Annotated in this window: 102 protein-coding genes, 1 riboswitch and 1 other annotated feature (1 of these 104 running past the window's edge); of the genes, 79 read left to right on the top strand and 23 right to left on the bottom strand. The window is 31.6% G+C overall.

The annotated features are described in order from the left end of the window. The first annotated feature begins 105 nt into the window (after positions 1-105). Positions 106-330, top strand: coding sequence for a hypothetical protein (locus JK636_RS08835; RefSeq protein ID WP_202748461.1), 225 nt, complete (start codon positions 106-108; stop codon positions 328-330). 167 nt (positions 331-497) lie between these two features. After that, entirely contained in the window at positions 498-722 is a 225-nt protein-coding gene (locus JK636_RS08830) for a hypothetical protein (RefSeq protein ID WP_202748460.1), read from the top strand. A gap of 139 nt (positions 723-861) precedes the next feature. Here JK636_RS08830 and JK636_RS08825 read toward each other — a convergent pair whose 3' ends face one another. Further along, entirely contained in the window at positions 862-1587 is a 726-nt protein-coding gene (locus JK636_RS08825; RefSeq protein WP_202748459.1) for an SGNH/GDSL hydrolase family protein, read from the bottom strand. Between the two features lie 211 nt (positions 1588-1798). Here JK636_RS08825 and JK636_RS08820 point away from each other — a divergent pair, with 211 nt between their 5' ends. From JK636_RS08820 to JK636_RS08810, 3 genes are read left to right on the top strand one after another with little or no spacing between them, the layout of a single operon-like run. Next, positions 1799-2761: an AAA family ATPase gene (locus tag JK636_RS08820; protein WP_202748458.1), complete on the top strand. Its 963-nt coding sequence runs from the start codon at positions 1799-1801 to the stop codon at positions 2759-2761. Continuing rightward, positions 2758-3885, top strand: a complete 1128-nt coding sequence (locus tag JK636_RS08815) for a DUF58 domain-containing protein (RefSeq protein WP_202748457.1) — start codon at positions 2758-2760, stop codon at positions 3883-3885. The genes JK636_RS08820 and JK636_RS08815 overlap by 4 nt, the downstream gene beginning before the upstream one ends. Further along, positions 3869-5167 carry a DUF4129 domain-containing protein gene (locus JK636_RS08810; protein ID WP_202748456.1) on the top strand — a complete coding sequence of 433 codons (1299 nt, stop codon included), beginning with the start codon at positions 3869-3871 and terminating at the stop codon, positions 5165-5167. Before JK636_RS08815 ends, JK636_RS08810 begins: the two co-directional genes overlap by 17 nt. A gap of 49 nt (positions 5168-5216) precedes the next feature. Here JK636_RS08810 and JK636_RS08805 read toward each other — a convergent pair whose 3' ends face one another. Further along, positions 5217-5915, bottom strand: a complete 699-nt coding sequence (locus tag JK636_RS08805; RefSeq protein WP_202748455.1) for a pirin family protein — start codon at positions 5913-5915, stop codon at positions 5217-5219. A 308-nt stretch (positions 5916-6223) separates the two neighbouring features. Between JK636_RS08805 and JK636_RS08800 the strand changes: the two genes are divergently transcribed. Together JK636_RS08800 and namA are read left to right on the top strand one after the other, a co-directional pair. Continuing rightward, on the top strand, positions 6224-7171 hold the full coding sequence (locus tag JK636_RS08800; protein ID WP_202748454.1) for a phosphoglycerate dehydrogenase: 948 nt from the start codon (positions 6224-6226) through the stop codon (positions 7169-7171). 20 nt (positions 7172-7191) lie between these two features. Next, entirely contained in the window at positions 7192-8217 is a 1026-nt protein-coding gene (gene namA, locus JK636_RS08795; RefSeq protein WP_202748453.1) for an NADPH dehydrogenase NamA, read from the top strand. Between the two features lie 44 nt (positions 8218-8261). Here namA and JK636_RS08790 read toward each other — a convergent pair whose 3' ends face one another. From JK636_RS08790 to JK636_RS08775, 4 genes are all read right to left on the bottom strand, one after another. After that, positions 8262-8417: a hypothetical protein gene (locus JK636_RS08790; protein WP_202748452.1), complete on the bottom strand. Its 156-nt coding sequence runs from the start codon at positions 8415-8417 to the stop codon at positions 8262-8264. A gap of 87 nt (positions 8418-8504) precedes the next feature. Continuing rightward, entirely contained in the window at positions 8505-9239 is a 735-nt protein-coding gene (locus JK636_RS08785) for a Na-translocating system protein MpsC family protein (RefSeq protein ID WP_202748451.1), read from the bottom strand. Positions 9240-9337: 98 nt separating this feature from the next. Continuing rightward, positions 9338-10936: a sensor histidine kinase gene (locus JK636_RS08780; RefSeq protein ID WP_202748450.1), complete on the bottom strand. Its 1599-nt coding sequence runs from the start codon at positions 10934-10936 to the stop codon at positions 9338-9340. A 144-nt stretch (positions 10937-11080) separates the two neighbouring features. Continuing rightward, on the bottom strand, positions 11081-12394 hold the full coding sequence (locus tag JK636_RS08775; protein ID WP_202748449.1) for a dicarboxylate/amino acid:cation symporter: 1314 nt from the start codon (positions 12392-12394) through the stop codon (positions 11081-11083). Positions 12395-13036: 642 nt separating this feature from the next. Between JK636_RS08775 and larC the strand changes: the two genes are divergently transcribed. From larC to JK636_RS08755, 4 genes are all read left to right on the top strand, one after another. Next, positions 13037-14275: a nickel pincer cofactor biosynthesis protein LarC gene (gene larC, locus JK636_RS08770; RefSeq protein ID WP_202748448.1), complete on the top strand. Its 1239-nt coding sequence runs from the start codon at positions 13037-13039 to the stop codon at positions 14273-14275. Between the two features lie 20 nt (positions 14276-14295). Continuing rightward, entirely contained in the window at positions 14296-15042 is a 747-nt protein-coding gene (larB, locus tag JK636_RS08765; protein ID WP_202748447.1) for a nickel pincer cofactor biosynthesis protein LarB, read from the top strand. Positions 15043-15118: 76 nt separating this feature from the next. Then, on the top strand, positions 15119-16039 hold the full coding sequence (locus JK636_RS08760; protein ID WP_202748446.1) for a polysaccharide deacetylase family protein: 921 nt from the start codon (positions 15119-15121) through the stop codon (positions 16037-16039). 144 nt (positions 16040-16183) lie between these two features. Continuing rightward, complete coding sequence (locus JK636_RS08755) at positions 16184-17449, top strand: ABC transporter substrate-binding protein (protein WP_202748445.1); 1266 nt, start codon at positions 16184-16186, stop codon at positions 17447-17449. 42 nt (positions 17450-17491) lie between these two features. On the opposite strand, the gene JK636_RS08750 is transcribed toward JK636_RS08755, so the two are convergent. Further along, positions 17492-18622: a glycosyltransferase family 4 protein gene (locus JK636_RS08750; RefSeq protein ID WP_202748444.1), complete on the bottom strand. Its 1131-nt coding sequence runs from the start codon at positions 18620-18622 to the stop codon at positions 17492-17494. Between the two features lie 159 nt (positions 18623-18781). Between JK636_RS08750 and JK636_RS08745 the strand changes: the two genes are divergently transcribed. Genes JK636_RS08745 through JK636_RS08735 form a run of 3 tightly spaced genes read left to right on the top strand, consistent with a single transcriptional unit; the run spans position 18782 to position 21637 of the window. Next, the gene (locus JK636_RS08745) at positions 18782-19783 is read left to right on the top strand and encodes a CotS family spore coat protein (protein ID WP_202748443.1); all 1002 of its coding nucleotides are present in this window, start codon (positions 18782-18784) and stop codon (positions 19781-19783) included. Positions 19784-19826: 43 nt separating this feature from the next. Beyond that, a complete protein-coding gene (locus JK636_RS08740; RefSeq protein ID WP_202748442.1) occupies positions 19827-20597 on the top strand; it encodes a spore coat protein in 771 nt (256 codons plus the stop codon). Positions 20598-20611: 14 nt separating this feature from the next. Then, positions 20612-21637 (top strand): CotS family spore coat protein, encoded by a 1026-nt coding sequence (locus JK636_RS08735; RefSeq protein ID WP_202748441.1) that lies wholly within the window; start codon positions 20612-20614, stop codon positions 21635-21637. A gap of 46 nt (positions 21638-21683) precedes the next feature. Here the strand turns inward: JK636_RS08735 and JK636_RS08730 are convergent, their stop codons facing one another. Then, complete coding sequence (locus JK636_RS08730; protein ID WP_202748440.1) at positions 21684-22361, bottom strand: Crp/Fnr family transcriptional regulator; 678 nt, start codon at positions 22359-22361, stop codon at positions 21684-21686. A 668-nt stretch (positions 22362-23029) separates the two neighbouring features. Here JK636_RS08730 and JK636_RS08725 point away from each other — a divergent pair. After that, positions 23030-23779 (top strand): ATP-binding protein, encoded by a 750-nt coding sequence (locus JK636_RS08725; protein ID WP_202748439.1) that lies wholly within the window; start codon positions 23030-23032, stop codon positions 23777-23779. Between the two features lie 66 nt (positions 23780-23845). Here the strand turns inward: JK636_RS08725 and JK636_RS08720 are convergent, their stop codons facing one another. The 4 genes from JK636_RS08720 to JK636_RS08705 form a co-directional block, all read right to left on the bottom strand. Continuing rightward, positions 23846-24370 (bottom strand): chromate transporter, encoded by a 525-nt coding sequence (locus JK636_RS08720; protein ID WP_202748438.1) that lies wholly within the window; start codon positions 24368-24370, stop codon positions 23846-23848. Further along, a complete protein-coding gene (locus JK636_RS08715) occupies positions 24367-24927 on the bottom strand; it encodes a chromate transporter (protein WP_202748437.1) in 561 nt (186 codons plus the stop codon). Before JK636_RS08715 ends, JK636_RS08720 begins: the two co-directional genes overlap by 4 nt. Positions 24928-25006: 79 nt before the next feature. Further along, a complete protein-coding gene (locus JK636_RS08710) occupies positions 25007-25744 on the bottom strand; it encodes a TIGR03915 family putative DNA repair protein (RefSeq protein WP_202748436.1) in 738 nt (245 codons plus the stop codon). A 2-nt stretch (positions 25745-25746) separates the two neighbouring features. Continuing rightward, entirely contained in the window at positions 25747-27033 is a 1287-nt protein-coding gene (locus JK636_RS08705; protein ID WP_202748435.1) for a putative DNA modification/repair radical SAM protein, read from the bottom strand. Between the two features lie 166 nt (positions 27034-27199). Here JK636_RS08705 and JK636_RS08700 point away from each other — a divergent pair, with 166 nt between their 5' ends. Together JK636_RS08700 and JK636_RS08695 are read left to right on the top strand one after the other, a co-directional pair. After that, positions 27200-27976 (top strand): YdcF family protein, encoded by a 777-nt coding sequence (locus JK636_RS08700; protein WP_202748434.1) that lies wholly within the window; start codon positions 27200-27202, stop codon positions 27974-27976. Between the two features lie 216 nt (positions 27977-28192). Beyond that, positions 28193-29581 carry an MATE family efflux transporter gene (locus tag JK636_RS08695; RefSeq protein WP_202748433.1) on the top strand — a complete coding sequence of 463 codons (1389 nt, stop codon included), beginning with the start codon at positions 28193-28195 and terminating at the stop codon, positions 29579-29581. 103 nt (positions 29582-29684) lie between these two features. Here the strand turns inward: JK636_RS08695 and JK636_RS08690 are convergent, their stop codons facing one another. Further along, positions 29685-30809, bottom strand: coding sequence for a glycosyltransferase family 4 protein (locus JK636_RS08690; RefSeq protein WP_202748432.1), 1125 nt, complete (start codon positions 30807-30809; stop codon positions 29685-29687). 173 nt (positions 30810-30982) lie between these two features. Here JK636_RS08690 and JK636_RS08685 point away from each other — a divergent pair, with 173 nt between their 5' ends. The 9 genes from JK636_RS08685 to pepT all read left to right on the top strand — a co-directional run bounded on the left by JK636_RS08685 (position 30983) and on the right by pepT (position 45983). Beyond that, positions 30983-31987 carry a CotS family spore coat protein gene (locus tag JK636_RS08685; RefSeq protein ID WP_202748431.1) on the top strand — a complete coding sequence of 335 codons (1005 nt, stop codon included), beginning with the start codon at positions 30983-30985 and terminating at the stop codon, positions 31985-31987. A 123-nt stretch (positions 31988-32110) separates the two neighbouring features. Beyond that, positions 32111-32971: a sporulation peptidase YabG gene (yabG, locus tag JK636_RS08680; RefSeq protein WP_202748430.1), complete on the top strand. Its 861-nt coding sequence runs from the start codon at positions 32111-32113 to the stop codon at positions 32969-32971. A gap of 270 nt (positions 32972-33241) precedes the next feature. Then, positions 33242-33478: a Veg family protein gene (locus JK636_RS08675; RefSeq protein ID WP_202748429.1), complete on the top strand. Its 237-nt coding sequence runs from the start codon at positions 33242-33244 to the stop codon at positions 33476-33478. 306 nt (positions 33479-33784) lie between these two features. Beyond that, positions 33785-35350 carry a DUF3794 and LysM peptidoglycan-binding domain-containing protein gene (locus tag JK636_RS08670; RefSeq protein ID WP_202748428.1) on the top strand — a complete coding sequence of 522 codons (1566 nt, stop codon included), beginning with the start codon at positions 33785-33787 and terminating at the stop codon, positions 35348-35350. 83 nt (positions 35351-35433) lie between these two features. After that, on the top strand, positions 35434-38886 hold the full coding sequence (addB, locus tag JK636_RS08665) for a helicase-exonuclease AddAB subunit AddB (RefSeq protein WP_202748427.1): 3453 nt from the start codon (positions 35434-35436) through the stop codon (positions 38884-38886). Then, positions 38887-42690: a helicase-exonuclease AddAB subunit AddA gene (gene addA, locus JK636_RS08660; protein ID WP_202748426.1), complete on the top strand. Its 3804-nt coding sequence runs from the start codon at positions 38887-38889 to the stop codon at positions 42688-42690. Positions 42691-42796: 106 nt separating this feature from the next. Continuing rightward, the gene (locus JK636_RS08655) at positions 42797-43744 is read left to right on the top strand and encodes an L-lactate dehydrogenase (protein ID WP_202748425.1); all 948 of its coding nucleotides are present in this window, start codon (positions 42797-42799) and stop codon (positions 43742-43744) included. Between the two features lie 29 nt (positions 43745-43773). After that, the gene (locus tag JK636_RS08650) at positions 43774-44730 is read left to right on the top strand and encodes a 3'-5' exoribonuclease YhaM family protein (protein WP_202748424.1); all 957 of its coding nucleotides are present in this window, start codon (positions 43774-43776) and stop codon (positions 44728-44730) included. A gap of 35 nt (positions 44731-44765) precedes the next feature. Continuing rightward, positions 44766-45983: a peptidase T gene (gene pepT, locus JK636_RS08645; protein ID WP_202748423.1), complete on the top strand. Its 1218-nt coding sequence runs from the start codon at positions 44766-44768 to the stop codon at positions 45981-45983. Positions 45984-46027: 44 nt separating this feature from the next. On the opposite strand, the gene JK636_RS08640 is transcribed toward pepT, so the two are convergent. From JK636_RS08640 to JK636_RS08625, 4 genes are all read right to left on the bottom strand, one after another. After that, a complete protein-coding gene (locus tag JK636_RS08640) occupies positions 46028-46321 on the bottom strand; it encodes a DUF7489 domain-containing protein (protein WP_202748422.1) in 294 nt (97 codons plus the stop codon). Positions 46322-46766: 445 nt separating this feature from the next. Then, complete coding sequence (locus JK636_RS08635; RefSeq protein WP_202748421.1) at positions 46767-47168, bottom strand: hypothetical protein; 402 nt, start codon at positions 47166-47168, stop codon at positions 46767-46769. Positions 47169-47236: 68 nt separating this feature from the next. Next, entirely contained in the window at positions 47237-48196 is a 960-nt protein-coding gene (uvsE, locus tag JK636_RS08630) for a UV DNA damage repair endonuclease UvsE (protein ID WP_202748420.1), read from the bottom strand. A 95-nt stretch (positions 48197-48291) separates the two neighbouring features. Next, positions 48292-49158 carry a radical SAM/SPASM domain-containing protein gene (locus tag JK636_RS08625; RefSeq protein ID WP_202748419.1) on the bottom strand — a complete coding sequence of 289 codons (867 nt, stop codon included), beginning with the start codon at positions 49156-49158 and terminating at the stop codon, positions 48292-48294. A gap of 122 nt (positions 49159-49280) precedes the next feature. On the opposite strand from JK636_RS08625, the gene JK636_RS08620 reads away from it, so the two are divergent. The 5 genes from JK636_RS08620 to JK636_RS24020 all read left to right on the top strand — a co-directional run bounded on the left by JK636_RS08620 (position 49281) and on the right by JK636_RS24020 (position 57064). Then, positions 49281-50012, top strand: a complete 732-nt coding sequence (locus JK636_RS08620; RefSeq protein ID WP_202748418.1) for a hypothetical protein — start codon at positions 49281-49283, stop codon at positions 50010-50012. 68 nt (positions 50013-50080) lie between these two features. Then, positions 50081-50287 (top strand): heavy-metal-associated domain-containing protein, encoded by a 207-nt coding sequence (locus tag JK636_RS08615; protein WP_202748417.1) that lies wholly within the window; start codon positions 50081-50083, stop codon positions 50285-50287. Positions 50288-50380: 93 nt separating this feature from the next. Continuing rightward, a complete protein-coding gene (locus JK636_RS08610) occupies positions 50381-52222 on the top strand; it encodes an APC family permease (protein ID WP_202748416.1) in 1842 nt (613 codons plus the stop codon). A 107-nt stretch (positions 52223-52329) separates the two neighbouring features. Further along, complete coding sequence (locus JK636_RS08605) at positions 52330-53550, top strand: exonuclease SbcCD subunit D (protein ID WP_202748415.1); 1221 nt, start codon at positions 52330-52332, stop codon at positions 53548-53550. Then, the gene (locus JK636_RS24020; protein ID WP_202748414.1) at positions 53540-57064 is read left to right on the top strand and encodes an AAA family ATPase; all 3525 of its coding nucleotides are present in this window, start codon (positions 53540-53542) and stop codon (positions 57062-57064) included. Before JK636_RS08605 ends, JK636_RS24020 begins: the two co-directional genes overlap by 11 nt. A gap of 51 nt (positions 57065-57115) precedes the next feature. Here the strand turns inward: JK636_RS24020 and JK636_RS08595 are convergent, their stop codons facing one another. Together JK636_RS08595 and JK636_RS08590 are read right to left on the bottom strand one after the other, a co-directional pair. After that, on the bottom strand, positions 57116-59167 hold the full coding sequence (locus JK636_RS08595; RefSeq protein ID WP_202748413.1) for a methyl-accepting chemotaxis protein: 2052 nt from the start codon (positions 59165-59167) through the stop codon (positions 57116-57118). A 210-nt stretch (positions 59168-59377) separates the two neighbouring features. Beyond that, positions 59378-60316, bottom strand: a complete 939-nt coding sequence (locus JK636_RS08590) for an AEC family transporter (protein WP_202748412.1) — start codon at positions 60314-60316, stop codon at positions 59378-59380. A gap of 105 nt (positions 60317-60421) precedes the next feature. On the opposite strand from JK636_RS08590, the gene JK636_RS08585 reads away from it, so the two are divergent. Then, a complete protein-coding gene (locus JK636_RS08585; RefSeq protein WP_202748411.1) occupies positions 60422-62188 on the top strand; it encodes a M3 family oligoendopeptidase in 1767 nt (588 codons plus the stop codon). Between the two features lie 39 nt (positions 62189-62227). Beyond that, positions 62228-62716: a thioredoxin family protein gene (locus JK636_RS08580; protein ID WP_202748410.1), complete on the top strand. Its 489-nt coding sequence runs from the start codon at positions 62228-62230 to the stop codon at positions 62714-62716. Between the two features lie 43 nt (positions 62717-62759). Here JK636_RS08580 and JK636_RS08575 read toward each other — a convergent pair whose 3' ends face one another. Beyond that, positions 62760-63410, bottom strand: a complete 651-nt coding sequence (locus tag JK636_RS08575; RefSeq protein WP_202748409.1) for a DUF4397 domain-containing protein — start codon at positions 63408-63410, stop codon at positions 62760-62762. Positions 63411-63565: 155 nt separating this feature from the next. Then, positions 63566-63788, top strand: a binding site (T-box leader). Positions 63789-63958: 170 nt separating this feature from the next. Here JK636_RS08575 and aspS point away from each other — a divergent pair. The 18 genes from aspS (at position 63959) to rho (ending at position 85380) form a co-directional block, all read left to right on the top strand. Next, the gene (aspS, locus tag JK636_RS08570; protein ID WP_202748408.1) at positions 63959-65248 is read left to right on the top strand and encodes an aspartate--tRNA(Asn) ligase; all 1290 of its coding nucleotides are present in this window, start codon (positions 63959-63961) and stop codon (positions 65246-65248) included. Positions 65249-66213: 965 nt separating this feature from the next. Further along, entirely contained in the window at positions 66214-67386 is a 1173-nt protein-coding gene (locus JK636_RS08565; RefSeq protein WP_202748407.1) for an alanyl-tRNA editing protein, read from the top strand. Positions 67387-67622: 236 nt separating this feature from the next. After that, positions 67623-68462: a cyanophycinase gene (locus tag JK636_RS08560; RefSeq protein ID WP_202748406.1), complete on the top strand. Its 840-nt coding sequence runs from the start codon at positions 67623-67625 to the stop codon at positions 68460-68462. Then, positions 68443-71070, top strand: coding sequence for a cyanophycin synthetase (gene cphA / locus JK636_RS08555; RefSeq protein WP_202748405.1), 2628 nt, complete (start codon positions 68443-68445; stop codon positions 71068-71070). Before JK636_RS08560 ends, cphA begins: the two co-directional genes overlap by 20 nt. Positions 71071-71166: 96 nt before the next feature. Beyond that, a complete protein-coding gene (ispE, locus tag JK636_RS08550) occupies positions 71167-72009 on the top strand; it encodes a 4-(cytidine 5'-diphospho)-2-C-methyl-D-erythritol kinase (protein ID WP_202748404.1) in 843 nt (280 codons plus the stop codon). Positions 72010-72137: 128 nt separating this feature from the next. Continuing rightward, positions 72138-72332 carry a CLC_0170 family protein gene (locus JK636_RS08545; protein ID WP_202748403.1) on the top strand — a complete coding sequence of 65 codons (195 nt, stop codon included), beginning with the start codon at positions 72138-72140 and terminating at the stop codon, positions 72330-72332. 24 nt (positions 72333-72356) lie between these two features. Continuing rightward, positions 72357-73817 carry a spore germination protein gene (locus tag JK636_RS08540; protein WP_202748402.1) on the top strand — a complete coding sequence of 487 codons (1461 nt, stop codon included), beginning with the start codon at positions 72357-72359 and terminating at the stop codon, positions 73815-73817. 64 nt (positions 73818-73881) lie between these two features. Next, positions 73882-74985: a GerAB/ArcD/ProY family transporter gene (locus tag JK636_RS08535; protein ID WP_202748401.1), complete on the top strand. Its 1104-nt coding sequence runs from the start codon at positions 73882-73884 to the stop codon at positions 74983-74985. After that, the gene (locus JK636_RS08530) at positions 74975-76153 is read left to right on the top strand and encodes a Ger(x)C family spore germination protein (RefSeq protein WP_202748400.1); all 1179 of its coding nucleotides are present in this window, start codon (positions 74975-74977) and stop codon (positions 76151-76153) included. The genes JK636_RS08535 and JK636_RS08530 overlap by 11 nt, the downstream gene beginning before the upstream one ends. Before the next feature lie 88 nt (positions 76154-76241). Next, positions 76242-76892 (top strand): stage II sporulation protein R, encoded by a 651-nt coding sequence (gene spoIIR / locus JK636_RS08525; protein ID WP_202748399.1) that lies wholly within the window; start codon positions 76242-76244, stop codon positions 76890-76892. Positions 76893-77009: 117 nt separating this feature from the next. Further along, positions 77010-78383: a germination protein YpeB gene (gene ypeB, locus JK636_RS08520; protein ID WP_202748398.1), complete on the top strand. Its 1374-nt coding sequence runs from the start codon at positions 77010-77012 to the stop codon at positions 78381-78383. 86 nt (positions 78384-78469) lie between these two features. Next, the gene (locus JK636_RS08515; protein WP_202748397.1) at positions 78470-79501 is read left to right on the top strand and encodes a D-alanine--D-alanine ligase family protein; all 1032 of its coding nucleotides are present in this window, start codon (positions 78470-78472) and stop codon (positions 79499-79501) included. Between the two features lie 29 nt (positions 79502-79530). Beyond that, positions 79531-79944, top strand: a complete 414-nt coding sequence (locus tag JK636_RS08510; protein WP_202748396.1) for a YwiB family protein — start codon at positions 79531-79533, stop codon at positions 79942-79944. A gap of 75 nt (positions 79945-80019) precedes the next feature. Further along, complete coding sequence (locus JK636_RS08505; RefSeq protein WP_202748395.1) at positions 80020-80970, top strand: sigma-54 interaction domain-containing protein; 951 nt, start codon at positions 80020-80022, stop codon at positions 80968-80970. Positions 80971-81065: 95 nt separating this feature from the next. Next, positions 81066-81374 carry a ribose-5-phosphate isomerase gene (locus tag JK636_RS08500; RefSeq protein ID WP_202748394.1) on the top strand — a complete coding sequence of 103 codons (309 nt, stop codon included), beginning with the start codon at positions 81066-81068 and terminating at the stop codon, positions 81372-81374. A gap of 229 nt (positions 81375-81603) precedes the next feature. Next, the gene (locus JK636_RS08495; protein WP_202748393.1) at positions 81604-83214 is read left to right on the top strand and encodes a CTP synthase; all 1611 of its coding nucleotides are present in this window, start codon (positions 81604-81606) and stop codon (positions 83212-83214) included. Between the two features lie 151 nt (positions 83215-83365). Beyond that, positions 83366-83710, top strand: a complete 345-nt coding sequence (locus JK636_RS08490; protein WP_202748392.1) for a hypothetical protein — start codon at positions 83366-83368, stop codon at positions 83708-83710. Between the two features lie 185 nt (positions 83711-83895). Further along, positions 83896-85380 carry a transcription termination factor Rho gene (gene rho, locus JK636_RS08485; RefSeq protein ID WP_202748391.1) on the top strand — a complete coding sequence of 495 codons (1485 nt, stop codon included), beginning with the start codon at positions 83896-83898 and terminating at the stop codon, positions 85378-85380. Between the two features lie 20 nt (positions 85381-85400). On the opposite strand, the gene rpmE is transcribed toward rho, so the two are convergent. Beyond that, a complete protein-coding gene (gene rpmE / locus JK636_RS08480) occupies positions 85401-85610 on the bottom strand; it encodes a 50S ribosomal protein L31 (protein WP_202748390.1) in 210 nt (69 codons plus the stop codon). A gap of 937 nt (positions 85611-86547) precedes the next feature. Here rpmE and JK636_RS08475 point away from each other — a divergent pair. The 20 genes from JK636_RS08475 to mreB all read left to right on the top strand — a co-directional run bounded on the left by JK636_RS08475 (position 86548) and on the right by mreB (position 104261). Next, positions 86548-87153 carry a thymidine kinase gene (locus JK636_RS08475; protein WP_202748389.1) on the top strand — a complete coding sequence of 202 codons (606 nt, stop codon included), beginning with the start codon at positions 86548-86550 and terminating at the stop codon, positions 87151-87153. A gap of 23 nt (positions 87154-87176) precedes the next feature. Further along, positions 87177-88103, top strand: a complete 927-nt coding sequence (locus JK636_RS08470) for a DUF1385 domain-containing protein (protein ID WP_202748388.1) — start codon at positions 87177-87179, stop codon at positions 88101-88103. Between the two features lies 1 nt (position 88104). Next, positions 88105-88959 (top strand): peptide chain release factor N(5)-glutamine methyltransferase, encoded by an 855-nt coding sequence (prmC, locus tag JK636_RS08465; protein ID WP_202748387.1) that lies wholly within the window; start codon positions 88105-88107, stop codon positions 88957-88959. 73 nt (positions 88960-89032) lie between these two features. Then, a complete protein-coding gene (gene prfA / locus JK636_RS08460) occupies positions 89033-90109 on the top strand; it encodes a peptide chain release factor 1 (RefSeq protein WP_202748386.1) in 1077 nt (358 codons plus the stop codon). A gap of 15 nt (positions 90110-90124) precedes the next feature. Then, complete coding sequence (locus JK636_RS08455; protein WP_202748385.1) at positions 90125-90703, top strand: hypothetical protein; 579 nt, start codon at positions 90125-90127, stop codon at positions 90701-90703. A gap of 142 nt (positions 90704-90845) precedes the next feature. Next, on the top strand, positions 90846-91520 hold the full coding sequence (locus JK636_RS08450; RefSeq protein WP_243428181.1) for a ZIP family metal transporter: 675 nt from the start codon (positions 90846-90848) through the stop codon (positions 91518-91520). 31 nt (positions 91521-91551) lie between these two features. Further along, on the top strand, positions 91552-92601 hold the full coding sequence (locus JK636_RS08445; protein ID WP_202748383.1) for an L-threonylcarbamoyladenylate synthase: 1050 nt from the start codon (positions 91552-91554) through the stop codon (positions 92599-92601). 26 nt (positions 92602-92627) lie between these two features. Next, positions 92628-93083 carry a low molecular weight protein arginine phosphatase gene (locus JK636_RS08440; protein ID WP_202748382.1) on the top strand — a complete coding sequence of 152 codons (456 nt, stop codon included), beginning with the start codon at positions 92628-92630 and terminating at the stop codon, positions 93081-93083. 85 nt (positions 93084-93168) lie between these two features. Then, on the top strand, positions 93169-93618 hold the full coding sequence (rpiB, locus tag JK636_RS08435) for a ribose 5-phosphate isomerase B (RefSeq protein ID WP_202748381.1): 450 nt from the start codon (positions 93169-93171) through the stop codon (positions 93616-93618). Positions 93619-93629: 11 nt separating this feature from the next. After that, a complete protein-coding gene (gene upp / locus JK636_RS08430) occupies positions 93630-94259 on the top strand; it encodes a uracil phosphoribosyltransferase (RefSeq protein WP_202748380.1) in 630 nt (209 codons plus the stop codon). 158 nt (positions 94260-94417) lie between these two features. Further along, positions 94418-94906 carry a deoxycytidylate deaminase gene (locus JK636_RS08425; RefSeq protein ID WP_202748379.1) on the top strand — a complete coding sequence of 163 codons (489 nt, stop codon included), beginning with the start codon at positions 94418-94420 and terminating at the stop codon, positions 94904-94906. Between the two features lie 35 nt (positions 94907-94941). Further along, on the top strand, positions 94942-95970 hold the full coding sequence (locus JK636_RS08420) for a glycosyltransferase family 4 protein (RefSeq protein WP_202748378.1): 1029 nt from the start codon (positions 94942-94944) through the stop codon (positions 95968-95970). Positions 95971-95987: 17 nt separating this feature from the next. Then, positions 95988-97139, top strand: coding sequence for a non-hydrolyzing UDP-N-acetylglucosamine 2-epimerase (gene wecB / locus JK636_RS08415; RefSeq protein WP_202748377.1), 1152 nt, complete (start codon positions 95988-95990; stop codon positions 97137-97139). 152 nt (positions 97140-97291) lie between these two features. Next, a complete protein-coding gene (locus JK636_RS08410) occupies positions 97292-98470 on the top strand; it encodes an acetyl-CoA C-acetyltransferase (RefSeq protein WP_202748376.1) in 1179 nt (392 codons plus the stop codon). 187 nt (positions 98471-98657) lie between these two features. Beyond that, positions 98658-99344: a YwmB family TATA-box binding protein gene (locus tag JK636_RS08405; protein WP_202748375.1), complete on the top strand. Its 687-nt coding sequence runs from the start codon at positions 98658-98660 to the stop codon at positions 99342-99344. A gap of 22 nt (positions 99345-99366) precedes the next feature. Beyond that, the gene (gene murA, locus JK636_RS08400; RefSeq protein WP_202748374.1) at positions 99367-100620 is read left to right on the top strand and encodes a UDP-N-acetylglucosamine 1-carboxyvinyltransferase; all 1254 of its coding nucleotides are present in this window, start codon (positions 99367-99369) and stop codon (positions 100618-100620) included. A gap of 113 nt (positions 100621-100733) precedes the next feature. After that, on the top strand, positions 100734-101807 hold the full coding sequence (spoIID, locus tag JK636_RS08395) for a stage II sporulation protein D (protein WP_202748373.1): 1074 nt from the start codon (positions 100734-100736) through the stop codon (positions 101805-101807). Between the two features lie 149 nt (positions 101808-101956). Continuing rightward, the gene (locus JK636_RS08390; RefSeq protein WP_202748372.1) at positions 101957-102691 is read left to right on the top strand and encodes a M23 family metallopeptidase; all 735 of its coding nucleotides are present in this window, start codon (positions 101957-101959) and stop codon (positions 102689-102691) included. Between the two features lie 177 nt (positions 102692-102868). Next, positions 102869-103123: a sporulation transcriptional regulator SpoIIID gene (spoIIID, locus tag JK636_RS08385; RefSeq protein ID WP_021653466.1), complete on the top strand. Its 255-nt coding sequence runs from the start codon at positions 102869-102871 to the stop codon at positions 103121-103123. A 103-nt stretch (positions 103124-103226) separates the two neighbouring features. Further along, entirely contained in the window at positions 103227-104261 is a 1035-nt protein-coding gene (gene mreB / locus JK636_RS08380; protein WP_202748371.1) for a rod shape-determining protein, read from the top strand. A gap of 48 nt (positions 104262-104309) precedes the next feature. On the opposite strand, the gene yyaC is transcribed toward mreB, so the two are convergent. Then, complete coding sequence (gene yyaC / locus JK636_RS08375; RefSeq protein ID WP_202748370.1) at positions 104310-104840, bottom strand: spore protease YyaC; 531 nt, start codon at positions 104838-104840, stop codon at positions 104310-104312. Between the two features lie 240 nt (positions 104841-105080). On the opposite strand from yyaC, the gene JK636_RS08370 reads away from it, so the two are divergent. The 3 genes from JK636_RS08370 to JK636_RS08360 all read left to right on the top strand — a co-directional run bounded on the left by JK636_RS08370 (position 105081) and on the right by JK636_RS08360 (position 107461). Next, complete coding sequence (locus JK636_RS08370) at positions 105081-105560, top strand: hypothetical protein (RefSeq protein WP_202748369.1); 480 nt, start codon at positions 105081-105083, stop codon at positions 105558-105560. 91 nt (positions 105561-105651) lie between these two features. Next, a riboswitch (SAM riboswitch) is annotated at positions 105652-105746 on the top strand. A 91-nt stretch (positions 105747-105837) separates the two neighbouring features. Further along, positions 105838-107013, top strand: a complete 1176-nt coding sequence (gene metK / locus JK636_RS08365; protein ID WP_202748368.1) for a methionine adenosyltransferase — start codon at positions 105838-105840, stop codon at positions 107011-107013. A gap of 181 nt (positions 107014-107194) precedes the next feature. Further along, positions 107195-107461: a hypothetical protein gene (locus tag JK636_RS08360; RefSeq protein WP_202748367.1), complete on the top strand. Its 267-nt coding sequence runs from the start codon at positions 107195-107197 to the stop codon at positions 107459-107461. A 33-nt stretch (positions 107462-107494) separates the two neighbouring features. On the opposite strand, the gene nagA is transcribed toward JK636_RS08360, so the two are convergent. Next, positions 107495-108625 (bottom strand): N-acetylglucosamine-6-phosphate deacetylase, encoded by a 1131-nt coding sequence (gene nagA, locus JK636_RS08355; RefSeq protein ID WP_202748366.1) that lies wholly within the window; start codon positions 108623-108625, stop codon positions 107495-107497. Positions 108626-108831: 206 nt separating this feature from the next. Between nagA and recD2 the strand changes: the two genes are divergently transcribed. The 5 genes from recD2 to secA all read left to right on the top strand — a co-directional run. Then, entirely contained in the window at positions 108832-111081 is a 2250-nt protein-coding gene (recD2, locus tag JK636_RS08350) for an SF1B family DNA helicase RecD2 (protein WP_202748365.1), read from the top strand. Positions 111082-111112: 31 nt separating this feature from the next. Further along, a complete protein-coding gene (locus tag JK636_RS08345) occupies positions 111113-112138 on the top strand; it encodes a hypothetical protein (protein WP_202748364.1) in 1026 nt (341 codons plus the stop codon). Beyond that, a complete protein-coding gene (locus tag JK636_RS08340) occupies positions 112111-112782 on the top strand; it encodes a ComF family protein (RefSeq protein ID WP_202748363.1) in 672 nt (223 codons plus the stop codon). Before JK636_RS08345 ends, JK636_RS08340 begins: the two co-directional genes overlap by 28 nt. Positions 112783-113309: 527 nt before the next feature. Continuing rightward, entirely contained in the window at positions 113310-113843 is a 534-nt protein-coding gene (gene hpf / locus JK636_RS08335; protein WP_202748362.1) for a ribosome hibernation-promoting factor, HPF/YfiA family, read from the top strand. A 195-nt stretch (positions 113844-114038) separates the two neighbouring features. Then, a protein-coding gene (gene secA, locus JK636_RS08330) for a preprotein translocase subunit SecA (RefSeq protein WP_202748361.1) crosses the window boundary here: on the top strand, positions 114039-115343 show its 5' portion. The gene runs 1200 nt beyond the window's last position; 1305 of the gene's 2505 nt are visible here — the first part of the coding sequence; it begins with the start codon at positions 114039-114041; the stop codon falls past the right edge of the window.

Here is a 115343-nt window from a genome sequence, read left to right as displayed (position 1 = left end):
AGTAGACAAGAAATCTACTTGCAGCTTTAAAATAGATGAAGTTAAGTTTAAGAGGGACAACTTAAAGATTATGCGTCAAGTTTTGCTAAGAATTATGATGTTTTGTTGGTTCTTATACCAGTTACAAAGCCTCAGGATACTGTTGAAGCTGGATTATTGACTATGTCAAAATATAAAATCGATTCTTCAACCAGATACAGCTTTCATGTAAAAGAAAATTTCTTAAAGCACTTAGGAGATTTAGACAGGTGTATTGAAGAAAATAGGATTCCTGTAGGGGGAGGCAAAGAACTTATACTTGTAAATGCACATCTTTCTGATTATGATTAAGGTGGCAAGATAAGAAAACAGCAGCTTGGTTATTTATAAAGTACATACAAACAGAGTTTAATAAAGGCAATTATTTTGTATTAGGAGGATACTGGAATCATAGATTTCCAGGAACTGATCCATCTATTTTTAAAACTGAGCAGAAATTCCAGAATTGGTTGAAAACTATGACTGAAGATTTTGCACATGAAGGATTTAAATGGGCAGTTTTCAAAACTACACCATCGAACAGAAGTGTTGATATTCCATATAAGAAAGATGCTAATTTTTTTAGTGTTATAGATGGGTTTTTGGTTTTGCTACATGTAGAAATAGTCATCACTAAAGGAATAAATCTAGAATTTGAGAATACAGACCACAATCCTTTATGTACAAAATTAGTATTAAAGTAATGTTAATAATTTATGTATTAAAAATCTTGATTTCATGATTTAACATTATAAATAAAAATAATTAATAAAGCCTAGATTAATGCAGAATGTTAACAATAGTAAAGCATATTACATTAACTTAGGCTTTTTATATTTTAAATTACATTGTGTCTGCATCCTTAAGCAAAAAATTATAATTTGATCTTATATAATCAGTTAATTTATCTGCTATAAATTTATGTCCCAGCTTGTTTGGATGAATACCATCAGCACATAAATAGGAAGTATAATTATCTGTGTTTAAAAATTCACTTCGTACATCTATTAAATTTGTTTGAGTTTCTTTAGCAAGTTTTATAATAACTGAATTGTAGTTTTCATGCCAAGAATAAATTGCATTAACACTTCCAAGCCACTTAAGAATATTTTGGCTGTAGTCTTGGCTTCTCTCTGATACCCATTTGTAGTACTTGTTTGGGTCTAAAGGAGGAAGTGTCATTAAAACAGGAATAATATTAAGTTCCTTCAAGTTAATAATTATTTTTTTTAAGGTTTCTTCAAATATGTTAAGCTCCGTATTAGGTTTATGTTCTTCAAAAGGTTTTTCAGCTACTTCCTGCCAATTAAAGTCACAATCATTTCCACCAAACTCTATAAGAACTATATCAGGTTTTTTCTTTGTCAAATCCTCATATAATCTTTTTGAACCCTTTATTATAGTGCTTCCGAATTTTCCAGCATTATAAACTGCGCCTTTAAGTTTATCTTGAACTAAATTGCAAAAACTATCTTTTAAAATAATATATTTTCCTTTTTCCTCATCATAAACTATACCCTTGGAAATTGAATCACCAAGCAGAGTTATGGAATATTCATTTTCATTCATAAACTTCCCACCTTCCTAAATAAAATATACTTAGTTTGTTATAGTACTATTATGCGAAGTAGTTTTGTAAACTACGTATAATCATATTATAATATTACAACAACGATATATATATTTCAAGTGGTTATAAAAATTTTAAAAAGGATTTTATAATTTAATATAGAATATATAAGTAAATTAATGCCTTAATAAGAAAAAGGAGACATATATAATGGACATAAAACAAATACAAAATCTAGGTAGCAGAATAAAAGAAAATATAAGCAAAGTAATAGTAGGAAAAGAAAAAATAATTGATTTAATAACTACAACTGTTATAGCAGGAGGAAATGTGCTTCTTGAGGATGTTCCTGGAACAGGAAAGACAGTACTTGCGAAAACGCTTGCCAAATCTATTAGTGCCGATTTTAAAAGAGTTCAGTTTACACCTGACTTATTGCCATCAGATTTAACAGGAATAAATTTTTATAACCAGAAGATAGGAGAATTTGTATTAAGGAAAGGCCCTGTATTTACTAATATATTGCTGGCAGACGAAATAAATAGAGCTACACCAAGGACTCAGTCCAGTCTTCTTGAATGCATGGAAGAAAAACAGGTAACTATTGATGGAGAAACCTATAAACTAGGTGAGTTCTTTTTTATAATAGCTACTCAAAATCCAGTAGAAATTCAAGGTACTTTTCCGCTTCCGGAGGCTCAGCTGGATAGATTTACTATGATGATTAATATGGGGTATCCAACTGTTGAGGAAGGAAAAAGGATTTTTAGAAGATTTATAGAGGGGAATCCATTAGAGGAGCTTAAGGAAGTCTGCAGTCTTTCTGAAATAAGAGATGCGCAGAAAAGCTTTAATAAAGTTTTTGTTCATGAAGAAATTCAACAATATATGCTTAATATAGCAGACAGTACCTTAAAGTATGAAGGAATAATTCTAGGAGTAAGTCCAAGAGGAAGTCTAGCTCTTTTAAAAAGCTGCCAGGCATATGCTGCATTATCAGGAAGAGAATTTGTTACTCCTGAGGATGTAAAAAAGCTTTCACCTTATGTGTTAGGCCATAGAATTATACTAAAGGACAGTCTCAGAATAAAGGGAGTCAAAGGATCTAATATTATAGCTAAAATCCTAGAAGAAACAGCTGTGCCTACTGAAGACTGGAAGGTAAAACTATGAGCATAGTCTATCTTTTAATAATATTTTTTGTATTTTATTTTGCACAATCCCACATCTATGAAAAGTATTGGAATAATAATTTAGAGGTCGATGTCAAGTTTAGCAACAAGGAAATTTTTGTAGGTGAAGAAACTTACATGATTACAACTATTAAAAATAATAAATGGATTCCAATGAGATGGTTTTGCTTTCAATTCACTTTATCCAGATATTTAATATTTGAAGATGAGACAACATTTAGAGCAAAGGAAACAATGAAGAAGGCTTTCTATACACTTTTATCCTATGAAAAAATGACTAAAAGAGAGAAAATTACTGTACTTAAAAGAGGAATATATAATATAAATGAAACTTTTATATCAAGCGGTGATTTGTTTGGAAGGTATAAGTTTGTAGAAACAAGAAAAAATGATGCCTGTTTGCATGTTTATCCGAAGATTATAAATATACCTGAATTTAAAATTTTTTTAAATAAAATTACAGGTGAGATAATTACAAGAAGGCATGTTATAGAAGATCCTTTCATTTTTAGAACTATAAGAGATTATACTCCTTTTGACAGCCAAAAGTTAATCAATTGGAAGGCCTCTGCTAAAAGTAAGGAGCTAAAAGTTAATCAATTTGAAAGTACTTACTCAAGTGAAGTGCTTTTACTTTTAAATACTGATAAATATAATTCTTGGGATAACGAAAGTCTTATAGAGGAAAGCATTAGGCTTGCCGCAAGCACAGCCTGTGATTTTATTGAAAAGGGAATTAAGGTAAAATTGTTAGTAAACAGTTTTTACAAAAATACTGAAGAGGAGATAAGTATTTCATCAAGAAATGGAAATACCCAAACGGCTCTTATTCTTGAAAGCTTGGCAGAACTTAATGTAAGTAGCACCTCAAGACCTATGTCTGAAATGTTAGAGGAAGAAGCAAATAAAAATACGAGTGATTTAACTATTGTTTTAATCTCCTACTACTATGCAGCGGAATTATATGAAAAGGTTAGTGAGGCTTTAGCTAAAGGAATTCATATGCAATGGATTTTACCTAGGATAAATCACGAAGAAATCAAGCTTGAGCCTTCAGAAAATATATTTATTTGGGAAGTGAATGAAGATGAAAAAGCAGTATGAGAAATTTATGTTTTCAGAGGACTTTCACAATGCAGGCTATAAAAAAAGATTGATTTTTGATTTTTTAGAAACGGTTATATCGTTTTTGTGTTTTTACTCTCTATTTGCCTCATTTATATTTATAGGAACTATAAATCAATCTAAAATTTACTGCGGAATCCCAATGCTTTTAACAGTATTTATGATGAGCTATTTAAAAACGAAAGTAAAAAGTCTATATAAGTTTATTATAACTTCAACCTTTGCGGCCGTGGTGACTATTGCAGTAATTTATTCATCTGAAGCTGCTGCTTACTATATTGTTTTTTTATTTGGATATTTACTATATTATGCAAGAAAGCATAAGAAAAATAAAACATCTTTCTTCAAAGTATCCCAGCTTGCAGGCATGAATATATTAATGGGTTTCATATATGGTTTCTCTTTATTATATAAAGCGCCTAAACTTCAAACACTTTTACTATTTATGAGCATACTCCATATATTATTTAGTTTAATTTATTACTGTTTGTCAAGTAGTGAGAAAGTGCTCTATTGGGAAAGTTACGAAAATAAGAAATACAGAAAAAATCTATCGCAAGTAAATACTATGCTTTTAGTAGTGCTTGTCTTGCTATTTACTTTTATGATAATAGATTCTTATAAAATTGGCGTATTTAGAGAGCTGGATTATTTGTATGGATCTATTCTTAATTCAATAATTCAGTTTCCTATGCCGAACAGAAATAGTGCTGATATACAATATTCTAATGATATTTTAAGCCAAAGCAAATTTTCAAGTTTCGCTAAAGATAATCATTTGTCAGGAGACAGCTATTCCTTATTATGGTATGTATTTGTTATTATTTCAGTAGCTGCAGGCATACTTCTGTTAGTATTAGCTGCTGTAGGGGTAATTATGGTATCCATGATTATTTTTCAAATGATATATAAAAATCTCTTTATTAAAAAAGAGCCAGGAGAAAATAGGGAATTCATGACTTCAAAGGAAATTGTAAATGAGAATATAGAAATAGTAAAAAAGTCTTTTAAAACAATTAAGAAATCTTTTTATAAATCTAACAGGGAAAAAATTAGAGGTATTTATGGAAGATTAGTAATAGATTATATTAATAGAGGACTAACTGTTGAAAAAAGCCATACCCCTATAGAAATTGAGAGCGATATTAAATCAAAATATAATGATGAATTTTCAAAGGCTACGGAGCTTTATGAAAAAGCCAGATATGGCAATGAAGATATAAAAGATGAAGATGTAAAAACTTTGAGAAAAATACTTTAATTTAATGATTAAGGGGGTGTTTTGAAACATCCCCTTAATTATCATGTATTTAGTTTTTCGCCATCTCAATAACTAGAATATGAGAAGTGGTTTTAGATTTTATCTTTATATTTTCCTCAATTATTTCTAATGCGTCTCTAGTTTCTAACTCTAAATTATTAATAGAAGCTTCACCCTCAATTTGAACAAGATATGCCTGCCTGTTTTTTTCTACGGGAAAGGTAATTTCTTTGCCCTCTTCAAGTTCCAAAGCATAAAAATTAGCATCTTGATTTATTTTAATAGGGGCATTTCCGGATTCTCCTGAAACCATGTGAAGCCAGTTGTTTTTTCTATCTTCAAAAGCAAATCTATAATCTCCATAATTAGGAGCATAACCGTTCTTGTCTGGCATAATCCATATTTGAAGAAATCTTGCGGTATCATTTCCTAAATTATGCTCACTGTGTAGAACTCCTGTACCAGCACTCATATATTGGACTTGGCCTCGGGTTAAAGTATTTTTGTTACCCATGCTGTCACCGTGAGTTAATTCACCATTAACTACATAAGATATAATCTCCATATTTCTATGTGGATGTGTATCAAAACCAGTTCCGCCTTCAATAAGGTCATCATTTATAACTCTCAATACGCCAAAATTCATATTGTCGGGATTATAGTATTCTGCAAAGGAAAAATGAAATATACTCCTTAGCCAGCCCAAATTGCTTCTTCCCATTTTCTTATTATCTAATTTTCTTAACATTTAATTCTCTCCTTTCACTTCAAATGCTGGAAACACAATGTAATCTAAAATTCGCTAGGATTTTTATTCATATTTAGATTAAAACTATTCAAGCAAAAATATTAAATAACAATTATTATTGTTTATATAACTATAATATGATAACTTACTTACTTTTGTCAAGTGAATATAGATATATTAATTCTTATACATATAAATAAATTTCATAAAAAGTTAATATTACATATCTATCAATAATTATTACAAATTAGGTATAATTAACTTATGTAGATTTACTTTAAATTTATACAGTAAATGGAGGTGAATATATGGCAGTAAAAGTACTTTTTACCTATGACTATGGAAAAGAAAATATGAATAAAATAAGGGAACTTGGCTATGAAATTGATATAGCTGATGAAAGGAATATAACTTATTCAGATAAGCTTTATGATATAAAAGCTATGGTTTGCTATAATCCTTTTCAAACTTTAGATATCAGTAGAATGAAGTCTTTAAGATGGATACAATTATCAAGTATAGGAATAGATCAACTTCCAATAGACTATGTAAGAGAATCAGGAATTGTGGTTACCAACAATAGGGGAGGTTACAGCGTACCTATGGGTGAATGGGTTGTAATGAATATACTTCAAATTTTAAAAAACAGTTTTGGATTATACAAAAATCAAATGAATAAGCTTTGGAAAATGGATACAGGTGTGTTAGAGCTTTTTGGAAAAACAGTAGGCTTTATAGGTACGGGAACAATAGCTGTGGAAGCAGCAAAAAGACTTCAAGGCTTTGGAGTTAAAATTCTAGGATTAAATACATCTGGAAGAGATACAGAGTTCTTCCACAAGTGTTTTGATATAAAGGAAATAGATAATATGCTTGCACAGTGTGATATTGCAGTTGTGACAATACCAAGTACTGATGAAACTTATCATTTATTGAATGAAGATAGATTTAATGCTATGAAGCAAGGAACGGTTTTAGTTAATGTTGCAAGAGGAAATATAATTGATGAAGAAATTCTGATAAAGAATTTAAAAAACAGAAGACTAAGAGGAGCAGCACTTGATGTGTTTGAGGAAGAACCTCTAAATGAAAATAGCCCACTGTGGAATTTAGATAATATTATTATTACTCCACATAATTCATGGATCTCAGAAATGAGAAATATAAGAAGATGGAATGTTATACATGAAAATCTGAAAAGATATATTGGTGGAGAAGAACTTATAAATAAAGTCAATTTAGAAAAAGGATATTAATTAAGAAGGTGAAGGTTAAAATGTCAAAGTTATTTTCAAATTTTAAGATCAAAGATTTAGACATTAAAAACAGGGTTGTAATGGCTCCAATGTGTATGTATAGTGCTGAGGCTGACGGAAAAGCAAAGGAATGGCATTACATACATTATGCAGCTAGGGCAATAGGAGGAACAGGACTTATTATTCAAGAAGCAACAGCTGTAGAAAAAAGAGGAAGAATTTCAGATAGGGATTTAGGAATATGGGAGGATTCTCAAAAGGAAGGCTTAAAGAAAATAGTTGATGAATGCAAAAAGTATGGGGCTGTTATGGGAATACAGCTTGCTCATGCAGGGAGAAAGTGCGAAGTAAAAAGTGAAGAGATAATTGCACCAAGCTCATTAGCATTTAGTGAAGAAAGCAATACGCCAAAAGAAATGAGCATTGAAGATATAAAAGTAGCAGTTAAGGCTTTTAAGGATGGTGCTATAAGAGCTAAGGAAATAGGCTATGATATTATTGAAATTCATGGTGCGCATGGATACCTTATAAATCAATTCCTATCACCGCTTACAAATAAGAGAAAGGATGAATACGGAGGAAGCTTAGAAAATAGAGCAAGATTCCTTAAGGAAGTGACAGCAGCTGTTAGAGAAGTTTGGCCTAAGGAAAAAGCCATTATATTGAGAGTATCTGCAGAAGACTTTATTGAGGAAGGTAACCACCCTGAAGATCTTGCTGAAATAATAAATATGGTAAAAGATGAGGGAATTGATATAGTAAATGTCAGCTCAGGAGGAGTTGCTTTAGCACAAATCAGCGTTTATCCAGGCTATCAGATAAGGTATGCTGAAATAATAAAAGAAAAAACAGGCTTGCCTGTTATAGCAGGAGGACTAATAACCTCACCGCTTATGGCTGAAGAAATTCTTCAAAATGGCAGAGCAGATATGGTTTTCCTTGCAAGAGAGCTATTAAGAAATCCAAATTGGCCATTGTATGCTGCTCATGAATTAAAAGATGATATTGAGTGGCCTGAGCAGTATTTACGAGGAAAAATAAGATAAAAATATAAGAAGATAAGAATTTAAATTCTTATCTTCTTATATTCTTATATGGTTAATGGAAGGGTTAAGCCCTTAGCAATTTTATTAATTCTAATGTAATAGCTTCTACATATTTTAATTAATCCATTAATAACATTTTTAATACATTGAATCAGCATAGGAAGCATATGGCATACAAGTTCAGCATTGGTTTCTTTCATAACAAAAACTCCTTTTATAAAAAATAAAAAACCGAAATAAAGCAAAGTGCTCTATTTCGGTTTATGTTCAACTAATATAATATATGTTTAACTCATTTCCACCGTAGGTATATTTAATTGTTTATCTGGGTTCAGTATAAATAAAAATATACTTTTATCTAACTGGAAGTCCCAGGCAGTAAAAGAATCTATTATAGATTTATTTAGAATTAACTCTAGATCAATATTATTATGTAGATATGTTTTTTCCATTTCTTTTTTTACGGTTCTTAATATATCCTGATGGCCTCTTTTAACCAGTTCTTTTTCTAATCGAACCATTATACCTTCTCTTACTACTAAAATAGTTCTTGAATTAAGTTCATAGGAATTAATTTTGTCAGGAGCTCTTTGTGCATAATGGCTTAATTTAATCATTTCTGCTTCAAGACCTTCTTTTCCGTAAAAGTTTTCCGCATAAGCAACATTATCTTCAAAGCTATTATCGCATAAACAAGTAAACATGCCGGATTTATTATTAAGGGTCCAATCATAATAAAATTCTTTTATTTTATTTCCTGTTACCATTTCAATATATAGTTTTATTTCAGGTATAAATGAAGTAAAGACTTTTATTCTTAAATGATTTATTATATTTTGTTGATTTTGTTCCATAAGGACCTGCTCAATAGGAGAGAGAAAATTCCTAAAATAAACAGTTACAAAAACATTTTTTATGGATACAAATACAGATTCAGGTCCCTTGCCAAAATTGTCTCTTAATAGTTTTCCTATATAGCTGCTAATTGTCTGTTCAGGCGATTGATGTATTTTAGCATTCACACCTATCAGCTCCTTTAAAGGTATGCTTTATTTCATGCCTTCTTATTTTAGGCTAGGATAGACATAAATATGCTGGTTATTATTAGGCAGCATTTTCATTAAGAATAAATATCAGAAAACTCAATATTTACAGTTTCTATTTTATTATTTGAATCATTTATTGACCGAGTAATTACTGCATCTTCATTAGCTATTAATTTTACTGGAAGTTCAATAATAAACTCACTGCCTTTGCCATATTCGCTTTTCACAGATATTTTTCCATTATGCATTTCAATAAGAGACTTTGCAAGTGAAAGACCGATTCCACTTCCTTCAGCTTTTCTTCTTAAAGAAGAATCTACCTGTCTGAAGGTTTCAAATATCTTGTCCAACATTTCGTTAGGTATTCCTGATCCTGTATCTTTTATACTGATAATAATTATATCTTCTTTATCATACATATTTACCTGTATTTCTCCACCCGGCTCAGTAAACTTAATTGCATTTGAGAGAAGATTAAGAATAACTCTTTCAAGCTTTTCGGCATCACAGGCAATTATTTTTTCTTCCACATCAGTGTCGAATATAAGCTCTATGCCTTTACTGTTAGTATACTCAACTACAGAAAGGGTTATATCTTCTATTATTTTTACTATATCATAGTTTTTAAGCTGGAGCTTATAAAAACCTACTTCAATTCTATTTATATCAATTAAATTATTTATGAGTCTTATCAATCTGTAGCAATTTTGCTTCATAATTTTCAAATATTTCTTTAGATGAATAGGTGTGTCTAATTTTTCTAAAAGCTGAACTGAGCCGAATATTATATTAAGCGGGGTCTTCAATTCATGAGATATTGTTGAGAAAAATTGCGTTTTTAGACTATTGTATTCTAAAGCGGCTTTTAATTGCTCAGTTTTTTCTAATATACTTTTTTCTAACTGATGAATTTTTTTTCTTTCCGTTATATCCCTCACAATTGTTGTTACAAAAAGTTGGTCATCATTTTTAAAGGAAAAACCACCAGTCTCTGTATCTATTTCCGTACCATCACTAAGTATTAGCTTTTGTTCTCTAAATTCAATAGAAGTCTCACTTTGATGAAGTTTTTTTATACTTTCCATGTCTATTGGTTTATTATCAGGATGAATCTTTGCTAAAGTTCCTCCATGTTTTCCGAGAATATCAACCTTGCTTTTTCGAAGAAGTTTTGCAGCAGCCTCATTAACTAAAAAAATTTTATTATCTTTATATACAAAAATAGCATCAGGTAGATGCTCTATTAGTCTCCTATAAAGCTTTTGGCTACGAATTAATTCTTTTTGAAGAACTACTCGTGAGGTTATGTCTCTATAACTCCATACCATACGGCTTAGATTATTATCTATAATAAGAGGAGTGAAGTTTTGTTCAAATACCTTTCCGTTTTTAAAATAAATTTCATCTCTATGTTCTACTAAACTATCAATAATTGAGAGAATTCTTGGTACAAATGTTTCAGGTTCAGACAATTGATATTTAATATAATTTGCCAGCTTTAAGCCGTCTTTTTCTAATAATATTTCATTAGGAATATTCCACAACTGCCTAAAGCTATTATTAATATGAATTATCTTTAGATTATGGTCTAAGACTAATATTCCATCAGCTGTAGATTTCAAAATAACTTCTAATATGGTTTCGCTGTTCTTTAATTTGTCTTCATAACTCATTGATAGTCCCCCCGAGAATTAATTACAATTCTACAAAATATTCCAATTAATATTATACTTTGTGATTATTAATTATTCAACGTGATATATGTCGAAGTATGGATTATCAAAAAATAAATATAGCAGCCATTTGGCTGCTATATACTAAACGCTTAATTCGAGTTTATCTGCTTCTTCCTTATTAAAGGCTTCTCTATCGAATTCACCTTCGGAAGCAGCAACTAATAATGCAGTTAAGGAAGCACCTGTAACATTTGTTGCAGTTCTTGCCATATCTATTACAGTGTCTACTCCAAGAAGCATTGCTATTCCTTCAACAGGAAGCCCCATACTTGCTAAAACAACAGTAGACATAATTGAAGCTGTTCCGGGAACACCAGCAGTTCCAAAGGAAGCTACAGTGGTTACTAATATAAGTACTATATACTGATTAGGTGATAGAGGAACATTAAAAACTTTTGATACAAATATTGCTGCCATTACTGGATATAGTCCGCCGCAAGCATTCATTCCCATTGAAGCACCCATAGGAGCAACAAAGTTTGCTATCTTTTCAGAAATCTTAACTCTTTCAGTTAAACTCTTTATTGTTGCAGGTAGTGTTCCATAGCTACTTCTTGTAGTAAAGGCAACAACTTGAGCAGGATAAATAGCCTTAAAGAACTTTAATGGATTGACCTTAGCTACAAATGCAAGTATGCTTGAGTGAACTATAGCAACCTGAATTATGCAGGCTATATAAACTGCTATTATAAATTTGCCAAGAGGGAGCAGGGTTGAAAGACCATATTTAGCTGCAACAACAGCCATAAGTCCATAGACACCATATGGAGTTATCTTTAATACCATCTTGGTTATTCTAAACATTATTTGAGCAAAACCGTTAATTAAATCCTTAACAGGTTTAATAACTTCTGGCTTTTTAGTACCTTCTATAGTTATTGCTGCACCTATAAGCATTGCAAAAATAATCACAGGAATTATTTTTGCATTTGCAGCGTCAGCAACAGGGTTAGAAGGGGATAGATCTACCAATACTTTAGAGAAAGAAGGAATTTCTCTTGCTTTAAAGGAAGCATCCTTAGCAAGCGTAACTCCAGCACTTGGATCCATAACAAGACTTACTACAAGTCCAACTACACAGGCAATTGCAGTTGTAGCCACAAGCCAACCAATAGTTTTAAGACCTACTTTTCTAAGCTTGGAAGGATCATCTAAGCTAGTTATACTAGATATAATAGCAGCAGTAACTAGCGGTACAACAAGCATTTTAATTAAGTTCACATAAATTTGACCAAGCGGGTCTATTATCAATGCATCTTTTTTAAATACAGCTCCAATTACAACACCCAAAAGCATAGCAAGAAGAACTCTATTTCCAAAGCTCACCTTTTTCTTCTTTAAAAAGTATAAAGAACCAAGTAATAGTGCAGATATTAATAATACTATATATTCCATAAATATTTTCCTCCTTTTAGTCGGAAGCACTGAGCAATTAAAGATTACTCGCTCCCGCTCGCTAATTGCTCGTAAAAGCCCATTTAGGGCCTTTACCTCCTTAAAACTAAAAATTCAAATGGCTATTTGTACACTGGCGCCTTTAGTGTGCAAATAAAATAAAAAAACCTCTGCCTCCGTAAAAATTACAGAGGCAGAAGGTTACTTCCGCGGTTCCACTCTGATTAGGCAAAAAATGCCTATCTCATTCTGACACGATCATGTCATAGCCCTATAACGTGAGCTCACGTAACTGCCTACTAAACTTCGGCTTAATGCTAACAGGGGCATTTGGGCTACAATCCAGCATAAAGTTCTCTCAGCCTGGGAACTTCTCTCTGTCTGATTCATATAGCTTACTTATCCTGATCACTGCATTTAAATCATACTGTTTTACTAGGGATTATAATAGTATTATATTAGGCATTAACTAAAAATGCAACAGGTTTTTAAAAAATAATGTTTTTTATTTGTAAGGTTTTGTTAGTAATTAGAGTATATTTACCAAGTTAACTTGTTTTGATACAATGTAGAAGATAGTTGATAAAATAATGGTAACATGATAGTTATTAATATAACTCTAAAGAGGAAGGAAGAAATAACATGAAGATATTATATTATGATTGTTTTTCAGGAATAAGCGGTGATATGAACTTAGGAGCTATGATAGATTTAGGAGTTCCTAAGGATTATTTAATAAATGAACTTTCAAAGCTTAATATAACAGACTATGAGGTTGAAGTGTCAGAGGATAATAGAAAAGGAATTACAGGAACAAAGGTTAATGTAAGACTTGAAAGTGAAGAGAGAAAGCATAATCATAATCACAGTGACAATCATCATGATCATATTTATAACCATAGTGAACATAGAAATTTAAAAGATATAGAAAACATAATAAACACAAGTTTACTAAGCGAAGAGGTAAAAGCTCTGAGTAAAAAAATTTTCTTGAAGGTTGCACAAGCAGAGGCAAAGATTCATGGCAAAAGCCTCATGGAGGTACATTTTCATGAGGTTGGAGCAGTAGATTCTATAATTGATATTATTGGAGCAGCTATATGTCTTGATTATTTGAAAGTAGATAAAGTCATGTCCGCTTCTGTAGAACTTGGAGGAGGCTTTGTAAAATGTGCCCATGGAGTATTTCCTGTACCAGCCCCTGCAACAGCAGAGATATTAAAAGGAGTACCAGTAAAGCTTGGTGCGGTACAGGTTGAAACTACCACTCCAACAGGAGCTGCAATTTTAGCTGCAACAGTAGAAGAATTTACTGATAAAAAAGAATTCGTAATAAATAAGGTTTCCTATGGAATAGGTCACAGAGATACTGAGATACCTAATGTACTTAGAGTTTATTTGGGAGAAATCTTGGAAGATAACTTAAACAAAACTTTCGAAGAAGCTTATATAATTGAATGCAATATAGATGATATGAATCCTGAAACTTATGAATATGTAATGGAAAAGCTTTTTGCTATAGGGGCGATGGATGTATATTTAACTCCAATAATTATGAAAAAAGGAAGACCAGCCGTGAAATTAAGTGTTCTGTGTTCTATAAGTTTAGAGGAGAGAATTACTGAGCTGATATTAAGAGAGACTACTACTTTAGGAATTAGAAAATATAAAACTGAAAAAACTATGTTAAAAAGAGAGTTTTATAAAGTTAAAACAAAGTATGGTGATATAACAATAAAAAGCTCTCTGCTTAATGGAGAAAAGATTAAAGAAAAACCGGAATATGAAGAATGTAAGGCTATTGCCCGAGCTAATAATATACCATTAAATTTAGTTTATGAGGAAGCGCTTAGAGCAATAAGCATGATGAATGAAAGATAATAACAAGGGGCGGTGAAATAATGACTGATAAGGAAATAGAAGAGTTTTTACTAAATATAAAAAGTGGGAAAACTAGTGTTGAAGAAGCTGCTGATAGGCTTAAAGATTTAACTTTTAAAGAACTTGGATATGCAAAGATTGATAATAATAGAGAGGCAAGAGTAGGATACCCGGAAGTTATATATTGTGCTGGAAAAACAGTTGATCAGGTTAAAGGTATAGTGGAATTTATGCTGACTAAAAATAATAATATACTTGGTACTAGAGTAACTGAGGAAATGTATGAGGCTGTTAATAGCATATGTCCTGACGCAGTTTACAATAGATTGGCTAAAACTATTACTATAAGCAAAAAAGAGGTAAATAAGCCTGATACATATATTGCAGTAGTTACAGCAGGAACTTCAGATATACCTGTTGCTGAAGAAGCCTCGGTTACAGCAGAACTGCTTGGCAATAAGGTTGAGAGAGTATTCGACGTGGGGGTAGCAGGAATACATAGGTTATTTAATAGGTTAGATGTTATTAAAGGTGCCAGGGTTGTTATAGTTATAGCCGGCATGGAAGGAGCACTTGCAAGTGTAGTTGGGGGACTTGTAGATAAGCCAGTGATAGCAGTACCAACAAGCGTGGGATATGGTGCTAATTTTGGAGGACTTTCAGCACTTTTATGCATGTTAAATAGCTGCGCAAGCGGAATAAGCGTAGTAAATATTGACAATGGCTTTGGGGCAGGTTATTTAGCCAGTATGATTAACAGACTGTAGAATATTCTACAGTCTTTTTAAGAATAATAACATTACGGATTATATTTTAAGTTGTATTAATAGGGGGCTAGAAAATATGAAGAAAAATATTTTAACACAATTTATAGGAATAAGCATATTGGTTATTGTGGTTATAATTGGTACAGGCTGTAATAATAACCAAAAATCTAATAATGCTCGGGTATTGTTATCTAATAGCTCTGCTATAGAGAATCAAGAAGTTAAAGGGGAAGTAGATAATGATTTGCTGCTTTCAGAGCAAAAAGAGCAGTATGAAAGCAATAAGATATTCCATAAGTCTAAACAAAAACAAGAAAAGAGCTTAAAGGTTTATAAAGAAAAGGGCATACCAGTTTTGATGTATCATTCTATAGGCTTTGAACCTAAAAATGATTTAAAGGTTTCAAAGGAAAAATTTGAAGTACAAATGAAATATTTAAAAGATAATGGCTATACGACTCTCACAATGGAGGAACTTTATAAAGCACTTAACTATGCAGAAGAAATTCCAGAAAAACCAGTAGTACTGTCCTTTGATGATGGATATAGAGATAATTATACTGAAGCTTATCCAGCATTAAAAAGATACGATTTGAAGGGAACAATATTTGTTATTACAGATCTTATTGATAAGAGCTCAGCATACTTAAACAGCAGCCAAATAAAAGAGATGAGCGATTATGGAATAAGTATAGAGAGTCATACAGTTTATCATGAAGAGCTTAATTTATTATCCTATGATAGGCAGTTTAAAACTTTAAACAGATCTAAAAAAGATTTAGAAGGAATTACAAATAAAGAGATTATAGCTGTTGCTTATCCAGTAGGGAAGTATAATGAAAAAGCTATTAAGGCTGTTTCAGAAGCTGGTTATAAAATGGCTTTTACCACTAAATACGGATTTGCAAAGAAAAACAGCGGTATATTTACATTATCAAGAATTAGAATAAACGGCTCCGATAGTATGGAGACTTTTAAGGCAAAACTTGGAGCATAACATAATAATATGGAAAATTATTAATAATATGATATACTAATAGAAGTGTCTAATGAAATAAAAACCCTAAGTTGATTTTAATAGCAGTCTGCAGCTTACTTAAATAAATTCAGGCTGTTGTGTGCTCGAAAGAGAGGGGAAAGTATGAAATTTAAAAAAGCAGCTGTAATATTATTAAGTTTGCTTTTGATTTTTACAGCAGGCTGCAAAAAAAGAAATGTTGTAGAAAATAAAACTGTAGATGATTTAGAAGGCAAAATTACGGTTTGGACAACTAAAGAAAGCAGTAGCTACATAAAGAATTCTATAAATAATTATAAAAAATTACATGAAAAAGTAAATATTGAAATTACAGAGATGAATGAAGAGGATATAGAAAGTAAACTTGGAGCTGAATCAGAAGGGAAGGTTAATTTACCTGATGTTATTTGTGTAGAGGATGAAAATGCTCAAGCATTGTTAAAAAAGTTTTCAGCTTTTTTCGAAAATACTAGTGATGATATTAAGAAAGACAATTATCTTAAATATAAAATTGATAATTTAACTTATCAAAACAATTTATATGGAATTCCATTAAATTCAAAGCCAGCTGTAATGGTTTATAGAACGGATATTCTTGAAACAGCAAAGATTAATCCGGAATATATAAAGACCTGGGAAGATTTTATTGAAGCGGGAAAAATATTAATTAATAGCGGCAGACAAATAGCGGCACTTCCCCTAGAAGATGAAAAAACCTATAGAATCTACTTAAATGAACTTGGAGGATCTTACTTTGATAAGGAAGGTAAGGTTTCTGTAAATTCACAAAAATGCATTAGAGCTTTAGAAATACTAAAAAGGATGTACAGTTCACAGGTTCTTCAGAATGTAAAAAATAATGAGGAAGCCATAGGTCTATTAAAACAAGGGAAAACGGCAGCAGCGGTCGTATCTTCAGAAGAAGTTAAAAATGTACTTGAAAAATCACCTGAGCTTAATGGAAAGCTTAGGCTTATGAAACTTCCAGCCTTTGAAGAAGGTGGAAATCAATCAGTAAGTCTTGATGGATCAAATTTAATTATTATAGGTTCAACTAAAAATAAAAAAACAGTTATAGATTTTACAAAGTATACAGCTGAAAATAAAGAAAATATATCAATGTTAATGAAGGAAACAGGAATGTTTCCAGCTTATACATATAATTATGATGAAAAATGGTTTAATGAGAAAGATGTTTTTTTTCAGGAACAAAAACCTTATTTTCTTTACTCCAATATTGCAAAGGACATAAATGACTTTAATTATAATGAGTCTTTTAACAAAATAGCAGACTCTATTAAAGACACTTATTCTGCGGTAGTAATAAAAGGTCAGGATATAAAAATTACATTGGATGATCTCCAAAAAAGAATAGAGAACGTTAAATAAAAATACCTCTCAATACTAGCAATCAAGTATTGAGAGGTATTTTTATAATATTTCTTGAAATTCATAAACCTTTTTATAGACTTCTAAAGTATTTTTGCTTGTTTTTTCCCAGGAGAAGTTTTTAGCACGTTCAAGACCCTTTATACTGTAATAAGTCTTAAGTTTATCATCATTTAAAAGCTTAATAAGTGATTCCATAAGTTCAGTCTCATCATATGGATTTATTAATAATCCGGCATCTCCCACAACTTCAGGAATAGAGGTTATATTTGAAGTTATTACCGGAGTTCCACAGTTCATTGCTTCAAGTGGTGGAAGGCCAAAGCCTTCATAAAGAGAAGGATAGACAAAGGCTTCAGAAGCGTTATACAATATTGGCAAATGTTCTTCAGGAGCATATCCGGTAAATTTTATTTTTGAAGAGAGTTCCAGATTGCCTGAAAACTCACTCAAATATTGACCCTGGTCTCGTGTTGCTCCAACTATTACTAAATCATAATTCTTGTCTAATTTTTTATATATTTTAGAAAATGCTGTTATTAGAGCTTTTACATTTTTTCTGGGACTAAAGCCGCCTATATAAAGAATAAATGGATTGTTTATGCCATATATATATGCTATTAGATTTTTACATTTTTCTTTATCTAAAGGTTTATATTTATCGTCAGCAGCTAGGGGTGTTACAAAGACTTTATCTTCATCTATAGGAAAGAACTTCAGAATATCTTGCTTAGAACGCTCAGAGACAGTTATTAATGCATTGCATTCTTCAATAACTTTTGGAACATCTTTAAGAAATTTCAGTAGGTAGCCTCGCCCCACTGTTTCGGGCATTACATAGGGTATTAAGTCATGAATAGTAGCAATTTTTTTACAGTCAATATTATCATTCATACCAATGCCATTTTGAGGAACATGGAAAATATCTATATTATTATTTCTTAGATTTTCAGGAAAATAATTTTGCTCAAAAAACCTATGATATTTCTTCGAAGCCATCAAAATCTTACTATTTTCTTTCTGAAATTCTTCATATTTGTCACCGGACCAATATATATGGTAATAATTTTCACTATCTGACTTTAATAAGTATTTAAGTACTTTATCTGTATAAGTGCCAATTCCAGTACCTCTATACCAATTGATACCTCGAGCATCAATTGCAATTCTCATCAAATCCTCTCCCCTAAATTGATAAAATGGCGATATATATTATTAATATTACTTTAACGTGTAAAATGTTCCATAGTTAAATAAACAATTCCTTATAATCACACACTTAGTAAGGCTCTCATATACTAAAATTAGAGTAATATTTTGGAGGCACTCTTCTTGGATATAGCTGAACTTAAGCAAATAATTGAGAATAATTATAGACTAGATATTATAGAGCTCGAAAAAATTAAAAATGTTTACAGAGTTAAAACAAAGGGTGAAGACTATTGCCTTAAGATGATTAAATATGATTTTTCACACTTTTTCTTTATAATAAGTGCAATTAAGCACTTGCAGGAAAAGGGGTTTAATAAGATACCTGAAATAATCAGAAGAAATGACGGAGTGGATTATATAGGCATAGACAACTGTAATGCATATCTAACAAAATGGATTAATGCAAGAGAATCAAATTATGATAATCCTTTAGACGTATCTAAAGCAGCAATTAAGCTTGCTGAGCTTCATAACAAAAGCGAGGGATTTAGAGTAACAGATAAGATGAGGCCAAGAAATTACTGGTACAAATGGTTTAAAAACTTTAGTACAAGAAAAGATGAGATTTTAGACTTTAAAAGAAGAATTTATGAAAAAGAGAAAAAAAGCGAGTTTGATTATATATTTTTGTCAGTTATGGAAGGTGAGCTTGCCAGAGCAGAAAAAGCTATAGATAACCTTATAAAGAGTGATTATATTGATAAGGTTAATGAGTATATTGTAAAGGCCGGTTTTTGTCATCACGATTATGCTCATCATAATGTTTTAGTGGAGGAGAATGGAGATATTAATATAATTGATTTTGACTACTGTATTTTAGATATTAATCTTCATGATTTAGCTAGCCTTCTTATAAGAAGGATGAAAAATGGAAAGTGGGACTTATATAATGCAGAATTCATACTGGACAGCTATAGCAAAGTTAGAAGCATAGAAAATAGGGATATACCTATAATGGCAGCTTTCATGGAGTTTCCTCAGGATTATTGGCAGGTTGGAATACAATACTATTGGGAGGAGCAGCCTTGGGGTGAAGAGTTTTTTATAAAGAAGCTAAAGAAAATAAATGAGGACAGTGAGGAAAAACAGGAATTTATAGAGGATTTCAGAGTTTTAAAATAGATATATTGTATTAAAAAGATAAACATAGATAGAGGTGTTGAGTTTGATTAGTGATGAGGTATACAAGTCCTTTGTAGAATATTTAAATTCTAAAGACATAAAGGTTTTAGAAAAATTAGATAATGAAGACTTAATTAATGAAGGCATTATTAGTGAGGACATGGTTGAAATGCAGCTTTATGCATTAAGTAAATTTCATAAAAAAATAATGGGTTATAAAGGTTATATGGGAAAAAGACTAGATAATAAGACTGGAAGCACTGTAGAACAATATAAAGTTAATGTAAAGAGATTGAAAAGATATCTCAAAAATATACGTTTAAATTCTGCCAGCGGTGATTTTGAAAGAATGCTTCTTAAGGTAGGCTTTGATTATCTGCAAAGAGCAGAAAATTGTATAACAAAAATTTATGAATCAGGTTTTATGAGTATCATTGAAAGAAGTATGAAAAAAACTGAGATATGCATTGGAAATCCAGACTTTAATAATGTAAGAAGAATAGGAGATGAATTAGTACTAATAAGCATTGATAAATGCTGTTATAACAATCTAGAAATGGATTGCTTTAATCTATTGTGCAAGTACATTAGAAAAGGAATTAAGCTGGACTATAAAAAGCTTGTAGAAAGGTTTTGTGAATTTGAAAATTTGGATAAAAACAGTTATGACTTTATCTTAGCTTTACTATCATATCCTTATGCTTTTATGAAATGCTGTAATAGATATAGAGAGAGAAGCAAGGAGTGGAGTGAAGAGGAGTATAAGGATAGATTGGAAAAAGCTATATTAAAGGATGGAGAGCCCCTGTGGTAGGAGGAGGTGAGTAAATGCTTGATGGAAGATACAGGGATAGAAAGTATTTGTCAAAATATGACCTTTCAATTGATTTATTTGATAGATTTGAATTAAAGGTAAGTGATGTGTTCCCTATAAGAAATGTATTTGTATTATCTACTGATAAAGGAGATAAAGTTTTAAAGAGAATTGACTATTCTTTAGAAGATTTAGAATTTGTAAATACTGCGATAACGTATATTAGCAATCACTTTGATAGAGTACTGCAGTTAATAGAAACAAAAGACAAAAAAGTTTATACTGAATGGAAAAATGATATTTATTGTATTATGGACTTAGTGCCTGGAAGGGAATGTGATTTTGATAATCCTATAGACTTGTGCATAGCTTCTAAAGGATTAAGTCAGCTTCATAAAGCTTCACTCGGGTTTAAGCCAGATAACCCTAAAAAGTATACAGCAGGTAAAAGCATTGAAAGCTATAATAGAAGGATTAAAGAAATGGGTATATTTAGAAGTATAGCAAATATGCATGAATATAAAAGTGAATTTGATAAAATATTTTTGAAAAATATTGATACACATTTAGAGGATATGAAAAGAAGTGTAAAAATATTAGAGGATTCAGAAATACTAGAGTTGTGTAAGGAAAAAGATAAGGTAGTGATATGTCACAATGATCTGGCATATCACAATATATTAATAAATAATGATGAAGCTTATTTTATAGATTTTGATTTTGCTATAGTCGATTTAAAGGTTCACGATTTATGTAACTTTATAAACAAGGCAATAAAAAATACTGCATTCGATATAGATAAGGCAAAAGCTATCCTATCCGATTACTGTAAAAATAATCCTTTAGATGAAAGAGAGTTAAAGGTACTTTATGGAATGCTTACTTTTCCAGAAGACTTTTACAGCATATCAAGAGATTATTATACTAGAAGAAAAGATTGGGAAGAGGAAGTTTTTCTCGACAGGCTGATTAAAAAGGTATCCTTTAAGGAAGATAGAGAAGAATTTTTAGAAAGCTTTGAAAAAAACATATTATGGTAGATGTTAAAAAGTTCTAAGACCAAGAAGGCTTAGAACTTTTTACATTTTATATCAGTTCCTTAAGTGAATCTAAATCTTTGATGATTATATCTTTATCATATTCAATAATGCCTTCTTCTTTAAGTTTAATAAGCTCTCTTGAAAGAGAAGGACGCTGAACGCCAATTTTGTCTGCCCAATCCTTTTTCGTCATATTAAGCTTTATTTTCAGTGAATTTTGTTCCTTATGTTGAGCAAAAAGATATTCGCATATTTTTTGCCTTATTGTCTTAAGAGTAACTTCTTTAAGCTTCAAATTAAGAATCAAAGCTTTATTGGATATAATCCTTAAATACTCTAGGAGAAAACCTTTATTGCTTTGGCAAAGACTTAATACCGCATCTTTTTGTATATGAAGTACTGCAACCTTGCTTTTAGCAAGGACATTAATTGGAGAAGTATTTTTATCAGCAAAAATAAGCATCTCGCCAAAAATATCTCCTTTAGTAAACTCAGCTATAGATAAGACTTTTCCGGAGGCATCCATCTTTTGTACCTCTAAAGTACCTTCTAAAATTAAATTTAAAGTACTGCAGGTATCATCTTCAGCTAAAATTAAATCACCCTTGCTGTACTTTTCTATTTTATATGGAATTCTGCTGAATAGAGAAATAAGAGCTTCCTGACTGAAAGACTTAAATAAATTTGTATTAGTTATTATACTTAAATAGTTTACTATACTCATAAATAGAACCACCTTTAATAATTTTGCAAACTAAAATGGCCGCAGGCTGTGGCATAAAGACCTTAGAGCCTTGCGTAGAAAATAATATTTTACTTTATGATAACTTTGCGTATCTTCTAAGACTTGCAATGCTGAAAACATAGACAAAATTATCAATCAAATTGAAATATTATTTTCTACACCTGCTCTTGGTCTTTATACCCAGCCTATGTATCTTATACGCAATTATAATTATATATCTATACGACTTGCTCAATGATTGTTTTTATAATTAAAACTTTTGTCTTTGTTAAAAGATAGTAATGACATTTTTATCATTCACCTATTTAAATATAAACCTATAAAAATATTTAAATATTTACTTGAGCCATGCGGGTTTGCACTAGATTTGCTTTCTACAATATCAAAGAACATACTTATATTAACAATATTATTAGAACTTTTGCATTGTATATAATTAACTAGATAACAACAAAAATATTACAGACTTTAAAGCAAAGCCTGCGATAATTTTAGTTCGTCCTCTACATGTTTTTTCACTTAACTATATTATAGTAGAATTAATGAAGGACAAGCAATACATTTGTAACACAGGTTACCGACTTTTTATTATAAATAATTTAAAATAAGATTAAGATTAAATAGTATATTTATTTGGAGGAATTAAGATGGCTGTTAGAAAAATTGTTAGTATAGATGAAAGTAAATGTAATGGATGCGGATTGTGTATTCCTAACTGTGCTGAAGGAGCTCTAGCTATAATAGATGGAAAAGCAAAGCTTGTAAAAGACTTATATTGTGATGGATTAGGTGCTTGCCTTGGACATTGCCCTCAAGATGCAATAACAATTACTGAAAGAGAAGCGGTTGATTTTGATCAAGAGGCTGTTGAGAAAATGTTAAAAGAAAAAAATATCGGGGAAAAGCATGTTGAACATAAAGAAACTCATGAGCATATGCATGAGGGAGGATGTCCTGGGAGCAGAATGAGAATGATGCAAAGAAGAGAAGTAGAAGATGATGTGAATATCAAGCAGACTTCAAAGCTTAGACAGTGGCCAGTTCAGCTTCAGCTTGTTCCAGCATCAGCTCCATATTTTAAAAATGCTGATCTTCTTGTTACCGCTGATTGTGTTCCTTTTGCTTATGCAAATTATCATAATGATTTTCTAAAGGGGAAAGTAGTTGTTGTAGGGTGCCCAAAGCTCGATGATACACGGTACTATGCTGAAAAGCTGGGGGATATAATTAAATCAAATGATTTAGAGAGTATAACTGTTTTAAGAATGGAAGTACCTTGCTGCAGCGGTATAGCACAGGCAGCTAAGATAGGAAGAGATAATTCAGGTATTAACATCCCTATAAAGGTTGTAACTATAAGTATTGAAGGTGAAGTTATAAAAAGAGAATACATTTAAAGCATAAAAAAGGCTGCAGAGATAGTATTCTGCGGCCTTTTAAAAAATAACAAATTTGTATATACGTTATTTATAGAATAATATTCCCAGTACTCCTGCTGCTATAGTCATGAGGATCGGGTCTGCCTTGTATTTATATGATGCAAACAAAGCTATAGCAAAGATAATAAAGCTTTTATAATCTATAAAAGAACCAGAGGATACTAGTATAGGTGCAGCGGCTATTAATCCAACGGTAGCAGGGATAAGACCTGTAAAAGCATACTTTACATACTTATTATCTTTAAACATAAGAAAAAATTTTGTGAATGTAAGCATTATAATAAATGTGGGAAGAACAACTCCTAAGGTAGCTATAATGCTTCCAGTGAAGCCGCCAACCTTGTAGCCTACATAAGAAGCTCCATTTATTGCTATGGGGCCTGGAGTAGCTTGAGATACAGCAACTAAATCGGTAAATTCACTAGGAGTAAGCCAGCCAGTTCCGGCTACTACTTCTTGTCTTATAAGCGGCAGAATAGCATTTCCGCCTCCAAAGCTGAATAGGCCTATTTTTAAGAAGATGAATAAAACCTGCAAATTTATATTCATTTAGTTGCCCCCTTTACTTGGGCTCTTTCTTTATAAATGCCATAGATAAGTCCACCTAAAGCTGAGATAATAATTATATATATTGGATTCATGTTTAGAACTACTATTAGAAATACTGTTAATATAGGTATGTAAATAGTTTTTTTTGTAATATTTGAGCTTTTCCCTATTCTTAAAACAGGAACTGCTATAAGTGCTACTATAGCTGGTCTAATGCCAAGAAATACTCTTTGTATAATCGCATTGTCCTTAAAACCCATATAGGTGGCAGCATAGACTACCATAACTATAAAGGCTGTCAACACTGATCCAAGTACTGCTAGGATGCTTCCCCATATTCCTGCAAGCTTATAGCCAACAAAGACCGCAGTATCTACTGCTATTGGCCCTGGTGCTGACTGTCCTAGAGCTAAAAGTTCAATAAAGTCTTTTCTATCAATCCAGCCTCTTTTATCCACAACTTCTTTTTCTATAAGAGGTATCATGGCATAGCCTCCACCTATAGTAAAAGTTCCGATTTTAAAAAATACTATAAATATTTCCCAGAGCTTCTTCAAAGCTATCACCTCGTAAATCTTAAAAAATTACTGCTTTAATTATTATAGCAAAGTTACATAATATGTCCAATCTTCAAACTTAAATTTCAGTTAAGTGCTTCCAATATCTAGAGGGCATCATTCTTTTTTGAAGTTTTGGATTTAGCCTGTTATCAATAGCAATAGCTTTAAAGAAGTCTTTCCAAAGCTCTTCATACGGACCACTGTCTTCAGAACAGAAGAATTCTTCTCCATTTTCTTTGCTGAAAGAAGTTATGGCCCATTCTTTTTTATTATAAAATAAAGCAAGTCCTCTCTTTAAGTCATGGATAATCCAATTTTCATTTTGGAGCCTTGAAGCAAAATGGGGAGCCATAAGACTTAATATATTATGATCAGGCTCTATGGGGGAATAGTAAATATTGTTTATGCATTTAAAGCGTACAAAGCCTATCATTCTGTGGGTTTCATTGGTAACTTTTCTGATTATTTTATGAATGTTTAAAACTGAGTCGTTGTATAAATGCAAATCAATCTCTTTTCCAAGCTGAAATCCAAGTTTTACATAGCTAAAAATCATAGTACTGCTTCCATCAATGTCAGATAAAAAGGCATAGTATATATTTTTTAAAGCAGCAGCAGAAATTTTTGTTTTAATAGCACTATAAACCTTCGAGCTTTTTTCTATATCAGTTTCGATATTTATTGGCACCTTTAAAAGTGAAGGCTGAAACTGCCAGTCAGGTATTATTTCCTCAGGCTTAATTTTGCTATAATAGGCTTCATATATTGAGGTTAAAAGCCCTTCAAAAGTTCCATCAAAGACATAGCAAATCATATTTATAATTCTCCTGTTATACTTGTAAATGAATCTTTAGCAAAAAAGGTTATCTGTTCAAATCTAGGGTTATCAATATAGTTTAAATCTACTTTTGGACTAAGCCTCTTTTTTATAAAGTCCTCTTTAAAAACAATATCACCGTAGTATTTTCCTTTGCAGGTAATAAAATATTGAGCTCTTTTTAACACAATTCCAAGTTTTTTTAAATCCTCAAAGTTTAGTAAATGAACTTTTCTTGCGGCCATTATTTTCTGAACAGATCTTACTCCAACACCAGGAACTCTTAGAAGCATTTTTCTAGGAGCAGAATTTATTTCTACAGGAAACTGATAAATATTTTTTATTGCCCAATCTGTTTTCGGATCAAAGTTTATATCAAGATTTGGATTTTTTTCATTTAAAAGCTCAGAAGCGGAAAAACCATAAAATCTTAAAAGCCAATCAGCCTGATACAGTCTATGTTCACGAAGCATCGGAGGATTTATTATGCTTGGGAGCTTAGGATTGTTACTTACTGGAACATAAGCTGAATAATAAACTCTCTTTAAATTAAAATTGTTGTATAAATTCTCAGAAAGCTTCATTATCTTATAATCACTATCTTTTGTAGCACCAATAATAAGCTGGGTGCTTTGTCCTGCTGGAACAAAAGAAGGTACCTTTTTATAAAGCAATTTTTCTTCTTTGTTAGCAGTTATTTGAGAGTCAATATAAGACATTGGTTTTAAAATTAAATCTGAATTTTTTTGCGGAGCCAAAAGCTTAAGACTTTCTTTTGAAGGAAGTTCAATATTTACGCTCATTCTATCTACAAGTTCTCCAGCTTTTCTAATTAAGGTGCTGTCTGCTCCGGGAATAGCTTTAATATGTATATAGCCGTTAAAATTATAATTATTTCTAAGAAGAGTAACGGTTTTTAAAAGCAGCTCCATTGTATAGTTAGCATTTTTGAAAACCGCCGAGCTTAAAAACAAACCTTCGATATAATTTCTCTTATAAAAGTTTATTGTTAAATCAGCAACTTCTTCTGGTGTAAATGCAGCTCTGGGTACATCATTTGAACTTCTATTTACACAGTACACGCAGTCGTAAACGCAATAATTTGTGAGTAGTATTTTAAGTAGAGAAATACATCTTCCATCTGCAGCAAAACTATGGCATATTCCGCTTTCACTTGCATTACCTATACCGGAAGGCGTATTTTTTCTAGTGCTTCCGCTAGAGGAACAGGAAACATCATATTTTGCTGCTCCAGATAATATTTTTAATTTTTCATGTATGTCCATAATATTTCTCCTTTGTCAAAAGTTGATATCTTATATTTATTATATCAAACGTATGTTCGATGGTAAATATGTTTAGAAATAATTTATATTTTATATTAAAATTTAATTATTACTGAAATGAAGGGTTATGATAAAATTTACTTAATGAAAGCTTCAGGGGGTTATTATGAAAAAGTTGAGATTAAGAAAAATAATAGGGATTTTGTTTATTTTGCTTGGAATCTACAGCATAATATACTGCTTTAGTATTATGTTCTACGGAGTAACATTTTCAAAGTTTTTTGCAGTGCTTGGAATTATGTTAATAGTGATAGGACTTGGAGTTGTTTTTTTGTATGATAAAATATCAATTTATAAGGGTGGTTTTATACCACGGATAATAAAGGGAATTATAATTTTGTTTTTGATTTCTTTTATAATTATTGAAAGTTTTATAATATACAATGGCAGCAAAACTGATAGTGCAGAGGTAGATTACTTAGTAATCTTAGGGGCAGGTCTTTGGGGAGACACACCTTCACTTGCTTTAAGGCAGAGACTTGATGAAGGCGTAAAATTTATAAAAGAAAACCCTGAAACGAAAGTTATCTTATCTGGTGGAAAGGGATCAGGAGAAACTATAACAGAAGCAGAAGGTATGAAAAGATATTTAATTTCAAAAGGAATTGATGAAAGACTATTGATCAAAGAAGAAAAGTCAACAAGTACAAAAGAAAATATGAAGTTTACAAGAGAACTTTTAAATCAGATAGATGTAAGAGATAATATAAGCGTAAAAATTGTAACTAATAATTTTCATATGTTTAGAGCAAAGCTCTTGGGGAAAAGTAATGGATTTATTGTATATGGACAGCCAGCGCCTCTACATCCTTTGCTTGTTCCTGCTTATTATATAAGAGAATACTTGGCGGTTATAAAATCTTTAGTTTTTGATTTTATGTAGATAGCTTTAGTTGAAGTTGTTTATCTATAACTAAATTCTTATTTATAGCAATTGATATATATAGAATGCAATAAAGTTCTTACATTCATAATGCCACATAATATCCAATCTTCAAGGATTTATGGGATAATATGAATGTATTAGAACTTTTGCATTGTATATATTTGTAATGTATAATAAAATGGTTGAATATTTAAAAAGTTAGGAGAATCAACCATGGAAACTAGTACCTCTAACGTTTCTTTAAAGGAAATAAGGAAAAATATATATTCTATGATCCTGCCTATTACAATATCAAGCATACTTGAAATGACAACAGGTCTTGTATCTATGGCTATGATAGGAAGAATAGATCCAAGTAATTCTACAGCTGTAAACGCAATTGGATTAAGTCAAAGAATTACGCAGGTGGTTTGGGCGCTTTTTAAGGGAATTACAACAGGCGCTTCAGTTTTTGTGGCTCAGGCTTATGGAGCTAATAACCCCAAAAAATTAAAGAAGGTTATACAGCAAACTATATTATCCTCACTCATTGTTGTAATAGTTCTTCAGCAAATTATATTTTGGAATGCTTCAAAGCTTCTAACAATATTTAATCCTAATCCAATACTTCTTGAAAATGGGACCTTATACTTAAAAACAGTTTCCTGGGGTCTGCCATTTTTAGTAATAATGCTTGCAGTAGCAGCGGCGCTTCAAGGCATGGGAAATGCGAAAACTCCTATGGCTATTGGTTTTATAATGAATTTTATTAATATATTGTTTAGTTTTGTGCTTATATTTGGCTATTTGGGAAGTGTTCCATTTGGAATTAAAGGAGCGGCTATAGCTATAGTAATAGCACAGTTCTGTGGTGCGTCTATTGGACTTTACGTATTATTTAGTAAAAGCGGAATTTTAAGTTCTTTGTTAAATAAGAACTTCTTTAAATTAGATATAAAAGAAGTTATAAGCATATATAAAGTTGGAATTCCAACCTCTTTAGAATCAATATTCTGGCAAATAGCCGCTATAATTTTAACTAAGGCTATATTAACTTTTGGAGATACTTCATTTGCTGCGCACCAGCTTGGACTTCAAGCTGAATCCATTTCGTATATGCCGGCAGCAGGCTTTGGGGTTGCGGCAACTACCTTTATAGGGCATGCTTTAGGTTCAAGGAATAGTGAACTAGGAAAAGCGTATTTGAAGGAAACTATGAAGGGAGCAATTTATGTAACAATATTCTGTGCTTCGCTTTTAGTATTTTTACCTAAATTTATTATGGGAGCATTAACTCCAAATCAAGAGCTTATTAATTTAGGGGCTAAGTATCTTATTATTATGGGACTTGTTCAAATTCCTCAAAATGTATCTGGAGTTTTAAATGGAGCACTTAGAGGTGCTGGATTTACTAAGGTTCCTATGTATGTGGCAGGTGCAGGCCTCTGGGGTGTTAGAGTACCTATGACCTTGCTTTTAACCTATAAATTTCATTCAACCATAATAGCCATTTGGGTTGTAATGGGCATTGATTTGATTGTAAGATTTATATTAAGTTATACAATATATAAGACTAAGAATATTTACAACAGAGAATTGGTGTTTAATGAAGCGAATGCTTAGTTAATGAACAATGAAAAATGAAGAATGGAAGGATGCTTTGCAATCAAAGCTAATCACAAATCCCCTTTTGGGGATTTTTTAATTCATTCTTCATTCTTCATTCTTAATTATTAATTGTTTTATTATACGCAATCAGTGTATCTTTAGCGGTTTTGTCCCAGCTAAGCTCTGAGCTTCTTACAAGACCTTTAATAATTAACTTTTCCTGAAGCTTATCATCCATAAGTACGCTAAACATAGAGCTGCATAGCTCATCAACGTCATAAGGATTTATAAAAACTGCAGAGTCTCCTAATACTTCGGGAATAGAGGTTACATTTGAAGTTATTACTGGAACTCCGCATGCCATAGCTTCTACAGGGGGAAGTCCAAAACCTTCGTAAAATGAAGGATACACCACAAGTTTAGAAGCATTATATAAATAAGGAAGATGTTCTATTTGTATAAAACCTGGAAATATTACACTGTCTTCTACGCCAAGGCTTATAGCTCTATTTTTATATATGTTATAGGACTTGCCCTGTTTTCCTGCTATTACTAGTTTTATATCTTTTTTAAACTTTTCTTTAAGCTTACTGAAGGCTTCAATTAGACCTACAATATTTTTTCTTGGGCTGAATCCGCCTACATATAAAATATAGTCTCCTTCAATACCATAATATTGCTTTATTAAAGCTGAACAAATGTCTTTATCAAGCGGAGTATATATATTTTCAGCTGCTAAATGAGTTACATGTATTTTCTCTAATGGATAATTAAAAGCCTTGGCTATATCTTCCTTTGAAAACTGTGATACAGTTATTATTCCGTCACAGAAAGATACAATATCAGGCATTTCTTCTTGAAATATTTTCAAATAAGTTTCCCCTACAGTTTCGGGCATTCTTAATGGAATAACATCATGAAGTGTTATTATAAAAGGACATTTTTTTTCTTTAGGAAGTCCTACACCGTTTTGAGGCACATGATAAAGCTCAATATCTTTATCTGTAAGTATATTGGGAATATTTACTTCATCCCAAAAATTGCTTTTATTACCTTCTGATATATTTCTTATCAGGAAATTTTTTTTGAAGGATATATCCATATTTGAACTTTCAGGCATAAAAAGTAGATATTCATTTAACGCATCTATTGCATTTAAGGATGAAATAAGCTGATAGGCATAGGTGCCTATTCCTGTACCTCTATACCATTTGGCTGCTCTTCCGTCGATTCCTACTTTCATAAAGGTTTCCTTTCAAAATGATTATAGTTCATTATATTAATAATTGAGCAAAAGTGTTAATAAAACAATATTTATACACATATAAATTATATAGAGACTATGTATAGAGTTTTAATTATAGAGAATTTAAAATTCTAAATAATCACAATATGAGAAGGAGGGCGGTGAGCAGTATGATGAGGGAGTTTGAACTTGAGAGGCAGTTCAATATTGAAATCGAAAGCATTAAGCCGAATAAGGGAGTGTATCTCTTAAAGACAAACAAAGGAATGAAATGCCTAAAGAAAATAAATTATGGTACCCAGAAATTGCTTTTTGTATATGGTGCTAAAGAACATCTTATAAAAAATGGATTTCCAAGAGTAGATAGATACTGTTTAAATATAGATGGTAATCCTTATGCCTTAGTAAATGAAGACATATATACTCTTTCTGAATGGATTGAAGGTAGAGAATGTGATTTCTACAATAATGAAGATTTAATATTGGCAGCTAAAAATTTAGCATATCTTCATATTGCATCAAAAGGATACGAGCCACCAGAAAACAGCAAGCTTAAAAGCGACTTGGGAAGATGGCCTCATCTTATGGATAAAAGAATAAAATCCTTTGAAAAAATGAGAGATATGGCAAGGAAAAAAAGCAATAAACAAAGCTTTGATTTAAATTATATTAAATCAATTGAAATGTTTAAGAATTTAGGTAAAAGAGCTATGAAGGTACTTGAAAGTTCTAATTATCTTGAGTTTTGCAAAACAACTGATGAAGAGATGGGTTTTTGCCATCATGATTACACTTATCACAACATAATTATGGATAGTAACAATAATGTACATGTTATAGACTTTGATTATTGCAAGAAGGAAATAAGATCATACGATTTATCTCTTTTCTTAATTAAGGTACTAAAAAGAATGGACTGGAATATTGAGTATGCAAAGCTAATAATTGATGCCTATAATGAGATAAGTGAGCTTAGAGAAGATGAATACAGAGTGCTATTTGCATTTTTATTGTTTCCGCAGCGTTATTGGAGACTTGCAAACAGATATTATTATAATGAAGTAAATTGGGCTCAAGCTACTTTTAATAATAAAATAGAAGAATTAATAGAAGAACAAAGTAATTATAATAATTTCATAGAAGAGTTTAAAAAAATGTATGGACAAAAAGAATGATAAATTTTTATAGTAAAGCCGTGTAAATTTTCATTTACATGGTTTTATTATTTTCATTAATGCACCCATTCTAAAAAGTTGTCATACAATATATTATGAAACTATGGAGTTGGAGATGAGAAAATGAATTTAGGCGATACTGTTGTTCGAAAATCTTATGGCAAGGATATCACCTTTAAAATAATTGATATAAAAGAAACAGAAAATGGAGCCATTTATACTTTAAAAGGTATAAGTCTTAGAGTTATTGCAGATGCACCAGTTGAAGACCTAGAAGAAGTTGTTGAAAATTCTTTGGGTGAGAAGGAAAAAATTTTAAATAGAAAAGTTAATACTTCCATAAAGAATATAATGCTTGGCAGAATAGATGTAAGCAAGGCTTATAGAAGTCCTAAGATAACAGTAAATAAGGAACTTGCCTTTGGAAGACCGGGAAAAATTCTGCATGTAGATGGTGATGCTGAGTATCTTGAGGTATGCCTTAAAGTATATAAAAAATTAGAACTTGATGTAGTAGGCAAGGTTATTGCAGAAAAAGATCAACCTGTGGAGGTACCAAAGCTTGTAAAACAAATGAAGCCTGACATAGTAGTAATAACAGGACATGATGCAATAACTAAAGGGGCAAAGGATTATACGGATATAAATAATTATAGAAATTCAAAATTCTTTGTTGATACAGTTAGTGAACTTAGAAATTATGAGCCAAATTATGATGACTTAGTAATATTTGCTGGAGCTTGTCAAAGTCATTATGAGGCGATACTAGATGCAGGTGCAAACTATGCATCTAGTCCAAGCAGAGTACTTATACACTGCCTTGATCCTGTTTTTGTATGTGAAAAAATTGCATATACCAATATAGAAAAAGTAGTATCGATTCAAGAAGCTTTAGAAAATACTATTACCGGAACAAAAGGAATAGGAGGACTTCAAACAAGAGGAAAGTATAGAGAAGGTTTTCCAAAGTCTTCATATGCATAAATTGATTAAAAGTTCTGCATATATATATGGATTAGGGGAACAATAATATTGTACTTATGGAATATATAGTTGTAAATAATATCTTCAAGTCATAAGTACGGATATATATCTTAAAAATACTTAGATATATATCCTATGACTTGAAGTTTTTGCTTTGTTTACAAAAAATTAATATTGACAAAACGCTTTGTTAACTGATAAAATAATTAGTTTATTTGACAGTTAATATGATATGAGGTATAATTACAATGTAGAAAGAGGGTGTTTAATGTGGAAAAAAGAAATGTGCTCGCTACAATAAGAAGGGACATTGAAGACCATGTTGGAGAAAAAGTTACCTTAAAGGCTAATGGCGGAAGGAGAAAGGTACTTGTAAATAAAGGAACTATAGAAAAAACCTATCCAAACATATTCGTCATTAGATTAGATCAAGACACCCAAAGGACAGTGACATACAGTTATTCAGATGTTTTAACAAAAACAGTTCAAATAGTCTTCGTAGGATAAAGCGATGCTGGTTTTCTAGTATCGCTTTAATTATAGAAAAAAATAAAAAAAGAAAGATGGTGGGTTCCATCTTTCAACTATGGTATAAAAGGGTATTGAGAATTTATGAGAGGTTATATGGTCAATAACCAAGTATTATATTAAGCTAAAATGGACAAAATGTCAACAAGTTTGTCCATGAAAAGACAAGAAAAATAAAAATATGTCGAAAAATATATTTCTATTTAATACATAAAATAACTAGCATATTTCTTTCGTAGTATCTATATAAATTAATAGTAGGTATTTTATGGGAGGGATAGAATAATGGCTATAGATCTGGTTAAGGAAAATATAGAATGTGAGCAGCTCTTAGGAGAAAGTACTGCTGATTCAGTCATTAAAGGGGAATACGTTATACCAGATACTCATCCTGATGTGTATCAAATTTTAACTTTAGATGCTAAACCGAGCATTCTAACAAAAGAAGTAATGCAGGACAAGATATATCTAGAAGGCCAAATTCAGCTTAATGTGTTGTATTTAGCTAAAGAAGATGAAACAAGAAGTGGTGTCCACAATGTGGTATATACAGCTAAATTTCAAAACAGCATTGAGCTAAATGGTGTGAATCGCAATATGCCATGTGAAGCAGAATGCTACATAGAGCACATAGAGCCAGTTGTGGTTAATGAAAGAAAAATAGCTGTAGAAGGAATAGTAAAGCTTAAGGCTGCAGCGTATAAGGTTTATAATTTTGAGATAGTTAAAGACCTTAGGGGGCTTTCAGATGTTCAAGTACTAAAGAATAATTCTTCAATTGATAAAATTGTAGGCACTTGTGATGGTGAAATGGTAGCTAAGTCACATATGCAAATTCCTATGGATAAGCCTCAAATTGGTACTGTTTTAAAATGTGATGTAAATATGCATAAAAAAGAAACTAAGGTTTTAGATGGGAAAGTTCAGGTTTCTGCTTTTGCAAATATTTATATGTTGTATAGAGGCAAGGATACTTCTGATTTATGCTATATTGATAATGACATATTAGTGAATAAAGAACTTGACATAGAAGGTGTAAGCTCCTTTATGGACAGCTACACTGATTTCAGAGTAGATGACATGATATTTGATATCAAAGAAGATGACTTAGGAGAAAATAGAATAGTTGATGTTGAAGCTTTAATAAGAAGTAATACAAAAGTAATGAATAAAGAGCAGATGGATACTATAGAAGATGCATATTCACCATCGATGATTATGGATATGGAAAAGAAAAACTATGAGCTTAATGTTATGCATGGACAGGCAAACAATGAAGCTATTGTTAAAGGAAATATAGAAATAGATTCTGAAATGCCTAAGCCTGCTTCAATAATTATGTCAACAGGAAGTGTCTGTATAACAGATAAGAAGCTTGTTGAAGATAAAGTTGTTGTTGAAGGATTATTAAAGGTTGAAGTTCTTTATAAGACAAATGATGAAGATAAATGTGCTCACGTAATCAGAGATGAAATACCTTTTACAACTGGTGTTGAAATAGCAGGTGCTAAAATAGATATGCAGTGTGTGGCTAAGGTTTCACTAGAAAGTATCGAGGCTGCAATTGAAGCTAATACAATAGGAGTTAAGGCTATAGTAGAAGTTTACTGCAGAGTGAATTACATGAGGAACAAAGAGTTTCTAGTTAATGTAATGCCTAAGGAAGGTGAAAAGCCTTCTAAAAAGGCAAGTATAACAATTTATGTTGTACAAAAGGATGATACGCTTTGGAAAATTGCAAAGAGATATCATACTACGGTTGATACCTTGGTTCAAATTAATGAGCTTGAAGGTATAGATGCTGTTCAGGCAGGTGGAAAACTAATAATACCTGGAAGAGCATTAATTTAAATAAAGTTTATTTAAATACACCTTATTTGATATAATATATATCAAATAAGGTTGTTTTTATTTTTGAAACGAAGGTGAAAAACATGAGTTTACAGTTTATATTTGGTCGTTCAGGTAGTGGGAAAAGCACATATTGCCTGGAAAATATTAAAGATAAATTATCAAGAAGTGAATATAGAGATAAGAAATTAGTTTATCTTGTGCCTGAACAATTTACCTTTCAAGCTGACAGAAACCTTGTAGAAGTAATTGGTGAAAAAGGTATACATAGAGTACAAGTTTTAAGCTTCACTAGAATGGCTTATGTCGTTTTTAATGAGGTTGGCGGTATCACAAGGCTTCACATGAATTCTGCAGGTAGAAATATGCTTTTATATAAAATAATTGAGGAAGTAAAAGAAAAATTAACTGCATTTAACAGGGTTTCAAAGCAGGCTGGATTTATAAATGTAATGTCTGAGACTATTACGGAACTAAAAAGATATAATATTAACCCAGAACTTTTAAATAAAATCACGGTTGATATGAGGGAAGATGATCAATTAAAGGGAAAACTTAAAGATATAAATTTGATTTTTGAAAGGTTTGAAACTTTTCTTCATGAAAAATACATAGATAATGAAGATCAGCTTTCAATGCTTGTAGATAAATTAGATAGCTGCAATTTATTTGATGAGTCTGAAATATGGATTGATGAATTTTCTACTTTTACACCTATTCAGTATAATATTATTGAAAAGCTTTTAAAAAAGGCAGATAAAGTTAATATTACATTAACAACGGATTGTTTAACTAATGGAAAAGATGTTGATAATACGGACGTATTTGCCGCTATAAAAAATACGGAAACAAAATTGTTAAAGCTTTTAAAAGAGAATAATATACCATATGAAAAGCCGATTTGTCTAAATGATGATATGATTTATAGATTTAGAGAAAGCAAGGAACTGAATCATTTAGAAAGATATATTTTTAATTCTCCTTATAAAACTTATAACAAAGAGACAGAGAATTTAAAAATATTTAGAGCTTTAAATATGTACAGTGAAATACAAAATACAGCTAGAGATATAATAGGGTTATGCAGAAATCAAAAGCTGAGATTTAAGGATATAGCCGTAGTTACCAGAAACCTTCAGGGATATGAAAAAATTATTCAAGCTATTTTTACAGAATATAATATTCCGTACTTTTTAGATAAAAGAAGGGATATAAATAACAATCCTCTTATAATCCTTTTAAATTCTGTTATTGATATATTTACAAAAAATTGGTCTTATGAGGCGGTCTTCAGATATTTAAAAACAGGGCTTACAGATATTGATATAGAAGAAATTGATATTATAGAAAACTATGTGCTCGCAAATGGAATAAGAGGGAAGAAGTGGTTTGAAGAACAGTGGGATTACGGTATAAATTATAAATATGATGCTTCTGAAGAGGAAGAAGAAAATTTAAAGAAAATTAATGATATAAAAATAAAAGTTACCAATTCTCTTTTTATTTTACAGGAAAAGCTAAAAGGAAAGAATAGTGTAAGAAAAATATCAGAAGCATTATTTGAGTTTTTAGAAGAAATTAAAGCTTACGAAAAGGTTGAATACTGGGTAGAAAGATTTAAGCAGGAAAAGGAACTTGATAAGGCTAATGAATACAGCCAGGTTTGGAATTTAGTAATTGAACTTCTAGATCAACTTGTTGAAGTTCTCGGAGAAGAAGAGGTAAAACTTGAGGAGTTTGTAAAAATATTAGCAACCGGCATAAATGAATATGATATCGGCGTCATTCCAGCTGCCTTGGATCAGGTACTTATCGGGGACATCGAACGTGTTAAAAGTCATGAAGTATCAGCAATATTTCTTATTGGAGTAAATGATAAAGTTTTTCCAAAAGCCGCCGATGAGGAAGGTATATTAAATGACAGGGACAGAGAATATTTAAAAAGTTTAGGTGTTGAGCTGGCAGCAGATACAAAAGCTCAAGCTTTTGAAGAGCAATTTTTAATTTATAGAAGCTTAAGTATGGCAGGAAAGTTTTTAAGAATAAGCTATCCTATTGCTGATGTTGAAGGAAGAAGTATGAGGCCATCTATAATAATTTCAAAACTAAAGAAGGTTTTTCCTAAAATTGTTGAAGAAAGCGATGTTATAAAAAATGACACTGATGAAGAGAGTTTAGAGCAAATTGCGGGGGAAGATTCAACATTTAATGAACTTATTGCAGCTTTAAGGTCAGAGGCAGAAGGAAAAGAGGTTAGTACCATCTGGTGGGATGCTTACAGATGGTATATGAATAAACCAAAATGGAGAGAAAGATGCAGAAGGGCTTTTGCAGGACTTTCCTACAGCAATCAAGTTCAAAAGGTAAGCTCGTCAAAGATAAAAAAACTATACGGAAATCCTCTTCAATTTAGTGTTTCAAGACTTGAAAGATATGCCAGTTGTCCTTTTGCATATTATGTTCAGTATGGTTTAAAAGCAAAGGATAGAAAGGTATATGAATTCAGTATGCCGGATTTAGGTACTTTTGTTCATGAAGTACTGGATGAGTTTTCGGAGGTTCTGGACAAGGAAAAGGTAAGCTTTAGAGAAGTTGAGGATAATTTTGTAAGTGATGCAATTTCAATGATTATAGATGAAAAGATTAAGGAGAAAACAGGATTTATATTAAATAGTTCTCCAAGATACAAATTTATGGCTCAAAGGCTTAAAAAAATATTGACTAGATCAGTAGATATTATTTCTGAACAAATTAAAAGAAGTAACTTTAATCCAACAGAACATGAAGTAGACTTCAGTGCCAAGGGAAAATATCCTCCTATTACAATAAAGCTCCCATCAGGAGAACAAATTGAACTTATGGGGAGGATAGACAGAGTAGATGAGCTTGAGACAGAAGAAGGAACATTTATAAGAATTGTAGATTATAAGTCAGGAAACAAGGGATTTAAGCTTTCTGATGTATATTATGGACTTCAGTTGCAGCTTTTGGTTTATTTAGATGCAATACTTTCAAATAAGGAAAAATATTTAGAGAAAGGTGTATTCCCAGGAGCAGTGCTTTATTTTAGAGTAGAGGATCCTATGATAAACAGTGAAGGAGAGCTTTCTCAAGATAAGATAGAAGAAAAAATATTAAAAGAACTAAAAATGAGAGGCCTTCTTTTAAAAAATATTAAAGTAATTAAAGATATGGATAAGGAGCTTGAGAGCGGCTATTCATTAATTGTTCCCGCACAAATATTAAAAGGCGGTGAAATAGGAGAAAAAACCTCAGGAGCTACTTTAGAACAGTTCGAAACTCTTAGAAAATATGTTAGAAAGATTGTTATAGACTTGTGTGAGGAAATGCTTCAAGGAAATATAAGTATTAAACCTTATAAGAAAAAGAAAAATACACCTTGTGAATACTGTAATTTTGCAAGCATATGCCAATTTGATACTAGTATTTCTGATAATAAATATAAGATTATAAATGATAAGAATAATGATGAGGTATGGGAACTAATGAGAAAAGAAGTAGAAGAGGTGAAATAGTTGGGAGAAGCAAAGTGGACTAAGGAGCAGGAGCTTGCAATAGAAACAAGATATAGTAATCTTTTGGTAGCAGCAGCTGCTGGCTCAGGGAAGACGGCTGTATTAGTTGAAAGAATAATTAGAATAATTACAGATGTTGATAATCCTGTAGATATTGACAGGCTTCTTGTAGTTACCTTTACAAATGCAGCAGCAGCTGAAATGAGAGAAAGAATTGGTGACGCTATTTCAAAGGCTTTAGATAAAAATCCGGATTCAAAGGTGCTTCAAAAACAACTTACTTTATTAAGTAAGGCAGGTATTACTACAATGCATTCCTTTTGCCTTCAAGTAATACGAAATAATTTTCATAGAATAGATTTAGACCCTAATTTTAGAATTGCGGATGGCACGGAAGAAACACTTTTAAAGGGAGAAACTTTAGGAGAGCTTTTTGAAGAAAAATACTCTGAAAGTGAAGATGGGACTAATAATGATTTTTTGGACTTAGTAGAAAGCTATGGTGGAGGACGTGATGATTTAAAGCTTCAGGAAATAGTGATAAATCTTTATGATTTCATAATAAGTGGTCCTTGGCCAAGAAGATGGCTTTATGAAATGACAGAGGAATTTAATGTCGATGAAAACTTTGATTTTGGAGATTCCATATGGGGCAGAGTTTTAATATCAAGTACAGAAGTGGAACTTCTTGGTATAAAGGGAGTTATTCAAAAGACCATAGATATGATGAAGGATAGTAACGGATTGGAGCCTTATGTTAAAACTCTTAATGAGGATTTGGAGTTAATTAATAAGCTTTACGGATTTTGTAACAGTAGTTGGAACAATTTGTACGAAGAGTTTAGCAATTATAAATTTACAAGGATAGGAACTTTAAATAAAAAAGCTGAATACGATAAGGACCTTTCAGAGAAGGTAAAAAATATTCGGGATGATATTATTAAAAAGAAACTTAATAATTTAAGAGATGATATATTCAGATTTAGCCCTTCTGAGATAAGAGAAAGCTTAAGTAAGCTTTATCCAATGATGAAATGTCTTGGGGAGCTTGTGCTGCAGTTTGATGAATATTATAAAGCTAAAAAAAGAGAAAGGGGACTGTTAGATTTCAGCGATCTTGAACATTTAGCTTTAAATATATTAACTGTTAAAGACGAGGAAAGAAATATTAGTCCTTCTGAAACTGCCTTAGAACTTAGAGATCAATTTGATGAAGTGCTGGTAGATGAATATCAGGATAGCAACAATATTCAGGAAGTTATTATTAATATGGTTTCGAAAAAGCTTACTGATACACCAAATGTATTTATGGTTGGAGACATAAAGCAGAGTATTTACAGATTCAGGCAGGCTGAACCTGGGTTATTTCTAGATAAGTATGAGAATTATTCAAAAAAGGAAGGCTCGTTAAACAGGGTAATAACTCTTTATAAAAATTTTAGAAGTCGAGAGGAAGTTATAAACGGAGTAAACTATGTATTTAAAACTATAATGTCAAAATCCGTTGGTGAGCTCGAATACACTGAAGAAGAAGGTTTAAATCTTGGTGCAGATTTTAAGCCTTTAGGAGATGATAATTCTAAAGCAGGTGGACCTGTAGAACTTCATATTATTGAAAAAGTTAATAACTCAGAAGATAAAAGCTTTGAAGAAGCAGAAGAATTATCTCAATATGAAGAATCAAATGAAGAAGAGGAAATAGATGATATACAATTAGAAGCAAGAGTTGTTGTAAAAAGAATTAAAGAGCTGATGAGTGGAAATGAAGGAAAACGCTTTAAAGTATATGATAAAACAATTGACAAATACAGACCAGTACAGTTCAAAGATATAGTAATTCTTATGCGTGCTACAAAAAGTTATGCGCCAGTATTTACAGATGAACTTTCAAATCAAGGAATACCTGTATACGCTGATACTGGAACGGGATATTTTGATACGGTTGAAATAAGAACTATGATGTCTATTCTTCAAATAGTGGATAATCCTCTGCAGGATATTCCTTTGATAGCTGTGCTAAGGTCTCCTATTTTTTCTTTTACTCCCGAAGAATTAATCGATTTAAGACTTGAGGGAGAAAAAATACCTTTCTATATGGTACTAAAGAGCTATAAAGAGGAAGCACTAAAAAATGTTGATGAAGCTTTGCGAAGTAAAGTATCGGAGTTTCTTGGTACTTTGGAAAAATGGAGAGAAAAAGCTATTCATATGCCAATTGATGAGCTTATTTGGTATCTTTTTACGAGCACAGGCTATTATGGTTATGCAGGTGCAATGCCAGGTGGAGTACAAAGGCAAGCTAATTTAAGAATACTTTTTGAGAGAGCAAGGCAGTTTGAACAAACAAGCTATAGAGGATTATTTAATTTTGTTAGCTTTATAAACAAACTAAGAACCAGCAGTGGAGATATGGGAAGTGCTAAAGTTTTAGGTGAAAATGAAGATGTAGTTAGAATTATGAGTATCCATAAAAGCAAGGGTTTAGAGTTCCCGGTTGTTATTTTAGCGGCATGCGGAAAAAACTTTAATCTTATGGACATTAATAAAAGTATTCTGTTTCATCAGGATTTAGGAATAGGACCTGATTATGTAGATACTGAAAGAAGAATAACCTATCCTACGATTATTAAGCTTGCTTTAAGAAGAAAGATTAAGCTTGAAACTCTATCTGAAGAAATGAGGATTCTATATGTAGCTTTTACAAGAGCTAAAGAAAAATTAATTCTAACAGGAACTGTTAAAAACCTAAAAGCTGTTTGTTCAAAATGGTGGAACGGTATAGAAAAAAATAGTGAGAGAGTTCCTGAGTATACAATTTTGAATTATAAAACATATATAGACTGGGTAGGTTCAGCTGTAATAAAGCATAAAGATGGAGTAGTTTTACGAGAGTATGCAGAAGTTGAAGCTTATGATGCAGGAAAATTGAATGAAGATAATTCACAATGGATTATAAGAATGTGGAATAAAAAGGATATAACTGTGGATAGTGTTTACCAAATTGTGGATAATTTACAAGAAAATAAAGTTTCTTGTGACTTTTTAGAAAAAACTGTGGATAACAAGCCTGAAAGTTCCTATAAAGAAGAAATAGAAAGAAGGCTTAACTGGAAGTATTCTTATATGGAAGCATCAAAGATTCCTGCTAAAATATCTGTAACTGAACTAAAAAGACTTGGTAACGAATTGTTTTCAGATTCCTACACTACAAATATGTTTACTCCTAAGCTTTCTAAAAAGCCAGCTTTTTTAGAAGAAAGAAAAGGGCTTTCAGCAGCTGAAAAAGGTACAGCTGTGCATTTTGTTATGCAGCATTTAGATTTAAGGAAGATATCTGATTATAATGCCTTAAGCGATCAAATTAATGTTATGGTAAGAAAAGAACTTTTAACGAAAGAGCAGGCAACAGCAGTCAATATAAGAAGCATTCAAAGCTTTTTTTCCTCATCTTTAGGTAGAAGAATGTTGAGTGTTGAAGATTTTGATAGAGATGTTAAAAGAGAAATTCCTTTTTATATAAAATTAAGAAGTACAGATGTATATAGTTATCTTCCAAAAGAAAACTACGAGAACGAAATAACTTTGCTCCAAGGAGTTATTGACTGCTATTTCATTGAAAAGGATGGAATAGTGCTTTTAGACTATAAAACAGATTATGCTGATAAGGATAATATAAACGAAATAAAAGAAAGGTATGAAAAGCAGATCTTTTATTACTCAGAAGCGTTAACTAGAATTACCGGAAAAAAAGTTAAGGAAAAATATATTTATCTGTTTAGCAATGGAGAAACTATAATATATTAAAATTAATTATGAAGGTTATTAATCACAATATTTGTTTTTATGCATGAAAAATGTTATATTTTATATAGTATAGTTAATTTAGTCTAATAATAACGGAGGAAGATATATGAACAGTAAGAGAACTAAGGTATCAATAATTGGGGCAGGTTTTGTAGGTTCAAGTATTGCCTATTCACTTATGATGTCTAATTTGGTTTCAGAACTAGTTATTGTAGATATAAATAGAGATAAAGCTGAGGGCGAGGCTATGGATTTATCACATGGATCAGCTTTTGTTAAGCCAATCGACATAGTTTCAGGCGATTACAGCAGTACCGAAGACTCTGATATTGTGATTATTACTGCAGGAGTTAATAGAAAACCAGGAGAATCCAGATTAGACTTGATAAACAAGAATTTAAATATATTCAAGTCAATAGTACCTGAAGTAGTAAAGTACAGCCCACAGGCTATCCTACTAGTGGTATCAAATCCAATGGATATACTTACATACATAACATATAAGCTTTCTGGTTTTCCAAAGGAAAGGGTTATTGGTTCAGGAACGGTTTTGGATACCTCAAGGCTTAGATATCTTTTAGGAAAGCATTTTTGTGTAGACGTAAGAAATATTCATGCTTACATTATGGGAGAGCACGGAGATTCAGAGATTGTTGCGTGGAGCACTGCCAGCGTAGCTGGTATGGATATAGATTCCTTCTGTGGCACTACCTGTAAAGAGTGTGATGATTCCTTTAAAAACGATATATACGATGAAGTGAAGAATGCAGGTAAAAAAGTAATAGAAAAAAAAGGTGCCACTTATTATGCAATTGGTTTAGCAGTTAGAAGAATTGTAGAATGTATACTTAGAGATGAAAACTCTATACTTACAGTATCAACTTTGCTATCTGGAGAATATGGAATTGATAATGTTTATATGGGGATACCAACGATAGTTGGAAGAGATGGGGTAAAACGGGTTTTAGAGGTAAAGCTTAATGAGGATGAAAAACTAAAACTTAAAACCTCATCTGATACATTAAAAGAGCTTATATCAGGCATAGAAATATAAATTTATTTTAGCTTGGAAAGGTGAATTTTATGGAGTATAAAAAAATAAGTGAGCTTGAAAATAATGAGAGAATTGATGGGTTTTATTTAGTTAAATCTGTAGAGCTTAAAACTTCTTCAAATAATAAAAAGTATCTTGACTTTACCCTTGGAGACAAGACTGGAGAAATAAATGCTAAGCTTTGGGAAGTAGCTGATGGCGATGAACAAAGGTACATGAGCAATGTGCTTATAAAGGTAAGAGGGACAGTAAGCAGCTGGCAGAACAGTCTTCAGCTAAAAATAGAGAAGCTGAGGGAGGCTCTTCCGTCTGATGAAGTAGATATCGAAGACTTTGTTCCAGTAGCTCCATTAGAGCCAGTATTTATGTATAAGGAAATATTTAAATATGTAGATAATATGAAAAATGAAGATATAAAAAGTATTATAAGTATTATTCTAGAAGAAAAAAAAGATAAACTTATGCACTATCCTGCAGCAAAAAAGAACCATCATGCCATTAAAGCAGGACTTTTATATCATGTTCTTACTATGATAAGAGCAGGGGAGAAACTGTGTGAAATATACAATTTTTTAAACAGAGATTTATTATTTGGGGGAATTATTCTTCACGATTTATCAAAGCTTGAAGAAATGGAAGCAAGCACTTTGGGAATAGTAAGTGAATATACAGTAGAAGGACAGCTTTTAGGACATATTACCCAGGGAATTAAAAAGGTTGAACTTGTAGCTGAAAGTATCGGCGCAGATAAGGAAATTACTATGATGCTGCAGCATATGATACTATCTCATCATTATGAGCCAGAATATGGAAGTCCGGTTAAACCAATGTTTCCTGAGGCAGAGCTCTTACACCATCTTGACATAATAGACGCAAGGATGTATGATATGAAAAGGGTTACAAGTGAAACTGAGAATGGGGCTTTCTCTGAAAAGATATTTTCGCTTGAAGGTAGAAGAATTTATAAGCCCTCAAAAGAATTTTAAAATTAATTTATAATATCAGTTAGGAGGATGACAACATGAGTAAAGTTGTTGAAAGATTTTTAAAGTATGTAAAATATGATACAAAGGCTGACGACAATTCAGAAACAGTTCCAACAACTAAGGGACAGCTTGTTTTGGCAAAGGAAATAGGAAGGGAACTTGAGGAACTAGGGCTTTCTGATGTTTCAGTAGATGAGAATGGTTATATAATGGCTACACTTCCTTCAAATGTAGAAAAAAAGGTACCTACAATAGGATTTATAGCACATATGGATACAAGCCCAGATATGTCTGGAACAAATGTTAATCCACAGTTTGTAGAAAACTATAATGGTGGGGATATTAAGCTTAATGATGAAGTAACTTTATCACCAATAGATTTTCCAGAACTTAAGGAATACATAGGGGAAACTCTGATAACTACAGATGGAACTACTCTTCTTGGGGCAGATGACAAGGCAGGAATTGCAGAAATAATAACAGCTGTAGAGTATTTAATAAACAATCCAGAAATTCCTCATGGAACAATAAAGCTAGGATTTACTCCTGATGAAGAAGTAGGAAGAGGACCAGATCACTTTAATGTTGAAAAATTTAATGCAGATTTAGCTTATACTATGGATGGCGGAGCTGTTGGAGAACTTGAATACGAAAACTTTAATGCTGCAGGTGCTAAAGTTACTATTCATGGAAGAAATGTACATCCAGGCTATGCTAAAGATAAAATGGTTAATTCAATGCTTATAGCAAACGAATTTATAGCAAAGCTTCCTGAAAGCGAAACACCACAGACCACAGAAGGCTATGAAGGATTTTATCATCTAAATTCAGTAAACGGGGATGTTGAAAAAACAATATTAAATTATATTATCAGAGACTTTGATATAGACAGCTTTGAAAAGAGAAAACAAAACATTAAAGCAATTGCGGAAGAATTAAACAAGAAGTATCCGAATAGAGTTGTAATTGAAGTTAAAGATCAATATAAAAATATGAAAGAAAAAATAGAACCTGTTATGTATGTTGTAGATAATGCTAAAAAGGCTATGGAACTTGTAGGAATAAAGCCGTTAGTCAGACCTATAAGAGGAGGAACTGACGGAGCAAGACTTTCCTTCATGGGACTTCCATGTCCAAACATTTTTGCTGGAGGTTTAAACTTCCATGGAAAGTTTGAATATGTACCTGTATCTTCAATGGAAAAGGCTGTAGATGTTATACTTAAGATAGTAGAATTATATGTAAATATATAAATTTGAAAAGGATCGTATTTTATTAATACGGTCCTTTAATATACTCATATGTCTTTAGAAGGGTAATATTGTCCTTTGTCCTTTTTAACTTTATCGCCAACTTCTATGGACTTATACATTTCTTCGCTTACATCTATAGTTAATTTTTCACCATTATCTTTTAGTATTTGCAGAATATAGATATAACTGTGATTACCTCTATAAAAATAGTCTTTTGTTTTCTTTTCCTGAACTAATCCGTTCCAAATATTATTTAATCTGGAGTGTTCTATGAAATAGGTTATAAATACTGCTGTTAGTGCAAAAATAAGAATAATAAAGATCCACAATTCCTCCATAATATCCCCCTGTTTCAATATCAATACCCTTATAAGTTCTCCCATTTAATTGTATCTAATATAGTATATTCTGTTATATAACTATATGTCATATATGATAACGAAAAATGAAAACTTTTATTAGTATTGCTGTAAGTATTTTATAGATTTATTTTTAAGATTAATATTAACAATAAATATGGACGGAAAATTAATGAATTATGTTTAAGAAGGGGAGAAATATTGAAAAAGTTGGGTAAAGTTTGCTGTTTTGCTGTAATCTGTATTTTTGTGTGAGATGTTTTTAAATATTAAGATATATGCTGAAGGAAATAAGGAGGATAAAGTAATATATTTAACCTTTGATGATGGACCTGCTATATAATTACAGAAGATACTCCAGAATATTATTTTAGGTTTAAACAGTAAAAATTAGGTCCTAGAAATTTCTCTAGGACCTAAATGTTTATTTAAGCATATTATTAATTTGTTCTTCTCTATTTTCTTGCTTTTCTTTTGTTTTCTGAAGAGTAGTACTATCCATTTTGTCAGAATTTGCTTCAATGTAACTGTTTGTAAAGTCATAGTTTCTCTGCAAATTTTCAAATTCATTTACATTTACATGTTTACCATGAGCAATAACATTTTTAAGATTATCTATTTCCTCCTCGCGCTCTTTTTGTATCTCCTTTGAGTGAGCTATTGCATCAGGAGAGGCTATATCAGAATGCTGCTCTAAATGTCTTTCAGTTCTTGTATGCTTATCAACTAAATTTATTAACTGGCCTATTCTTTTTTCATCCTGTTTTCCACAATCTTGATCCTTACTATAATTATTTACTCCATGATCCTTTTCTTTATGACTCATACAAAAGCCTCCTTCATAGAAGAATTTCATTATTATTTTGGATTTAATAGCGAAGTAAAATACTAGAGTTAAACTTCTAGTGTTGTATTATCTATCCAATTCCAATTAGGCTTTATGATTTTAATATCATCAATAAGCTGAAAAAGTGCTCTATCCTTCATTTTTGCTTCAAGCATAACATCAAAATCTTTGTCTAAAGGCTTACATATTTCTATGAAGCTTATAAAATCTTTAGCATTTATATAATCTGCATGCTTTCTGTCTCTTTCTGATTCTCTAGGTGTTGAAAAGTGAAACTTAGGAGGAAGAGACTGATTTTTCCATGTTGAAAATATTTCGGATATAAGGTCTTCTATCGTTTCTCCATTATTATTACACATATGATGGTGAACATCAAAAACTATTGGAGTATTGGTTTCCCTGCAAATAGATAGCACTTCAGAAGCAGTAAAAGTTTTGTCATCATTTTCAAGCATTAACCTGCTAGTTATCTCAGGTGGGTATTTTTTAAAATTATTTATAAAACGATGTGTTGCTTCCTCTTTACCGCCTTGTGCACTTCCTATGTGAAGCACCATTTTCCCATCAGGATATTCCATATCCTCGAAAAGATGAACATGGCTCCAAAGGTTTCTTTCTGAACTTTTTACAACTTCCTCTCTAATACTGTTTATTACATTGAACTCATCAGGATGAGTATCAACTCTCATATTATTTTCTTTTACAAATTTGCCTAAACGCTTAAAGTCTATATTGAAAATTTTCCTATAGTCCCAAGCTGTAACTTCTGGATGGGTGGCTAGTGGGACTAAGGCAGAGGTTATTCTATAAAAATGAACATTATTTTCCACATTATATTGAAGGATTTTATATAAATCATCAAGATTTGATAGAGTTACTTGCTTTAATTTATTTAGCTTTTGCTCATCAGAGGATAATTTCTGATAATTTGTATAAGTAACAGTACTTGAAGAAGTTACCTTAGGTAAATTTAAGGCAATTGCTACATAACCAATTCTTACGCGCATTATTTTAACCTCCCTGAAAGTAGGCTAAATTTATTATGTGTAAAATAGTTTTTTTAACTACAATAAAAATAGTAAAGAACACAAAATATTCTTTACTATTTGCTAAATCTTCTTCTATAATCACATTTCTTACATAATTCCTCAACAATTTTTCGATTGGAAAAGCCATCATAAATTGCTTTAGCTCTTTTATTATTTATGATATCATAAAAGCTTTCCTCATTTATGTTTCCTAAATTAATAACGCCTTCACCATCTAAACAGCAAGGAACAACAGTACCATCAACTAAAATAGCTATTTGATCTCTAAGTCCATAGCAAAAACCGCAGCTATCACTTTGTTCTAAAGCCTTATCCGGCCATTCGAATTTCTCAGCGGTATTTAAATAAACATTTTTAGCTAGCTTTATTCCTGGAGTGTCTATTAATTTATCCTCAATTTTGTAATTTAGATTAAACGCATTTTCTAGTATAGCAAGTATATGTCTATTTTTTTCTATACTTCTTATATCGCGCTCTAAATTCCATAATCTATAAGATATTATTTTATTATTTTTAGTAGCTTCAAAGGTAAAATCTATAATTTTATTTAAATAATCTTCTAACGAAAAGTTTAGTTCGTTTGCATCAAAGCTGTGCAACGAAATGTTTATTTGCCTTAATGAGTTGTTTAATAACAGTTTATCTTTAACTTTGTGAACTAGAGTGCCGTTTGTAGTTAAATTAACTTTAAGCTTATACTCATCAGCAGAATTTAGAAAGCTGCCCAACTGAGGGTGTAAAAGAGGCTCACCTTTAACATGTAAATATATAAAATCAGTATACTCTTTAACTTGATTCAAAATACTATCAAAAGTATTAATATTCATAAATTGAGGGCTTCTTTTAGTTATAGGACAAAATTCGCACTTTAAATTGCATATATTAGTTATTTCTATATAAACTTTTTTAAATCTTTTCATAAATTCCTCACTATCAAAATTATTATAAATATGCGGCCATTTAATTATAACAGAGTATAATTTAAAAGTGAAAGGAATACTATTACAACAAAGTTAAATATATGTGGCCGGGGATGATAGTAATGAATGAAATCATAAGTAAAAAGTTATTAATCAGATACATTACGTATTTGATTGTAGGTATTTATTCAGTGTTTTTATATATAGACTTATCTAGCAAAAATTTAGAAAATAACTTTACAATCTACTTAAAATATTTCATTATAGTTCTTTGCTTTATTTTAACATTATTAATAGGTAAAGAAGGTTATGGAAAAGCAGATAGCATTTTAGTTAATGCTGCAAGACTTTTTACACTGATAGCTGATTATTATCTTTTAATCGTTAGTGATTATAAACTAGGAATTTTATGTTTTTGTTTTGTACAAATAATATATATAATCAGGCATACATTAAAGAAAAAAAATAGATTTATGAATTTAATGTTTTTAATATTTGCTGTGAGCATAGGAATTGTTCTAAGTACAACTATTAATATAAACAATATAGAAGGACAGCTTTTAAGAATTTCTCTGATATATGCATCACTTCTTATTTCAAGCTTATATTGTTCATTAACTATAACAAAAAGTGGTTTATATCATTTATGCAGTGCAGTATTTATAGAAATTGGCATGCTTCTATTTTTTATGTGTGATTTAAATGTAGGATTATTTAATATTTTAGAAAACATACAACTTAAGTTTTTAACTGGATTTTTGATATGGCTCTTTTATGCTCCTTCACAATTATTGTTAAGTTTTAGCGGATATAATACAGATTATTTAAAACAGGTTTTTTATCATAAAGGATAAAAAAGCTGTTTTCACTTCATACTATTACTGATTAATTAATTAGCATGAAGTGAAAGGAGTTTTTATATATGGATACAGTTCATTATAATGTTTCAGGAATGGCAAGCAGAAAAAGCAAGGCTCAAATATTAAATGCGCTTGATAAGATTAAAGGGGTACAAGAAGTAGCAGTAGATTTGGCTAGAGGGACTGTTGAAGTTCAATATAATGAGCCAGCTGATTCAAATTCAATAAAAAATTGTATTGAGCATACAGGATATATAGTAGAAGGATAATAAATTAATATTAAATTAAAGCTCCACATAAAATTGTGGAGTTTTGCCAATTAATTAATGAAAATGAGAATCCTAGTAAAGGGGGTTAAAATTATGATTAAGGAGTTTTTAGATGTAATAACTGGTGAGCCGCTTGCTAATGAACAAACAGGCCATGAGAAGTATAATGTGCCCTTTGGGCTTGCTATAATGGCAAGTGACGCCATTTCATCTGTAGCTTATGCAGCAGAAGAAATATTAATAGTATTAATAGCAGGTATTGGATTAATGGCTTATACTTGGCTTGGATGGGTGTCTTTAGCTATTATTGGGCTTTTATTTATACTTACAGTTTCATATTTGCAAATTATAAGAGCTTATCCGCAAGGCGGAGGGGCTTATATAGTTGCTAAAGAAAATATAGGAGTAAAAGCTGGACTTATTGCAGCAGCAGCTTTATTGATAGACTACATACTAACTGTTGCTGTTAGCGCCAGTGCTGGTGTGGCTGCCATTATATCTGCATTTCCGCAATTAAATACTCACAAAGTTTTATTAGTTGTATGTCTTATAACTATATTAACAATTTTAAACTTAAGGGGAATAAGTGAATCCTCTAAGATTTTCAGTATACCAACTTATCTATTTATGATAAGTATGATTTTTATGATTATATATGGTCTTATTAGAGTTTCCTTATATGGAGCTCCTCCTCCAATGGTTCAGCAGCAGGTAAAACTTACTGGTGAATTAAGCATATTCTTAATACTTAGAGCCTTTTCTTCAGGTTGTTCTGCTTTGACAGGACTGGAAGCAGTAAGTAACTCTGTGCCCAATTTTAAAGAACCAAGCCAAAGAAATGCAAAATTAGTTATGATACTATTATCTACATTGATTCTTTTTATATTTGGCGGGACTTCAATACTTGCAAGATTTTATCATGCTATTCCTGTAGGATATCCAACTGTAGTAGCACAGATAGCCTATGGTGTGTTTGGTAAAGGTTTTATGTTTTATGTTATCCAAATAACTACAGCAGTTATTTTAATAATGGCTTGTAACACTGCCTTTACAGGTTTTCCAATGCTTATGTATGTTGTAGGAAAAGATGGTTTTGCACCAAGACAGTTTACCATAAGAGGAAGACGTTTAAGTTTTTCCACAGGAATAGTAGCTTTATCAATAGTAGCAGGCATTCTTGTTATTATTTTTAATGCAACAACTCATAGATTAATACCATTATATTCAGTTGGAGTTTTTCTTTCCTTTACTCTTGCACAAACAGGAATGGTAATACATTGGAGAAAAAGCAAAGAAAGCGGCTGGAAAAAAAGAGCTTTTATTAATGGGTTTGGAGTTGTAATTACAATTATAACTACTGTAATAATTGTTTTTGAAAAGTTTACAGAAGGTGCTTGGATTGTAGCTATACTAATACCAATTATAGTATATGGCATGTCATCTACAAGAAGACATTACATAAAAGTTGCCGATCAGCTTAGAGTAGATACAGAAGATCTTTCAAAGTCGGAGATAGATAAGAAATTCAGTCACGTTATGATTGTTCCTATTTCAAGTTTGAATAAAGCATCTTTAAGTGCACTGCAGTACGCCAGAAGTATTACGGATACTGTTATAGCTATAAATATTTCTCCAAGTAAAAAAAGTTTAGATAAGCTTAAAACAAGGTGGAAGGAATTAAATACAGATATAGTTCTTGTTGCTAAATATTCACCTTATAGAGCAGTAGTCACGCCGCTTTTAAATTCTATAAGTGAAATTATAAATGCAGCAGGAGAACAGGAAAGAATTACTGTAGTGGTTCCAGAGTTTGTGGTGCATGAATGGTGGGGAGAAATACTTCATAATCATACAAGTTTCTTTATAAGAGAAACCTTATTAAGAAATAAAAATGTGGTGATTTCAACCTATCCTTATCATTTAAATGAAGATTAAACTTAACTGGTAAAAATATAGTACTTCCTTTAATTTTAAAAAGGATTTATGATAGAAATAGCGAACGTATAATCTGTGGAAACTTAAAATTAAAGGGAGTGAACTAAATGAGAATACTTCATACTTCAGACTGGCATTTAGGAAAAACATTAGAAGGATTCAGCAGACTGGAGGAGCAGGTACTTTTTATTGAAGAGCTTATTGAAAAGGTTGAAGAAAATAATATAGATTTAGTAATAATAGCAGGAGATGTATATGATAATGGCAATCCTCCTGCAAGAGCAGAAAACTTATTTTATAATGCATTAAAGAGGATTTCAGGCGGAGGTAAAAGAGCTGTATTAGTTATTGCAGGAAATCATGACAATCCTGAAAGACTAGTAGCAGCAAGTCCACTTGCCTATGAACATGGAGTAATTATGCTAGGAACTCCTAAAAGCTGTGCACTTACTGGTAAATTTGGGAACTTTGAAATAGTTGAAGCTGGAGAAGGCTTTGTTGAAATAGAAATAAATAAGGAGAGAGCTGTGATTATAACTCTTCCTTATCCTAGTGAAAAAAGATTAAATGAAATATTATCAGAGGAACTGGAGGAAACAGAGCGAAGAAAAAGCTATTCTGAAAGGGTAGGAGAAATATTCAATAGATTATCAGAAAGATATAGAGAAGATACAATTAACTTAGCTGTTTCACATATTTTTGTAGCTGGTGGTGAAAGCAGTGACTCGGAAAGACCAATTCAACTTGGTGGAAGCTTAACAGTTGATGCTCAAGCGCTTCCTAAGAAGGCACAGTACATTGCATTAGGTCATCTGCATAGACCACAAAGAGTTTACGGGGCAGATGTAGATGCTTATTATGCTGGGTCACCACTTCAATACAGCAAAAGCGAAATAAATTATTCTAAGTGTGGATACATAGTAGATTTAAGAGCGGGAGAAAAAGCACAAATACAACAGCTTTTCTTTAAAAACCATAAGCCTATCGAAATCTGGAAATGCCAAAGTGTTGAAGCCGCAGTTGAAAAATGCAGAGAAAATAGTGAAAAAAATGTTTGGGTTTACATGGAAATAAAAACTGATAAATTTATTACCCAGGAAAACATTAAGCTTATGAAGGAACTAAAAAAGGATATTATAGAGATTTTACCTATAATAGATGGACAAGATGAGGTTGCTTTTGATTATGAAACTTTAAGTGAAAAAAGTATGTCTGATATGTTTAAGGAGTTTTATTTAAAAGAAAGAAAAGTAGAGCCTAGCAGCGAGATTATGGATTTGTTTTTAAGAATAGCGCAGGAAGAGGAGGGGGACGCAAGTGAAGCCTAAAAAACTTAAAATTAAAGGCTTGAATAGCTTTATAGACTCACAAGAAATAGATTTTGAAAGACTTACGGAGAAAGGCTTATTCGGCATATTTGGACCAACTGGCAGCGGCAAATCTACAATATTAGATGCAATAACTATAGCTCTTTACGGAAAGATAGCAAGAGAGTCTGATGAGTTTATTAATACTGAATGTAATGAGTTATCTATAACTTATGAATTTGAAATTGGACAAGGTAGTGAAAGAAAACAATATATAGTTGATAGAAATGTAAAAAGAGACAAGCATGGTAGGTATAAGACGTCCTTGGCAAGACTTTTAGATGTAAATAATAACACTATATTAGCTGAAGCGACCAGAGATGTTCAAACTGAAGTGGAAAATATAGTAGGACTAACTTGTGAGGATTTTACTCGTTCTGTAGTTCTTCCCCAAGGAAAATTCAGCGAATTTTTAAAGCTTACGGGTAAAGAACGAAGAGATATGCTTGAAAGAATATTTGGGCTTGAGAAGTATGGTAAAAGTCTATTGGATAAAATAAGAAAAGAAAGAAATTCAAAGCTCAAAGCTATGGATTTACTAACAGGTGAATTAAAAGGCTTTAAGGATATTTCAGAGCAGAGCTTCGATGAAGCTAAAAATCAATTAACAATACTTTTACAAGAAGAAAAAGCATTAAGGAATGAAAAAAGATTTTTAGATGAGCAATATGAAAAATTTAAATCTGTTTGGGAACTTCAAAAAGAATTAGAAGAATATAAGGTTGAGAGAGTTAACTTAGAGAAGCAAAAAGAAGAAATTAAAGACAAAACTGAAAAGTTAATAAAAGCAAAAAATGCTTTGGTAGTTAGGCCATATATAGACAACTTAAAGAATACCGAAGAAAAAATAAAGTTAAATCAAGAAGAACTATTGAAGTTAAAGAAACTTCTTGAGGATATTATGCTAAAGCTAAGTGTGACAGAGAAGGACTATAATAGTATTGTTTTAAGAAAAGATAAGGAAATACCCGAGCTTATAACAAAGGAAGCTAACTTAAATCAAGCAATTGAACTTTTAAATAAAACTGAAAAGATAGAAAAAGAAAAGAATGAACTTTTATCAGTTTATTATAAAAGACATGACGAACAGGTAAAGCTTAAGGAAAATCTTGAAAAAATAAATGAAGAAAAGCTTTTACTTCAGAAAAATATTGAAGATAAATTAAATAGATTGAATTCTATCAGAGTAGAGCCGGAATATAGAGATAAACTACAAAGCGCTTCCTACAAAGAAGATGAATATTTTGACTTAGGTGCAAAGCTAAAGGAATTAAAATTCAAACTTGAGGATAAGCAAAAAAGTATAACAAGTTTAAAAAAACGTCACGAAGAGATTAATCTAGAACATGAAAAAGCAGTGAAGGAACTTTTCATAATTGAAAAGGAAAAGCAGGAATTAGAGAGTAATGTTCCAGGAGACAACAGCAGCTTGCTTCAAAAACAAAATTTATTAATGGAAACAGGCAAAGCTTTAGATGAAGCTTTAAAAAATGTTGATGAGAGAATACAATTAAATAATAAGCTTAAGCCTGTTATAGAGCATAAGAAAAAACTTGAAGAAGAATTTGAATCTAAAAATGAAAATATAAGATATTTGCAAAATTCTATTGAAAGTATACAGAAAGAAATAGAAACCTATGAAAGAGCAAATTTAGCATTTATATTGGCAGAAAAAATTAATCAAGATGAACCATGTCCAGTTTGCGGCTCAGTACATCATCCTAAATTGGCAACAAAAACAGAAATAGAAGGATTAGAGAATAAAAAGCAATTAGTAGAAAAGTTTATAAATAAATTGGATAAGCTTCAGTTAGAAGTAAGAGAATTAGATATGAAACTTGTTGCTGTTAACAAAGATAAAGAATATATAGAAACCCAATTTGAAAGAGTTAACGAAAAACTTATTGATGTTGATATTGATGAAATGAAAAGAAGCAGGGTCTTCTTTGAAACGGAATTTAATGAGCTTAAGAATAAAATAGAAGCATGGAATATTAGAAAAGTTTCTACTGACAAGGTTTTATTAAATTTGAAGGATTTGAAAGCTAATATAGAAAAAAATGAGGCTAAGTTAAGTGAAGCTGTTAAAGGAGAAGAAACAGCTTTAAAAGAAATAGAAGATATGTATAGTAAAGTGTTAGAACAGCTGGAAAATGTAAAGGAGATATATTTTAATTTAAAGGCTGAACTAAAAACAGATAATATAAAAGAAAAGCTTCAGGAACTTAAAAACTTTGAGATAGAAACTTTAACTCTCCAAAAAAGTGAAAAGCTTTTACGTAATTCTTTAGAAGGTGTAGAAGAAAAAAGAGAAAAAGTTAATAAGCAAATAAGCGTCCTAGATGTTGAAATTGCACAAATACTTGAAATTGGAAAAGAAAAGAAAGCTGTAGTAGATGACTACAAAAAAGAAATTAATAGGCTTTCAGAAAATAAGGAGCCAAGGAAATATATTCAAGTTGTAAGAGAGATTACAGCTGAGATTAGAAGCTTAGAGGAAAATTTAAAGGGTAAACTTGAAAATATAAAAAACGAAAAACAAAAAGAGGAGAATAAATTAGTAAGTTTAGAGGAAAGCTGCAAGACTCTTAATAAGCTTTTGGACGAACAGTATGAACAATTTAAACAGTCATTAGAGGAAAATAAATTTATAAGCAAGGAAGAAGTTTTAAATTGCTTGATGCCTGGAGAATACGTATTAAATCTTGAAAATTATATAAAAAGTTATGAAGACAAGCTAAAAAATACAGAAAATAATATGCTTAGAATTGAAAATAAGTTGGAAGGCAATTCTATTGAGCAGGAAATGTGGGATAATCTTCAGACTGAAAGAACTGAAACATATAATAAGCTGGATACAAAGCTTCAAGAAATTGCAAAATGTGAGCAGATTATAGAAAAGCTGAAGATTGAACTTAAAGAACTTAAAGAACTTTTAAGTCAAAAGAAGGAACTTGAACATAAATTAAGCCTTTTAGATGATTTAGATAAATTAGTTCAGGGGAATAGATTTGTAGAATTCGTAGCAATGAATCAGCTTAGATATATTGCTCTAGAAGCATCAAAAAGGCTTAAAGATATTACAAGAGGAAGATATGCTCTAGAGCTAGATTCTTCAGGAAATTTTACTATGAGAGATGATTTTAATGGAGGAGTTATAAGATCAACCAGCACTCTTTCAGGTGGAGAAACTTTCCTTACCTCACTAGCCTTAGCCTTAGCTTTATCTTCTCAAATTCAACTAAAGGGAAGTGCACCACTGGAATTCTTTTTCCTTGATGAAGGTTTTGGAACACTTGATACTGAACTTTTAGAAATTGTTATAAGTTCTCTTGAAAGGCTGCATAGTGATAGGCTTAGCGTAGGGATTATAAGTCACGTAGAAGAGCTTAAAAACAGAGTACCTGTCAAGCTTATTGTTGAACCTGCACTTCCTGGACTGGGTGGAAGCAAGATTAAAATTGAGTATACCTAGTATAAAAATAAAAACAGAGCGGCATGTAAATATCGCTCTGTTTTTATATATTTATATCTTAAATTTTTCTATAAGAGTGTCTAGATTTTGTGCAAGTTCATATAGTTCATTAGCCTGAGCCTTAACATTTTGCATATCATTAAGCTGATTAGACACGCTAGCATTAACTTCTTCGGATGCAGCAGCAGACTGCTGTGAAATAGCAGATATGTTATAAATATTTGAGGTCAGCTCGCTGCTCTTTCCAAGCATTGCTTCTATATTTGTACTCATAGCCAAAATAGTATGGCTAATTGCTTTTATAGATTTGTTTAACTTATCAAAGCTTTCTTCTGTGATAGAAACTGCATTGTTTTGATTTTCAACGTTTTTCTTAATAGTATCCATATCAGAGGAAGTTGATTTTGTTGTTTCAATAATTTTAGTTATTATAGTTTTAATATTTTCAGCAGAGTCAGATGATTGTTCTGCAAGATTTCTAACTTCTTCTGCAACTACAGCAAAGCCTTTTCCGGATTCGCCAGCTCTAGCAGCTTCTATAGCAGCATTAAGAGCTAAAAGATTTGTTTGTGAAGCTATATTAAGAATAGTTTCTAATATGCCTCCAATATTTTCAGTCTGTTTAACTAAATTATCAATGCTGTTTGAAATCTGTGATACTCCATCAATGGTAGATATATTTTTAAGTTTCAAATCTTTTACTGAGGCAACGGCTTTTTCATTATTGCTGTCCATATCCTTACTCTCTGTTATTATTGCTTCTTTATATTGATCTATTTCAGAAAGGCTTTGATTGAATTCGGCTGTAATTTGTGAAGCTTTTTCTGTTTCTGAAGCCTGCTGCATAGTACCTTGTGAAATTTCATCTATAACTCTTGCAATTTCAGCCGAAGAGGTCGTAACTTCATCAGAGCGCTTGCTTAACTCTTCCGAAAAGTTAACAACCTGTGCCGCAGAGGTTTTCACTGAATGAACTAAACTTTTCATACTGCCTATCATATTCGTAAATTTAGTTCCAAGTTCTCCTAGCTCATCTTGAGATTTTACATTAGTAATTACTGTAAGATCGCCGGCTTCACCCTTTTCCATTGCTTCTCTTAAATGATGAATAGGATTTGTTATATTTTTAGACACTCTGTAACCGATTATTATTGAAATTATTATAAATAAAACGAATATACCAATAAGTGTTGATAAAGTTTTTATAATCTTTGAGTTAACTTCAGAGGTATCTAAAAGACCAACAAGCTTCCATCCTGATTTATTGTTTTCAGTATAATATATATATCTATCTTTACCGCCAAAGTTTGATTGAACAGTCTGAGATTTACCGCTCATAAGTGGTTTCATCCAAGCTACTTCACTAGCGTTTTTAAAACCATTTTCAACTTTTTGATCCTTAGTGTCATCATTTGAATTAACTCTGCCAGGATTTAAGTTTTTAGAGGTTAAGTCTTTATTTTTAGAGGCAATTACTACACCTGTTTTATCAAGAAGCATTATTTCGCCAGTATTTTCGATTTTAGTATCTATAAATAAGCTTGCTATGTTGGATATATCTATATCAATACCAGCAACTCCAATAACGCTTCCCTTATCATCAATTATAGCCTTGGTAGCGGTAACAACCATTCTTCCTGTAGAAATATCAAAGTACGCATCCTGCCATAGGGGCTTTAAGCTGTTGGAAACAGAATTCTTATACCAGGATTTTGTTCTAGGGTCATAGCCCTCTGGAAGCTTGGCTTCAGGATATATATACATTGAACCGTTTGCAGTTGCTATATAAGAATTTAATATTTTTGAATTAGCTTTAATAACCGAATTTAATTCTTTTTTCAAAGTATCAGTTTTATCGGCATCTAGAGCAGCTTTAGATGTTGGATTTTCTGCAAGCTGAGCTAGATTTGACTCATAACCTGTATACATTTCATCAATAACATTATTTACACCTTGAACTGTCTTTTGAACCGAATTTGTGTAAGAAGTTTTGAGAGTGCTTGATAACATCGTATTTGAAAGAATTGCAGTTATAGACATTGGCAGTAGAATAACGATAAGAAATGTTACAATTAGTCTTCTTTTGATTGTTTTAAACTTCATGCTAAATATTCCCCCTAGATATGTTTAATTTATGAAAGCAATTTCTACAAACTTAAGTATACTAGATTATTTTTGAAAATAAAGTCGAAATTAGATTGGAAATATTTCTATAATAAAAGGTTTGTTTTTTATTAATTCAATAATATATTCGTTAATAAGCTATAAAACTTAATATAAGTCAGTGGGAAAAGTCGAAAAAATAGATTTTTGCTATCCTAGCAAAAATCTATAGAAAGGTATAAATATTAAGCTCGCTATCGTAGTTACTGCTATCATTACTGAGGCATATTCATAGTCAGCACCGTACTCTTTAGTAACTATTGAGGCAGTTGCCATTACAGGTAAAGCTGATTGTATAAAGAAAACATTTTTCATAAGAACAGGTGCACATAAAATTAATGAGAAACAGTAAGTTACAATAGGAGATATAATAAATCGACCTGTTATTACTCCAATAGTATACTTATCAAACTTAAAGTCCTTTAAGTTAATAGAACTTATAACTATGCCTATGAAAAGCATGGACATAGGAGTTGTTAAGTTTCCTAAGTATTTGCAGGTATCCATAATAAACTTTGGAAGCCTTATATCAAGAAGAATAAGAGTTATACCTGTTATAAATCCAATTAAAGGAGGAGTAAAAACGTTTTTTAGGTTATTTATTGTAAAAAGCTTTGAATCTTTTAAGCCTCCATCTTTTTTTATAAGGTAAATTCCTAGTGTCCAAAATATTGTCGTATTTGAAAAATAGTAATAAAGTACATTAGGAACGCTAGCTTCTCCAAATAAGGCAATATTAACAGGAAGTCCTATAAAAATGGTGTTTGAAAGAAAAAACATACACTGAAAGGTTCCCCTTCTATCTGGAGCTATATTTATAATTTTTGAAATAAATACACTTATTAAGTAGCAAACTATTATTGATATAAAAGGAATAATAATGCCAACTCCAGAATGTGATAGGCTTTCTTTTGTAAAAGTAGTCATTAAATTTGATACCATGAGTGCAGGAAGAGACAGGTTGATAACAATTTTGGAAAAAAGCTTTGAAGTACTATCGTCAAACCATTTGTTTTTAGTTAATATATACCCTAAACTGATCATAAGTATTATACTTAGTATGCTTTGTGCTGCATCAATTAGAAGCATCCATATCACCACCAGTATAATTATTGCACAAATTAGGGATAAAAAGAAGGAATTTATTGAGAATTTAGAGAATAATAATCTTATTGTTAAAGGAGGGAAATAGATATGAATATGAGATGGAGTCTTGAAGAGCTTTATACGTCCTTTGAAAGTGATAAATTTATAGAAGACGTTGCTAAATATGATAAATGTATTAACAACCTAAGGAAATGGGCTTCTGATAATTTAAAAGATGTTAATAGAGCAGCAGAAAAAATTGAAGAATATATAAAGATGAAAAGTGAGTTCTATAGTCTTTATGTAAAACTCAGCGATTATTCTGAGCTCACTTTGAGTGTTGATGCTAAAAATGAAAAGGCAGCCGCAGCTTCAGAAGAGGTTGATAATAAATTTACGGAGCTTACAGAAGTTGATGTGAACTTTGAAAAATGGCTCGCAGCTTTAGGAGATTTTGAGGAAATTTTAAATTCTTCTGATATAATTAAAGAGCATGAGTTTTATTTAAAGGAACTTATGGAAAGAAATAAATATCTTTTAAGTGAAAAAGAAGAAATAGTAGTTGCCAAGATGATGAATACTGGATCAAATGCTTGGAGCAAGCTTCAAAATACTGTTACTTCAAATTTGTTGGTTGATATTGCAATTAAAGATGAAGAAAAGAAGCTACCCCTTCCAGTAGTAAGAAATATGGCTTACAGCAATGATGCTGAAACTAGAAAAACTGCTTATGAAGCAGAACTTAAAGCTTATAAAAAGATAGAAGAAGCATCAGCAGCCGCATTAAATGGTATAAAGGGTGAAGTTATCACTGTAAGCAAGCTAAGAGGATATGAATCTCCGTTAGAAGAAACTCTTATTAAATCAAGGTTGGATAGAGAAACACTTGAAGCAATGGTTACTGCAATGAAAGAAAGTCTTCCTAGCTTTAGAAAGTTTTATCTTAAAAAGGCGGAGAAGCTTGGACATAAGAATGGACTGCCATTCTATGATCTTTTTGCTCCTACTGGCGAGTCTGACATGAGATTTACATACGAAGAAGCAAGAGATTTTGTAGTTAAAAACTTTAGAACCTTCAGCAATAAGCTAGCAGACTTCGCAGATAATGCTTTTGAAAAAAGGTGGATTGATGCAGAAACAAGAGAAGGCAAAAGGGGAGGAGCATTTTGCTCTAATATTCATCCAATAGGCGAAAGTAGAATTATGAGTAACTTTACTGGAAGCTTTTCTGATGTAGCAACTTTAGCTCATGAATTGGGGCACGGGTATCATGGAAGCTGCCTTATGGAAGAGAGCTACTTAAATAGCAGATATACCATGCCTATAGCAGAAACAGCATCAATATTTTGCGAAACTATTGTTAAGAATGCGGCTCTTAAAAATGCATCAAAGGAAGAGGCTTATACAATACTTGAAGGAGATATTTCTGATTCTGCTCAGGTAATTGTGGATATATATAGCAGATATTTATTTGAAACCGAATTGTTTAAAAGAAGGGAAAAGGCCTCCTTATCCGTAAATGAACTAAAGGAAATAATGCTGAAGGCACAGAAGGAAGCATACGGCGAAGGTCTTGATGAAAATTATCTGCATCCTTATATGTGGGTATGTAAGCCTCACTATTATTATGCAGGACAGAACTTTTATAATTTTCCTTATGCATTTGGTCTTTTATTTTCAAAAGGACTTTATGCTGAATATTTAAGACGAGGAGAAAGTTTTGTAGATGATTACGATAAACTTTTATCAGTTACAGGAAAAAATAAAATTGCTGATGTAACAGCTTTAATGGATGTAGACATACATTCAGTAGATTTTTGGAGAAGTTCTTTAAAACTAATAGAAAAAGATATTGAGAAATTTATTAATTTATAATAAAGTCTAAAAAATAATGATTTTAGGAAGGTGATACAAATGATAGATTTATCAAAAGCATTGGATTTTCAAGGTTACTTAAATAAAAGTACTGAGGAGCAAAAAGATAGGCTGCTTAAAACTTATGAGACTACAAAACTCTCGAAAAAGGCTGAAGAAGAGATAAAGAAACTAGATAAAAATGTTAATGTTGTGGTATTTTCAGAAGGATATTGTCCTGATTGTGTAGTTACATTACCTTATGTAAAGAGAATGCAGGAATTAAACAGCAACATAAAAGTATTTTATTATGGAATGAATGGCAATAAGGAGCTTTTGGAAGAATACACTGGGACTTCAAGAATACCTACAGTTATGACTTTTACTGAAGATATGGAACCAAAAGGAGCTTATGTTGAAGTTCCTCAGCCTATAGCTGAAAAAGCAGCTGTACTTCCTTCAGAAAAGCAAAAGGAGCTTATAAAGGAATATAGAGAAGGTAAGTATAATAATCTTATTGAAAATGAACTTTTAGATATAATTAAATAAAAATAAGAAGTCTCTTCCACAGTGTGGAAGAGACTTCTTATTTTCAGACTTTCAAATAGGTATTGCCGTCAAGTGGTATTACAACTTGAAGAGGAGGAGTTTTCCCAGCAAGTCCAACTGCACAAATCGTATATATCCTATTTGGAAGCAGTCTTATGTTAGGTACATGAAGAACTCTTTGATTTGTTGAAGATAAATATACATCAAAAGTATGGATTCCAGGATTAACTGCTATATAGTCTGTAACTTGTTTATAAGAAGTATTGCTAAATACTTTTTTGCCATCAGCGAATATATCCACACTTGGTGCGTTAGGAGAAAGGTGAGCAAATCTTACATATGCTTTCCCCTTAACTCCGCTGAATACTGGTTCTAAAATTGGCAGCAGACTTACTTCTGGAAGGGTACCTATTGCTGCTGCAGTTATAATTGATTTATCAGGAATATTGACTTCAGTATTTATGACAGGTGTATCTTCTTTTCCTGATGGAAATACTTTTACATTATATTTTCCTGCTTCAATGCCTAAATATGGGGAGAAGCCTTTATAATGAAGGTTTTTAACAATCAACCTATCATTTACATAAACGTCTACAGCAGGGGTGTTTGGTGAAGCATGAAAAACACGAATGTAGGAACTGCTCTTAGGTGCTCTGTAAAGGGAGGAGCAGTAGTCATAGTAGGGGCTGTGCATTATAAATCTCCTTTTGAATTATTACTACATTTTTAATATATGATAATAATTTAAGAGTGTTACATTAAAAAGAATTTGCTGAATTTTTTGAAAAACAGTAATTAATATATTGACATAGTATATACTAAGTGATAGAATTTTAGAAAATATATTTTAAAGCAATGATGATGAGAAGAGTAGATTTTATGGATTCTTAAAGCGAGCTGTGGATAGTGAAAGCATAGCAGAGGAAATATATTGAAAGACATCTCTGAGTTGTTTATCTGAAAGTCAATGTGATTATTAGGATAAGACGGATTTCTACCGTTAAAAGGAACGAGTGAACCTATTATATGGTTAAACAGGATGGTACCGTGGGATTTAACTCTCACTCCTATATGGAGTGAGAGTTTTTTAATTTTAGGTATATCTATTTTAATTTTATATAATGGTTAACTAGGGTGGTACCACGAGAACTTCGTCCCTGGGCATTTGCTCAGGGATTTTTTATTTATCCTGCTATGGCCGAGCCGGTAAATAAATTTAGTATAAAGATTGGAGGAGAAAAAGTGAATAGGACATTAATTAGTGAAGTTATAAATAATTATGGAAAAACTATTATGATTAAAGGATGGGTTCATAAGATAAGAAAGCTGGGGAAATTGGCTTTTGTGGTTATAAGGGATAGAACAGGTGTGATCCAATGTGTTATGAATACAAAATTAATTGATATTAAAGGATTAAAACTTGAAAGTGTTGTAGAGATTATAGGAGAAGTTCAGAAAAAAGAAGGAAGTGACAATGAAGCTGAAATATGGGTTAATCAGTTAGTGACCATATCAGCCGTGATTGAAGACCTTCCAATAGAAATTAACAAAGATAATATGGAAGCTAATATTGATGTTATTTTAAACAATAGAGTTTTATCATTAAGAAATCAAAGAATAAATGCCGTGTTTAAAATACAAGCAGCACTAGCTCAAGCTTTTCAGCAATTTTTAACCATGGAAGGCTTTACTCAAGTATTTACTCCTAAAATTGTTGCTGAAGGCACTGAAGGAGGAACAGAATTATTTGAGCTTAAGTACTTCGAAAGAAAGGCTTATCTAGCTCAAAGTCCTCAATTTTATAAACAGATGCTTGTAGGATCCGGATATGAAAGGGTTTTTGAAATAGGTCATGTATACAGGGCGGAAGAGCATAATACTATAAGACACCTAAACGAGTATGTAAGTTTAGACCTTGAAATGGGCTTTATACAGGATGAAAAAGATATTATGGAGCTTGAAGAAAGGCTTCTTATTTATATGTTGATGTATGTTGTTGAAAAATGTAAGAAGGAGCTTGAACTTTTAGAAGTTAAAATGCCTGAAATTAATAAAAATATTCCTTCTATGAAATTATCCGAGGCTGTAAGTATATTAAGAGAGCATTATGGAAGAATTGACTTAGAATTAGATCTAGACCCGGAAGGTGAAAAACAAATTTGTGAATATGCTAAAAAGGAACTTGGAAGTGAATTTTTATTTTTAACACATTATCCAAAAGTTAAAAGACCTATGTATGCTATGCCGGCAGAGGATACATTAACTCACAGCTTTGACCTTTTGTTTAGAGGACTTGAAATAACAACTGGAGGGCAAAGAATTCATAATTATAGTCAACTTAAGGATAACATTTCATCGAGAGGTCTTAATGTTGAAAGCTTTAATGATTATTTAGAAGTATTCAAATACGGCATGCCGCCTCACGGAGGCTTGGCTATAGGACTTGAAAGACTTACAGCTCAGCTGCTTGGTTTTAGAAATGTTAGAGAAGTTACATTATTTCCAAGAGATAGAGATAGAATTAGACCTTAAGATTAGGATATAATGAAAAATATAAGTAAATTGCCGTAGGCTGTGGTGTAAAGACCTTAGAGCCTTGTGTAGAAAATAATATTTTAATTTATGATTCCTTTGCGTATGTTCTAAGGCTTGCAATACTGAAAAGCTAAGAGCCGCTATGAATTCGCTTTGACTTCTTGTTTCTTTAATAGCCAAAGGCTTCAAAATATCTTTGGCAAACTTAAAATACTCTTGCTTGCTCAGGAGAGAGGCTCTAAGCTTTTCGGCATTACTTCGCCAAGAACATGGGCAAAGTAATCGATCGAATTAAAATATTATTTTCTACACCTGCTCTCGGTCTCTACACCCAGTCTATATATCTTATACGCAATTATAATTATATATAATTTAGAACTTTCTAATATTTGGCGCTGTTTAATAATAGTGTTGATATAAGCAGGTTTTTGATATTGTAGAAAGCAAATCTATTGCAAACCGGCATGGCTCAAGTAAATATTTAAATAGATATATATTTAAATGTTTTTATAGGTTTATGGGTTTATATTTAAATTTACGAATGATAGAAAGTTCATTACTCGCTTTTAACAAAGCCTAATATTTAACCTGATTAACTAGAGAACAACAAAAGTATTATAGGCTTGATTTAAAGTCTGTAGGGTAGTGTGGAAAATAATATATAAGATTAATTGAGTACTTTGCCCATGTTCTTGGTGAAGTGAGGTCATAAAACTTAGAGCCTCTCTTCTGAGCTAACAAAAGTAAAATATGATTGAAAAGATTATTATATAAGCTTCGCTTTAAAAATAGCAAAAGTTAAAGCGAATTTCTAGAGGCTCTTAGTTTTATGATTTCACGAACCTTAGAACATCCGCAAAGTAATCACTAAGATTATATATTATTTTCCACGCAAAGCCCTACGGACTTTAAAGAAAAGCCTTCGGCCATTTTAGTTCGCAAAATTATTAAGAGGTGATTTAATGACTGAAAAATTGTATTATGTAAATCCTTATCTTAAAGAATGGGAAGCCGAGATTATAGAGGCTATTAATAAGGAAGATAAGGTTCTTGTTGTTTTAAATAAAACAGCTTTTTATCCAGAGGGCGGAGGACAGCCTTCAGATAGAGGATTTATAGGAGAGAATGAAGTTTTAGATGTATTTGAAGATGGGGAAGTTATTTATCATGTATTAAATAAAGCACCTAAAGAAATACTCGTAAAGTGCACAATTGAATTTAATAGAAGATATGATTTAATGCAGCAGCATACAGGACAACATTTATTATCTTCTGTATTTTATGATAAATATAAAGGAGAAACTTCAAGCTTTCACATTGGCGAAGAATATGTTTCCATTGATATATCTATACCAGATATGTCAGAGCATATTGTGGAAGAAGTTGAAAATTTGGTGAATGAGCTTATATGCAAGGATATAAAGCTTAAAAGCTATATAATAGAAAAGAAAGAACTCATAAAAATCCCTTTAAGAAAGGTTCCAAAGGTTGAAGAAGATATTAGAATTATTGAGATAGAAAATATAGACTATTCTCCATGTTGTGGAACACATTTGAAAAGCACGGGTGAACTTGGAGTTATTAAAGTAGTGAAGTTTGAAAGGTATAAAGGTGCAACAAGAGTTTACTTTAAGTGCGGAAAAAGAGCCTTAAATGATTTTCAAAATAAGCATAATATTGTTCAAAATTTGAGTAAAATGCTTGGTGTAGATATAGAAATGCTTGAGAACAAAGTTAAGAACAATATGGAAAACTTGTCTAGTATGTTCAAGGACTTGAAAGAGCTTAAGGAAAGCCTGTATGCTTATGAAGCTAGAGATATTATAAATAATGCGGATTCAAAAATTATTTGCATCGGATTTAAGGAGAAAACCTTTGACGAAGTTCAATCTCTGGGAAGAATTATACTCCAAGAAGGAAGCTTTTTACTTATAGTTTTTTCAGAGATAGATAATAAGTTATGGTTTGCTCATGATGGAAATATGGATATAAATTGCGGCAAAGTATTTAAGGAAAGTCTTGGAGAATATAATGGACGAGGTGGCGGGAACGATAAACAGGCTCAAGCAGCATTTACTGATATAAAAAGCCTTTTGGAATTTTTTGATTTTCTATATGAGAAATACAAATTATAATTCTTTAAATAAATAGCTAATGAAAAATAGTAATTATGTATAAACAACTTTAACTATAAATTTATATTATTAAAGATAGGTTTTTATAAGGACCTATCTTTTTGTTTTTTATTTGAATAATTTCTTATAAAAAATTGCAAAATAGTTAATGTGCATTTAGAACAACTAAAAATAGGTATAAGCAGAAAAAGATATGGTAAGAATAACAGATACATGTGGTTAAGGAAGTGATATGCTTGGAAGAAATACTAAAAGGTAACCTCATTATTATTGGAGGACATGAGGATAAAAAAGGTGCAAAAAACATTTTGAAGGAAGTTTGCAGCAAGATTGACAAGGAAAAAGATGAACTTGTCATAGCAACAATTGCTACTGATCTTCCAAAAGAAGTAGGTGCAGAATATAGAGATATCTTTGAAAAGTTGGGTGTGAAAAATATAAATATATTAGATGTTCAGGATAGAAAAGATGCCTGCGAGCAAGGCAATATAAATATTATGGAAAAAGCAGCGCTTATATTTTTTACCGGAGGAGATCAGCTTAAGATAACCAGCCTTTTAGGAGGAACACCGCTTTACGATGCTATACATGAAAGCCACAAAAGAGGCTGTGTATATGTTGGAACCTCAGCAGGAGCCTCTGTAGTCTGTGATACCATGATTATTACCGGAGATGATGAAGCAGCTCCTAAAAAATGTACTCTTAAAATGGCACCTGGATTAGGCCTTATAAAAAATGTTGTAATAGATCAGCATTTTTCTCAAAGAGGCAGAATAGGTAGACTTTTAGTTGCCATAGCTGAAAACCCTGAAAGTCTAGGTGTGGGAATTGATGAAGACACTGCTATTATGGTAAGTGTTGATGGGGAATTTACGGTTATAGGTTCAGGTGCAGTATATGTGGTTGATGGAAGCAAAATATCATATACAAATGTATCAGAGCAGTATCCTGATGAAATACTTTCTATGTTTGATGTCAAGATGCACGTGCTTAAAAATGGCGATAAATTTAACCTAAAGATTAGGCAGCCAATTAAGGAGGAAAAACAGGATAAAAATGAAGATAGTAGACGTTAACATTTTTGAAGGGAAAAATATTTATTCCCATAAAAAGTGTATAAGAATGGAACTAGATTTAGAAGGTTATTGTGAAACTCCAAGCAATAAAATCGAAGGTTTTAATACGAGATTAGTTAAATTATTACCTGAACTTAAAAAGCACAGATGCGGTATTGATGAAGATAGAGGATTTTTAAAAAGACTTAATGAAGGAACTTATTTAGCCCATATAACGGAGCACTCAATAATAGCTCTCCAAAACATGATTGGAATAGATGTTGCATATGGAAAGGCTAGAGAAATAGAGGGTGACAGATACTACATAATATATCAGTACGAATATAAGAATACAGCACTAGAAACAGGGAGACTTGCTGTTGATATTGTTAATTGTCTTATTAAAGGAAATGATTTTAATTTAAAACCAAGACTAGTAGAATTGAAAAACATAATGTCAGGTGAACAATTAGGACCTAGTACTATTTCTATATGTGAAGAAGCTAAAAAAAGGGGCATACCAGTATTAAGAGTGGGGGACAAGAGTATGTTCCAGCTTGGGTATGGTAAGTATGGAAAAATGATTGAAGCAACGATTTGCGGTGATACAAGTGGTCTCGCTATAGATATTGCATGTGATAAGCTTTTAACTAAAGAAACCCTTGTAAATCAGTGTATACCTGTTGCTAATGGTGAAAGAGTTCTAAGCCCAGTTGATCTAATAACAAAATGTGAAGATATAGGTTACCCTGTAGTATTAAAGCCAAGGTTTGGTAATCAAGGCAAAGGAGTTTTTGTTAACATACAAAACGGAAAACAAGCTGTCGAGGCCTATAATATACTAGCTAAAAATTATGAAGACATTATGATAGAAAAACATATAAAAGGAAGAGACTTCAGAGTATGTGTAGTTGATGGAAAGGTTATAGCTGCAGCGGAGAGAATACCTCCATATGTAGTTGGAGATGGTGTAAACACTGTAAGGAAACTTATCAGTGATATTAACAAGGATCAAAGAAGAGGAAATGGGCATGAAAAGCCACTGACTAAGATAAAGATGGATGAGTCCCTATGTGCATATATTAGCAAAAAAGGTTATGACTTAAGTTCAATACTCCCTAAAAATGAGAAACTTATATTAAGAGAAAATGCCAATCTATCAACAGGCGGTATTGCTGTTGATTGTACCGACCAAATTTGTAAAGAGAATATCGAAATTTGTGAAAGAACTGCTAAGGCTATTGGACTTAATATTTGCGGTATAGATATATGCTGCAATGATATAAATATCCCTTTAACAAAAGAAGGTGCTATTATAGAAGTTAATGCTGCACCTGGGATTAGAATGCATCATTATCCATGTAGAGGTGAAAGTAAAAATGTCGCAGCAGCTATTGTTGATATGATGTTTAAGGATGACAAAACAAATATCCCCGTAGTTTCTGTTACGGGTACAAATGGAAAAACCACAACTACAAGGCTGATAGCACATACTCTTTCACTATTAGGCCATAAAGTAGGTATGACTACCACAGGCGGTATATATATAAATAATAAGTGCATTTACAAAGGAGATACGACAGGATATAACAGTGCTATGACACTGCTTATGAATAAGGAGATTGATGCCGCTGTTTTAGAAACTGCAAGAGGTGGGATTATAAAAAAAGGACTTGCATATGATCTAGCAGATGTAGGTATAATAACAAACATAACAGAGGATCATCTTGGTTTAGATGGTGTAAATACATTGGAAGATTTGGCTAAAGTAAAGGCTTTAGTTGGCGAAGCGGTAAAAAGCAATGGATTTGTTGTTATGAATGCTGATGATGAGATAAGCAAAACTATTGTTGAAAGGATGAAAACTTCAATAATATTTTTTTCAAAGGACAAAAATAATAAACTTATGAGAAAAAATATAAATAATGGCGGATATGGTGTGTATTCAGATAATGGGTGCATATATTTGGAGAGCAATGAAGCTGTTACGCCTATAGTTAAAACAAATAATATAAAAATTACCCTAAATGGCAAACTAAAATATAATATAGAAAATTCTATGGCAGCATGTGCGGCGCTTGTTGGTCTTGGAGTAGAATATTCCATAATAAGAAAAGGACTTAGCTCATTCTATTGCAATGAGGAACAAAATCCAGGAAGATTTAATATGTATAATGTAAATGGAAGAACAGTCATTCTTGATTACGGTCATAATATTCAAGGCTATAAAGCTGTGCTTGAAGGTGCTAAGAACATAAGACATAAAAAGTTTATTGGTATTATTGGAGTTCCTGGAGATAGGTTAGACAGTAATGTAATTCAGGTAGGAGAAATTGCAGGAAAATATTTTGATTATATATATATAAAAGAAGATGAAGATAAAAGAGGCAGAAAAACAGGAGAAATTGCTAAGCTTTTAGAAAAAGGAGTATTAGCTTCTAATTTTGATAAAAATAATTATGAAATTATTTTAGATGAAGTTGAAGCACTAAATAGGGCAATTGAAGTTTCAAAACCTGGAGATGTAGTAATTATTTTCTTTGAAAAATTCGAACCATTAGTTAAGGTTGTAAAAGAAAAAGTAGAAGTTGAAAATGAAATATTACCTGAAGCAGTTCCTGTGTTATAAAACACATAAATAAAGCTGGATTTTTTTCTAGCTTTATTTTTTTTTATGTAATATACTATAAAAGAATATTTATTATTATGGAAGGAAGAAGATAAAATGCTGCTTAAGGCTTACGCAAAAATTAATATTTCCTTAGATGCAGTGGGAAAAAGAGAAGACGGATATCATTTACTTAGAATGATTATGCAAAACATTGATTTATATGATTTAATAGATATAAATAAAATTGATGAAGGTATAAGGATAATTTCTAATAAACCTTATATTCCGACAGATGAGAGAAATTTGGCCTATAAGGCAGCAAAACTCTTTATAGATAAATATGATATAAAGAGTGGGGTAGAAATTAATATAACAAAAAATATACCTGTAGCTGCTGGGCTTGCAGGGGGAAGCACAGATGCTGCTGTAGTATTAAAAGGCATGAGAGATTTATATGAAATAAATGTAAGTGATGAAGAAATTATGGAGCTGGGCCTTAAGATAGGAGCGGATATACCTTATTGTATAACAGGAGGAACTGCTCTATGTGAAGGTATAGGGGAAAAAATTACTAAACTTAAAAGTTTTAAAAATCATATACTAATAGTCGTTAAACCTCCATTTGGAGTATCTACAAAAGAAGTGTATCAAGGTTTGAATATAAATAAAATATATAAGCATCCAAATACAGAAGCATTAATTCAAGCTATGAACGAAGATGATGTTAAATTTGTAAGCAGCAATATGAAAAATGTACTTGAAAATGTTACTTTAAGAAAACATCGTATTTTAAAAGATATCAAGTATGAAATGCTTAAGTGTGGAGCTTTAGGGGCAATGATGAGCGGCAGTGGTCCAACTGTATTTGCTTTTTTTGAGGATATGTTAAAAGCTCAGCATTGTTATGAGAAATTTAAAACTAAGTATAATGAGGTTTTTATTACGAGAACAATTTAATATAAGTATTTTAATGACTGCAAAGGCATATTATTGTCAAGTTTTAAATTGACAATAGTATGCCTTTGTTTTTTATGGTGCATATTTTAACATAAACAGGCGAAAAATATTCGAAGGAGGGAATTGATATGTTGATAATTGGGCTATTTACTAAATATTTTTTAATATTAATGCTTATTGAAGGCGTTATTGTAGGTTTTATAGATGCAAGAAGTTTTAAAGAAGGAAATATGAAAGATACTGCAAAAAAAGCAAGATTGATTGGTCTTAGTTTTATAGCTTTGGGATTTGTGCTTTATTTCATAAGAATGAGACTCCAATAAATTGTTTTTAAGGAAGTGGTAATAGTGAAGGAAATTGTAAGAGATTTAATAACGCCTAAGGTTGAAGATAATATTTCTTATTTAAAAGAACTATTAAAAGATAGCTCGGATATTGTATATAGAGATTTTAACATAGGAAGCTGGAAAGCAGCTGTCGTTTATATAGATGGAATGGCTGATAAGATTCTTGTAGATAATTTTGTACTTGAATCCGTAATGCTTAAAAGTGAACGTGTAGAAAACGTAATGCAAATTAAGGATAACCTGCTGACGGTATCAGATATGAAAGAGCAGATGAAGCTTAGTGAGGCAGTAAACAGTATGCTTTCAGGAGAAACTTTAATGTTTATTGAAGGAATTCCTTCTGTTTTTATTATCGCAACACGTTCATGGCCAGCAAGAGGTATATCTGAACCTTCAGGTGAAACGGTTATAAGAGGCGGGAGAGATGGCTTCACAGAGACTATAAGATTTAATACTGCTCTTATAAGAAGAAGAATAAGAGATACGAGATTGAAGCTGAAACCAAAGTCATTAGGAGCAAGATCAAAGACTGATGTAGCTATAATTTATATAGAAGATATAGTTAATAAGGATGTTCTGCAAAATGTTATGGATAGAATAGACAATATTAATATTGATGCCGTATTGGACAGCGGATATATTGAGCAGCTTATTGAAGATGATAAGTGGTCTCCATTTCCACAGCTGCAAAGTACAGAAAGACCAGATGTAGTCTCAGCAGCACTGTATGAAGGGAGAGTAGCTATACTAGTTGATAATTCACCTTTTGCTATAATAGCTCCGGCAACACTTCCAAGTTTGTTTCAAACACCTGATGATTATTATCAAAGGTGGATGAATTCTTCTATGCTTAGAATTATTAGATTCATTTCAATTTTCATCGGCATGGTTATGCCGGCGCTATATATTGCGGTTACATCATTTCATACTTCTATAATACCAACAAAGCTTGCTTACTCCATTGCTGCTTCTAGAGAAGGCGTTCCATTTCCGGCTTTTGTTGAAACATTAATAATGGAGTTTGCTCTTGCATTTTTAATTGAGGCTGTGGTAAGACTTCCAAAAGCAATAGGTTCAACAATAGGCATTGTTGGAGGACTTATTATAGGTCAGGCTGCTGTGAGCGCTGGAATAGTCAGTCCAATTATGATTATCATAGTTTCTATAACTGCTATATCAAGTTTTACAACTCCAAACTATGAAGTTAGCTCTGCACTAAGAATAGCTAGATTTTTACTTATAATGCTTGCAACAATTATTGGGCTATATGGAATTGCGCTCGGTCTTATCTTAATACTTATTCATCTTGTGAAGCTTAAAAGCTTTGGAGTGCCGTATTTATCGCCACTGGTACATCCTCACAAAAAGGACTTTAAGGATGTGTTTATTAGAGCTCCGCTTGATAGCTTTAAAGATAGACCGGAGTTTATGGAAACCCAGGATAAAATTAGACAAAGCTAAGGAATACAGGAGGCATAACAATTAATAATTGTTATGTGCAGGATAAGGAATACAGGAGGGTTTTATGAAGGAGAGAGGATTTATCAGCAAGTATGGTTTATTTGCCACCATTATTGTTACTGTAGTTGGAGTTGGGGTATTCTCATTACCAAACACAATGGCTAATGAAGTAGGAACCGATGGTTGGTTTGTAGTCATATTTGCTGGAGTAATATGTTTTTTACTTCTTGGCCTTATACATAGGGTAGTTGTGCAAAACGACTATAATACTTTTTACAGCATGCTTGAAGGAAATTTAGGAAACATACTAGGAAAAATTTTTGGAATTATCATATGTGGCTATTTTATAATTTCAGTAGCTTTAGGTATGAGAGTATTTGCTGAGGTTATTAAAATGTACCTTCTAGAACAAACACCAACAGAATTCATACTGCTAGTAATGATTTTTACTGGATTATACCTTGTAAGAGGTGACCTTTCGTCTTTAATTAAATTTAATGAAATATCTTTATTTGCAATGTTTATACCAATAGTGATCATTCTTATGTTTGCAACAAGAGGCGGTTATCTGACTAATGTGCTTCCGCTGCTTCAATCAAAACCAGAACAGTATATAAAGGCACTAGCAACTGCTACTTATGCTTTTGGAGGTTTTGAAATAGTATATTTAGTATTACCTTATATGAAAGATAAGAATGGAATTAAAACGACATTTTTTAAAAGTATAGCAGTCATAACAATATTTTATGTGCTGGTAATAGTTCTTTGTTTGATGTTCTTTTCAAAGGAGCATACAAAAACTTTACTATGGCCAACTATAACGCTAATAAGAGCTATAGTTATACCTGGTGCATTTATCGAAAGATGGGAAGGAATCGTAATGTCTCTTTGGGTTTTGTTCTATTTTACTACCTTTGTAAATATGTATTATTTCTCGGGAGATATAATTAAAGAGGTATTCAGACTTAGAGATATAAAGCTTTCTTCTTGTATACTAGCACCCTTTATATACATAATAGCATTATATCCACAAAATATAGCTGAAGTTTACGATACTTCAGGAAAGGTTATACCGATATTATCAGTATTCAGCTTTGTTATATTACCCTTGACTTTATTATTTGCAAGCAAATTAAAAGAAAGGGGGAGGAAACATAATGAAGTTTAGAAAAATAATACCATTGATTTTAGCGTGTTTACTGTTAAGCGGTTGTTGGGATAAGATTGAAATAGACAGAAAAATTTTTGTGTCTGTTATAGGTATTGATTTGGGAAAAGATTCTTCTGATAATAAGGATGCTAAGAAAGTGAAGTCAGATGAGCCTTTCCAAGAGAGAATACAGCAAAAAAAGCTTAGTTTGATATATGGTTTTCCAGATATCAGTGAATTGGGTCCAGGCAAGAGCGGGACAGCAAAGGATCAGTATATAAGTGTAGATTCTTCTTCTATGGAAGATGGTATACTTCAGGCAACTGGGAGAAGCAGCAGAAGTATTTATGTAGGTCAGACAAAGCTTATACTCATAAGCAGCGGGCTTTTAGAACAGCCGGATACTTTTAAAGAAGTTCTTGACTATCTTGGAAGGCATCCTAATCTAAATAAGATGATGCAAGTTGTAGTTACAGAAGGAAAAGCAGAGGATTACGTAAAATTTAAACCGTCAATGGAAAAGAATATAGAAACATATTTAAGTGGACTTATGGAGAGCAGTAAAAGAAATTCAACAATTCTACCTGTAACCTTAAACGAATTGATAGTATTACTTGACCAAAATTCTAATGCAATTATTCCTAAGATAAGTATAGATAAGGAAAAAAATGATATAACTCTTTCCGGAGTTGCTGTAATAAAGAACTATGGATTAAAAGGATACATGACCCCTATAGAAGTAGCTGATCTTGAAATAATGAGGGGGAAAGTTAAAGGAGGAAGGAGAGTTATATACAAAGAAGGTCACCCTATAGATATTAATATTGAAGATATAGATAGACATATTAGTTTAAACGGTGATAAAAATAAATTAAAATTTAATATTGATATAAGACTTGAAGGACAGCTAAGAGAATATTATAAAGGCAAAGAAGTTTTTTCAAAAGAAGAACTTAATTCTTTAGAAAAAGATTTTAGTAAATCTATTAGTACAGAGTGTAATATAATTGCTAAAATGCTTCAAAATGAATTTACTGTAGATCCAATTGGGCTTAGAGAATATCTTGAGCAGAGGAAACCGTCAGTTTGGAATCAGGTAGCAGATAAGTGGGAGGAAGTATATAAGAATGCAGATATAAATGTAAATGTAAATGTTAAGATTAGAAGAGTTGGTGTTATTAAATAAAATTATATTCATTGAATAATATTGAAAAAAATGGAAATAATATCAGACAAATAGGACAATCAGGGGTATTATGGGAGGTTTATTTAAAATGAAAAAATCAATTAGTTTTATTATTTGTCTGATAGTATTATTAGGGGTAGTTTTAAATAGTTTTAACGTAAAGGGAAATGCTGTTTCTGTACAAGGAGAGCTAGAACAAAAATTAATTAGATTTCATGTAATTGCAAATAGTGATAGCATAGAAGATCAGAATTTAAAGCTTAAGGTAAGAGATAAAGTTTTAGAATATATATCACCAAAATTAAAAAATTCAAAAAGTATTGATGAATCAAGGGAAATTATTAAAGCCAATGATGCTTCAATAAATAAAATTGCTCAAGAAGTTATTAAAAAGAATGGATATAGTTATGCTGTTCAAACAAAACTATCAAAAGAAAAATTTCCGGTTAAAACTTATGGAAATATAACGCTTCCTTCAGGAGAATATGAAGCTTACAGAATTATAATAGGTAATGGAAGTGGTCAGAACTGGTGGTGTGTAATGTTTCCACCGCTATGCTTTATAGATATTACTAAGGGAGAAGTATCCTACAAGGAAACGGAAAAAGCAATGAAAACTGTTCTTACTGAAAAGCAATATGAAGCTATAGATAATACTGTAAGTTCTGATGACAGCAGTAATAAAATAATTGTAAAATTTAAGATTGTTGAATTATTAAATAAGTTGATAAAAAAATAATTTAACCCGACATATTTTAGTCGGGTTTTTATTTTTTGGTATAAGTAGAAATATAACTACAAATACTATAAAAAGATATTTTGAAATAAAGCAGCTTTTAGGAGGTAGGATTAATTTATGCAGATGACTAAAAAAAGAATTATATATACTATAGCTGTAACGCTTATTGTAGTATTCTCAACTACATTTGCAGTTCTAATGACTTTAGAAAGAACAGATTATAGAAATTACCTTCAGGGTGAATACAGTAAAAATATGTATGAACTTATAACAGCAGTTGACAATATAAAAGTGAATTTAGGAAAAGCTGCTGTTACAGGTTCTAGAGAACAGAAAATTGTAACCTTTGAAGAAATTTTCAGGCATAGTGCTATGGCAAATGATAAGCTTCATTCTTTACCTATCCCTCAGCAGAATATTGATAACACAAGCAAATTTTTAGCTCAGGTTGGAGATTTTTGTTACAGTCTTGCAAAGGCATCAACAGAAGGAAGAGATTTGACAGACACGGAATATGGAAATATTGATAAGCTTAAAAATCAATCTTCTTCTTTGGTGGCTGAATTGAATAATGTTTTAGCAGATATAAATGAAGGAAGAGTAAAATGGGGAGAGATAAGACAAAAGGCCAGTGGTGTTTTTGCTAGAGGAAATGAAGAACAAAACATTAGTACTCAATTTATATCCATACAAAAGCAAATTGCTCAATATCCTTCACTTATCTATGATGGCCCATTCTCAGATAATGTTCTTGATATAAAACCTAAAGTATTATCTCAAAATGAGGTTACATTAAATCAAGCGCAGGAAGTTGTGACTAAAGCAATAGGTAAGGACAGGATAGAGAAAATCGACAATCTTACAAGTGATGGAAAGACAAGAATACCTTCTTATAGATTTAATGTTACAATTAAAGGAAGAAACCAAAAAGAAAATATTGTAACCTGTGAAGTAGGTAAGAACGGAGGAAAGATAGTTTATTTATTAGATAATAGGCTTATAAATAACCCAACTATAGACAAAAATAAAGCGATAGATATAGGGGTAAAATATCTGGAAAACTTAGGATACAAAAACATGATTTCTACATACAGCTTAAGATATGACAATACAGCAATTATAAGCTATATATATAAGCAGGATAACATAGTTGTTTATCCGGATCAAATAAAGCTAAAGGTGGCTTTGGATGATGGAAGCATAATTGGAATAGAATCTGAGAAGTACTTGGTAGCTCATGATGATAATAGAAAGATCGAAACTCCAAAGATTTCACAAAGCGATGCTCAAGGTAAGGTAAGTAAAAGGTTAAATGTTTCTACAGTTAGGCTAGCTATTATACCAACAGAAACTAATAAGGAAGTTTTGTGCTATGAATTTGCGGGAAGTTATAAAGAAGACAAATATATAATTTATATTAACGCGCAGACAGGCTTTGAACAAAGAATTATTCAAATTATTAATACTCCTAATGGAGAACTCACTATGTAGTTTAAGTAGATTGCTTCGCAATCTACTTATTTAGTGATATAATAATAATGTAAAATTTGTTTAAGCACTTTAAGGAGCGAGGTATAATGAAGAAAAAAGTTGCAGTACTTTTTGGAGGTCAATCTACAGAACATGAGGTTTCCAGGGTATCAGCCGCATCAGTTCTAAGAAATATAGATGCTGCTAAGTATGATGTGTATCCAATAGGAATAACTAAAGATGGAAAATGGTTTGAATATACTGGAAGTATTGATAAAATTGAAAGTGGTAAATGGGAGAAGGATGAGTACTATAAAACTCCTGAAGGACAAAAGGTGTTATTTAATAAAGAAGTAGATGTAGTGTTTCCCGTTCTTCATGGATTGTATGGAGAAGATGGAACAATTCAAGGATTATGCAAGTTATTAAATTTGCCTTGTGTTGGACCAGGGGTAATGTCTTCAGCAGTATGTATGGACAAGATTTATACTAAGTATCTGCTTGAAAAGTTTGATATTAAACAAGCTGAATATGTGGTAGTAAATAACTATGAGTATAAAGAAAACAGCGAACAAATAATAGATAAAATTCAAATAAGTTTACCTTATCCAATATTTATTAAACCCTCAAACAGTGGCTCCTCTGTTGGTATAACAAAAGCACATAATAAAGAGGAGCTAAAGGCTGGTTTAGAAGAGGCCTTAAGGTATGATAGAAAGGTACTTGTTGAGAGAGGAATAAATGCTAGAGAAGTTGAGGTTGCTGTGCTTGGAAATGACTATCCAGAAGCAGGAGTTCCAGGGGAAATAGTACCTGCAAAGGAATTTTATGATTATGAAGCTAAATATCAAAATGAAGCCTCTAAATTATTAATTCCTGCAGCATTAAGTGATAAAAAGCTTGAATTAATAAAAAGTATAGCAGTTAGAATATATAAAATACTTGATTGTTCAGGAATGGCAAGAGTAGATTTTTTAATTGATAAGGATACTGAGGAAATTTATCTAAATGAAGTGAATACAATACCGGGTTTTACTAAGATAAGTATGTATCCTAAGATGTGGCAGGCCGCTGGTAAAACTTATGTACAACTTATACATGAACTTATAGAGCTTGCTGTAGAAAGAAATAATAATTAAAGGGTAATAAAAAATTTGGAGTGATAAGCATGAGAAAAAAGGCTATAATTAGTGTAACAAGCAAACAAACAGATTCTGATGAAAGTGCTATAGAAGTTGTTACTCCGGGAGAATTTTATAAGGAAGATAATTTTTATTATGCAGTTTATAATGAGACTGAATTATCTGGTATGGAAGGCACAACTACTACGTTAAAGGTTATGCCGGATTCTCTTTTATTATCGAGGGAAGGTACAACTGCTACAGAAATGAGATTTAAGAAGTATGCCAAGGATTTAATTTTATACAATACTCCTTATGGAGTAATGGAAATGAAAATTGAAACTAAAGATTTAACTGTAAATTTAGATGAAAATGGCGGGGATGTAGCAATAAATTATAACTTAACTATTGCTGGTCAGAATCCTCAAAATACAATATTAAAAGTTAATATAAAAGCATAATGTGAAAATCTAAAAACCTTCAAGGATTGTTAATCTTTGAAGGTTTTTAGATAAAAAATAAATATGGGGGAAAGTATGACAAATTGGGGAAAAGCAAAATACTGCTTCGATGATATTATTGGAGTATCTGATAATTTGAGGTCTTGCATAAATAAGGCTCAAAAAGCATCACAAACTTTATCGCCGGTACTTATTTTTGGAGAAACTGGTACTGGAAAGGAATTATTTGTGCAAAGCATACATAATTCATCTTCGAGATCTAATAATCCTTTTATAGTTCAAAACTGTGCTGCTATACCGTTAGGGTTGTTAGAGAGCATTTTATTTGGCACAATTAAGGGAAGTTTTACGGGTGCAGAAGATAAAAAAGGACTTTTTGAGCTTGCTCACACAGGAACTTTGTATTTAGATGAATTAAATTCTATGCCTTTTGAACTTCAGGGGAAAATATTAAGAGTTTTGCAGGAAAAAGTGGTATCTAGGGTAGGAGATAGTTTTGATAAGAAAGTTGATGTAAAGGTTATAGTTTCTTTAAATGAATATCCAGAACACTTGTTAGAAAAAGGACTCCTTAGAAAAGACTTATATTATAGATTAAATGTAGTCAGGATAGACGTACCTCCTTTAAGAGATAGAAAGGAAGACATACCTCATTTAATTAAGTGTTTTATAAATAAGTTTAATAAGAACTTTTGTGCAAATATAAATAATATTGAAGATGAAGCTTTAGAAACACTTGTTTTCTCGAATTGGGATGGAAATATAAGAGAACTTGAGCATGTTATAGAGGGGATTTTTAATTTCAAAAAACAGGGAGACATAACTATTCATGATTTAAGAAATAGTGGATTTAAAAACATTAATAAGATAAAGTCATTGAATGACAGAATGGATGAGTTTGAAAGGTCATGTATAATAGAGGCCTTAGCAGCAGGAAAATCAAATGTTTCAAAGGCAGCAGAACTTTTAGAAATTCCAAGACAAACACTTCAGAGTAAGATGAAAAGACTAAATATAAAGCAATAATTAGTGTGGATTGATTTAAGTTAATTACTGTGTTTAAAGTTTGCCTTATGTGACTATAATTAAAATAATTTAATTATAGAATAGAGGGAAATAATATGGATGCTTTTCTTAAAAAAGAGGACAAATATATAAAAATACTTCAGGTTATATGTGATATTAAGGGAATTAATGAAAATGAGATATTTAAAATTTTAAGAGATAGAGAATGTAAATATCTTTTGTTTTTGCTTTTGAAAAAATACAGATGCACCGATGTTAATAATATTCAAAGGGATTTTAGTATAGAAAGTAAAAAAACTATAAACTATAATATAAAAAAGGCAGAAGAAAAATTTTTTGTAAATAAGTCTTTTAGAGATATGTATTTTGAAGCAGAGGGAATAATAGATAAGACTACAGAATAAAGGACTATTTATAATAAGGAGTATATTTTTTAAAAATAACAAAAAAATATATAGCATAACAAGATAATGTATGCTATTATAGTATAGTGTTTTAGAAAACAATACACCCATTTTATTTTATAGGGTAATTTTTATTATAATACACTGAACTAGTCCTGTCAATATATTTATCAAAAAAATTTAGGGGGTGAATACTGCTTTAAAGTTTTTAACTTTAGAGTAGGAATCTATGAAAAATAATACGAAATACATATTTGTAACTGGCGGAGTTGTTTCATCACTAGGTAAAGGAATAACAGCTGCATCATTAGGAAGACTTTTAAAAAATAGAGGACTTAAGGTATCTATACAAAAATTTGATCCTTATTTAAATGTTGATCCAGGAACTATGAGCCCATATCAGCATGGAGAAGTATTTGTTACAGATGACGGTGCTGAAACAGATCTTGATTTAGGACATTATGAAAGATTTATTGATGAAAGTTTGAGCAAAAACAGCAATGTTACTACTGGAAAAGTTTATTGGTCAGTTATATCGAAAGAAAGAAAGGGAGAATATTTGGGCGGAACTGTTCAAGTTATTCCTCATATAACCAATGAGATAAAGCAGAGAGTTTATAGAGTTGCTAAAGAAAGAGAAGTTGATGTGGTTATAACTGAAATAGGCGGGACAGTTGGAGATATTGAATCGCTTCCGTTTTTAGAAGCAATAAGGCAGATTAAGTATGAGGTAGGGATGGAGAATGTATGTTTTATACATGTTACATTGGTTCCATATCTAGGAAAGGCTGGCGAACTTAAAACTAAGCCTACTCAACACTCTGTTAAAGAATTACGAAGTATTGGTATTCAGCCAGATATAATTGTTTGTCGTTCGGAAAAACCATTGTCTGAAGATTTAAAGGGTAAAATAGGTTTGTTTTGTAATATAGACGGAAAATCTGTTATCCAAAATCTTGATGCAGAAAATTTATATGAAGTACCTTTAATGCTTCATGATGAAGGACTTGATGTGCTAGTTTGTGAAAAGCTGCACCTGAACTGTGGAAATATTGATAACAGTAAATGGATTGAGATGGTACAAAGACTTAAAAACTTATCAAAGACAGTCAACATAGCTCTTGTAGGTAAGTATGTTGAACTGCATGATGCCTATATTTCTGTAGTAGAGGCTTTAAATCACGGCGGATTAGACAATGATGCAAATATAAATATAACTTGGATTAATTCAATGGATTTAAACAGTGATAATTCTCAAGAACTACTTGCTGGCGCAGATGGAATATTAGTTCCAGGCGGTTTTGGAGATAGAGGAGTGGAAGGAAAGATTGAAGCTATAAAATATGCTCGTGAAAATAAGATTCCTTTCCTTGGAATATGTCTTGGCATGCAATGTGCAGTAATAGAATTCGCAAGAAACGTTTTAGGATATAAAGATGCTCATTCTTCAGAGATTAATCCTGAAACCACACACCCTGTTATCGATTTAATGCCTGAACAGCAGGACATAGATGAAATGGGAGGAACAATGAGATTAGGACTGTATCCATGCAAGCTTTCAAAAGATAGTTTTTCTTATAAGGCTTATGGAGAAGAACTTATTTACGAGAGACATAGGCATAGATATGAGTATAATAATGAATACAAAAAAGAATTAACTGAAGCAGGATTAACAATATCAGGCACCAGCCCAGACGGCAGGCTTATAGAAATGGTAGAAGTTAAAGATCATCCATGGTTTGTTGGAGTTCAATTTCATCCTGAATTGAAATCAAGACCAAATAGACCACATGCTTTGTTTAGAGACTTTATAAAGGCTTCAATAAATAATAGAAAATAAAGAATCCCGCAAGGGGTTCTTTATTTTGTCGAATTAAATTATTAGTTTTAGACAAAAAATATCATTTTTTTTGAAGGATTTTATTGAATTTAATAGAATTATTTAATTAAGAAAATAATATAACCTCTATAAATATAAAGGAGGGTTTAAAGTGCTGCTTAATACAGATATAAGTTTTGCGTTAAAAAATACTTTGGGACAATACGATATAAAAGATATCTCAATATTTGAACTTGAAAATTTAAATAAAAAGTTTTCGGGTTTTAAGATAAGCCTAAATAGAAATAAGGAAGTTAATATAAGAATAAAATGCCCTCTTTGTGGGGAAGAGCATAACTATTTTTATAGTATAAACGATATACTGAATAGAGAAATGATGATTGGCGGCTGTGAAGTTTTAGGCATACCATTATTTTATATGGGAAATAAGTTTAAGGTTTTACAAAGAATAAGTAAATTTAATGAAATAAATAGAGATAGCTGGGCTATGATATGAGTGAAAAGAAATTCACTCTTTATTTTTTATATAGATAAAACATATAACTGTATATTTTTAGAAATAATGTGGATTAAAAATATAAATTAGTATATAATGTATGAAGTATCACATTTCAATTTTTTCCTTATAAGTAAATTCCCCAATTTTTTTAATATACAAATGAATATTTGGAGGTGCATTATTTGCCGAACACAGATTATGACAATATGACTCTAACTGAGCTTAGAGAATTAGCTAAAGAGCTTGGAGTAAAAAATATATCAAAGTTTAAGAAAGCAGAATTAATTGAAGAAGTTAAACGGGTTTCTCCAGTTTCCATACAGAGAGATGGAGTGATACTAAGAGAAAAAATCACACCTAAAAAAGCTGATGAAAATAAAGAGAATACTCTAGTTAATACAATTAAAGAAGATACAGTTAAAGCTTCTAGTAATGTATCAGAATTAAAAACAGAAGCAGAGCCTGAAAGGTTATCCGTTGAAGAAAAAAGAGAAAGACTTAGGGAAATGATTGATGAATCAGATACAGCAAGAGGAGTTTTAGATGTAATTGAAAATAATTTTGGCTTTTTAAGAGGGCAAAATTATCTTTCAGGTCCAAATGATATTTACGTTTCACCATCTCAAATAAGAAGGTTTAACCTCCGAACTGGTGATATGGTTGAGGGTAAGGTAAGGACACCTAAGGAAGGTGAAAAATTCAAGGCTTTATTATATGTTCAAAGTGTTAATGGAGAAAATCCAGAGAAAGCTGTTGGAAGAAAGCGTTTTGAGACTTTAACTCCAATATACCCTGAGGAGAGATTAAAACTAGAAACAAGTTCCTTAGATTTATCCTCTAGACTTATGGATATTATATCTCCTATAGGAAAAGGACAAAGAGGTATTATTGTTGCTCCACCAAAGGCAGGAAAAACTACGCTTCTTAAAAAAGTAGCTAATAGTATAGCACAAAATCATCCTGAGGTGAAATTAATAGTATTGCTTATTGATGAAAGGCCTGAAGAAGTAACAGATATGCAGCGTTCTATTAAGGGAGAAGTTATATATTCAACCTTTGATGAAGAACCAGATCATCATACTAAGGTTGCAGAAATGGTACTTGAAAGAGCAAAAAGAATGATTGAACAGGGTCAGGATGTAGTTATACTTCTTGATAGTTTGACTAGACTTTCAAGAGCATACAATCTTACAATAACTCCAACAGGAAGAACTCTTTCAGGCGGTTTAGATCCAGGTGCACTTATAAATCCTAAAAAGTTCTTTGGAGCTGCTAGAAATATTGAGGAAGGCGGAAGTTTAACCATACTTGCTACTGCTCTTATAGAAACAGGCAGTAGAATGGATGATATGATATTCGAAGAATTCAAAGGTACAGGAAACATGGAAGTTCATTTGGATAGAAAGCTTCAGGAAAGAAGAATCTTCCCAGCTGTTGATATATACAAGTCAGGAACAAGAAGGGAAGATATGCTTTTATCATCTAAGGAACAGGAGGTTGCTTTCAATATAAGGAAAGTTATGTACAACGACAATTCTGCAGATACTGTTACAGAAAAGCTTATAGCTCTTATGTCAAAAACTAGAAGCAATATAGAATTTTTAGATATGTTTACAAAACTTGATGTTTTAAATAAAGATAATGGAAAAGAAAAATGGGAAAGGTAAATCCTTTCCCATTATTTTTATTATTCTTCTGTTATATTGAACTTTCTTCTAAACTTCTCAACTCTTCCACCTACGTCAACTATCTTTTGACGTCCAGTAAAGAATGGATGGCATTTAGAGCATATTTCTACTTTAAGTTCTTTTTTAACAGAACCAGTTGTAAATGTGTTTCCACATGCGCACTTAACCACAGCATCATTGTGGTATTCTGGATGTATGCCTTCTCTCATATTTTTCACCTCTTTCGATTAATGAATATGTAAATCCATATTCTCAACTAGTGTATTATAGCATAATGAATAATATACAGTCAACATCTGATAATTTTCCGAACTAAATGTTTGCAGGCTTTGCTTTAAAGTCCGCAGAGCTTTTCGTGGTAAATAATATATAAGCTTAGTGATTACTTTGCTACTGTTCTAAGGTTCTTGAAGTCATAAAACTAAGAGCCTCTGGGAATTCGCTTTAACTTTTGCTATCTTTAAAGTAAAGTTTCTATAATAAATGTTGATATCATATTTTACCTTCTGTTAGCTCAGAAGAGAGGCTCTAACTTTTATGACTTCACTTCACCAAGAACATGGGCAAAGTACTCAATTAATCTTATATATTATTTTCCGCACTGCCCTACATACTTTAAGGTAACCATATAATACTTTTGTTGTTCTCTAGTTAATCATATACAATGTAAGAACCTTATTGCATTATATATAGTTTAAACATTAAAAAGTTTGTGATGTTTAATAATAGTATTGATATAAGCATGTTCTTTGATATTATAGAAAGCAAATCTAATGCAAACCAGCATGGCTCAAGTAAATATTTAAATATTTTTATAGGTTTATATTTAAATAGGTGAATTATAAAAATGCCATTACTAGCTTTTAATAAAGGCTATAGTTTTAATTATAAAAACAATCATTGAGTGAGTCCAATATCAATATATAGATACTTATAATTGTGTATAAGATATATAGGCTGGGTGTAAAGACCGAGAGCAAAGTTATCAATCAAATTAAAATATTATTTTCTACACAAGGCTCTAAGGTCTTTACACCACAGCCTTTGGTTATTTTTGTTCGCAATGTACTTATATTTTTCCTTTAACATATTGCTAAAGTCTGATAAAATGTATATGTTTAGTTTAATTACAAAGGAGAATAAAATATGAGTAAGTTATATTTTAGATATGGTGCTATGAATTGCGGAAAGTCAACTAATTTGCTGCAGGTTGCACACAATTATGAAGAAAGAGGAATGAATATTATTATAGTAAAGCCAAAGACAGACACTAAAGGCGGGAATAAAGTAGTGTCAAGACTTGGAGTAACTAGAGAAGTAGATTTATTGATTGCTAATAATGAGAATATATATATTGAAGTAGAAAAGTGGAGCAAAGAAAATGGAAAAATAGACTGCATACTTGTAGATGAAGCGCAGTTCTTTAAAACAGAACATATAGATCAATTGTTTGAAATAGCCGTACTTATGGATATACCGGTTATATGTTATGGGTTAAGAACAGATTTTCAAATGAATGGTTTTGAAGGAAGTTCAAGATTACTTCTTTTAGCACATAGCATTGAAGAACTTAAAAATATATGTCAATGTGGTAAAAAGGCACTTTTAAATGGAAGAATGATTAACGGAGAGTTTGTTTTTCAGGGGAAACAGGTAGCTATAGATAAGGAAGATAATATAGAATATCATGCACTTTGTCCGAAATGTTTTTTAGAGTATAAGAAAGCCTATGAAAGAAAAATTAATAAATAAGTATGGATAAGGGAGAAGAATTTATGGAGAAAAAAGTTACTGTTGGTGGACAGGCTGTAATTGAAGGTGTAATGATGAGGGGGAGCATTGGGGTAGCAACAGCTGTAAGAACTTCTTCAGGAGAAATTGTGATTGATAAAAATGAAAGTATACCATATACAAAAAAATATAAGGTTTTTAATTTCCCAATAGTAAGAGGCTTTGTAGCACTTTTAGATTCTCTTATTGTAGGAATTAAAACTTTAAACTATTCTGCTTCCTTTTTTGAAGAAGAGGGGGATAAATCAAAATTTGATAAATGGTTTGATGATAAGTTTAAAGATAAGAGTTCTGATATACTAGCCGGAATTTCGCTTATATTATCTCTAGGCTTTAGTATTCTCTTGTTTTTTATGCTTCCAACCTATGCAGCAAACTTTTTTAAGAAGACTTTTACGGTAAATACTGTATTGCTTAATATCATAGAGGGAATAATAAGAGTTATATTGTTCCTCATGTATATTTATCTTATAGGAAAAATGGAAGATATAAAAAGAGTTTATGAGTATCATGGAGCAGAGCATAAAACTATATTTTGCTATGAAAATAAGGTTGAGCTTACCCCTGAAAATGCAAAAAAGTTTGGAAGACTGCACCCTAGATGCGGAACAAATTTTTTGTTCTTAGTTATGATAGTAAGTATTATTTTGTTTTCCTTTACCGGCTGGAATTCCTTATGGCAAAGACTAGCATATCGAATTATACTTCTTCCTATAGTATCTGGAGTTACTTATGAACTTATTAGATGGATGGGTAAAAGCAAGAGTAGACTTTCTTATATTTTAGCTTATCCGGGTCTTATGCTCCAGAAGCTTACAACAAAAGAGCCTGATTTGGAACAGTTAGAAGTTGCTATAGCTGCATTAAAGGCAGCAGAAGGTCTCAATATTGAAGAGGGGAAGGAAAATTAAGGTGAAAGTTCAAGAACTGCTATCTAAAGGTTATGAAGAGCTGAAGGGTAATAATATAGATAGTTATATGCTTGATTGCCAATTAATTTTAGGCAAAGTTTTAAATTTAGATAGAATGTCTATAATTACAAATAGAAATATGGAAGTAGATAAGAATGCATGTAACGAATATAATAAGCTTTTAGGTAAAAGGAAAAATAAAATGCCTATAAAATATATAACTGAAAGCTGCGAATTTATGGGTTTGAATTTCTTTGTCAAAGATGGAGTGTTAATTCCCAGACCTGATACTGAAATTTTAGTAGAAGAGGCAATAAAGGAAATTAAACAAAAAAAATCTGTTAAAATATGTGATTTGTGCTGCGGCAGCGGAGCTATTGGAATTTCAATTGCAAAAAATATTGATTTTGTTTATGTAGATTGCTGTGATATATCTGATGTTTCTGAAGAAGTAACTAAAAAAAATATTCAAACTTTGGGCTTAGAAAAAAGAGTTACTTTTGTAAAAAGTGATTTACTTAAATATGCATTAGAGGAAGGGCGACAATTTGATGCTCTGGTATCTAACCCTCCTTATATAAGGACGGAAGTTATACCAACACTTATGGAAGATGTTAAGAATTATGAACCTTATATAGCCTTATGGGGGGGAGAGGATGGCTTAGACTTCTATAGAAAAATAACGGAGCAAAGCCGTTCAACCTTAAAAAACGGAGGGGTTTTAGCTTATGAAATTGGTTATGATCAAGCTAAAGAAGTTTCAGATATATTAATTAATAGTGGATATATTAATGTTAAAGTTATAAAAGATTTAGCTGGAAATGATAGAGTAGTTACAGGAATAAAGAATATATAAAAAAATTCCTTCGCAAATTATCTTTACTGTGTTATAATAATTAATTGTTAAAATAGGATTTGGAGTGATATTAATGTTAGAACGTCTTAATTTTATAGAAAATAAATATGAAGAGCTTTCAAGAAAAATAAGTGACCCTTCTGTAATGGCTGATCAGAAGGAGTGGCAGAGATTATGCAAGGAACATGCTGACCTTGAGATAATAGTTAATAAATACAGAGAGTATAAGAAAACGGTTGAAGATATTGAAGCTAATAAAGAAATGTTAAATGAGGATATCGAAAGAGAACTGAAAGAAATGGTTCAAGAAGAAATAAAGGATCTTTCTGAAAGTAAGGAAGAATTTGAAAAAGAATTAAGAATTTTGCTTCTTCCTAAGGATCCTAATGATGATAAGAACGTATTTATAGAAATAAGAGGAGGAGCTGGAGGAGATGAAGCTGCTCTCTTTGCTGCAAACTTATTTAGAATGTATACGAGATATGCAGAACGCCATAGATGGAAAGTTGAGCTTATGAGTTTGAACGAAACAGATATAGGCGGATTTAAAGAAGTTGTATTTATGGTTCGCGGCCAGTCTGCTTACAGCAAGTTGAAATATGAGAGTGGTGTTCATAGAGTTCAAAGAGTTCCAGATACAGAGGCAAGCGGCAGAATTCATACTTCTACAGCAACTGTAGCCGTACTTCCAGAGGTTGATGAGGTAGATGTAACAATAAATCAAAATGACATAAGAATTGACGTTTTCCGTTCTTCGGGTCATGGTGGACAGAGCGTTAATACTACTGACTCAGCAGTAAGAATCACTCATCTTCCAACGGGAATTGTGGTTTCCTGCCAGGATGAAAAGTCGCAGCTTAAAAATAAAGAAAAAGCTATGAAGGTTTTAGCATCAAGACTTTATGATATTGCACAGGCTGAAAGATCAGCAGGAATAGCGGAAGATAGAAAGAGTCAGGTAGGTACCGGAGATAGAAGTGAAAGAATCAGAACTTATAATTACCCACAGGGAAGAGTTTCAGATCACAGAATAGGACTTACACTTTACAAATTAGATGCATTTTTAGATGGTGATATAGAGGAAATGATAAATGCACTAATTACAGAGGATCAAGCTAAGAAGATGGAAGCAATGGGTAACAATCAATAATTTAGAGGTGAAACTATGGATATAAATAAAGCCATAAGAAAACAGGAAAAATCTAATAAAAGGTTTTTGCTTTTCTTGGGCTTTATTTTTTTAACATTGCCTGTAGTACTTTTTATTTCAAATAAGTTTAGTCTGTTTTTTTTAATTTATCTTGCGGTAATTGAAGTGCTTATTTTATCTGCAATTTTGATTAGCATGGAAAGTAATTATTTAAAATATAGCTGTGATGGTTATAAACTAAAGATAAAAGTTAGAAGATTTAGAGAAGAATTTAATATTGTTTGTGATAAAGTGGTGTTTGTGCATGCAGAAGGAAGTGGACCACAAATAAATATTACAATGCTTTTGTGCTCACGATTTAGAAATAAAAAAATAAATGAAGTTGATGAATCTTTTTTAGGCAAGCATGCTTATATATCCCATTATTACTATAAGTTAAAAAAACATCAGCCTGAGGAAAGTTATTATTATATAACCATAAATAAAGGCGGATATCATAAATATAAGCTTTTAGATATAATTTATAGAAATTGTGTTAAAGCACAATATACAAGCGAAGCTATAGAGAATATAAAACAATATAGAAATTCATAAATAATATAATTATTAGTTCTTCACCTCTATTATTATAAATAAAATGTATAGAGTCAATTTTTATGATAGGGGTGGTATTGTGGGAAATAATAACATTGTGTTGATTGTACTCTTAGGAAGCATAGTATCGTTAATAGGTACAATGATAGGGGCCTCCCTTGGAGTTGTTGTAAAGAAGCCGTCAAATAGATTCTTGGGAGCTATTATTGGCTTTGCTGGGGGTCTTATGCTTTCCATTGTGGTTTTTGATCTGATACCTGAGGCTATGACTAGTTGGAGCTTTATAGGAACTATAATTTGCAGTCTTCTAGGTATAATTACAATCATCATCATTGATACCAAAGTGAATATAGGTGAAAATTCGTCAAATCAAAATCAACATCTGAAGGTTGCCTTTATGGCTGCTATGGCTCTTATGCTGCATAACCTTCCTGAAGGTGTAATTATGGGTTGTGGCTTTTTAGCTGGTCAGAGTCTTGGAATTAAAATGAGCTTGATTATTGCTATTCACGATATACCTGAAGGAATAGCAGTGTCTGCTCCACTTATGGCTTCTAATGTTAAAGTTTCAAGGATACTGTTATATGCTTTCTTAACTGCCTTTCCAACAGCAATAGGGACTTGGATCGGAGCTTATGCGGGCAGTATTTCGCCTAATATTTTAGGAGCTTGCTTAGCTTTTGCATCTGGTATAATGATGTATGTGGTTTGCGGTGAAATGTTTCCTGAGTCTTCAAAGCTTTGGGATGGAATTACAAGCAGCGTTGGTATATTGACCGGAATAATGCTTGGTCTTATAATGACTAAAGTTATTTAATAGGTACATATAAGCAAAGGGAGAATTTAAAATGAATACAAAAGTAGTTATTGTAGATGAAAACAATATAGATAAAGATGCAATTAATGAAGCGGGTCTAATACTTAGAGAAGGAGGTCTTGTTGCTTTCCCTACAGAAACAGTTTATGGGCTTGGAGCTAATGCACTAAGCGGGGATGCAGTAAAAAAAATTTTCACTGCAAAAGGAAGACCGCAGGATAATCCTCTGATTGTACATATTGCAGATTTTAATATAGAATCTTTAGTAAAAAATATACCAGAGGTAGCTTTACACTTAATGAGGAAATTTTGGCCAGGACCACTAACTATAATTCTTGAAAAGTCAGATTTGATTCCTGGAGAAACAAGTGCAAATTTACCTAGTGTAGGAATTAGAATGCCATCAAATATAATAGCAAGAGAACTTATAAAAGCTTCGGGAGTACCAATTGCGGCACCGTCAGCCAATATATCAGGCAGGCCTAGTCCAACTGAGGCATCAAGATGCGTAGAAGATTTACAAGGAAAAGTAGATTATATTCTTGGTGGCGGAAGCTGCACTGTAGGACTTGAGTCAACTATTATAGATTGTACAGTAAATCCTCCCTGTGTACTTAGACCGGGTGGAATTACATTAGCTATGCTGAAAGAAGTAGAATCTTCTATATATATGGATCCTGCAATAATGAAGAAACCAGAAGCTGATATAAAGCCTAAAGCGCCTGGTATGAAATATAGACATTATGCTCCAAAGGCTCCTATGAAAATAATACAAGGAGATTTGAAAAAAACTATTGCAAAAATCAATGAAATAGTGCAAAATTATATAGACGAAAATAAGAAAGTTGGTATACTTGCTACTGATGAAAGTAAAGATAGTTATCCAAATGGACTTGTTATATCATTAGGCAGCAGAAAATTTATGGAGTCTATAGGAAAGAACCTTTTCGAGGCACTTAGAGAATTTGATGATGCCGCAGTGGATATAATATTATCTGAAGCTTTTGAAGAAGAAGAATTAGGTACTGCTATAATGAATAGACTTAAAAAATCTGCTGGTTTTAATATAGTTGAAGTTTAATATATAGATTGCAAGGAGGTTGTTGTATGAAAATATTATTTGTTTGCACTGGAAATACATGCAGAAGCTGTATGGCGGAAGCTATTTTCAATAAGCTTTGTACAATAAAAGATACAGCAGCTATCTCTGCAGGTATATCTGTTATTAAAAACAGCAAAACATCTAAACATTCTGCTTTCTTGATAAAAGAAAATTGTGAAACTGATATAAGCACCAGAGAAGCAATGCAGCTTACAGTAAATATGCTAGAAGACTCAGATTTAGTTTTAACAATGACAGCTTATATGAAAGAAATGCTTATAGCGAATTATCCTCATTTAAGAAATAAAGTATATTCACTTAATGAATATGTCGGCATTAAGGGCGATGTTATAGACCCTTATGGCGGCGATATAACTATTTATTCTAAAACATTTAATGACCTTAAAAATGCTATTATATTATTGTTAAACAAATTAAAAGAAGATAAAGGTGCTTTATAAGTGCTATTATCTTCTTTTTTGTAATAAAAAATTTGAAATTATCAAATAATATTGAATTGGTAATTATTTTCGAGGAGGGATTAATATGAGAATTGCTGTTGGAAGTGATCATGCAGGCTTTAGTCTTAAAAAAGAAGTTTTAAAGCATCTTGAAGAAAGGGACATACAATTTGAGGATTTTGGAGCATTTTCTGAGGAATCCTGTGATTACCCAGATTTTGCATTAAAAGTTGCAGAAGAGGTTGCTGGTAAAAGATTTGAACTTGGAATACTAGTATGTGGTACTGGCATTGGAATAAGTATCGCAGCTAATAAGGTTCCAGGTATTAGAGCAGCGCTTTGCGGTGATACTTTTAGTGCGCATGCATGCAGAGAGCATAATGATGCTAATATACTAGCACTTGGTGCTAGAGTAGTAGGGACAGGAGTAGCTCTTGATATAGTTGACAGCTTTTTAAATACTAGGTTTGAAGGAAACAGACATCAAAAAAGAATAGATAAAATTAGTGAAATTGAAAAGAAATATAATAAATAGGGGGAAATAAAATGAGTAAAGTTACACAAATAGCACATCCACTTATACTTCATAAATTAGCTTTTATTAGAAACAAGAAAACTGGTTCAAAGGACTTTAGAGAACTTGTTGAAGAAGTTGCAATGCTTATGGCTTATGAGGTTACTCGTGATCTTCAGCTTGAAGTAGTTGAAATTGAGACACCAATATGTATAGCTAAATGCAAAATGCTTGCTGGAAAAAAAGTTGCAATAGTTCCGATTTTAAGGGCTGGGCTTGGAATGGTTGATGGAATGCTAAAGCTTATTCCTGCTGCTAAAGTTGGACATATAGGTCTTTATAGAGATGAGACTACTTTAAAACCAGTGGAATACTTCTGCAAGCTTCCACAGGACATAGGGGAGAGAGATGTTATAGTTACTGATCCTATGCTTGCCACTGGTGGATCTGCTGTAGATGCAATAACATTGCTAAAAAACAAAGGTGCAAAAAATATAAGGCTCATGTGTTTGATTGCAGCTCCAGAGGGAGTAAAAGCAGTAATGGACGCTCATCCAGATATTGATATTTACGTAGCTGCAATAGATGAAAAATTAAATGAGCAAGGATATATAGTTCCTGGTCTTGGTGATGCCGGAGACCGACTTTTTGGAACAAAATAAATTAAAAAATATTTAATTGGCGTGCTGATAAGTTATTAGCACGCCTTATCTATGCTGTAAATTATCAAACTTAATAAATTGTTTATCTATAATATACTTTGAATTATTCATAATATCATTTATAATATATATTAATGCATAACATGAGGTGATGAAACATGGAAAGAATTGATAAACATAATTATTATCTAGATATATGTGAAACTGTACTTGAAAGAGGCACATGTTTAAGGCGGAATTATGCAGCAATTATAGTTAAAAATGATGAAATAATATCTACAGGCTATAGTGGTGCGCCGAGAGGAAGAAAGAACTGCTGTGAGCTAGGTTACTGCAAAAGAGAACAGTTGAATGTACCAAGAGGTACAAGATATGAATTATGCAGATCTGTGCATGCAGAGCAAAATGCAATAATTTCAGCACGAAGGCAAGACATGATAGGAACTATTTTATATCTCGTAGGAAAAGAGCAAAATGATGGCAGTTATGTTAAGAACGCCTCTTCCTGTTCATTATGTAAAAGGTTTATTATTAATTCTGGTATTGAAAAGGTTATTATAAGGGATACCAAGAGAGAATTCAGAATTGTTATTGTTGACGAGTGGATTGAAAATGATGATTCATTAAAAGAGGATAGTATCTATTAAAATAAACTAAATTTTTATACATAGGAAGGTAATTTATGGGCAATTATACATTAAGTATAATAGCAATACTGATAGCTGCTTTGTCTACTCCAATAGTAAAAAAATTAGCAGTTAGAATTAATGCTATTGATATACCAAAAGATGAGAGAAGAGTGCATAAAAAGCCAATACCTCTTTTAGGAGGCTTGGCAATTTATATATCTTTTATAATTACATTAATTCTTAAACAAGGAATGTTAGAAGGAAGAGAATTGGGAATAATTATAGGTGCAACTATAATTGTTATTGGAGGAGTAATAGACGATATAAAAGAATTAAAACCTGGGATAAAATTAATATTTCAAATAGTTGCAGCCATAGTATTAATAGTAAGTGGTGTAAAAATTAACATACTCACAAATCCTTTTGGTGGAACAGATGGAATGGTTAATATCAGTTGGTTTGCTTATCCATTTACTATATTTTGGGTAGTTGGAATAACCAATGCTTTAAATTTGATTGATGGATTGGACGGATTAGCTGCCGGTGTAGCGCTTATTTCAACTATAACAATATTTGTAATCTCTGTTATTTATGGAAGATATGAGGCTTCTATACTTACTGCTATTTTAGGCGGTGCTATTTTAGGGTTTCTTCCATTTAATTTTAATCCAGCATCTATATTTATGGGAGATACCGGGGCTCAGCTTTTAGGATTCCTGCTTGCCGCTATATCAATGGTAGGAACAATAAAATCTGCTGCAGCTTTTGCAATTTCAGTTCCTATTTTGGCACTTGGTCTTCCTATATATGATACACTTTTTGCCATGATAAGACGAAAGGTTAATGGGAAACCAATATCTCAAGGAGATAGAGGACATCTTCATCATAGATTATTAGATTTAGGAATGACTCAAAGACAAGTTGTAGTAATTATGTATTTAATCAGTGCGATATTAGGAGGAATAGCAATTATTGCTATGATGATTAGCACAGTGAGATCTTATTTTTTAATGACTTTTGTACTGATGATAATAGTTTTTTTAGCATGGAAGTTGGGGTTTTTTAAACATAAGGAACAGTAAAGTAGGAGATGATTCAAATGAAAAAAATCAAAGTAATAACTATTTTTGGAACAAGGCCAGAAGCTGTGAAAATGGCTCCACTTGTAAAGGAACTTGAAAAAAGAGAAGAGATTGATTCTAAAGTTTGTGTAACTGCTCAGCATAGGGAAATGCTGGATCAAGTACTTGAACTTTTCAATGTTAAACCTGACTTCGATTTAAATATAATGAAAGCAAAGCAAAGTTTAACAGGAATTACTACAAGAGTAATTGAAGGGCTAGAGGAAGTTTTTGAAAGTGAAAAGCCAGACTTAATACTCGTTCATGGTGATACAACTACAACTTTTGCAGGGGCACTAGCGGCATTTTATAAGCAGATTAAAGTTGGTCATGTCGAAGCAGGACTCAGAACCTTTGATAAATATTTTCCATTTCCAGAAGAGATGAATAGAAAACTTACAGGAGCTATTGCTGACTTTCATTTTGCGCCAACAGAAAGCTCTAAGGCTAATCTTCTTAGAGAGGCCGTTAAGGAAGAGAATATATTTATAACTGGGAACACTGTCATAGATGCAATGAACTTTACAGTAGATAATAATTACATATTTAGTACCGAAATTCTTAATACAATAGATTATAAAAATAAAAAAGTTATAATGGTAACTGCACACAGAAGAGAAAATTGGGGAGAAGGCATTGAAAATATTTGCAAAGCTTTAAAGCAAGTAGTTGATAGTAATGAAGATGTTGAATTAGTGTATCTAGTGCATCTAAATCCTGTTGTCAAAGACGTGGTTTATAAGTATTTAGAGGGTACTTCCAGAGTTCATCTTCTTCCACCCTTAGATACAAAAGAGACGCATAATCTTATGAACAAATGCTTTATGGTAATGACTGATTCCGGCGGGCTTCAAGAAGAAGCACCCCATTTAGGAAAACCGGTTTTAGTCCTTAGAGATGTAACGGAAAGACCTGAAGCAGTTAATTCAGGAACTGTGAAGTTAGTAGGAACTGATATGAATGAAATAATAGAAAATGCTAACAAATTGATAAGAAATCAAAATGAGTATGATAAAATGAGTAAAGCCGTAAATCCATATGGAGATGGAAATGCATCTCAAAGGATAGTTGATGCTATATTATATAGCTTTGGATATAAAATTAATAAACCGAAGGAATTTAATTTATAATAGAATATAGTACATAGAATCACAAGTTTTTATAAATAGGACTTGTGATTTTTTTTATAAATTCAAAGTTGATAAAATATTCAAAAAAATATATAATGTAATTGTTTACTTGTAAAACAGATAATATGTTAAATATGATGGGGGGAATTATTGTGAAAGAGGTTGTTATTGTAAGTGCTGTTAGAACTGCTGTAGGTTCTTTTGGTGGAAGCTTGAAAGATGTACCAGCTCCTGAACTTGGAGCAATAGTAATAAAGGAAGCACTAAAGAGAGCTAATATAAAAGCTGAAGATATTGATGAAGTGATTATGGGGAATGTTCTTCAAGCAGGACTGGGACAAAATACAGCAAGACAAGCAAGCATTAAGGCTGGATTGCCGGTTGAAGTACCAGCTATGACAATCAACAAGGTTTGTGGTTCAGGTTTAAGGGCAGTAGAGCTTGCGGCACAAATTATTAAGGCAGGAGATGCAGAAATAATTATTGCAGGCGGTATGGAAAATATGTCTAGAGCACCGTATCTTTTAAATGATGCTAGGTGGGGACAAAGAATGGGTAATGGCTCACTTGTTGATTCTATGCTGAGTGAAGGGTTAACTGATGTTTTTAATGGTTATCATATGGGGATAACAGCTGAGAACGTAGCGGAAAAGTGGGGAATAACAAGAGAAATGCAGGATGAGTTTTCTCTTAATTCTCAGTTAAAAGCTGAAAAAGCTATCAACAATGGTAAGTTTAAAGAAGAAATTGTACCAGTTATAATACCACAGAGAAAAGGAGATCCTAAGGTATTTGAAAAAGACGAATTTCCACGTTTTGGAGCTACTATCGAGGGCTTAAGAAAATTAAAACCGGCCTTTAAAAAAGATGGAACAGTGACTGCCGGTAACGCTTCAGGAATAAATGATGGTGCTGCAGCATTAGTAGTTATGAGTGCTGATAAAGCTAAAGAATTAGGAATAGAACCTTTAGCTAAGATTACGACTTATGCTCAAGGAGGTGTAGAACCATCAATAATGGGCTATGGTCCCTATGAGGCAGTTTCAAAAGCACTTAAGAAAGCTGGATTATGTATTGATGATATAGATTTAATAGAGGCAAATGAAGCATTTGCTGCCCAAAGTTTAGCCGTTGCTAAAGATTTAAATTTTGATATGGAAAAGGTTAACGTAAATGGAGGAGCAATAGCTATAGGACATCCTATTGGTGCATCAGGAGCTAGGATTCTTGTTACATTATTATATGAGATGAAGAGAAGAGAAGCTAAAAAAGGTCTAGCAACTTTATGCATAGGCGGGGGTATGGGAACAGCATTAATAGTACAAAGATGATTGTAGAAGGCTTAGGCCTTCTTTTTTTTCACATTTTTTAGTGATTTTTATATATTAATAATATACTTAGGAATAAAACTAAGGAATCTTGTCCATAATTCTAAAAGACAGATATAAAAGATAAGTCTTGATATTAATTGTGTAATTTAATAATACTCTGTCTTAAAGGAGTTTTGGGAGGGTTACGATGAAAAATAAAATTTTTATATTAATTCTGATGCTTATGATATCTTTGGGGAATTATAATGATTTATCTTATGCAAAAAAGAATGTGGATTTATTTAACAGTATATTGGAAAAAACAGAAGGAAAGACTTTAGAATATGGAATTAAAGCCAGCTTTGATATAAATAATAATGGAGAAGAGTATTGCATTAAGCTTCTTAAAAAGTTAGGGCTCAATAACGGAGAAGTAAATGTAGTTAAAAATAATGATAGCTATTGTTTAGAATTTAATAATAATGTATATAAGGGTTACATAGAAAGTTTAGCTAATGATAATCATAATGTTGTGACGGTTAATATTTCTAAAAATGATTCTAAAAATGGCTTGTCTGAACTTATAAGCTTATTTGAAAATAATATAGAACAAGATAAGGGTGACATAAAATATTTTCAGTACTTAAAAGCAAAAATTAATGATGATGATAAAAATATAGTTAATAATAAAGTGATAAATATTTTAAAGGAACAAAATGCAAGTAATATTGATACTATAGTCTTATCTAACGGCTTCAGTACTACTGCTAACACAAACAGATATGAACCTGTAACAAGTGATGGTGAAAAGATAGACTTTAATTTTGCAGTATGCAGTTATTCATCTGGAAACTATATCATAATAGGAACACCTGTAATTATAACGAGCTATTAAATGAACGAAATGGGGGATATCAATGGAAAAAATAGTGGTAAAAGGCGGCATAAATTTAAGCGGAAGAGTATATGTAAGCTCAGCTAAGAATTCAGTTCTTCCAATAATTGTTGCAAGTATATTAAGTGATGAAAAATGTGTAATAGAAAATGCTCCAATGCTTGAAGATGTTTTTGTAATTGGTGATGTTTTAAAAAGTGTATCTGCAAATATTAATATTAATAATAGTTCTATAACAATTGATACTTCAAATTTAAAATATGGTGAACCATCTAGTGAGCTTGTTAGAAAGATGAGAGCATCTTTTTTAGTTATGGGGCCAATGATTGCAAGGTTTGGCAAATTTAAGATATCTCTTCCTGGAGGATGTAATATTGGTACCAGACCCATTGATTTGCATTTGAAGGGTCTTACCGCACTGGGGGCAGAGGTAAGTATAGGGCACGGATATGTTGAAGCATCGGCAAATAGGCTTATAGGTAATAAAATATATTTAGACTTTCCTTCGGTTGGTGCCACTGAAAATATAATGATGGCCGCGGTAATGGCAGAAGGTGAAACTATAATAGAAAACTCAGCTGCTGAACCAGAAATTGAAGATTTAGCAAGCTTTTTAAATAGTATGGGAGGCATAATAACAGGTGCTGGTACAGATACAATTAAAATAATGGGAGTGAAAAGTTTAAAAGGTACAACTCATAGACCTATTTTCGATAGAATAGAAGCAGGGACATATATGGCTGCTGCCGCTATAACAAGGAGTAAAATAGAAGTTTGCGGGATAAATGAAGAGCATTTAAAGCCTGTCATAGCAAAGTTAACAGAAATGGGAGTATCGATGGAGATAAATGGAGATAATATAATTGTTGATGGAAATTGTGCTTTGAAGCCAGTAGATATTAAAACTATGCCGTATCCAGGATTCCCTACAGATATGCAAGCTCAGATGATGAGCCTTTTATGTGGAGTTAAGGGAACCAGTATAATTACAGAAACTGTCTTTGAAAATAGATTTATGCATGCTCAAGAGCTAAAAAGAATGGGGGCAAATATAAAAATTGACGGTAGAAGTGCTGTGATTGAGGGTGTGGAAAAGCTTTCAGGATCGGAAGTTAAAGCAACTGACTTAAGAGCTGGGGCTGCGCTAATTATAGCAGGCCTTGCAGCAGAAGGTATAACTGAAATTAGTGATATATATCATGTGGATAGAGGTTATGTAAATATAGAGAAAAAGCTAAAAGGGTTAGGAGCAGATATAGAAAGGATTAAATATTGATTAATAGAGGTTGACTTGAAAGTCAGCCTTTTTAAGTTTTATTTTTAAAGTAATAATTATAAAATCCCCTTAATAGACTTAAATAGGTATATTAACCAAAGAGGGGGATTCAAATGCAGAGAGTAAATGTATCTATTCAATTAAAGAAAATGGTTTTAGCTATAATAGGCAGTATGATTATAATGATTTTATTGGCAGTAATTATAGTTGGTATAGGAAGTAAGAGTGGAAGTATTATAAATAGTAAGGGTATTATTAATAAATTTAATTTAAATAATAACAATATAGTGCTTAAAAATGTAAAAGGAGAAACAAATATAAAAGTTTTTTTGACAGAACAAGATAAAGTTGTAGATATGAGTCTTGAAGATTATGTAAGAGGTGTAGTCTCAGGAGAGATGCCGGCGGAGTTTGATATAGAAGCTTTAAAAGCACAAGCAGTGGCAGCAAGAACCTATGCATTATCTCATATGGAGAAGCTTGGAGGCAGTACATGTACTATTTCAAAGGATAAAGGTGCAGATATATGTGATACAGTGCATTGCCAAGTTTATAAAACGAAAGAAGGCAGGTTCAACGATTGGCCTAAAAAAAATGCAGAAGAATATTGGGCTAAGATAACTGAGGCAGTGAAACAAACTGCAGGAGAAGTTATTACATATGACGGAAGTATAATTAAAAGTCCATATTATTTTTCAATGAGCAGCGGAAGAACGGAAAATGCTGCTGATGTATTCTCAATGGATGTACCGTACTTGAAAAGTGTAGATAGTTCTCAAGATAAATCTTTGAAAGATTTTCAAACAATAAAAAAATATACTTATAATGAACTTGCAAATATTATAAACTCAAAATATCCTAAGGCAGGAGTAACATCAAAAAAGTTAAGCTCACAAATGATCATAAAGGAGACAACCTCTGGAGGAGGCAGTGTAAAAAAAATAGCCTTAGGAAGCATAGTAATAACAGGACCTCAATATAGAGAAATGCTTAACTTAAAGTCATCAAATTTTACTTTCAAGTTTAATTCAAAAGATGTTGAAATAATCACCAAGGGCTATGGACACGACGTTGGAATGAGTCAATATGGTGCAGGAGCTATGGCTAAGGGTGGAAGTAATTATAAGCAGATTTTAACTCATTATTATCAAGGAGTTAAAATAGAAAAAATAGATGATATTAAATGAATTTTAATAAAAACATGCCTTAGGGCATGTTTTTTAGCATAAAAATAATCGTAATTTGTCAAAAAATAAGGAAAAAAATAACACTAAAATTTCATAAAATATGTATTATTTGCTAAGCTCTGGACAAACTACAAAAAGGAGGTGTTTGTATGGACAAAAAATTATTCAGCAAAACGTCAAACTTTTTCAAGAAGGAGGGCTTTTATGTAATCCTGTTTGTATGCTTGTGCATAGTTGCTACTGTCGCTGCACTTACTTCAAGAACAGCAAAAAAAGCTGTAAAGCCGCCAGTGGCTCAAGAGCAAGCAAATAATACAAAACCTACAGGGGTTATAGCGGAAGAGCCTACAGTAGACTACCCAGGTGCTTTGCAGGTTAAAAAACCTAATACTACTACCAATGCTAATAACAATGTAAATGTTCCAAAGACTGGAACTGCTGCAGTTTCAAGTAGTGTAGATACTAAATTTGCAAAACCTGTTGAAGGTGTTCTTGCTAGAGCATATTCAGAAGATCCAGTATGGTCGGATACTACTGAAACATATAGACCTAACTTCGGCATTGATATTAAAGCTGACTTAGGCAAAGATGTTTTTTCAGCTTTAGATGGAAAAGTAGAAGAAGTTGGCGATAGTAAGGAAGGATATGGTAAACAGGTAGTAATTAATCATCAAAACGGATTAAAAACTGTTTATGCTAACTTAGACCCTGCAATAGCTGTTACTAAGGGTCAGACAGTTAAAAAAGGTGCAAAAATAGGTAAGGTTGGTAATACAACACTTAGAACTTCGTATGAAAAGTATGGCAGTCACTTGCACTTTGCTGTTTTAAAAGGGAAAGATTACGTTGATCCAGCTAAATATATAAAATATGACACAAAGTAGTTTGGAGCAATTGTATAAGCTAAATAATTTATGATTTAGTTTCCGCAAACATAATATTATCTTAATGTTTTTCATTAGCTGTTTTCTGAAATATTTATCGGAAAATGGCTAATGAAAGTAATTTAACAAAGTTAAAATGCATATTTATAATTATAGAAGGGTTAAGGAGGTAGCACTTTGAAAGACTACATTGAAGAAAGAGTTCTTGAAGTTGCAAACTACATTATTAGTTCAAAAGCTACAATACGAAAAACAGCCAAGGTATTTGGAGTAAGTAAAAGTACAATTCATAAAGATATGACAGAGAGGTTACCTAAAATAAATCCTCAAGTAGCGGATGAGGCAAAAAATATTTTAGATTATAACAAGGCTGAAAGGCATATAAGAGGTGGAAAAGCTACCAAAATGAAGTATAAAGCTATTGAAGGTTAATAACATTCCTATTATAATTGAATTATAAGAATTAAGTGGGTTATAATTCAAGCTAAAAATTACTTGTATTATATGATACAAAAGAGACGGAGTGAGGATAGGAATGTTTTTTAATTTAGGAACTGACATGGGCATAGATTTAGGTACGGCAACGGTGCTTGTTTATATCAAGGGAAAGGGTGTTATACTCGAAGAGCCTTCTGTGGTTGCAATTGATAAGAGCAATAATAAAGTAAGGGCTGTTGGTGAGGAAGCAAGGCAAATGATTGGAAGAACTCCAGGAAATATAGTGGCAATTCGTCCATTAAGAGATGGTGTTATATCAGATTACGACATTACAGAAACAATGCTTAAGCATTTTATACGGAAGGCTTGTGGTAAAAGAAGAATTTCAGCTCCTAGAGTTATGGTATGTATTCCGTGCCAAGCTACAGAGGTAGAAAAAAGAGCTGTTAGAGATGCGGCTGTTAATGCAGGAGCAAAAAAAGTTTATTTGATTGAAGAACCATTAGCAGCAGCTATTGGTGCTAATCTTGACATAACAGAAGCAAGTGGAAATATGGTTATAGATATTGGTGGGGGTACTACTGATATTGCAGTAATTTCTTTAGGTGGTATAGTTGTAAGGTCATCTATTAAGGTGGCAGGAGATAAGTTTGATGAAGCAATTATAAGATATATTAGGAAAAAGCATAAGCTGATGATTGGTGAAAGAACAGCAGAAAATTTAAAAATTAATATTGGTTCTGCATATAAAAAAGATGAAGAAATTACTATGGAAATAAGAGGAAGAGATCTTGTAACAGGTCTTCCCAAAAATATAATTGTATCCTCAGAAGAAATGAGAGAAGCGCTTAGAGAAACTGTTCATGCTATTGCTGATTGTACTCATTCAGTATTAGAAAAAACACCTCCGGAACTAGCTGCTGATATAGCAGATAAAGGTATAATTATGACTGGCGGCGGTGCCCTTTTGAATGGTCTTGATAAGCTTATTGCAGATGTTACAAAGGTTCCAGTTCGTATAGCAGAAAATGCAGTATCATGTGTTGCACTAGGAACAGGTAAGACTTTGGAATATATGGACAAAATAGATATAGGCAGTAATGGATATGATATTTCTTTAATTGATAAATAAAAAATAGGCTTTACCATGTGGTAGAGCCTATTTTTTATTATCTAGGAATTAAATGTCTCTAGAGTAAAGGTGGTAGGAGTGAATTATTGAATGACATATTACTTTTGATAAACTCATAATTAAGTCAAGTCTTATGTTTCTGTTAGTAAACAGTTCACTACTGTCACTGGAATCAACTATTCCAATAACCGAAACTCTTCCAACATCAGGTAGAGATTTACCTACGCCTTTCCCAGGATGAATAGGATAGTCCCTAGCTTGAATCTCACCAATACTATCGCCATCACCAAGGCAAGCATCGATTCCTAATATATTGCCCTTAGGGTAAAGAGTTTTTATTTCAAAAAGTCTTTTATCTATATTTAGGGCGTGAATTGGATCTGATATTGTGCCGAATACTGGACAAGGGAAAAAACTTTCTTTTAAAAAAGTTCCTACTAAAGGTCCTAAACAGTCTCCTATACATCTATCAGTGCCTATACATACTATTATTGTATTTTCATCCATATAATCTTTTAGGAAGTTCGCTATATCATAGTAAGCTAAAGGATTTTTATAATGTGTTTTTACTTTATTCAAGAAAATACCCCCCTTGCCGTGCTTATACTGCTTTGCTTCATATTCATATGAAATTTATAAACTTCTCAATAATATATATGTGGTGTTTTATTAGAATATAAGAAAATTTGAATAAATTTTATATATAATGGAAAAAATAAATTAATATGGATTCTATTGAAACATAACTTTTAGCATGTAATTTACTGTAGGAGTATATGGGTTAAATTAAGTAGTTTCCGGCCCCAAAGGAGGTTAAATGTGAATAAAAAGATTTACTCTAGTTTAGTTGTTTTTTTTACAGCTATTTATTTATTTATAAATGTTTTTTTAAATAGCAGCGCAATTAAATGCAGCATAAGTAAATTTGACATTAGAATAACTAACATGAAAAATACTGCTTTAAATAAAATAGAAGATTTAAATAGAAGTTTACATATTGAATATGATGGGGTACAGCAAAAGTCTCAAATAACTATAAGCGATAGAGAGTACGACTTTGATAATAATGATGAAAAGATTGAACTGACAGAATACGAAAAAGAAAGACTACTTTCATTATCTAAAAAGTTGTCATCAATAGATAAGCAAAAGATAAGTACTTACCTTGAAGGCAGCACTGCAAAAGAAGTAGCAAATGCTATAAATTTACTTAAGCAAAGATTGCCTGATAAAGAATATGAATCAATCAGAGATTTAGGCAGCAAGTATGATAAGGTTTATGGAAGTACTAAGAAATAAAAACCATCAAAATATGAAAAAAGAAATAGAATTTTGTTGACAGTAAAATATTACTATGATATTATATCTAAGGATTAAAATTCAATATAAACTCTTATCAAGAGAGGTGGAGGGACATGGCCCTGTGAAGCCCGGCAACCGGTTTAATACTAAGGTGCCAATTCCAGCAGAACTGCAAGATAAGGGATGCGCTAAGGTGCCTCTTCTTATAGAAGAGGTTTTGTTTTATCTAATTTAAAAATAATGAAAGTAATATATAATGAAAGGAGATTTTCAAATGAGAAGATTATTCACATCTGAATCGGTTACTGAAGGACATCCAGATAAAATTTGTGATCAAATTTCCGACTCTGTGTTGGATGCAATACTAGCTCAGGATCCTAATGCCAGAGTGGCATGCGAAACAGCAGTAACAACTGGTATGGTTTTAGTTATGGGAGAAATATCAACAAATTGTTATGTGGATATCCCTAAGGTTGTAAGAAAAACTATTGAAGAAATAGGATATACTAGAGCAAAATATGGTTTTGACTGCGATACTTGTTCTGTTCTTACATCTATAGACGAGCAGTCAACAGATATAGCTATGGGAGTTGATGAAGCTCTTGAAGCTAAAAATGGACAAATGGATAAAATTGAAGCTATAGGGGCAGGAGATCAGGGTATGATGTTTGGGTTTGCTACAAATGAAACTCCAGAATATATGCCTCTTCCAATCGCAATGGCTCACAGACTTTCAAGAAAGCTTTCCGAGGTTAGAAAAAATGAAACTCTTTCATATTTAAGACCTGATGGAAAGACACAAGTTACAGTAGAGTATGAAGATAATAAACCTGTGAGAATAGATACAATTGTTATATCTACTCAACATAATCCGGATGTAACTCGTGAAGAAATTGAAAAAGATTTAATTGAACATGTTATTAATAAGGTTGTTCCTGTAGAGCTTCTTGATGAAAATACAAAGTATTTAATAAATCCTACAGGTAGATTTGTCATAGGAGGTCCTCAAGGAGACTCAGGACTTACAGGTAGAAAAATTATTGTTGATACTTATGGCGGATATGGAAGACATGGAGGAGGAGCATTCTCTGGGAAAGATCCAACTAAAGTTGACAGATCAGCAGCTTATGCAGCAAGATGGGTTGCTAAAAATCTTGTAGCAGCTGGTGTTGCTGATAAGCTTGAAATAGAACTTGCTTATGCTATCGGAGTTGCAAAGCCGGTATCTATAGAAGTTGATACTTTTGGAACAGGAAAAATATATGATGATAAGATTATAGATGTAATAAATAAAGTCTTTGATTTAAGACCTGCAGCTATTATTAGGGATCTAGACTTAAGAAGACCTATATATAAACAGACTGCAGCTTACGGACACTTTGGAAGAACAGATATAGATCTTCCATGGGAGAGACTAGATAAAGCAAAAGAGATTAAAAAATATTTATAAAATTTAGTAAGACTGTTGGCTATGCCAACAGTCTTATATACTTTAATAAGCATTTGTTTAAAAAAGGCTCCTATTACAAATATCAATAATATAAGAATATTTTTCAAACAATTGTAAAAAATAATTTATAAACACTTATAAAGTTAATTTAAATATACGGATATATAGAAAGAGGTAAAAAATGAAGAATATATGGGGTAAAAAATTAGTTAGGTTTTTTCATAACGTAAGAGTTGGTTTCAATAGATTGTTCATAGCTATAGGAATAATTGCAGTAGGAACTGCACTATTGTCTGTATACTCTGTTTTTAAGTTTGTAAATACTATGCAGTGGGCATATAAAGTTAATCCAGAAGCAATTACTGTTTCTTTACTTGCTTTAATCTTTATACCATTAATATCCTATGGTCTTGAGAGAGGAATAGCAAATTATATTCAAAATAAATAATAATTAAGCTCTAGCATAGCTAGAGCTTAATTATTATTTAAAAACCTTCCCGCCAATAATTACTTTCTTTATATTTATATCTTCATCAAATAAAACCAAGTCAGCATCATAGCCCTCTTTAATAAGTCCTTTCCTATTGTCTAGCTTACAATGTTTTGCACCATTGTAAGTTGCCATTTTAATTATATCGTAAAGTTCATAATTAGAGTTTTTATAAACATTTCTTACAGCCTTATCTAAAGTAAGAATTGAGCCAGCTAAATTACCTTCTTTTAATCTTGCAGCTCCATCTTTTACAAAAACATCCTGACCTCCAAGAGAATATTTTCCTTCAGGCATACCGCAGGCCATCATAGCATCAGTAACTAATAAAACTTTGTTAAAACCCTTTTGTTTATAGGCTACTCTTAAAGAAGGATAGCTGATATGAATTCCATCAGAAATAGTTTCTGTGGTTATGTCAGTATCAAAAATAGCTCCTACTATTCCTGGTTCTCTATGATGAAGAGGCGTCATGGCATTATAAAGATGGGTAGAATGACCGATTCCACATTCTATACCTTCTAAGGCCTCTTTATAAGTAGCTTTTGAATGACCAATGGAAACAATAATATTCTTATCTTTTAAATATTTAATAAGTTCTAAGGAACCCTTCACTTCTGGGGCTAGAGTTATGCTCTTTATTGCATCTATATTATCTCCAACCATGTAGTTAAAAGTGTCTATAGAAGGCGTTTGAATGAAGTTAGGATTTTGAGCTCCTATCATTGCTGGACTTATAAAAGGACCTTCAAGATGAACTCCTGCAACATTAGCACCCTCGGTTCCTTCTTTCATACATTCAGCGGATACCTCAACTGATTTCTTTATGTCATCTAAAGCACAAGTCATAGTGGTTGGAAGAAAAGAAGTAGTTCCAAAGCTTGCAATAGTTTTTGCGATTGTATTTATGGATTCCTTCGTTCCATCCATAGTATCGAAGCCGCCGGCACCATGAATATGAACATCAATAAATCCTGGGGAAATATAAAGACCTTTAGCATCAATTATTTCATCATTTTCATTTGAAGAAGGATTGATTTTTTCAATTTTACCATTTCTAATTAGTAAACTTCCTATTTCTATTTTATCTTCAAAGATTATTTTGCAGTTTTTAATTAACATTAAAATGCCTCCTTTAATGTGTATGTTTAACTATATTGTAGTTTTTATGAAGGCTATAGTCAACTACATTGCAATGATTACAAAAACTGTTATCTGATAATAATTCTACTAACTATATAAGGTTGAGAATTCCTTTATAATAGGGTATTCTATAATTATGATTATTATTAGTAATAATTAAGTATATAAAGTATAGGAGAGATTATATGCCAGAAATACATGGAGTAATTGATGAGATAGTATTTCAAAATGAGTCAAACGGTTTTGTAATTGCGCATATAGTTGATAATAAGGTAATAACTACAATAAAAGGATATATACCTAATATTTCAGAAGGTCAAAACTTTAATTTTCAAGGAAATTGGAATATACATCCTCAATTTGGAAAACAATTTAATGTAGAGAGCTATGAAGAAATATTACCTACTACGGCTTCAGAAATTGAAAAATATCTTTCTTCAGGAATTATTACAGGTATTGGACCAATAACTGCAAAAAAAATAGTTGAAAAGTTTGGAGATAAGGCTTTAGAAATATTGGATAATGATATAGATAGGTTAGAAGAGATAGAGGGTATAGGTTATAAAAAAATTCAAGTAATCAGGGAGTCCTATTTGAAACAGAGGGAAGTTAAGAATATAATGATTTTTCTTCAAAATTATGGAGTAACAACAAATCAATGCGTGAAAATATATAAAAGATTTGGTGCAGCATCTATTGATGTTGTTAATCAAAATCCATATATACTAACAGAAGAAATTTCAGGTATTGGCTTTAAAACAGCTGATAAAATTGCAAGAAGTTTAGGAGTTGAATTAAATTCTCCTTTTAGAATAGGAAGCGGAATAAACTATATTATAAACGATTTTTGCGCAATGGGAAATACCTATATACCGTTGAATAAATTACTAAAGGAAGGTAAAGAAATTCTTGGTGTACTTGAAGAGGATATCGAAAAGGTACTTTATGATAATACTTTGGATGGAAAGATAAAAATAGAAGTTGTTAATGATGAAAAGTGTGTATTTTCACTTCTATTCTATTATTGTGAGCTTAGTGTAACTAAGAAAATTATAAATTTATCTTTTACTGATTATCAGCCTATTAATACTGATGTTGAGTTTGAAATTCAGCAGTTTGAAAAGGAAAATAATATAAAGTTTGCAGATTCTCAAAATGAAGCTATTATTGGTGCTGTTGAAAATGGTATAGAAGTCATAACTGGCGGTCCCGGCACAGGGAAAACTACAATAATAAATTGTATAACAGGTATTTTTGAAAAAGCAGGAATGAAAGTTTTTATGGCTGCTCCAACTGGAAGAGCTGCTAAAAGAATGAGTGAAGCTACTGGAAGAGAAGCAAAAACTATTCATAGACTTCTAGAATTAGGGGTAGAAGACGATGAATCGTTAGAGTTTATTAAGGATGAAGGTTCTCCATTAGAGTGTGATGTAGTTATAGTAGATGAAGCCTCTATGATTGATATAATGCTTATGAATAGCCTATTAAAGGCAGTAGGAGTTGGAACAAGAGTAATTATAGTTGGAGACGTAGATCAGCTTCCATCTGTAGGTCCGGGAAATGTTTTAAGGGATATAATTGAAAGCAACTGTGTAAAGGTAGTTAGACTTAAGCATATATTCAGACAGGCACAGGAGAGCATGATCATTGTAAATGCACATAAAATAAATAATGGAGAAATGCCTCTTTTAAATGAAAAAAATAAAGATTTTTATTTTATAAGAAATGAAAATCAAAATGAAACCTTAGCTACTATTATTGAATTAATAGATAAGAGGCTGCCTAAGTTTAATAAAAAGTGGAATAAGGATCAGCACATACAAATTTTATCTCCCATGAGAAAAGGAATTCTTGGAGTTTTAAGCTTAAATAAGGAGCTGCAAAATATATTAAACCCAAAGCATTCTCTAAAGGCAGAAAGGCAATTTAGAGATTTGATATTTAGAACCGGCGATAAAGTTATGCAGGTTAAGAATAATTACAGCCTTAAATGGCATAGAATTTCAGGTGATGGAGAAGAGGAAGGACTTGGAGTTTTTAATGGAGATGTAGGCTATATTGAAAGCATAGATGAAGATAATGATATAATAACAGTATTGTTTGATGAGGAAAGAAGAGTAATTTATGAAAATACATTTTTTGATGAACTGGATTTGGCTTACGCTATAACTATACATAAAAGCCAAGGAAGTGAGTTTCCAGTTGTTATTATACCTGCATTTATGGGTGCTCCTCTTTTGATGAATAAAAACTTACTTTATACGGGAATAACAAGAGCAAAGCAAATGGTAGTTTTAGTAGGATCTATTAAAGCGGTACAGTTTATGATAAACAATAATAGAAGCTTTGATAGATATTCTGCACTAAAATGGAGAATATCAGATATTATAAATAGTGATGCAGTTGTTAGCGATGAAGATAAAGACTTGAGATAAAATTAATTATATTTCTGAAGGGGTATAAGACATGATAATTTATAAAACTTCCAGCTTTGTAAATTATAAACAGAAAATTAGTGAAAGTATTTTAAATTGGAGTAATGGAAGAGAAAAGGTTCTTAATGTGATAAATCCTCCGTATACTTCACCAGATATATTTCTTAAAATTATATTGAGCTATGTACAATATGGGAAAAAAATTTTATACATAACTGAAGAACGAGAAAATAATATACAGATAATTAATTTCATTAAGAAATATAGTAATTGCAGAGAATATAGCTACATTAGAAATTCTTTTGGCTCAGTTAATACATTGCTTAATATCTGCAATTATAAAAATGCAATAAGAATAAACGAAAAATATGATTTGGTTATTTATGATGATTGCAGTTGTTTTTCTGAATATAACAATTATGAAATTATGGATTTAGCTATTAAATGTGTTAAAAAAGAAGGAAAGATTATTTGTTCTTCTATAGAAGGTATATTTAAAAATCAAAGGGATATAATTATACCTACTCGAGGAAATAAAAAGCCATTGACTGAACCGCGCTATGTTATTACTAGAATAGATTTAGATAAAGAAATCCCATATTTAATTTATGATTATCTTAACTTTTCAATTGAAAATGATAGAAAAGTTGTAGTATATGTTTCAAATAGCGAAAAGGTTCATAGTGTATTTTCATATTTAAGCAATTTTAGAAGCAGTTTAAGCAAAAATATAATGTACTATATTAATAATGAAAGCGATGAAAAAATACTTTATAATTTTGCATTAATTAAAAGAGCTATTTTAGTTACTAATGATTATAAGGATAGATTTGTAAGCTTAAATGATACAGATATAGTGGTTTATTCTTCAGATGACTTGTTTTTTAACTATAAAAAACTTGTTTACTTTTGTGGAAAGGCAGGAAGAAGTGATAAGCTAAGAAATTCGGAAGTTATTTTTTTAGCTAATTCTGAAAATGATAACATGGATAAGGCTAAAAGTATAATCAGGCACTTCAACAAAGAAGCATGGGAAATGGGTTTATTAGATTTATAAAGCAAAGTATGTTGAGTGTTATATACAGTACAAATGAAAACTGTATAATATGCAATTCAGAGAATGTAGATGAAAAGCTGATTTGCAGTAGATGTTTTAAGAAGATAGAAACTATAAATAAAAGTTTTAGTATAAATAAAGATAATAGGGATTTTCAGTGCTTTAGTGCAGCTTATTATACTACAGTTATATCGGAACTTGTAAAAAAATTAAAATATAAAAGTAACTTTTTATCAGGCGAGTTTTTAGGTAGCCTTTTGATAGATTTAATAAATATGAATTCTATTGATTATGATTTAATTTCCTATATTCCTATGACTCGTAAAGGGTTGCGACAAAGAGGATTCAATCAGAGCAAGTTTTTGGCATCTATAATTGCTGAGAATTTTAATGTTAAGCTTAAAGATATTCTTTCAAAATCAAGAGAAACAAAAGATCAAATAGGATTAGATGATGAAGAAAGATGGCAAAATTTAAGTTCTTGCTTTAAAGTGAAAAATAAAGATACAATTATGAATAAGAAAATACTGCTTATAGATGATGTTATAACGACTGGGGCAACTGCCTTTTATTGCTCTGAGCAGCTTATAAAAAATGGTGCGGAAAAAGTTACTATCTTGACTGTTGCGAAAAGTAGGTTATAATAATAATATATTAAGTTATGTTTGTGGTTGAAAGTCGATGCCAGTCGCAGGCGAAACGATCCACGTAAGTTAAACAAAGTTTTAATGAGCATGGTGCGGCTTAGAAATAAGTCCTGCCGTTTTAAAACGAGAGGGTTATTAGTGAGAGGTTGATTCCGGGTAGCAAAAGCTCCAGCAGGCGAGTGTGGGGTCAAAGACCAGGTCAAATAACTTAATATCAAAAAGTAATGTGATACAGCAGTCCTATATAGAGCTGCTGTATTTTATTTTTTTTCAAAAATTTAGCTAAAATACTTTAGGATATAAATTTTAAAAGTACATATAACTATAAAGAGAAAAACAAAGAAAGATAATATAATAATTTTTTAATATTTTGTAAATTGACTAAAAAATGCTTGTTATTTTTTAAAAACAGATATAAAATATTAATAACAAATTTCACTAAAGCAGCATAAGTTTAACTTTATGCGAGTAAACTATAAAACCAGTATATTAATACCTAATATAGGTAGAGAGGGGCTGTGTTTATGAAGGTAAATATATTAGGAAAAAATATTGAGGTTACAGAAGGACTGAGGAATGCAATCGAGAAGAAATTATCTAGACTTGATAAGTTTTTCGAAGATGACCAAGAGGCTTTTGTTACAGTAAGTGTTCAAAAAGCAAGACAAATAATAGAAGTTACAATAAGATTTAATGGTGTTTTGCTTAGAAGTGAAGAAGCGAATACTGATATGTACGCAGCGATAGATATAGTTAGTGATAAGCTTGAAAGACAAATGGTAAAACATAAATCAAGACTTGAAAGAAAATATCACATTAATTCCCCACTTAAATATCAGGAAGTTGCAGCTTATCAAAATGATGATGATGAAAAAGAAGCTTCAATCGTTAAAACTAAGAGGTTTGCTATAAAGCCAATGTCTGCTGAAGAGGCTGTACTTCAAATGGATTTATTAGGACATGACTTCTTTGTTTATTCAAATGATAAGAGTGGAGATGTAAATGTAGTTTATAAGAGAAAAGATGGAAATTATGGTTTGATTGAGCCGGAATTCTAAAATATAAGATGTTAAAGAGCATAAGCTTGAATGCTTATGCTCTTTGTATTTGTAAAAAATAGTAAATTTATTGTTAATTAGATATATTTGGAGACAATAAAGTTGAATGACATTACATTAGATGGTATAATCTATTAAGTATAAGTGTATTGGAACTAATATTTTAATTTAATAAGATAGTGAGGATGAAAAAATATGGGTGTACTAAATAAGATATTTGGGAGTTATAGTGAGAGACAAGTTAAAAAAATACTTCCAATAGTAGATAAAATAGAAGCTTTTGATTCAACAATGCAAGGCTTAAGTGATGATGAACTAAAAGCTAAAACTCAGGAATTTAAGGATAGGTATGCAAAGGGAGAAACATTAGATGATCTTTTGCCAGAAGCTTTTGCTGTATGTAGAGAAGCAGCGTGGAGAGTACTTGGAACAAAGCACTATAGAGTTCAACTTATAGGAGGAATTGTGCTTCATCAGGGTAGAATATCTGAAATGAGAACCGGTGAAGGTAAGACTCAAACAGCAATACTACCAGCATACTTAAATGCTGTTGCTGGAAAAGGTGTTCATGTTGTTACAGTTAATGATTATTTGGCAAACAGAGATAGAGACTGGATGGGAAAGGTTTATGAATTTTTAGGATTAAGCGTTGGTGTTATACTTCATAATTTAAATAATGACCAAAGAAGAGAGGCTTATAATTCAGATATAACGTATGGAACAAATAATGAATTTGGTTTCGATTATTTAAGAGATAATATGGTTATTTATAAGGAAGAAAAAGTTCAAAGGGAGCTTAACTTTGCGATAGTAGACGAAGTAGACTCCATCCTTATAGATGAAGCTAGAACCCCTCTTATTATTTCTGGCGAAGGTGATAAGTCAACAGAATTATATAGAATAGCAGATATGTTTGTAAAGACCCTTCTTAAGGAAAAGGATTATACAGTGGATGAAAAAGCTGGAGCAGTTATGCTTACAGACGATGGTGTTCATAAGGCTGAAAAATTCTTCGGACTTGAGAATTATACAGATGCTGATAATATGGAAATTCAACATCATGTAGTTCAAGCGCTTAAAGCTAACTATAACATGAAAAATGATAAAGACTACATTGTAAAAGATGGAGAAATAGTTATAGTAGACGAGTTTACAGGAAGACTTATGGAAGGAAGAAGATATAGCGATGGGCTTCACCAGGCAATTGAAGCTAAAGAAGGAGTTAAGGTTCAAAAGGAATCAAAAACTTTAGCGACAATAACCTTCCAAAATTACTTTAGAATGTATACAAAGCTTTCTGGTATGACGGGTACGGCGCTTACTGAAGAAACTGAATTTAGAGAAATATATGGTCTAGATGTTGTAGTAATCCCTACAAACAAGCCAATGATAAGAATAGATCAGCCAGATTTAGTTTACAAAACTGAAAAAGGTAAGTTCCTCGCAGTAGTTGAAGAAATTGCTGAAACCTATGCAAAGGGACAGCCGGTTTTAGTAGGT

The organism is Clostridium rhizosphaerae, assembly GCF_016765585.1.
Taxonomy (GTDB): Bacteria; Bacillota; Clostridia; order Clostridiales; family Clostridiaceae; genus Clostridium_AT; species Clostridium_AT rhizosphaerae.
The sequence above is the reverse complement of the archived record's forward strand: the minus strand, read 5'-3'. Positions and strand labels throughout refer to the sequence as shown.

Coding starts and splice junctions, on each gene's coding strand:
- JK636_RS08750 (WP_202748444.1), bottom strand. CDS start 18,622: ATGAGAATTGCAATTGATGCTCGAGGTATCAATTGGTATAGAGGTACT.
- upp (WP_202748380.1), top strand. CDS start 93,630: ATGAGTAAAGTTACACAAATAGCACATCCACTTATACTTCATAAATTA.
- JK636_RS08695 (WP_202748433.1), top strand. CDS start 28,193: ATGGAAACTAGTACCTCTAACGTTTCTTTAAAGGAAATAAGGAAAAAT.
- JK636_RS08425 (WP_202748379.1), top strand. CDS start 94,418: ATGGAAAGAATTGATAAACATAATTATTATCTAGATATATGTGAAACT.
- ispE (WP_202748404.1), top strand. CDS start 71,167: ATGCTGCTTAAGGCTTACGCAAAAATTAATATTTCCTTAGATGCAGTG.
- spoIIR (WP_202748399.1), top strand. CDS start 76,242: ATGAAAAAATCAATTAGTTTTATTATTTGTCTGATAGTATTATTAGGG.
- JK636_RS08605 (WP_202748415.1), top strand. CDS start 52,330: ATGAGAATACTTCATACTTCAGACTGGCATTTAGGAAAAACATTAGAA.
- JK636_RS08500 (WP_202748394.1), top strand. CDS start 81,066: ATGGATGCTTTTCTTAAAAAAGAGGACAAATATATAAAAATACTTCAG.
- murA (WP_202748374.1), top strand. CDS start 99,367: ATGGAAAAAATAGTGGTAAAAGGCGGCATAAATTTAAGCGGAAGAGTA.
- JK636_RS08445 (WP_202748383.1), top strand. CDS start 91,552: ATGAATACAAAAGTAGTTATTGTAGATGAAAACAATATAGATAAAGAT.
- wecB (WP_202748377.1), top strand. CDS start 95,988: ATGAAAAAAATCAAAGTAATAACTATTTTTGGAACAAGGCCAGAAGCT.
- JK636_RS08345 (WP_202748364.1), top strand. CDS start 111,113: ATGATAATTTATAAAACTTCCAGCTTTGTAAATTATAAACAGAAAATT.
- nagA (WP_202748366.1), bottom strand. CDS start 108,625: ATGTTAATTAAAAACTGCAAAATAATCTTTGAAGATAAAATAGAAATA.
- JK636_RS08495 (WP_202748393.1), top strand. CDS start 81,604: ATGAAAAATAATACGAAATACATATTTGTAACTGGCGGAGTTGTTTCA.
- JK636_RS08470 (WP_202748388.1), top strand. CDS start 87,177: ATGGAGAAAAAAGTTACTGTTGGTGGACAGGCTGTAATTGAAGGTGTA.
- JK636_RS08510 (WP_202748396.1), top strand. CDS start 79,531: ATGAGAAAAAAGGCTATAATTAGTGTAACAAGCAAACAAACAGATTCT.
- JK636_RS08685 (WP_202748431.1), top strand. CDS start 30,983: ATGATGAGGGAGTTTGAACTTGAGAGGCAGTTCAATATTGAAATCGAA.
- JK636_RS08655 (WP_202748425.1), top strand. CDS start 42,797: ATGAACAGTAAGAGAACTAAGGTATCAATAATTGGGGCAGGTTTTGTA.
- JK636_RS08515 (WP_202748397.1), top strand. CDS start 78,470: ATGAAGAAAAAAGTTGCAGTACTTTTTGGAGGTCAATCTACAGAACAT.
- rpmE (WP_202748390.1), bottom strand. CDS start 85,610: ATGAGAGAAGGCATACATCCAGAATACCACAATGATGCTGTGGTTAAG.
- spoIID (WP_202748373.1), top strand. CDS start 100,734: ATGCAGAGAGTAAATGTATCTATTCAATTAAAGAAAATGGTTTTAGCT.
- JK636_RS08805 (WP_202748455.1), bottom strand. CDS start 5,915: ATGTTAAGAAAATTAGATAATAAGAAAATGGGAAGAAGCAATTTGGGC.
- JK636_RS08720 (WP_202748438.1), bottom strand. CDS start 24,370: ATGAATATAAATTTGCAGGTTTTATTCATCTTCTTAAAAATAGGCCTA.
- larC (WP_202748448.1), top strand. CDS start 13,037: ATGAAGATATTATATTATGATTGTTTTTCAGGAATAAGCGGTGATATG.
- JK636_RS08475 (WP_202748389.1), top strand. CDS start 86,548: ATGAGTAAGTTATATTTTAGATATGGTGCTATGAATTGCGGAAAGTCA.
- mreB (WP_202748371.1), top strand. CDS start 103,227: ATGTTTTTTAATTTAGGAACTGACATGGGCATAGATTTAGGTACGGCA.
- JK636_RS08440 (WP_202748382.1), top strand. CDS start 92,628: ATGAAAATATTATTTGTTTGCACTGGAAATACATGCAGAAGCTGTATG.
- JK636_RS08620 (WP_202748418.1), top strand. CDS start 49,281: ATGAATGAAATCATAAGTAAAAAGTTATTAATCAGATACATTACGTAT.
- JK636_RS08830 (WP_202748460.1), top strand. CDS start 498: ATGACTGAAGATTTTGCACATGAAGGATTTAAATGGGCAGTTTTCAAA.
- JK636_RS08390 (WP_202748372.1), top strand. CDS start 101,957: ATGGACAAAAAATTATTCAGCAAAACGTCAAACTTTTTCAAGAAGGAG.
- JK636_RS08650 (WP_202748424.1), top strand. CDS start 43,774: ATGGAGTATAAAAAAATAAGTGAGCTTGAAAATAATGAGAGAATTGAT.
- ypeB (WP_202748398.1), top strand. CDS start 77,010: ATGCAGATGACTAAAAAAAGAATTATATATACTATAGCTGTAACGCTT.
- JK636_RS08610 (WP_202748416.1), top strand. CDS start 50,381: ATGATTAAGGAGTTTTTAGATGTAATAACTGGTGAGCCGCTTGCTAAT.
- JK636_RS08590 (WP_202748412.1), bottom strand. CDS start 60,316: ATGCTTCTAATTGATGCAGCACAAAGCATACTAAGTATAATACTTATG.
- JK636_RS08615 (WP_202748417.1), top strand. CDS start 50,081: ATGGATACAGTTCATTATAATGTTTCAGGAATGGCAAGCAGAAAAAGC.
- JK636_RS08755 (WP_202748445.1), top strand. CDS start 16,184: ATGAAATTTAAAAAAGCAGCTGTAATATTATTAAGTTTGCTTTTGATT.
- JK636_RS08530 (WP_202748400.1), top strand. CDS start 74,975: ATGAAGTTTAGAAAAATAATACCATTGATTTTAGCGTGTTTACTGTTA.
- recD2 (WP_202748365.1), top strand. CDS start 108,832: ATGCCAGAAATACATGGAGTAATTGATGAGATAGTATTTCAAAATGAG.
- JK636_RS08505 (WP_202748395.1), top strand. CDS start 80,020: ATGACAAATTGGGGAAAAGCAAAATACTGCTTCGATGATATTATTGGA.
- JK636_RS08670 (WP_202748428.1), top strand. CDS start 33,785: ATGGCTATAGATCTGGTTAAGGAAAATATAGAATGTGAGCAGCTCTTA.
- JK636_RS08725 (WP_202748439.1), top strand. CDS start 23,030: ATGGCTGTTAGAAAAATTGTTAGTATAGATGAAAGTAAATGTAATGGA.
- JK636_RS08780 (WP_202748450.1), bottom strand. CDS start 10,936: ATGAGTTATGAAGACAAATTAAAGAACAGCGAAACCATATTAGAAGTT.
- hpf (WP_202748362.1), top strand. CDS start 113,310: ATGAAGGTAAATATATTAGGAAAAAATATTGAGGTTACAGAAGGACTG.
- JK636_RS08730 (WP_202748440.1), bottom strand. CDS start 22,361: ATGAGTATAGTAAACTATTTAAGTATAATAACTAATACAAATTTATTT.
- JK636_RS08625 (WP_202748419.1), bottom strand. CDS start 49,158: ATGAAAAGATTTAAAAAAGTTTATATAGAAATAACTAATATATGCAAT.
- JK636_RS08735 (WP_202748441.1), top strand. CDS start 20,612: ATGCTTGATGGAAGATACAGGGATAGAAAGTATTTGTCAAAATATGAC.
- JK636_RS08580 (WP_202748410.1), top strand. CDS start 62,228: ATGATAGATTTATCAAAAGCATTGGATTTTCAAGGTTACTTAAATAAA.
- JK636_RS08690 (WP_202748432.1), bottom strand. CDS start 30,809: ATGAAAGTAGGAATCGACGGAAGAGCAGCCAAATGGTATAGAGGTACA.
- JK636_RS08820 (WP_202748458.1), top strand. CDS start 1,799: ATGGACATAAAACAAATACAAAATCTAGGTAGCAGAATAAAAGAAAAT.
- JK636_RS08340 (WP_202748363.1), top strand. CDS start 112,111: ATGGGAAATGGGTTTATTAGATTTATAAAGCAAAGTATGTTGAGTGTT.
- JK636_RS08420 (WP_202748378.1), top strand. CDS start 94,942: ATGGGCAATTATACATTAAGTATAATAGCAATACTGATAGCTGCTTTG.
- JK636_RS08535 (WP_202748401.1), top strand. CDS start 73,882: ATGAAGGAGAGAGGATTTATCAGCAAGTATGGTTTATTTGCCACCATT.
- JK636_RS08800 (WP_202748454.1), top strand. CDS start 6,224: ATGGCAGTAAAAGTACTTTTTACCTATGACTATGGAAAAGAAAATATG.
- prfA (WP_202748386.1), top strand. CDS start 89,033: ATGTTAGAACGTCTTAATTTTATAGAAAATAAATATGAAGAGCTTTCA.
- JK636_RS08450 (WP_243428181.1), top strand. CDS start 90,846: ATGATAGGGGCCTCCCTTGGAGTTGTTGTAAAGAAGCCGTCAAATAGA.
- JK636_RS08640 (WP_202748422.1), bottom strand. CDS start 46,321: ATGGAGGAATTGTGGATCTTTATTATTCTTATTTTTGCACTAACAGCA.
- JK636_RS08405 (WP_202748375.1), top strand. CDS start 98,658: ATGAAAAATAAAATTTTTATATTAATTCTGATGCTTATGATATCTTTG.
- namA (WP_202748453.1), top strand. CDS start 7,192: ATGTCAAAGTTATTTTCAAATTTTAAGATCAAAGATTTAGACATTAAA.
- JK636_RS08455 (WP_202748385.1), top strand. CDS start 90,125: ATGGATATAAATAAAGCCATAAGAAAACAGGAAAAATCTAATAAAAGG.
- JK636_RS08360 (WP_202748367.1), top strand. CDS start 107,195: ATGAAGAATATATGGGGTAAAAAATTAGTTAGGTTTTTTCATAACGTA.
- metK (WP_202748368.1), top strand. CDS start 105,838: ATGAGAAGATTATTCACATCTGAATCGGTTACTGAAGGACATCCAGAT.
- JK636_RS08575 (WP_202748409.1), bottom strand. CDS start 63,410: ATGCACAGCCCCTACTATGACTACTGCTCCTCCCTTTACAGAGCACCT.
- addB (WP_202748427.1), top strand. CDS start 35,434: ATGAGTTTACAGTTTATATTTGGTCGTTCAGGTAGTGGGAAAAGCACA.
- larB (WP_202748447.1), top strand. CDS start 14,296: ATGACTGATAAGGAAATAGAAGAGTTTTTACTAAATATAAAAAGTGGG.
- JK636_RS08705 (WP_202748435.1), bottom strand. CDS start 27,033: ATGGACATACATGAAAAATTAAAAATATTATCTGGAGCAGCAAAATAT.
- JK636_RS08595 (WP_202748413.1), bottom strand. CDS start 59,167: ATGAAGTTTAAAACAATCAAAAGAAGACTAATTGTAACATTTCTTATC.
- rpiB (WP_202748381.1), top strand. CDS start 93,169: ATGAGAATTGCTGTTGGAAGTGATCATGCAGGCTTTAGTCTTAAAAAA.
- JK636_RS08710 (WP_202748436.1), bottom strand. CDS start 25,744: ATGATTTGCTATGTCTTTGATGGAACTTTTGAAGGGCTTTTAACCTCA.
- JK636_RS08545 (WP_202748403.1), top strand. CDS start 72,138: ATGTTGATAATTGGGCTATTTACTAAATATTTTTTAATATTAATGCTT.
- JK636_RS08565 (WP_202748407.1), top strand. CDS start 66,214: ATGACTGAAAAATTGTATTATGTAAATCCTTATCTTAAAGAATGGGAA.
- JK636_RS08700 (WP_202748434.1), top strand. CDS start 27,200: ATGAAAAAGTTGAGATTAAGAAAAATAATAGGGATTTTGTTTATTTTG.
- JK636_RS08815 (WP_202748457.1), top strand. CDS start 2,758: ATGAGCATAGTCTATCTTTTAATAATATTTTTTGTATTTTATTTTGCA.
- JK636_RS08825 (WP_202748459.1), bottom strand. CDS start 1,587: ATGAATGAAAATGAATATTCCATAACTCTGCTTGGTGATTCAATTTCC.
- pepT (WP_202748423.1), top strand. CDS start 44,766: ATGAGTAAAGTTGTTGAAAGATTTTTAAAGTATGTAAAATATGATACA.
- cphA (WP_202748405.1), top strand. CDS start 68,443: ATGAAGATAGTAGACGTTAACATTTTTGAAGGGAAAAATATTTATTCC.
- JK636_RS08635 (WP_202748421.1), bottom strand. CDS start 47,168: ATGAGTCATAAAGAAAAGGATCATGGAGTAAATAATTATAGTAAGGAT.
- JK636_RS08760 (WP_202748446.1), top strand. CDS start 15,119: ATGAAGAAAAATATTTTAACACAATTTATAGGAATAAGCATATTGGTT.
- JK636_RS08810 (WP_202748456.1), top strand. CDS start 3,869: ATGAAAAAGCAGTATGAGAAATTTATGTTTTCAGAGGACTTTCACAAT.
- JK636_RS08775 (WP_202748449.1), bottom strand. CDS start 12,394: ATGGAATATATAGTATTATTAATATCTGCACTATTACTTGGTTCTTTA.
- JK636_RS08790 (WP_202748452.1), bottom strand. CDS start 8,417: ATGAAAGAAACCAATGCTGAACTTGTATGCCATATGCTTCCTATGCTG.
- uvsE (WP_202748420.1), bottom strand. CDS start 48,196: ATGCGCGTAAGAATTGGTTATGTAGCAATTGCCTTAAATTTACCTAAG.
- yabG (WP_202748430.1), top strand. CDS start 32,111: ATGAATTTAGGCGATACTGTTGTTCGAAAATCTTATGGCAAGGATATC.
- JK636_RS08585 (WP_202748411.1), top strand. CDS start 60,422: ATGAATATGAGATGGAGTCTTGAAGAGCTTTATACGTCCTTTGAAAGT.